Source organism: Methanosarcina sp. MTP4 (assembly GCF_000970045.1).
Taxonomy (GTDB): Archaea; Halobacteriota; Methanosarcinia; order Methanosarcinales; family Methanosarcinaceae; genus MTP4.
In genome coordinates this window covers 1211100-1326442 of the sequence record NZ_CP009505.1, presented here as the reverse complement: position 1 = coordinate 1326442, position 115343 = coordinate 1211100, and the positions used below count along the sequence as shown (strand labels likewise).

At 45.0% G+C, this 115343-nt stretch carries 73 protein-coding genes (1 of these 73 only partly in view); 28 read left to right on the top strand and 45 right to left on the bottom strand.

The window, feature by feature from the left end; all coding sequences use genetic code 11:
• Positions 1-12 precede the first annotated feature (12 nt).
• Complete coding sequence (locus tag MSMTP_RS19660) at positions 13-132, bottom strand: PEF-CTERM sorting domain-containing protein (protein ID WP_197076149.1); 120 nt, start codon at positions 130-132, stop codon at positions 13-15.
• A gap of 174 nt (positions 133-306) precedes the next feature.
• Positions 307-1557: a putative Ig domain-containing protein gene (locus tag MSMTP_RS05595; RefSeq protein WP_082090509.1), complete on the bottom strand. Its 1251-nt coding sequence runs from the start codon at positions 1555-1557 to the stop codon at positions 307-309.
• Between the two features lie 1367 nt (positions 1558-2924).
• Between MSMTP_RS05595 and MSMTP_RS05590 the strand changes: the two genes are divergently transcribed.
• The 4 genes from MSMTP_RS05590 (at position 2925) to leuS (ending at position 9809) form a co-directional block, all read left to right on the top strand.
• A complete protein-coding gene (locus MSMTP_RS05590) occupies positions 2925-3950 on the top strand; it encodes an inorganic phosphate transporter (RefSeq protein WP_048178181.1) in 1026 nt (341 codons plus the stop codon).
• Positions 3950-4642 (top strand): TIGR00153 family protein, encoded by a 693-nt coding sequence (locus MSMTP_RS05585; protein WP_048178180.1) that lies wholly within the window; start codon positions 3950-3952, stop codon positions 4640-4642. The genes MSMTP_RS05590 and MSMTP_RS05585 overlap by 1 nt, the downstream gene beginning before the upstream one ends.
• Before the next feature lie 488 nt (positions 4643-5130).
• Positions 5131-6339 (top strand): threonine synthase, encoded by a 1209-nt coding sequence (gene thrC / locus MSMTP_RS05580; protein ID WP_048178179.1) that lies wholly within the window; start codon positions 5131-5133, stop codon positions 6337-6339.
• 569 nt (positions 6340-6908) lie between these two features.
• Complete coding sequence (leuS, locus tag MSMTP_RS05570) at positions 6909-9809, top strand: leucine--tRNA ligase (protein WP_048178177.1); 2901 nt, start codon at positions 6909-6911, stop codon at positions 9807-9809.
• Positions 9810-9971: 162 nt separating this feature from the next.
• Here the strand turns inward: leuS and MSMTP_RS05565 are convergent, their stop codons facing one another.
• Both MSMTP_RS05565 and MSMTP_RS05560 read right to left on the bottom strand, forming a co-directional pair.
• Positions 9972-11396: a flippase gene (locus MSMTP_RS05565; RefSeq protein ID WP_048178176.1), complete on the bottom strand. Its 1425-nt coding sequence runs from the start codon at positions 11394-11396 to the stop codon at positions 9972-9974.
• 488 nt (positions 11397-11884) lie between these two features.
• Positions 11885-12982 carry an NADH:flavin oxidoreductase gene (locus MSMTP_RS05560; RefSeq protein ID WP_048178175.1) on the bottom strand — a complete coding sequence of 366 codons (1098 nt, stop codon included), beginning with the start codon at positions 12980-12982 and terminating at the stop codon, positions 11885-11887.
• 212 nt (positions 12983-13194) lie between these two features.
• On the opposite strand from MSMTP_RS05560, the gene MSMTP_RS05555 reads away from it, so the two are divergent.
• Complete coding sequence (locus MSMTP_RS05555; RefSeq protein ID WP_052718293.1) at positions 13195-13755, top strand: cytochrome P460 family protein; 561 nt, start codon at positions 13195-13197, stop codon at positions 13753-13755.
• A 94-nt stretch (positions 13756-13849) separates the two neighbouring features.
• On the opposite strand, the gene MSMTP_RS05550 is transcribed toward MSMTP_RS05555, so the two are convergent.
• The 10 genes from MSMTP_RS05550 to MSMTP_RS05505 form a co-directional block, all read right to left on the bottom strand.
• The gene (locus MSMTP_RS05550) at positions 13850-14572 is read right to left on the bottom strand and encodes a cytochrome c biogenesis protein (protein WP_048178174.1); all 723 of its coding nucleotides are present in this window, start codon (positions 14570-14572) and stop codon (positions 13850-13852) included.
• A gap of 232 nt (positions 14573-14804) precedes the next feature.
• Complete coding sequence (locus tag MSMTP_RS05545) at positions 14805-15485, bottom strand: heme exporter protein CcmB (RefSeq protein ID WP_048178173.1); 681 nt, start codon at positions 15483-15485, stop codon at positions 14805-14807.
• 168 nt (positions 15486-15653) lie between these two features.
• Positions 15654-16367 (bottom strand): ABC transporter ATP-binding protein, encoded by a 714-nt coding sequence (locus MSMTP_RS05540; RefSeq protein WP_048178172.1) that lies wholly within the window; start codon positions 16365-16367, stop codon positions 15654-15656.
• Between the two features lie 246 nt (positions 16368-16613).
• The gene (gene msrA, locus MSMTP_RS05535) at positions 16614-17159 is read right to left on the bottom strand and encodes a peptide-methionine (S)-S-oxide reductase MsrA (protein ID WP_197076148.1); all 546 of its coding nucleotides are present in this window, start codon (positions 17157-17159) and stop codon (positions 16614-16616) included.
• A 32-nt stretch (positions 17160-17191) separates the two neighbouring features.
• A complete protein-coding gene (locus MSMTP_RS05530; protein WP_048178171.1) occupies positions 17192-17776 on the bottom strand; it encodes a YbhB/YbcL family Raf kinase inhibitor-like protein in 585 nt (194 codons plus the stop codon).
• 538 nt (positions 17777-18314) lie between these two features.
• The gene (locus MSMTP_RS05525) at positions 18315-18521 is read right to left on the bottom strand and encodes a hypothetical protein (protein ID WP_048178170.1); all 207 of its coding nucleotides are present in this window, start codon (positions 18519-18521) and stop codon (positions 18315-18317) included.
• A 467-nt stretch (positions 18522-18988) separates the two neighbouring features.
• Positions 18989-19867 carry a DUF362 domain-containing protein gene (locus tag MSMTP_RS05520; protein ID WP_048178169.1) on the bottom strand — a complete coding sequence of 293 codons (879 nt, stop codon included), beginning with the start codon at positions 19865-19867 and terminating at the stop codon, positions 18989-18991.
• Between the two features lie 208 nt (positions 19868-20075).
• Entirely contained in the window at positions 20076-21275 is a 1200-nt protein-coding gene (locus MSMTP_RS05515; RefSeq protein ID WP_048178168.1) for a potassium channel family protein, read from the bottom strand.
• A 172-nt stretch (positions 21276-21447) separates the two neighbouring features.
• A complete protein-coding gene (locus MSMTP_RS05510; protein WP_197076147.1) occupies positions 21448-22029 on the bottom strand; it encodes a magnesium transporter in 582 nt (193 codons plus the stop codon).
• The gene (locus tag MSMTP_RS05505; protein ID WP_048178167.1) at positions 22026-22652 is read right to left on the bottom strand and encodes a magnesium transporter; all 627 of its coding nucleotides are present in this window, start codon (positions 22650-22652) and stop codon (positions 22026-22028) included. Before MSMTP_RS05505 ends, MSMTP_RS05510 begins: the two co-directional genes overlap by 4 nt.
• 261 nt (positions 22653-22913) lie before the next feature.
• Here MSMTP_RS05505 and MSMTP_RS05500 point away from each other — a divergent pair, with 261 nt between their 5' ends.
• The 7 genes from MSMTP_RS05500 (at position 22914) to MSMTP_RS05465 (ending at position 37918) form a co-directional block, all read left to right on the top strand.
• On the top strand, positions 22914-23126 hold the full coding sequence (locus MSMTP_RS05500; protein WP_082090508.1) for an Lrp/AsnC ligand binding domain-containing protein: 213 nt from the start codon (positions 22914-22916) through the stop codon (positions 23124-23126).
• Between the two features lie 495 nt (positions 23127-23621).
• Complete coding sequence (locus tag MSMTP_RS05495; RefSeq protein ID WP_048178165.1) at positions 23622-25487, top strand: DNA topoisomerase VI subunit B; 1866 nt, start codon at positions 23622-23624, stop codon at positions 25485-25487.
• Position 25488: 1 nt separating this feature from the next.
• On the top strand, positions 25489-26607 hold the full coding sequence (locus tag MSMTP_RS05490; RefSeq protein WP_048178164.1) for a DNA topoisomerase IV subunit A: 1119 nt from the start codon (positions 25489-25491) through the stop codon (positions 26605-26607).
• A gap of 753 nt (positions 26608-27360) precedes the next feature.
• Complete coding sequence (gyrB, locus tag MSMTP_RS05485) at positions 27361-29265, top strand: DNA topoisomerase (ATP-hydrolyzing) subunit B (RefSeq protein ID WP_048178163.1); 1905 nt, start codon at positions 27361-27363, stop codon at positions 29263-29265.
• A gap of 13 nt (positions 29266-29278) precedes the next feature.
• A complete protein-coding gene (gyrA, locus tag MSMTP_RS05480) occupies positions 29279-32026 on the top strand; it encodes a DNA gyrase subunit A (RefSeq protein ID WP_082090716.1) in 2748 nt (915 codons plus the stop codon).
• Positions 32027-32399: 373 nt separating this feature from the next.
• On the top strand, positions 32400-35849 hold the full coding sequence (locus MSMTP_RS05470; protein WP_052718292.1) for a HEAT repeat domain-containing protein: 3450 nt from the start codon (positions 32400-32402) through the stop codon (positions 35847-35849).
• Positions 35850-35920: 71 nt separating this feature from the next.
• Positions 35921-37918 carry a hypothetical protein gene (locus tag MSMTP_RS05465; protein ID WP_156153689.1) on the top strand — a complete coding sequence of 666 codons (1998 nt, stop codon included), beginning with the start codon at positions 35921-35923 and terminating at the stop codon, positions 37916-37918.
• Positions 37919-38181: 263 nt separating this feature from the next.
• Here the strand turns inward: MSMTP_RS05465 and MSMTP_RS17880 are convergent, their stop codons facing one another.
• Complete coding sequence (locus MSMTP_RS17880; protein WP_052718291.1) at positions 38182-39951, bottom strand: pentapeptide repeat-containing protein; 1770 nt, start codon at positions 39949-39951, stop codon at positions 38182-38184.
• A gap of 1388 nt (positions 39952-41339) precedes the next feature.
• Positions 41340-42545, bottom strand: a complete 1206-nt coding sequence (locus MSMTP_RS05455) for a HEAT repeat domain-containing protein (RefSeq protein ID WP_048178160.1) — start codon at positions 42543-42545, stop codon at positions 41340-41342.
• A gap of 525 nt (positions 42546-43070) precedes the next feature.
• On the opposite strand from MSMTP_RS05455, the gene MSMTP_RS05450 reads away from it, so the two are divergent.
• Together MSMTP_RS05450 and MSMTP_RS17875 are read left to right on the top strand one after the other, a co-directional pair.
• The gene (locus MSMTP_RS05450; protein WP_048178159.1) at positions 43071-44357 is read left to right on the top strand and encodes an ATP-binding protein; all 1287 of its coding nucleotides are present in this window, start codon (positions 43071-43073) and stop codon (positions 44355-44357) included.
• A gap of 571 nt (positions 44358-44928) precedes the next feature.
• Positions 44929-45240, top strand: a complete 312-nt coding sequence (locus tag MSMTP_RS17875; RefSeq protein WP_052718290.1) for a protease inhibitor I42 family protein — start codon at positions 44929-44931, stop codon at positions 45238-45240.
• Between the two features lie 859 nt (positions 45241-46099).
• On the opposite strand, the gene MSMTP_RS05440 is transcribed toward MSMTP_RS17875, so the two are convergent.
• The 7 genes from MSMTP_RS05440 to MSMTP_RS05410 form a co-directional block, all read right to left on the bottom strand.
• Positions 46100-47512 carry a helix-turn-helix domain-containing protein gene (locus MSMTP_RS05440; protein WP_052718289.1) on the bottom strand — a complete coding sequence of 471 codons (1413 nt, stop codon included), beginning with the start codon at positions 47510-47512 and terminating at the stop codon, positions 46100-46102.
• A 493-nt stretch (positions 47513-48005) separates the two neighbouring features.
• Positions 48006-49082 (bottom strand): metal-dependent hydrolase, encoded by a 1077-nt coding sequence (locus MSMTP_RS05435; RefSeq protein WP_048178158.1) that lies wholly within the window; start codon positions 49080-49082, stop codon positions 48006-48008.
• 366 nt (positions 49083-49448) lie between these two features.
• Positions 49449-50501, bottom strand: a complete 1053-nt coding sequence (locus tag MSMTP_RS05430; protein WP_048178157.1) for a metal-dependent hydrolase — start codon at positions 50499-50501, stop codon at positions 49449-49451.
• A gap of 285 nt (positions 50502-50786) precedes the next feature.
• Positions 50787-51569 (bottom strand): dienelactone hydrolase family protein, encoded by a 783-nt coding sequence (locus tag MSMTP_RS05425; protein ID WP_231582928.1) that lies wholly within the window; start codon positions 51567-51569, stop codon positions 50787-50789.
• A gap of 382 nt (positions 51570-51951) precedes the next feature.
• Entirely contained in the window at positions 51952-52944 is a 993-nt protein-coding gene (locus tag MSMTP_RS05420) for an SWIM zinc finger family protein (RefSeq protein ID WP_048178155.1), read from the bottom strand.
• 172 nt (positions 52945-53116) lie between these two features.
• Complete coding sequence (locus MSMTP_RS05415; RefSeq protein WP_048178154.1) at positions 53117-56515, bottom strand: DEAD/DEAH box helicase; 3399 nt, start codon at positions 56513-56515, stop codon at positions 53117-53119.
• Positions 56516-56655: 140 nt separating this feature from the next.
• Positions 56656-57108 (bottom strand): hypothetical protein, encoded by a 453-nt coding sequence (locus MSMTP_RS05410; protein ID WP_048178153.1) that lies wholly within the window; start codon positions 57106-57108, stop codon positions 56656-56658.
• Between the two features lie 354 nt (positions 57109-57462).
• Between MSMTP_RS05410 and MSMTP_RS05405 the strand changes: the two genes are divergently transcribed.
• Positions 57463-58587: a phosphatase PAP2 family protein gene (locus tag MSMTP_RS05405; protein WP_048178152.1), complete on the top strand. Its 1125-nt coding sequence runs from the start codon at positions 57463-57465 to the stop codon at positions 58585-58587.
• Between the two features lie 316 nt (positions 58588-58903).
• Here the strand turns inward: MSMTP_RS05405 and MSMTP_RS05400 are convergent, their stop codons facing one another.
• Positions 58904-60511, bottom strand: a complete 1608-nt coding sequence (locus MSMTP_RS05400) for an MAST domain-containing protein (protein ID WP_231582927.1) — start codon at positions 60509-60511, stop codon at positions 58904-58906.
• Between the two features lie 621 nt (positions 60512-61132).
• On the opposite strand from MSMTP_RS05400, the gene pdxS reads away from it, so the two are divergent.
• From pdxS to MSMTP_RS05385, 3 genes are all read left to right on the top strand, one after another.
• Positions 61133-62029: a pyridoxal 5'-phosphate synthase lyase subunit PdxS gene (gene pdxS / locus MSMTP_RS05395; RefSeq protein WP_048178151.1), complete on the top strand. Its 897-nt coding sequence runs from the start codon at positions 61133-61135 to the stop codon at positions 62027-62029.
• A 227-nt stretch (positions 62030-62256) separates the two neighbouring features.
• Positions 62257-62868, top strand: coding sequence for a pyridoxal 5'-phosphate synthase glutaminase subunit PdxT (gene pdxT / locus MSMTP_RS05390; RefSeq protein ID WP_048178150.1), 612 nt, complete (start codon positions 62257-62259; stop codon positions 62866-62868).
• An 878-nt stretch (positions 62869-63746) separates the two neighbouring features.
• The gene (locus MSMTP_RS05385) at positions 63747-64154 is read left to right on the top strand and encodes a pyridoxamine 5'-phosphate oxidase family protein (RefSeq protein ID WP_048182787.1); all 408 of its coding nucleotides are present in this window, start codon (positions 63747-63749) and stop codon (positions 64152-64154) included.
• A 211-nt stretch (positions 64155-64365) separates the two neighbouring features.
• Here the strand turns inward: MSMTP_RS05385 and MSMTP_RS05380 are convergent, their stop codons facing one another.
• Positions 64366-64950 carry a hypothetical protein gene (locus tag MSMTP_RS05380; RefSeq protein ID WP_048178149.1) on the bottom strand — a complete coding sequence of 195 codons (585 nt, stop codon included), beginning with the start codon at positions 64948-64950 and terminating at the stop codon, positions 64366-64368.
• A gap of 53 nt (positions 64951-65003) precedes the next feature.
• Positions 65004-66323, bottom strand: coding sequence for a hypothetical protein (locus MSMTP_RS05375; RefSeq protein ID WP_052718288.1), 1320 nt, complete (start codon positions 66321-66323; stop codon positions 65004-65006).
• A 409-nt stretch (positions 66324-66732) separates the two neighbouring features.
• Here MSMTP_RS05375 and MSMTP_RS05370 point away from each other — a divergent pair, with 409 nt between their 5' ends.
• Positions 66733-67869 carry a hypothetical protein gene (locus MSMTP_RS05370; RefSeq protein WP_231582926.1) on the top strand — a complete coding sequence of 379 codons (1137 nt, stop codon included), beginning with the start codon at positions 66733-66735 and terminating at the stop codon, positions 67867-67869.
• A gap of 961 nt (positions 67870-68830) precedes the next feature.
• Positions 68831-70627 (top strand): SLC13 family permease, encoded by a 1797-nt coding sequence (locus tag MSMTP_RS05365; RefSeq protein ID WP_048178148.1) that lies wholly within the window; start codon positions 68831-68833, stop codon positions 70625-70627.
• Between the two features lie 207 nt (positions 70628-70834).
• On the opposite strand, the gene MSMTP_RS05360 is transcribed toward MSMTP_RS05365, so the two are convergent.
• The 6 genes from MSMTP_RS05360 to rpl7ae all read right to left on the bottom strand — a co-directional run bounded on the left by MSMTP_RS05360 (position 70835) and on the right by rpl7ae (position 74632).
• Positions 70835-71245 carry a 30S ribosomal protein S6e gene (locus tag MSMTP_RS05360; protein ID WP_048178147.1) on the bottom strand — a complete coding sequence of 137 codons (411 nt, stop codon included), beginning with the start codon at positions 71243-71245 and terminating at the stop codon, positions 70835-70837.
• A 125-nt stretch (positions 71246-71370) separates the two neighbouring features.
• Positions 71371-73155 carry a translation initiation factor IF-2 gene (gene infB / locus MSMTP_RS05355; protein WP_048178146.1) on the bottom strand — a complete coding sequence of 595 codons (1785 nt, stop codon included), beginning with the start codon at positions 73153-73155 and terminating at the stop codon, positions 71371-71373.
• A gap of 155 nt (positions 73156-73310) precedes the next feature.
• Complete coding sequence (gene ndk, locus MSMTP_RS05350; RefSeq protein WP_048178145.1) at positions 73311-73760, bottom strand: nucleoside-diphosphate kinase; 450 nt, start codon at positions 73758-73760, stop codon at positions 73311-73313.
• A 46-nt stretch (positions 73761-73806) separates the two neighbouring features.
• A complete protein-coding gene (locus MSMTP_RS05345; protein WP_048178144.1) occupies positions 73807-73995 on the bottom strand; it encodes a 50S ribosomal protein L24e in 189 nt (62 codons plus the stop codon).
• A 20-nt stretch (positions 73996-74015) separates the two neighbouring features.
• A complete protein-coding gene (locus tag MSMTP_RS05340) occupies positions 74016-74237 on the bottom strand; it encodes a 30S ribosomal protein S28e (RefSeq protein ID WP_048178143.1) in 222 nt (73 codons plus the stop codon).
• 32 nt (positions 74238-74269) lie between these two features.
• Complete coding sequence (rpl7ae, locus tag MSMTP_RS05335; protein ID WP_048178142.1) at positions 74270-74632, bottom strand: 50S ribosomal protein L7Ae; 363 nt, start codon at positions 74630-74632, stop codon at positions 74270-74272.
• Between the two features lie 569 nt (positions 74633-75201).
• On the opposite strand from rpl7ae, the gene MSMTP_RS05330 reads away from it, so the two are divergent.
• Positions 75202-75834 carry a TatD family nuclease-associated radical SAM protein gene (locus tag MSMTP_RS05330; protein ID WP_048178141.1) on the top strand — a complete coding sequence of 211 codons (633 nt, stop codon included), beginning with the start codon at positions 75202-75204 and terminating at the stop codon, positions 75832-75834.
• Between the two features lie 45 nt (positions 75835-75879).
• On the opposite strand, the gene MSMTP_RS05325 is transcribed toward MSMTP_RS05330, so the two are convergent.
• Positions 75880-77331 (bottom strand): dicarboxylate/amino acid:cation symporter, encoded by a 1452-nt coding sequence (locus tag MSMTP_RS05325; RefSeq protein ID WP_048178140.1) that lies wholly within the window; start codon positions 77329-77331, stop codon positions 75880-75882.
• A gap of 564 nt (positions 77332-77895) precedes the next feature.
• Positions 77896-79434, bottom strand: a complete 1539-nt coding sequence (locus MSMTP_RS05320; RefSeq protein WP_231582925.1) for a WD40 repeat domain-containing protein — start codon at positions 79432-79434, stop codon at positions 77896-77898.
• 442 nt (positions 79435-79876) lie between these two features.
• On the opposite strand from MSMTP_RS05320, the gene MSMTP_RS05315 reads away from it, so the two are divergent.
• The 3 genes from MSMTP_RS05315 (at position 79877) to MSMTP_RS05305 (ending at position 82363) form a co-directional block, all read left to right on the top strand.
• The gene (locus MSMTP_RS05315) at positions 79877-81343 is read left to right on the top strand and encodes a sodium-dependent transporter (protein WP_048178138.1); all 1467 of its coding nucleotides are present in this window, start codon (positions 79877-79879) and stop codon (positions 81341-81343) included.
• A gap of 1 nt (position 81344) precedes the next feature.
• Positions 81345-81446, top strand: coding sequence for a MetS family NSS transporter small subunit (locus tag MSMTP_RS18990; protein ID WP_156153688.1), 102 nt, complete (start codon positions 81345-81347; stop codon positions 81444-81446).
• Positions 81447-81754: 308 nt separating this feature from the next.
• Positions 81755-82363: a DUF2278 family protein gene (locus tag MSMTP_RS05305; RefSeq protein ID WP_052718287.1), complete on the top strand. Its 609-nt coding sequence runs from the start codon at positions 81755-81757 to the stop codon at positions 82361-82363.
• 257 nt (positions 82364-82620) lie between these two features.
• Here MSMTP_RS05305 and MSMTP_RS05300 read toward each other — a convergent pair whose 3' ends face one another.
• A complete protein-coding gene (locus MSMTP_RS05300; protein ID WP_197076146.1) occupies positions 82621-82968 on the bottom strand; it encodes a hypothetical protein in 348 nt (115 codons plus the stop codon).
• A 19-nt stretch (positions 82969-82987) separates the two neighbouring features.
• On the opposite strand from MSMTP_RS05300, the gene MSMTP_RS19655 reads away from it, so the two are divergent.
• On the top strand, positions 82988-83152 hold the full coding sequence (locus MSMTP_RS19655; protein ID WP_197076145.1) for a hypothetical protein: 165 nt from the start codon (positions 82988-82990) through the stop codon (positions 83150-83152).
• 82 nt (positions 83153-83234) lie between these two features.
• Here the strand turns inward: MSMTP_RS19655 and MSMTP_RS17870 are convergent, their stop codons facing one another.
• The 7 genes from MSMTP_RS17870 to fpoO form a co-directional block, all read right to left on the bottom strand.
• Positions 83235-86333: a PKD domain-containing protein gene (locus MSMTP_RS17870; protein WP_052718286.1), complete on the bottom strand. Its 3099-nt coding sequence runs from the start codon at positions 86331-86333 to the stop codon at positions 83235-83237.
• Positions 86334-86901: 568 nt separating this feature from the next.
• Positions 86902-99162 carry a CARDB domain-containing protein gene (locus MSMTP_RS05290; protein WP_048178135.1) on the bottom strand — a complete coding sequence of 4087 codons (12261 nt, stop codon included), beginning with the start codon at positions 99160-99162 and terminating at the stop codon, positions 86902-86904.
• 1237 nt (positions 99163-100399) lie between these two features.
• The gene (locus MSMTP_RS05285) at positions 100400-100960 is read right to left on the bottom strand and encodes a PEF-CTERM sorting domain-containing protein (RefSeq protein ID WP_048178134.1); all 561 of its coding nucleotides are present in this window, start codon (positions 100958-100960) and stop codon (positions 100400-100402) included.
• Between the two features lie 363 nt (positions 100961-101323).
• Positions 101324-102166: a hypothetical protein gene (locus tag MSMTP_RS05280; RefSeq protein ID WP_048178133.1), complete on the bottom strand. Its 843-nt coding sequence runs from the start codon at positions 102164-102166 to the stop codon at positions 101324-101326.
• Positions 102167-102517: 351 nt separating this feature from the next.
• Positions 102518-107092: a DUF11 domain-containing protein gene (locus MSMTP_RS05275; protein ID WP_048178132.1), complete on the bottom strand. Its 4575-nt coding sequence runs from the start codon at positions 107090-107092 to the stop codon at positions 102518-102520.
• Between the two features lie 12 nt (positions 107093-107104).
• Entirely contained in the window at positions 107105-107839 is a 735-nt protein-coding gene (locus tag MSMTP_RS05270) for a hypothetical protein (protein WP_197076144.1), read from the bottom strand.
• 892 nt (positions 107840-108731) lie between these two features.
• Positions 108732-109061, bottom strand: coding sequence for a F420H2 dehydrogenase subunit FpoO (fpoO, locus tag MSMTP_RS05265; protein ID WP_255351035.1), 330 nt, complete (start codon positions 109059-109061; stop codon positions 108732-108734).
• Positions 109062-109148: 87 nt separating this feature from the next.
• On the opposite strand from fpoO, the gene MSMTP_RS05260 reads away from it, so the two are divergent.
• Positions 109149-109613, top strand: a complete 465-nt coding sequence (locus MSMTP_RS05260) for a nucleotidyltransferase domain-containing protein (RefSeq protein ID WP_048178130.1) — start codon at positions 109149-109151, stop codon at positions 109611-109613.
• Positions 109597-110022: a DUF86 domain-containing protein gene (locus MSMTP_RS05255; RefSeq protein WP_048178129.1), complete on the top strand. Its 426-nt coding sequence runs from the start codon at positions 109597-109599 to the stop codon at positions 110020-110022. The genes MSMTP_RS05260 and MSMTP_RS05255 overlap by 17 nt, the downstream gene beginning before the upstream one ends.
• Positions 110023-110114: 92 nt before the next feature.
• On the opposite strand, the gene MSMTP_RS05250 is transcribed toward MSMTP_RS05255, so the two are convergent.
• The 3 genes from MSMTP_RS05250 to MSMTP_RS05240 all read right to left on the bottom strand — a co-directional run bounded on the left by MSMTP_RS05250 (position 110115) and on the right by MSMTP_RS05240 (position 114263).
• Positions 110115-110270, bottom strand: coding sequence for a type II toxin-antitoxin system Phd/YefM family antitoxin (locus tag MSMTP_RS05250; RefSeq protein ID WP_197076143.1), 156 nt, complete (start codon positions 110268-110270; stop codon positions 110115-110117).
• A 332-nt stretch (positions 110271-110602) separates the two neighbouring features.
• On the bottom strand, positions 110603-111727 hold the full coding sequence (locus MSMTP_RS05245; protein WP_156153686.1) for a hypothetical protein: 1125 nt from the start codon (positions 111725-111727) through the stop codon (positions 110603-110605).
• Positions 111728-112085: 358 nt separating this feature from the next.
• Entirely contained in the window at positions 112086-114263 is a 2178-nt protein-coding gene (locus tag MSMTP_RS05240; protein ID WP_048178127.1) for a metallophosphoesterase, read from the bottom strand.
• Positions 114264-114852: 589 nt separating this feature from the next.
• On the opposite strand from MSMTP_RS05240, the gene MSMTP_RS05235 reads away from it, so the two are divergent.
• On the top strand, positions 114853-115343 hold the 5' portion of the coding sequence (locus tag MSMTP_RS05235) for a hypothetical protein (RefSeq protein WP_197076142.1). The gene runs 13 nt beyond the window's last position; 491 of the gene's 504 nt are visible here — the first part of the coding sequence; its start codon is at positions 114853-114855; the stop codon falls past the right edge of the window.

Here is a 115343-nt window from a genome sequence, read left to right as displayed (position 1 = left end):
CTCCGGGCTGATTTAGTCTTCCTTGTGCTGGAATATGAATGCCAGACCAAGTATCGCAATCCCCGGGATTGCGATTGTGGGGAATTCTGGAATACTTTCCTGAACGCCCCCGTTGGAAATTGTTACTGCCACCGTAGCTGTATCTTCATCTATAATTAGCTGGACCGGGCATAAGTAACTTTGTTTTAACAGTACGTTGGAATTACAAATAAAATAACAATGTCTTAATGTAATAATATGTCTAAGGTGATATGTGTTGAAAAAAGTAATTCTGACGCAGGTCCCCCATATCTGCGCCGCTTCCTTTCACTCTATTATTTCTCCGAAGTGGAACCCGACAATGCTAAGGTCCAGAATATTGACTTTCCCGTCCTGGTTTACGTCCCACCTTGGATAAGGTTCAGTTGTAGTGGTTCCAATTTTCTGGCAGACTGTGGCTATATCCAGGATATTCACTTCTCCATCTTCGACGATGTCCCATTCAGGATGGTAGTCATTGATGTAGATGGTGTGCTGCTCTGTTACCTGATCGATTCCATCGCTTACCGTTACTTCCACCGTGTGTTCTCCACTGCTCGAGTAGTCGGTCTGCCAGATATAGCTCGGATCAGTGCTGCATGTTACCCCATTGATCCTGATGATGTAATTCAGGAACTGTCCATCCAGATCAAATGCGCTTACTGAAATGTTAATTTCTTCTTTTTCATTGAAACTCGATCCGTTTTCCGGTTCGAAAGAATCAATAACCGGAACATTATTTGGTGGATTCACGGTTATTAAGACATCTTCCGAATCGTTGAGGTACCCATCACTGACTTCAAATGTGACTGTATAAATGCCGGACTGTCCGGGGGCTGGTGTCCAGGCAAACCCTCCTGTTGCCGGGTCAATGTTTGCTCCTTCCGGAAGGCCTGCGGCTGAATAGGTCAGGTCATCGCCGTCCGCATCGCTAGCATATATCGTAAAGTTCAGGGGATTCGCCTCAGAAACCGATTTGGAACCAATCGAATTCAGTAAAGGTACAGTGTCGATCAACACGGTTGAATTGTTAATGGTAATTGGTACCGCCCTTAAACTGCTGTCACTAACAATTACATTGGAGAGTTTTAGTTCTGCCATGCCTGTGTCGCTTCCTGCAGTCATGCTGATTGTTGCCATCACTCCCTCTGAAGAGACATTTGATTTGCCAAGGATTGAGCCGTAGATATCTGTAACTGTTCCTTCGCTGTTGTTGATGGTCCCGCTGTTGAATATGGTCCCAGCCCCGTCCTGGTTGAAAAGGTTTCCTTCAGTCACACTGTTTGCTGTTGCCATTGAACTGTCGAATAGCAGGTCAAACTGGGCTCCGATGATTGATATTGATGGATATATTAAAACATCGACTGTGAAATTTTCACCAGGTGTTATGTTGTTCCTTCCAGGGGAGATGGCTACGATGGTGCCGGGGTTATCGATGATTAGATCGCCTGCTAAGATCGGGGTACCACCCGATTTAATTGTAAGAGTATCGTCGGGGCCTATTGCAAGCTTGCCATCGATCGTTCCTGGATTTTGCATTTCGGTTGCATCCGCAGTACTTGTAAAGGCAAGTAACACTGTCATTGCTATTAGAAAAAATAGATTATGTTTGTTCATTTTTATTTCCCACCTTAAATTTATGTTTGTCAGAAACGATTACAATATTTATATCTCTAAAAATCATCTCACTTCTCTAAAAATAATAAATGTAACTTTTTTCTATGTATCACATCAGCAGAGAGCCGAAAAACCGGAAGTTTGCACCTATATTCTCATAGTACCGAGAAATCCAATCAAAAAATAGGGACCATGCAAACTTTTGAAATTTAGTCTCGTTGCTTAAATGTGCCAAAATTTTGGCAAGTATGAACTTTTCCGACGCTCTCCAGAAAGATCGTTTTTAGTCATTCAGCTTTTTTACCCTGTTGCAACCATTAGCGTTTAACATATACATAAAATTTATTTATATGCACATAATTAATTTATTTATATCGCCCATACTTCTGTGAATATGCACAAATTTCCTACTAAAGTCAAGTGTAAAGTTCTGAATACATGCCTGGTTTTATCCCCTGACCCGCACCTTTTCATAACTCCTATTTCCTTTCCCTCCCCCGAATCCTCGGCGCATAAGCTTTTAACGTTCTCCCCCTTGAAAGGCAGTTTTAAATACCTTTTGACACAAGAGGTTGTTGCAATGGATCAATCAATTGGAGATCCACCTTCGGAGATCACCTGGAACCTCAGTATGCAGTCTGTCAGCCAGTAACTAAGCCAATAAGTACTACCGCCGGCAAGTTAACCGGCAGCAAAAATCAAAGTTGTGCTGGTGCACCCCGCTACAAGCAACGGGGTATGTTCGCGCCACCGCTGAAAATTCCGTAAAAGAAGACAATAGACCTAATATGGTTTATTTCGAGTAGAAGTTAACAAACAAAAACGGATTTGATAAATCATATATCATCAACGGTTTTCTGGGACGTGTCCATCCCACAGCAACTGCAGGGTATTCGGCTGAAATAAACATTTTGACCTGCCGTAATACATTCATAAATTATCTAAAATTTAGTTATTCCATGTTTCATTTCCCTTTCTCGGACTGAAAAACCTCCCGAAGACAGGGTATTATAATATGCCTTATATAGTGTGTATAGAACTTCGAGTGCATAAGAGCCATGAAGAGCGCACAACGGGAAAGCACCAGAGGTATGAAAGGAAATATGTAAATTATTTGAGGCGATGAGGTAGTGAGGTCTCAGGGATAAAGAAAAACGGATTTTCCAGCAGGTAAAGAGTCCTTCCCCCACAAATCCGTCCTTTTCCCTTCAGTCCGAGACTATTCGTCTTTCCGAGACCATTTATTTATCTTTCCTCCATTCCATCTTTTCGCAGGAAGGGGCTTGAAAATGGAAATGTACTTAATAGCGGCCCTGGGCCTGGCGGGCCTGTACATGGCCTGGAACATCGGGGCAAACGACCTGGCAAACGCCATGGGGACGGTTGTCGGGACAGGAGCCCTTTCACTCCGGCAGGTCATAGTCCTGGCTGCCATATTCGAGTTCCTGGGAGCAGTCTTCTTCGGGAAAAGGGTCACAACAACCATCGCAAAAGGGATCGTGCCAATCGACCTGGTAGGGAGCATCGACCCCAATTTAGTCGTAACAGGGATGCTTGCCGCAATCCTGGCTTCCGGGCTCTGGGTTACTCTTGCGACCTTCTACAACCTGCCGGTCTCCACCAGCCACGCGACCGTAGGCGGGGTCCTGGGTTTCGGAATTTCCGTTGCCTACCTCGGAATCATCCCTTTTTCCGCAATCAACTGGCCTGTCATGCTGCGAATCGTTTTGAGCTGGTTCATCTCTCCCTTGATGGGAGCCGGTCTCGGCTTCACCATCTTTGTCCTGATCCGGACCCTGGTCCTGCACAGGGCGGAAGGAGACGTGGAAAAGTACTTCGTTCCCCTTCAGGTCCTTACAGCCTGCTACATCGCCTTTGCCCACGGTTCCAATGACGTCGCAAGCGCCATCGGCCCGATCTCGGCCGCCTTCACGGCCCTGGGGATTATAGGCGAGGAAATCCCGGACTGGATTTTTGTGTTAGGGGGCCTGGGAATAGTGCTCGGTCTTGCTACCTGGGGCTACAAGGTAATCGAAACTATCGGCTCGAAGATTACGGAACTTACCCCCTCCAGGGGTTTTTCCGCTCAGTTTGCAACAGCCTCCGTGGTCCTTCTCCACAGCTACATCGCCCTTCCGATTTCCACCACCCACATCCTGGTAGGCTCGGTCATAGGGGTCGGGCTTGCAAGAGGACTTTCATCCGTGGATTTAAGTGTGATCTGGAAGATAATATTTTCATGGGTAGTGACTGTCCCCGTGGCAGCAGCGACATCAGCACTCATCTTTCTCGGGCTTAAAGGGGTCGGAATATAATGCCAGGAAAATACCAGCGCACGGTAATCGAGGTTTTCGGGACGCCTCCGTTTATTCCTCTCGAGGAACATGCCGGAAAAGCAAAGACCGCGGCCAGGAAACTGAACGAGGCCGTAGAGGCATACTTTGAAGGAGACATGGAAACGCTCCACGAACTCAGTGTCGAGATAGACAGGATCGAAGAAGAAGCCGACTACATCAAGCAAAAGATCCAGGCAAGCCTCTCGGCTTCCGTAAAGCTCCCGGTGGACCCGAAACACCTCCTTGATTTTCTCACCGAACAGGACAAAATAGTAAACGATGCCCGGAACGCCGCCTACTGGATGGAACTCCGGGAATACAAAGAAATCGCCCCGGAAATAAAGGAGGGCTTCCTGAAACTGGTCTCAAAGACGAAGGAAACCGTTGAAAAATACTACACCCTGATAGAAAAACTGTACAAACTGGTCGAACTCTCCTTCAGCAAGAAGAAAATAAAAGCTGCTTTCGAAATCGTTCCCGAAGTAGACAGGCTCGAACACGAAGTAGACAGGATAGAATCCGAACTCACAAAACACATTTTTGCAGAACAGGAAAAACTTCACGGAGCCGGGGTCTGCCACCTGCTCGAACTCGTGGAAAAAATAGGGGACCTTGCGGACAAGGCCGTAAGGTCCGCCGACGCCCTTCAGACAATGGTAATCCGGCGGTAATCAATAGCTTTACCTGTTTATTGATTTTCAACTTGTTTTAAACCCAGTATAATTTATATTAAACAGAGTTTAACTTATTTCCAACCCGGTTCTACTTGTTTCCAACCCGGCCCAACTTATTTTTAATATTATTAGTGTTGATGAATAGCCTTTAGAGCACATTCTTTAAAAGGATATAGCCTTTAGAGAACGTAGTCTTTAAAGCTCATAGAACACACTCTTAACACATCTCTTAACAGCGTTTCCATCCGGACCACACCCTGAAAACAGCATAATTTAAAAGTAAGTAGTGTGTTTAGGATACAAAATATTATTAAACTCTAATAATATACTAACCCGAAACCCCGGACAACAATCAGAAAGCGATCCGAAAAGGATTGGAAAACAGGTCCTGAGGGACTGAAAACAGATCCGAAAAGGACTGGAACAGATCCGGAACAAATCAGAAATCCCACTTATTCAGAATCATCAGAAACAGGAGCAATTTAATGTATCATTTGAAATGTATCGAATGCGGTGCGGAGTATTCAAAGGACGAGGTAATTTACACCTGCAGAAAATGCGACGGGCTGCTTGATGTCATTTATGATTATTCTTCAATCAAACTTGATATGGAAAAATTAAAAACCGAGTGCCCTTCCGTCTGGAAGTACGCAAAACTCCTCCCCATAGAAAGGGAACCCGTTACCATTCAGGAAGGCGGGACCCCCCTCTACAAATGCGACCGCCTGGCTGAAAAGATAGGAGTCAAAGAGCTCTACGTAAAGCACGAGGGGATGAACCCTACCGGCTCATTCAAGGACAGGGGTATGACCGTGGGGGTCTCGAAGGCGCTGGAACTCGGGATGGACACCGTCGCCTGCGCATCTACCGGGAACACCTCCGCAGCCCTGGCAATCTACGGGGCAAAAGCCGGCATTCCGGTTGTCGTGCTGCTCCCGGCAGGAAAGGTCGCTCTCGGGAAGGTCGCCCAGGCCCTCATGCACGGGGCAAAAGTCCTCAGCATCCGTGGGAACTTCGATGACGCCCTTGCTCTTGTGCGTACCCTCTGCTCCCAGGAAAAGATCTACCTCCTGAACTCCATCAACCCCTACAGGCTGGAAGGCCAGAAGACCATCGGGTTCGAGATCGTGGACCAGCTCGGTTTCAAGGTCCCGGACAGGGTGGTCCTGCCGGTAGGAAACGCCGGGAACATTACCGCAATTTACAAGGGCTTTCGAGAGTTCAGGCTGCTCGGCATAACCGATGCGGTTCCGAAAATGACCGGGATCCAGGCCGAAGGCTCCTGCCCGATCGTAAAAGCCATCAAGAGCGGAGCTCCGGCAATCACACCGGAAATGAACCCGGAAACCATTGCAACGGCAATCCGGATCGGGAACCCCGTAAACGCAACCAAGGCCCTGACCGCTATAAGGGACTCTGACGGCACTGCCGAATCCGTGACCGACGAGGAAATCGTAGAAGCCCAGAAAGACCTTGCCAGGCTCGAAGGCATAGGTGTGGAACCCGCAAGCGCAACCTCGGTTGCCGGCCTAAAGAAACTGGTTGACCTGGGAGTCATCGGAAAAGACGAAACCGTCGTCTGCATAACCACCGGTCACCTCCTCAAGGATCCGGAAGAAGTAATCGAAGTCTGCGAAGACCCTATTGTCGTGGACGCGAATATAGAATCCATCCGGAAAGCCATCTTCAAATAAGAAAATAACCTTCTTCGGAGAAGGAAAAAATAACCGGTTGAAGAGAAAGCATATCCCGAAGATACATATTGAAGAGTATTTAGGTGCCGGAACCGTAAACAGTTGGAAGTTTGGCTGGGAAAAAAGCAAACCTGAAGGCCCGAAAGGCCCAAAGGGCTGGCCGAAAGGAAGGGAACTGAAACGGATTCCGGGACTTCCTGTATTTTTACAGTTCTCCCGAATTGACTCTTATAAACTGACAGCTATATCCTTTATCAAACATTCATTGAAATCAAACATTCATTGAAATCAAACATTCATTGAAATCAAACATTCATTGAAATCAAACATTCATTGAAATCAAACATTCATTGAAATCAAACATTCATTGAAATCAAACATTCATTGAAATCAAACATTCATTGAAATCAAACATTCATTGAAATCAAACATTCATTGAAATCAAACATTCATTGAAATCAAACATTCATTAAAATCAAACATTCATTAAATCGAATATCCATTAAATCGAACATCCATTAAAATTGCACCTTCTTTCTTATCACAATCATCCAGGGGCGTGAACGCGAATGGAGCAGGACTACAAACCACAAGAAATAGAAGCGAAATGGCAGAAAAAGTGGAACGAAAGCAGGGTTTTCGAAGCCGAGCCAGATGACCGGGAAAAGTTCTTTATCACCATCCCCTACCCCTACCTGAACGGGAACCTGCATGCCGGACACACCCGGACCTTCACAATCGGGGACGTGGTAGCCCGGCACAAGCGGATGCTCGGATACAACGTGCTCTACCCCATGGGCTTTCACGTGACCGGCACGCCCATCGTTGGGCTGGCGGAACTGATCGCAAGCCGGGACCCCCAGACCATGGATGTCTACGAGCGCCTGCATGGGATTCCAGGAGACATCCTGCCCACCCTGGACACCCCCGAAAAAATCGTGGACTATTTCAAAGTAGAATCCGAGAAAGCAATGCGCATGATCGGCTACTCAATTGACTGGAGGCGCAAGTTCACGACCACGGACGCCACCTACAAGAAGTTCATCGAGTGGCAGTACACCCGCCTGGAAGAAAAAGGGCTGATCGTAAAAGGCTCCCATCCCGTGAAATGGTGCCCGAACGACAACAACCCTGTGGAAGACCACGACATCCTGCACGGGGAAGAAGCTACAATCGTGGACTACACCCTGGTCAAGTTCCGCTACAAAGACCTGGTCCTCCCCTGCGCAACCCTGAGGCCCGAGACCACCTTCGGAGTGACCAACCTCTGGATAAACCCGGATGTTGACTACGTCAAGGCCAGGGTTGAAAAAGAAGGAATAGTCGAGTACTGGGTGGTAAGCAAGGAAGCATACAGGAAACTTACCTTCACGGACCGGGAAGTCGAATACGTCGAAGACGTGCCCGCAAAAGACATCATAGGGATCATGCTTACAAACCCGGTCACCGGGGATGAAATAATCTCCCTTCCGGCCTCATTCGTAAAGCCGGGGAACGGAAGCGGAATCGTCATGAGTGTGCCTGCCCACGCCCCCTTTGACTACCTGGCGCTCCGCGACCTCTATGACGCCGACCTGAGCGAGTTCGGGATCACAAAGGACCTCCGGGAAATCGCCCTGATCTCCCTTATCAAGGTCCCGGAATTCGGGGAATTCCCGGCAAAGGAAATCGTGGAGAATATGGGAATCGAGTCCCAGACCGATCCGAAAGCCGAGGAAGCAACAAAAATCGTTTACAGGAGAGAGTTCCACGGCGGGGTCCTGAAAGAAATCACCGGCAATTACAAGGATTACCCGGTTTCGAAGATCAAGGACGTGCTTACGCAGGACTTCATAGGCAAAAACGTCGGGGAAGTCTTCTACGAATTCAGTGAACCCGTGGTCTGCCGCTGTGGGACCCCCTGTGTTGTGAACATGGTGAAAGGCCAGTGGTTCCTGAACTACTCGAACCCCGGGTGGAAGGCCAAGGTCTACAAATGCCTGAGCCAGATGCGGATCATTCCCACGGAGTACAGGGTCGAGTTCGAGAACAAGGTCGACTGGCTCAAGGACAAAGCCTGTGCCCGCAGGAAAGGCCTGGGGACCCTCCTGCCCTTTGACAAGGAGTGGCTTATCGAGTCTCTGGGTGACTCCACAATCTACATGTGCTACTATATTGCCGCCAAGTTTATCGAAAGGGGAGACCTGAAAAAGGAACAGCTCAACCTGTCCTTCTTCGATTACGTGTTCTTTGGGAAAGGTGATGCAGCCGCGGTTGCGGAAGAAACCGGCATAGCCCCCGAAGTCCTTGAGGAAATCCGCCGCGATTTCACTTACTGGTACCCTGTGGACCTTCGCTCCTCAGGAAAAGACCTGGTCCCGAACCACCTGCTCTTCTTCCTCTTCCACCACGTGGCCCTCTTCGACGAGGAACTCTGGCCAAGAGCTCTTGCAGTAAACGGCTTTGTCTCCCTGGAAGGCCAGAAGATGAGCAAGTCCAAAGGCCCGATCCTGACCCTGGAAAGCGCGGTCAGCGAGTATGGGGCCGACATCACCAGGATGTATATCCTCTCCACCGCCGAACAGACGCAGGACGCGGACTGGCAGACTGCAGGGGTTGACTCCGCCCGCAGGCAGGTGGACCGCTTCTACTACTTTGCAAGGGACCTGATCCGGAGTGAGGAACGCTCGGATATCGGAACCGAACTCAAGCAGATTGACCGCTGGATGCTTTCCAGGATGCAGTACCATATCCGGGAGACAAATATCGCCCTGGACGCCATCCAGACCAGAAACGCCATCCAGAACTCTTTCTTCCTGCTCTTTAACGACCTGCGCTGGTACCAGAGGAGAGGCGGAAAAGCCCTGCTCTACTACGTCCTGGACAACTGGGTCCGGCTGATGGCTCCCTTCACCCCGCACCTCTGCGAGGAAATCTGGGAAGCCATGGGCCATGAAGACCCGATCTCCTTTGCCCAGTACCCCCTCTACAACGAAGACCTCATAGACGAAGGTGCCGAGCTTGCCGAGGAACTGGTCAAAAACACCCTGGGTGACGTCGAAGAGATCATCAGGGTCACCAGGATGAACCCGGAAAAAGTCTACCTCTACACCGCCCCTGCCTGGAAGAACGAAGCCGTGAAATGCGCCTGCGAAATGCAGGCAGAAGGCTCCCTGGAAGTAGGCACCCTTATCAAGGCCCTCATGTCCAACCCGGAAATGAAACGTTTCGGCAAGGAAATCCCCAAATTCGTCCAGAAACTCATCCCCGAGTTAAAGAGCGGCGGAGCCGAACGTTACGAAGCCGTAGTCGGAACGGAAATGGAAGAAAAGGCCCTCCTCGAAGAAGCCACCGCCTTCCTGGAACACGAAATCGGCTGCCATGTCAATGTCCAGAGCGCCGACAACCCCGAATACGACCCCGAAAAGAAGACCAGGTTTGCCGAACCGCTGAGGCCTGCGATTTATATTGAAAAAAAGAAGGAAGAATAAAGATCAAAGCTGAACCAAATTATTCAGAATAAAAATACGTATCCGGGTAAAATACTAAACCCGGAACCTCTTATTTTTATACAGTTTCTTTTGTTGTTTCTTTTTTATTCTGACCCTGCAATCGATTTCTACTTCTTGAGATCAAAGCCTGCTGCGGAAAAATCAGCTCCGAAAAATCAGTTCTGAGAATAAATCCCTGTCATCGGCATCCACCCAGCCTGTGATGTAAAGCACTGCTGCGAACAGGGGTATGGAGAGAATGCTCAGGAATAAGATACCCGTATACGGTCTTAAGAGGAGAATGAGCAGGGAGATTACGGCTGCCCCCATGAGAGGAGAAACAGTTTCACGAAATAAGCTTTTGTGCAAAAGGTTTCTCTGAATCCAGAACATGCCGAACAGCATTGCCCCGAATTCGGCAAATACGGTAGCAACCGCAGCCCCGGTGTAGCTGAGCGAGGGGATTAAAGCCAGGTTTAAAACCACGTTCAGGAATGTAGCCAGGATTGCCATTTTTGAGATTATTTGCTGGTTTCCGCTCGAAACACAGGTGGAACTGACAAGGACATTCACAAACATGAAAGCGGTTGCCCAGATCAGGATTTGCAGTGCAGCTACTGAACTCTGGTATTCCGGCCCGTAAATCGCAAGAATGATTTTTTCCGAACTAAAGGTTACCAGGACAGCAAGCAGCAGGCCTGTGGAAAAAAGGTACTTGAAAGCTTTAGCATATGTAAATCCGAAGGAGTTGGAAGAGTCTTTGAAATATTTTGACATCAGGGGAAAAGTGGAAGTTGTAAATGCCGTGGGTAAAAAAACAAAGGCCTCTGTTAACCGGTAGGCTGCAGAATAAAAACCTACATCGAGATCCCCTTTCAAAAAGGAAAGCATCAGGACGTCGACCCTGAAATATATCACGGAAAAAACCAAGGCTATTGCAACCGGAATTGTCTCCCGTATTATTTTTTTCATTAAATCCGGATCTACATTGAAAGATACATTTACGAGTTTCTTTGAAAAGAAGACCATCAGGAAATTATGCACAAAAGTGGCTGAAACCGAAGCAAAAACGAAAAAAGGCAGCGTTAAATTCCTTGAAATGGCCAGGAAAACAAGGGCAAGGAAGAAGAGTTTACTGACAAGGTTGAAAAATAAGGAGTATTCCATTCTCAATTTTGTCTCGTATATAATCCCGTAGCAACTGGCCCCGCTCAAAAGCAGCCCGAAAGAAGCTATGTACAACACATTTTTCGTGGAAGGGGGAAAATCCAGGATAGCTATGACAAAAAAAGCTAAAGCCAGCGCAGCCAGCGAAAGAGAGACTTTAAGAATTGTCCCGTTGCCAATAAGTTTCCCCGCCTCCCGGGGTTCCCTTGCGGCTTCCCTGACGAGGATTTTATGAATCCCCAGGTCGGGGATAAAGCTGAAAAAGTAGATGAAAGCAAAGGCAAAAGAAAATTTCCCGAAGTCTTCCGGCCCCAGATAACGGGCAATGTAGAGCAAAGCAACAAAACCGAGTAATTTCGTCGCTATGCCGCTAAAAAACAAATACCCGCTATTTCTGGCAAGCCGCTTGATCGTGCTCATAAAAATATCTGAAAAGGTTACACAATCCAAAAATATAACTCTATTGCTAGTGAACTCCCCCTCCCCACCTCCTTCGGGATCGAGGAAGGGGATTCCCGCCTGAAACTTAAAATTGAATAAAGCCCGGGACCGGATGTTAAGTTTGCAAAAACTCCTAACAAATCAGGAATTTTCAGGGCAAATCCGACCTTATAAATCAAACAATCAATCAATCAATCAATCAATCAAACTACCAATCAATCAAACTACCAATCAATCAATCAATCAAACTACCAATCAATCAAACTACCAATCAATCAAACTACCAATCAATCAAACTACCAATCAATCAATCAATCAATCAATCAAACTACCAATCAATCAAACTACCAATCAATCAATCAATCAAACTACCAATCAATCAAACTACCAATCAATCAAACTACCAATCAATCAAACTACCAATCAATCAAACTACCAATCAATCAAACTACCAATCAATCAAACTATCATTCGAACTCGAAATTGCACCTGATACCCTCAGGGTCAAAGCAGAGGTTGCAGGACACGCAGCGGGCCTTTTCCACTTCCCCGGACCTGAGCTTCGGGATAAGGTCGGGTTCGCTGATAAAAGTCCGGCTCATGGATATGAGGTCAGCACAGCCGTCTTTGACCAGGCACTTCATGACCGAAAGAGACCGGATGCCCCCGACAAGGATTACGGGGATGTCCACGGCTTCCTTTATCATTTTGGAATAATTCTTGAAATACGCCTCTTTGGCAGGGGAATTGATCGCGGTCCGGATGGTCACCCCGCCAGCTTCACCGATCCCGCCGCTGACTTCGATTGCACAGACCCCCGCCTTTTCAAGGAGCTTTGCGACTCCTACGGACTCCGGAGCATTGAGCCCCAGCCCGGCCTTCGACGAACCCGAGCGAAAACCATCCGTAGCATTCAGCTTCACAAGAATGGGAAAATCCTCCCCCACGTCTTCCCTTATCCTTCTTACAATCTCCGTGATGATCCGAGTCCGGTTTTCCGTGGAACCTCCCCAGCGGTCTTCCCGCGTATTCGTGTAGGGGGAGATGAAGTTGCTGAGCAAAAAACCGTGGGCACAGTGGAGCTGCACCCCGTCAAAACCCGCCTTTTTTGCCCTTACCGCAGCCCGGGTGAAAGCTTCGATCATCTCCAGGATTTCCGTGTCGGTCATCTCCCTCGGCAGCACCGAAGAATGCCCGTTCTTGACCGGGGAAGGAGCAATCGGGACAGGGTGCTCCCTGGAAACGGTAGCCTGCCTCCCCCCGTGGACGATCTGGAGTACGACCTTGCTTTTGTAGCGGTGCACGCACTCGGTAATCTCCCTGTATGGTTCGATAAAACGGTCGTCATAGATGCCCTGCTGGAGAGGGTCGCTCTCTCCTCCCGGAAGCACGTACGAATAACCGGTAACAATCAGGCCAACCTCGTTTCTTGCAAGCTCCTCGTAGAGTTCCCCGAGCCTTTCGGTTGGTGTCCCATCCTCTTCGGCCATGAACTCCTGGGTCGCAGACCTGACAAAACGGTTCTGAAGTTTCATATTACAGACTGTGATCGGATCAAAAATCATGCAAGAGGATAGGAAAGGGCAGGGTATATAATTTTCCTGAAATTCAGAGGGAAAAAATAGTAATTTCCAAAAAAGAAGGAAAAATTCAGCCTGAATTTATTTTATAGACAGGGATAATAGTGATTGAGCCCTAATATTGCTTGAATAGCAGATGACAGGAAAACTACAAGGGGGTAAGGTATATTCCTGAAACAAAATATTTCGTGTACACAATGCTTCTAATCCTCTGTGCGTCCCTGTGCTTCGGATGCACATCCCCGGCGGAAACACCGAATGAAACAGAAACGCCAGCTGAAACAGAGCAAGAACCGGTTTCAGAGGCCGAAACGGAAACAACGGCTGAAACTCCGGAAGACGAAGCCGCACCCGAGCCTACGGGAGAAGATATCCAGGCTTATGTGATGGAAGAAAACAACTACAAAAACTGGGAGCTCTGGCCCGGTACCGGAGAGCTTGACCCCGGAAAAGGCCCGCACGGAGATCAGATTACCATCTATGTCTCGGACAGCGCTCTTTCAGCTATAGATGAAAAAGCCGGCGTTATGCCTGAGAACAGCACAGTTTTAAAAGAGGGCTATAGCTCCGAGGGCGAACTGATAGCAGTTGTGGTGATGCATAAGGTCGAAGGCTTTGATCCGGAACATAACGACTGGTTCTGGCTGGAGTATGACGCAGACGGCGAAATAATAGCTGAAGGCAAGGTGCTGAGCTGTTACAACTGCCATACGAGACAGGCGGGTAATGACTATCTGTTCACGGGGGACTTAAAGTAACAGCAACGTGAAAATCAGGAAAAACAGGGGAAAAAGAGATTTAAAAGCTGAAAATGTATAAGAAAGGAGTTCACAAGAGGGACATTTGCTTTTCTTAAATCCCCTCTTCAAATTCCCCGTACCTTTTTTCATCAACAGCTTCCTGCATCCTCTCGTTCTCCACTTTTACTGCAAAGAGGGCTGCAAAGAGCAGGATATAAGCGATGAAATTCACGGCCAGGGTCAGCTGCAGGACAGTCCCTTCAAGCCCACTGCCCCCGCTTCCTCCGCTGTTGCCTCCGAACATAAGGGGGTGGGCCGAGCGCCAGAGCCGGATCGAAAGGAAGCTCAGGGGTACGGATACAAAGCCCACTATCCCGAAAACGGCAGCTAGACGCGCTCTTTTTTCGGGCTCTTCCAGGGACTTCCGGAGCATGAGGTAGGAGAGGTAGACCAGGAAAAGGACCAGGGAAGTCGTCAGCCTGAGGTCCCAGATCCAGTACCAGCCCCAGGCGTCCTTTGCCCAGATCGAGCCGGTGACCAGGACAAGGAAAGAGAAAAGGGCTCCGATCTCGGCAGCCGAGCGGGCATAGATGTCCCACTTGAGGGCTTTTTCCCGGAGATAGAACACACTTGAAACAAACACAACGACAAAAGCCAGGTAGGCAGTGATGGCTATTGGCATATGGAAGAAAAATATCCTGAAACTGCCGCTCAGGACCGCCCCGGATTCATCCCTTATGGGGGGCAGGTAAAAGAAGATCATGTAGACTGCAAGAAGCATTGCACCGGCAGCCAAAGCCGCCAACAATCCGGTTTTTCTGGAATTTGCTGCCATTGTATTTCACGTGATCAGGTAATTGGAATAATTAAATGGAATAATTAATCTGAAGAATAAATGTATTAGTATATAAATATAATTAACCAGTAGCATACAGATCATTATTTTTTAAAGGTTAACCTGCTACTATAATCATTTCACATTGTTTATTATTGATTCGTTTTTAACCGGTTCAGGCTCAAACCTTGAGGGGCAGTCCCGAACCCTTACCTGACTCCTGGCTGGCTTTTCAGTCCGAAATCACGTACTCGAAAACCAGATGGGAAATCGCAAAGAAAATGAGGTCATAGACCGCAAGCAGCCTGAGTTCGGAAGATATGCCGGAAAGGCCGTTTCCTGCAAGGACGCCCGCTGTTGCCTCCACCCCGGGGATGAGCACGGGCAGGAGCACAGGTAGGAGCAGGACGGGAAGAAGAAGTTCCCGGGTGCGGGTGCTGAGGGTCAGGGCAGAAAGCAGGGTCCCGACAACGATAAAGCCCAGGGTCCCGAGCAGGAGGACCAGCCCGAGCAGCAGCAGGGTGCCGGAGTCCAGGCTGTAGTTGAAGAGCACGACAAAGAAAGGAAGGGTTACGATTTCCATGAGGAAAACGATTACCAGATTCGAAAAGACCTTCCCGGTATAGATTGTACTCCTGTCAACAGGGCAGAGTTTGAGAGCTTCAAGGCAGCCGTTTTCACTTTCCATCACAAAAGTCCGGGAAAGCCCGAGCATGCCTGCAAAGGTGAACGCGACCCAGAGCACGCCCGGAGCAAGCTTTTCCACCTTAGAGCTATCCCCCAGGAAATCCCCGAAGGAAATGCTGAATACTACGAGCACGATCAGGGAAAAAATAAGCATTGAGTTGAACATCTGCTTGGTCCGGAACTCGGCTTTCAGGTCTTTTGCGGCAATGTAAAGGCTCCGGATCATATTTTTAAATCTCCTCTTTATCCTTTTTTATCCTGTTTTATCCTTTTTTATCCTGTTTTATCCTGTTTTATCCTGTTTTATCCTGTTTTATCCTGTTTTATCCTGTTTTATCCTGTTTTATCCTGTTTTATCCAACTTTATTCAACTTAAAGGGTCAGAAATAACTGGTCAGGCCAGCAGGGGGGCACACGCCTCCTTAAACTCCGAAAACCCTGAGAAATCTCCTTTAAGTCCGTCATAAACAATTCTGCCGGCTTTAAGGACAAGTATCCTGTCGCAGAGGGCAAAGCCTCTTTCAAGGTCGTGGGATACCATTATTTTACTGCTTGCTTCAAAAGAGGGACTTTTAAGGATATGCTCGAATACCTCGGATGCCCTGGGGTCCAGGCCTGTGTACGGCTCATCCAGAATGAGGAGGGAGGGTTCGTTGATCAAAGCTCTTGCGATGGAAAGGCGCTGTTTCATGCCCCTGGAAAAGGTGCTGACCCGCTCATCGGCCCTTGTTTCGAGCCCCACCTCATTTAAGAGGTACTCGGATCTTATTTCGAGTTCCTGCTTCCCTAGCCCGTACATCTTTCCGAAAAAGAAGAGATTTTCTTCCGCGGTCAGGTCACCGTATAAATAGGATTCGTGGGAAAGCATCCCGATTTCTTTCCGGACTTTTTCCGGTTCTTCGGCCGAGTCAAACCCGTTTATTATAAGCGAACCTTCACCGGGTTCGATAAGGGTTGCGATCAGTTTTAAAAGAGTGGTCTTGCCGGCTCCGTTGGGGCCGAAAATAACCGTAAATTCGCCTTTTTTCAGGTCGAGGTCCAGGTTTTTCAGGACAGGGTTTTTCCCGAAGGTTTTTGATAGATTCCGTATTGAGACCGCATTTTCCATTCGGAACTACTTTAGGAATCAATCTAAATTAATCTTTTTATATGTTTTTTAAATGGATTTTTCATAAATCCGCAGGCTCACAGCTAACCGCCTGTAAACATGCCTGTAAACATGCCTGTGAACATGCCTGTGAACATGCCTGTAAACGTGCCTGTAAACGTGCCTGCAACCCACGTAAAACTGACACTTCTGACACTTTAAACTTATACGTCAAACTACAGGCTTATTCAAATCCTCCAGCACATCTCACTTTTTCAGGCTGTGAATAATCTGCTTCAGGAACCCTTTCTTTTCAAAGTACTGCTGGTGGTAGTCTTCGGCAAGGTAGAAACCGGAAGCCTGGACGATCTCGGTTACGACCGGATTTTTGGATCCCCCTGACTTTTCCAGCCACTCTTTCGAGGCGAAAGCTGTGGCTTTTTGATCCTCGCTATGGTAAAAGATAGCTGAGCGGTACTGGGACCCGACATCCGGCCCCTGTCGGTTTTCCGTTGTAGGGTCATGAATCTTCCAGAAGATATTCAGCAGCGTCTCATAGGAAACAACCGCCGGGTCAAAGATTATGCGCACAGCTTCCGCATGTCCGGTCCTGTCGGTGCAGACGTCCTCATAAGAAGGATTTTCAGTGTGCCCGCCGGTATACCCAACAGCCGTTGCGACCACTCCTTTGACCTGCCGGAAAGCCGCCTCAACACCCCAGAAGCAGCCTGCGGCAAAAGTGGCTTTTTGCAGGGGACCCCCCGGGTTTTCAAAATAGTCAGGACTATGTTCACTCTTTTCTTTTTCAGACATTTTACTCCCCCCTCATCGGATTTTTGGGAAAATCAGGCCTTTCCGTATTTCCCGACCAGTTCCCCTTCCGCAAGGATATGCCCTATCATTGCGTTCTCTACATCTTTCCTTCCGGCTCCGGCTTTTATTTCTAGCTTTTTGTCAAGGGCATAGACCCTGAAGAAATACCTGTGGGTGCCGGAAGGAGGGCAGGGACCTCCATACCCTATTTTCCTGAAATCATTCATCCCCTCAACTCCGGGGATGCTGTCTTCTTCAATTCCCGCAACAGGTTCGATATCCCAGATTACCCAGTGTGTAAAGGTGCCCATTGGCGCATCCGGGTCGTCCATGATAAGCACAAGGCTTTTCGCCTCTTCGGGTATCCCCTCGAATCCGAGCGAGGGATTGACGTTTTCCCCGTTGCAGGTATACTTTTTGGGGATAATGCCTTTTGGTTCGAATGCATCACTAAAAACCCTGATATCCCGGATGTTCACATTCTCATCCCCTTCGGAATCCTGAAATTCCCGGTTTTCATCTTGCTCACCTGTCCCTTCTTTTTCCGTACATCCCGACAGCACAAGCAATGCCGCCAGCAGGAAAACCAAAAAGATTGTCCCGGCCTTTCTGTCCATATACTGCACCGATTCCTGAACTGGTTCGAAAATTCATGCCGGAATCCCACTTTCCGGAATTCCCCTGTACACTCTGTAATTAATCCAAAAATTGTTTTGTAACTCTAAATCTGAAACTCTAAATCTGAAACTCTAATTATTACTCTGGTAACTTTACTGCTTCACTTCAACACTTTAATATTAAGGCTGAAGAGATATTAATTTTAGGGATGTTTGCAAGTTAAAGGTTTTTCAGGCACTAATTTCAGGCACTAATTTTCAGTTAATTTTCAGTTAATTTTCAGTTAATAATCCAGTTAATAATCCAGTTAATAATCCAGTTAATTTTTAGACATTAAGGCCCTGAACCAGGGTTTTACACCGGAACTTCGGTGAAAGGTCCTTAAGTTCAAGGTCCTCAAAGCAGTAATTCCATAACCTCCGGTAATTAAAGCCAGAACGACGAGGCAGGAGATAATGGAATGTCAGTGAAACGGCCTCTTATCGAGACTGCTTCCCAAAGTGCGAAAACGGATTCCTGTAATTCGGAAAACAAAAATCAGTCTTCGACATCAAGAGACTGGATAATATCGTGGACGGTCAGTTCGCCTTTGCCCACGCGCCGGACCAGCGGATAGATGTAAGCACAATCATCCATTGCAGCCCAGCGGGCTTCCCCAACCTGCCTGACGACTTCATTCATGATTTCGCCGCATTTCTCGCAGTATCTTGCGTCACTTTCTGCTTCACAAATTTCACATTTCATAGAAAATACCCAATAATCTATGGGGCAATTGAAAATAAATAAATTTTGGTGATGTATGACCAAGTTCACACAGTTATGATATAAGAAGGAAAATAAAAATAGTAGCCCTGAGAAGGGCAAAGGATCAAAAATATAAAAAAATAAAGATGTAGCGGCCTATAATACCAAAGAATCAGCTGGAAAAGCCTCTCTGCGTCACCTTGAACATAATAGTCCCGGATGGATCTGAAAATTTACCTTTCGAAAATCTACTTGCTGGCAAAGAACATATACTAGTGACCAGACAAACATCTACCTAATAGTTAAGGACACAGCCTATTGACCCTGAAAAATCCCCTTATCCAGAGCATAGTTCGCTACAGGTCTTCCTTTTTCCCATCGATTAACAGGGAATGGCATTCCCCGGCGAATATGATAAGCATAGTTCGCTACAGGTCTTCCTTTTTCCCATCGATACCGGGAAAGAATCAAAGGGTATTGGCTATAATAGCTCCAATTTCTTCGACCCCGGAACTCTCAATCACTATTTCCTCCCTTTTCCGGACCCCGAGCCCCAGTTCTACAGCCCTTTCGATCTGCGGCTGGGCCCAGACAGAACTTTCCTGGATTTCCGGCATGGTGCCGAGCGTCTTGAGGAGGGCCAGGCCCACCACGTCATTGGCTATCACGTCGGGGCTTGCGATGATGAGGCCCGGCTCCTTCAGGGTCCCGATGTTAGGGCCCTCGGTGACGAAACATTTAGTGGCATCGGAAATGTAGAAATCGGGCTTGAAGACAAGGTTTGCCTCTGCGATCATTTTCCCGAAAAGAAGGTCCCTGTGCTTTCCATGGGGAAGCCGCATCCTGTCCCGGTCTGCAGTTATACTGATCTGAGACTTCAGCCCCATGGTAAAGGTTGCCGTCCAATGGGTCTTGATCACGGGAAGGGCAATCATATAATCAACAGAAGCCAGCATTTCGGGCACGTAAAATCCCAGGGGCCAGGAAGAAGCCCCGTCAGGTTTCATGTGCCAGCGTTTCATGTGGTCAAAAGTAAGGACCTCGTCCACTCCTTCGGACTCCGCAACCTGCCAGAGCCCCAGCTTCTTCATTACCTTTTCCGTGTCCAGTGAGGTCATGGATTTTTCCGCGACGATGATTTTGTCGGGATTGTATTTCCGAACCTCCCGAATAGCCCCCCTCAGGACTTCCGGACTTGTGGACCCAGGGGGAAGGTCTCCTGTGTTAGCATTGGGCCGGATAAGCACCGTGGAACCCTTCCGGACCCCGAGACCTCCTGCCAGTTCCACGGCAACTTTTACGGATTTCAGGATATCTTCATGTCTTGAAACTCCAACAAACACCATAATCACTCCCATGGAGTAATTGGTGCCTCAAATATATAAAAAACAGGACAAATCAGGACAAAAAAGAAACATAAAAATCAAAGTCCGAAAAGCCAGAGCTATCCGACCCGGGGTTTCCGGGTTCGGCTTTCCCTGTCCCAGGGATTTAATTCAAAAATACTGGAGCAGCTTACTGGAGCAGCTTACTGGAGCAGCTTACTGGAGCAGCTTACTTGTGCAACTCACATTCGCACATATCGATAAGTGCCCCTTCTCCGATCCGCGAGCCGCGGGCGATCAGCAGGTCTCCGGCCTGTATCACGGTATTGCCCTTTGGGGCATAGACCCAGCGTTCTTCCCGCTTGATTGCCATCACATGCAGCCCGGTTTCGGTTTCGAGATTCAGTTCGGAGAAAGTCTTGCCCACAATGGGGGAACATTTTTCCACTTTCAGTCGGGTGATAACCTCTTCGGAGTTCCGGACAGCAAGGGTTATGACCGGATGAAGTTCAATGTCTCTGAGCACTGTGTCAGCAATCCCGTAGGCTGCATCGGAAATAGCCTCGGAGGCACTTGCCAGGTGCAGGATTCCACGGAGCTGGTTTACATCCTCGACATGCTTTGCAGTCTCAAGGACCCAGTGCTGGAGTTCGTACTTCATGGAATCCATTTCCGATTCAAGGGCACTGACCTCGTATGCTATGTCTTCGTTGTCAAAGAGAATAGCAGAGTATGCGAGTCCTACCGAAAGTTCGGACATGTTTTTCATGTCCACAATGATGTCTACGGCATGCTCGAGGTCTTTCAGTACGATGTTATGCTCGATCTCCTTCGGGACAAATTCCCGGGTCGTTGCCATCTCGAAGAAAAGGTTCACTCCATCGTCATGCCCCCTTGCGATGAGCACGTCGTCCTGGCGGATCCGGGTTTCCTTGTCAGGGTCATAAATCCAGTCTTCACTTCTCCGGATTGCGATCACCCACATCCCGGTTTCAAGGTCCAGCTCAAGATCGCCCAGAGTCCGTCCGGCCATGGGGGATTCTTCAGCCACGGTTGCCCGCACAACAGTCTCTTCGGCTTCGCGCAGGGCGACCTTCAGTTCCATGGGGATGCCCATGTTCATGAGGACAATCTTGGCAATATCGCCTGCAGCATTTGAAATGTTTTCCGAGGAGGCGGCAACCTTTAAAACTCCCAGGAGTTCTTCGGCTTCGTCAACCCGGCGCGTGCTCAGCATCGCAGCCATCTTCATGTGGTAATCAAGAGTGTCCATTTTATCTTCGAGATGGAGCACCTCTTCTGCAACGTCTTCATCATCGTAGATCATTGCAGAGTATGCAAGGTCCACCATGAGTTCGGAGGTATCCTTCATCTCAGTCAACAAATCTAAGATATTCCTAGGAGTGTGCCTGAATTCTTTCGGGAACATGGTCTCTGTATCAACTCTACACAATTATTGATGTGTACTGTATTTACCTCATAGTAATTATTAATTTTCAAACTGATTAATATTTTAGAGATTAAGTAATATAAAATAAAAGTAATTATAGGTCTGGACAGCAACTGATTCATAGCTTCCCTTTTAAAGCTGTTCATGAAAATCACACCAGGTTTAGCAGGTTCAGGGCTACGAAAATCCCGGTAACCCCTACAAGGTCCCCGAGTGTCGCGATCAAGGGAATGACGGTATCGTCAGGGTCGATCCCGAAACGGTGGGAAGCAAAGGCAATGCCGATCGTCGCCGAGTATACCACGACCAGCTCGATGGATACAGCAATCAGGCTAATTTCCAGAAGGGTCAGGTAAGGCATCCCGAATCCCATCAAATTGCTGGCCAACCAGACAAGTACGCTGACCGAAAATGAAGACACCAGGCCTACTATGGCTACAGCTATGAGGCTGTTGTAAACCACGGGGTTCCTGCGGATGTGGGTCCCAAGTCCCATATGGAAGGCAGAAGAAAGCCGGGCGCCCAGCATGCTTCCGGTATCCCCCCCAATTTTGATAAGGGCAGGAATAAGGATCAGGATCGCAGGCATCGAAATAAGGCTGCTTTCTTTCGAGTTCAGGATCTGTCCCACAATTATCCCGATCACACAGGTAAGCGAAAGGACCGGAAGCCCCCTTCGGACAATGCCCTCCACTGTATAGTAACTGGTAGCACCCCTTGCCTTTCTTTTCACAGCATCACCACCAGTTTTGCCGCAACAAAGAGCATAAACATGGAAACAATGTCCCCTATGGTGGCTATAGAAGGCGTAACCACGTTATCAGGGTCAAAGCCGAACCTGAACATCCCGATAGCAAGCAGGACCGCAACTACGGAGAGGATTATTCCCGAAGTGACCGCAGCAATAACGGAAATAAGTATGAGTTTGAACGCCCCGGCGCTTTCAAAACCCAGGGCCAGGGTAAAAAGGTGCCCAAGCAGCCCAAGCAGGACCGCCATGATAAAACCCAGGAGCAGGGAGCCGTTTATGTTGTTAGTAAGTTCGGGGTTGCTCCTGTCAATGTCAGTAATCAGCCCCATATGGATCGCACTTCCAAGCCGGGAACCAAGAGTGGAAGATATGTTTCCGCGAAGCCCCAGCACCCCGGGATAGATCACAATCAGACCAGGGATCATCTCGAGTTCGTCGGTCATACCGGAAAAAATGACACCTGCAATAACGCCCCCTACAGTCGCAACAAGTTCAAAAGGCAGCGCCTCCCTTACAATGGAGGAAATACTGGCGTACTCGCTCAGGTATTTTTCTATAAACTGGGACTCGAAGGTGTCCTCCACCCTGTGCGACTCGTGGGACATGTGCCTGTATTAATTCATTGATACTATTTAAGCAATCGGTGATTCAAAGTAACCAATAAATCGGGGACCCGAACTAATCAAAGCCCCGAAAAAATCGGGGAATCAAAGTAATCAAAATAATCAAAATAATCGGGAATTCCCCGGAAGCCGGAGTCAAAAACCTTCCGACGGCAGTCAACTCACCTTCAAAAATCCTTAACAAAAAATAAATAACTTGTAGCCGTTACCTACGTATTGAGACATATGGTTATAGGAGTTACAATGACAAATGTGCTGCCAGGACACGAAAAGGCGGCATATGAAGAACTGAGGAGCATAGAAGGGATCAAAGACGTCTACCACGTCTTCGGAGAATATGACTTCGTCGTTATCATAGAAGTAAGGGACCTGACAACTCTAAATACCGTAGTGGACAAGATCCGGGAAAGCGATACGGTGACCGCAACCCAGACAATTGTCGGAGCCGAACTCTGAAAAATCTCGGACTTGTTATCAGGGCATCAGATCCGAAGATCCGGAAATACCGGACACAAAAAACCCGATACCTTTTTTACCATGAACTTATTTTTATTACCTTGGACATTTATTATGATAGACAATGCATCAGGATATTTAATAGAAGAGCATACATTACCAGCTTAAAAAAATATTCACCCAAATCTTATTCAACAAATCTTATTCAACAAATCTTATTCAACAAATCTTATTCAACAAATCTTATTCAACAAATCTTATTCACCCAAATCTTATTGATCAAAAAACCAGATTATAGTCCCGAACGTAAATATTTACACTTACTTTATAACCACGGAAGACACGGAAAGCACGGAAGGATTGTGCCCCAATTTCCTTTATTCCGTGTTATCAGTGCTTTCTGTGGTTAAATTTTAACTTGAGATTGGTGAAATAATTAGGGTACTTGACTTAATTAAACATCAGATTGATTTTTCAGCCCAGAGGGAAAATTCTATGGAAGCCCCCATTGCAGAAGAACTAGCCAAAAAACAAAAATCGATAAGTGTCGCAGAATTTTTTGAGAAGAACAGGCACATCCTGGGCTTTGACTCTGCCCCGCGAAGCCTTATCACAACGGTGAAGGAAGCCGTGGACAACTCCCTGGACGCCTGTGAGGAAGCAGGAATTCTCCCGGACCTCCTTATCCAGATCGAAAGGATAGGACAGGACTACGTGACTGTCATCATCGAAGACAATGGGCCCGGGATCATCAAGGAACAGATCCCGAAGGTCTTTGCCAAACTCCTCTACGGCTCCAGGTTCCATGCCCTGAAGCAGAGCAGGGGGCAGCAGGGGATAGGAATTTCCGCAGCGGTACTCTATTCCCAGATGACCGCGGGCAGGCACACGAAGATCCTCTCGAAGATCAATTCAGACGCCCCTGCCCATTACTACGAACTCATGATCAATACCAGCACGAACGAGCCCGATATCCTGAAAGACGAGGTTACGGACTGGTTCCGCCCCCATGGGACCCAGATAGAGCTGGAAATGAAAGCGTCCTATGTGAAAGGAAGACGGCAGTCCATTTATGAGTACCTGAAGGCAACGGCCATTGTAAACCCCCATGCCCGGATCACCCTGATCGAACCGGACGGGAATGAAGAAGTCTTCGAGAGAGCCACGGACAAAATGCCTGAGCCGGCAGAAGAGATCCTGCCCCACCCCGAAGGCATCGAGCTCGGAACCCTTATGAAGATGCTCCACTACACCGAGCGGCAGAAACTTGCACCTTTCCTACGTTACTCCTTTTCCAAGATAGGGCTGCTCACCGCCGAGGAAATCTGCAAGGCGGCAGGCCTGGACACCGAACTTGACCCTCATGCCCTCACCCGTCACGAGGCAAGAAAGCTCATAGAGGCTTTCCATAAAGTAAAGATCATGGCCCCTCCTACCGACTGCCTCTCTCCCATAGGAGAAGACCTGATCTACAGGGGGCTTGAAAAAGAGGTCAACGTGGACTTTATCGCAACGACCACTCGAAAGCCGGCTGTGTATTCCGGAAGCCCCTTTGTGGTTGAAGTGGGGCTTGCGTACGGAGGGAAACTGTTAAAGGACGAAAAAGCAGGAATAATGCGTTTTGCAAACCGGGTGCCTCTGCTTTACCAGCAGGGCGCCTGCGTGACCACCCATGCCGTGGAAAACATCAAGTGGAAGCAGTATGGGCTGAACCAGCCTGGAGGCGGGATTCCTTCGGGCCCCATGCTCCTCCTGATCCATGTAGCTTCCACGAACGTGCCCTTCACCTCGGAGTCAAAGGACGCAATTGCCGAGATCCCGGTAATCAGGGACGAAGTTGAACTTGCCATAAAAGAGGTTGCACGGAAACTGAAACACTACCTTAGCAAGCAGAGCAACCTCAAGAAACGCCGGGAAAAGGAAATTATCATCACCAGGGTACTCCCGAAAATGGCCGTAAAGGTTGCAAGCATCCTGGAAAGGGAAATCCCGGACATCAACCCCGTAGTCGCAAAGATCATGGGAAACGTACTCGTAAGCCGGAACGTGAAGAAAAACGGAAACGGGACAGCCGAGGTTGCAATAAAGGTGAAGAACTTCGGCGGGTCGGCGCATTCCCTCAGGGTCCATGACATGCTCCCCTGCAAAATCAGCGAGGCAAAGCCCGAACCAAAAGTGGTCACCATGGGGAACGATTACGATTATATCTGGGACCTGTCAGCAGCAGCCGGGTCTTCCAGAGCCCTTACCTACCGGATGGACTCCATAACTGATGAGGAACTAGGGAAACTCTCACCCCTGATTGTGGAAGGGATTGAAGAAGAACTGGTAACCGGGGCAAAAGCCGTGAAGGGGGTATGAGATGAGCAAAAAAGGACAGAGCAGGGATAATAAAAGAGCTGCAAGCGACGCCCTCGCCAGGACAAAGCTGCTGGAAATTGTGGAAAGAATTTACACCCAGTTCGAAAACGAGACTGTCCCGAGTGTCAGCCTCCCGAGCCGTACCAAGGCGAACATCGAGTACTGCGACCGGAGCGATGTCTGGGTCTACGGGGGCCGGGAAAGCGAAAGGAGCGCAAAGACCGTGAAAGGGGCATTCCAGCTCCTGAAAACCACCTATGCCACGGACTTCATAATAAACGAGCACCTTACCCAGAACCGCGGTTCAACCCTTCGAGAACTGTACTATATCTCGGAAGGCTGGGATGCCGCCAAGTTCAAGGAACAGGCCGAAAGCGACCGCCTGATCGAAGACCTGGAACTCCTGACAACCCTCCAGAGGGAATTTTTCCATATGCGCCCCGAAGAAGACGGGGCAACCATGTTCGGCCCGATAGAGCTTACCGAGCAAACAAAACGCGGGGAGAGGACCATCCACTGCCAGAAGGACGTGGGAGAAGGAGGGTACCAGATCCCCTTCAACGTGGAAAACATCGAATTCAAAAAGCACGACGCCAGCATGATAATGGCTGTCGAAACCGGTGGTATGTACGCCAGGCTGATCGAAAACGGCTTTGACGAGGCTTACAACGCCATCCTCGTGCACCTCAAAGGCCAGCCCGCCCGTTCCACCCGCCGCATAATCAAGCGCATGAACGAGGAACTCGACATCCCGGTAGCGGTCTTTACTGACGGCGACCCCTGGTCTTACAGGATTTTCGCCTCTGTTGCCTACGGGGCAATCAAAAGCGCCCACCTCTCGGAATACATGGCAACCCCGAAAGCCAGGTTCCTGGGAGTCCAGCCCTCGGATATCGTGGAATACGAACTTTCCACTGACAAGCTCACCGAACAGGACATAAGTGCTCTCAGAAGCGAACTTTCCGACCCCCGTTTTGAGTCCGAGTACTGGAAAGAGCAAATAGAACTCCAGCTCAAGATCGGGAAGAAGGCCGAACAGCAAGCCTTTGCCGGAAAGGGCCTGGACTTCGTGACAGAGACCTATCTCCCGAACCGGCTCAATGAGATGGGGATGGCCTGAACACGGGGATGACTTTCCCGGACATGCCTGATACACAGCCTGATATACAGATAGTATGCCTCAAGAAGCATGCCCCGGAAATCGGAATTCATCAGTAACCGGAATTCATCAGTAACCGGAATCCATCAGTCCCTGAATGAGTTCCGGACTGAATTTCCAGATGTGAGTCCGGATGTTTGGAATAACCCGGATGTTCCGGAGTATCCCGGAGAGTAATGAAGTGTGCCCGGGATGTGGCTCAGAGTTGTGGCTCAGGAACTGCTCATGGGTGTGCACTCATGGGTGTGCACTCATGAGCGGGGTCCATAGGACACCTTGAGTGAGTCAGGGGTATCCCGGAGCGCCCTGACTGCTGCTCCGTGCCCATACAGTTCAAAGTTTTTACATTAAATCTTCGGAAATATTTTATCCCGTATTTTAATGCGTGGAAAATCCGCTTACAAAGGGAAAATATTTAAATGGAAAGTCCCGAAAAATCTTCATTTTCAGGGACGTAAACATTAAGAAAAAGGGCTGGAAATCCGGGGAAGCTAAAGACTTAAAATATATGAACGCATATTGAATTTGTTCGTGGAATAAACATAAATATGAAATATAAAAGTTACAAAATAAAAATTGAAGGCTTACAAAATTGGCACGATTTTTAGGTTTTATTTTGGGCAGAGTTTTCCCGCGAATTTTGAAAAATATAAAAATACGTTTCAACACATAAGATAATTACTTTTATTAGATTTTCATGGAGAATAAACCCAGATGAGTGATAAACAGGTTTATGACGCTTCGCACATCCAGGTCCTGGAAGGTCTGGAAGCTGTCCGGAAACGCCCCAGCATGTATATAGGGAGCACGGACAGCCGCGGGCTCCACCACCTTGTCTACGAAGTTGTGGACAACAGCATTGACGAAGCCCTTGCCGGTTTCTGTGACAGTATTGAAGTCACACTCAACCCTGACGGGAGCGTAACGGTCACGGATAACGGGAGGGGAATCCCTATCGACCCCCACCCCATACACAAGAAATCCGCCCTGGAAGTAGTGATGACAGTACTGCATGCGGGAGGGAAATTCGACAAAAATACCTACAAGGTTTCCGGGGGACTGCACGGGGTAGGAGTGTCCGTGGTAAACGGGCTTTCGGAATGGCTGGAAGTGGAGGTATGGAGAGACGAGAAGAGGTATGTCCAGCGCTACGCCCGGGGGACCCCGGAAGGCCCGGTAAGCGAAGCAGGCACTTCGGAAACTACGGGGACGAAGACGACCTTCAAACCCGACACTAAAATTTTCGAAACCACGGAATACCAGTACGACATCCTCTTAAACAGGCTCCGGGAACTAGCTTTCCTGAACAGGGGCATCAACATAATCCTGAGGGACCTGAGAAGTCCGGAAGGCCAGATGAATTCCTTCTCCTACGAAGGGGGGATCGTGGAATTCGTGGAGTACCTGAACAAGAAAAAGCAGCCCCTGCATGAAAATCCGATCTACTTTGAACGGGAAAGGGACGACATGGTCGTGGAAATCGCAATGCAGTACACTAACTCATACGCCGAAAACGTGTACTCCTTTGCCAACAACATCAACACCCACGAAGGCGGGACCCACATCATCGGCTTCAAGAGTGCCCTTACCCGCATTGCAAACGACTATATAAAGACAAACAAGCTTGCAAAGGACGAGGCAAAACTCTCGGGTGACGACATAAGGGAGGGTCTCACCGCAATCATCAGCGTCAAGCTCATGGAGCCCCAGTTTGAGGGGCAGACAAAGACCAAACTCGGAAACAGCGAAGTAAAGGGGATCGTGGACTCCATGGTAAGCGACGGGCTTTCCGAGTACTTTGAAGAAAACCCTAAAGTTGCAAACATAATCCTCGAAAAAGCCCTCCTTGCCCAGCGGGCCCGGGAAGCTGCGAAAAAGGCAAGGGAGCTTACCCGGAGAAAGAGCGCCCTTGATATCAGCACCCTGCCCGGCAAGCTTGCGGACTGCTCGAATAAGAACCCCGAAGCCTGCGAAATCTATATCGTGGAAGGAGATTCGGCAGGAGGCTCGGCAAAACAGGGAAGAGATCGGAGTTTCCAGGCTATCCTGCCTTTACGTGGCAAGATTTTGAACGTTGAAAAATCGAGGCTTGCAAAGATACTGAAAAACAACGAGATTGTTGCCCTTATAACCGCGCTTGGCACGGGTGTCAGCGAGGACTTTGACCTTGACAGTGCCCGCTACCACAAAATCATCATCATGACCGATGCCGATGTGGACGGGGCGCACATCCGGACGCTTCTCCTGACCTTTTTCTTCCGCTACATGCGCCCTATGATCGATGCCGGCTACGTATATATCGCACAACCTCCCCTCTATAAGGTAAAGAAAGGGAAGGCCGAACACTACATGTTCACGGACCGGGAACTCAATGCAAAACTTGCGGAGATCGGGGAAAAGGGAGCAGCCGTCCAGCGCTACAAGGGTCTCGGGGAAATGAACCCTGGCCAGCTCTGGGAAACCACCATGGACCCGGACACCAGAATTTTGCTCCAGGTTACCCTGGAAGATGCCATCCACGCCGACGAGATCTTCCGGGTCCTGATGGGAGACGATGTGGAACCGCGCAGGAACTTCATTGAAACGCACGCAAAAGAAGTCGTGGACCTGGACATTTAAGGTGGTGGAAAAAATGGCAGAATACGACGAAGAAAACAGGACCGAAGCCGAAAAGAAAAACTCTTTCCAGGCAACCCTGATCCCGGACGAGCCGAAAGAGGAACCTGAAGGAGAGCCGGAAGAAGAACCTGAAGGAGAAACGGTAGGAGAACCAGTGGGAGAACCTGAAGGAGAAACGGTGGGAGAACCAGTGGGAGAACCAGTGGATCCTGAAGAAGATCCTGAAGAAGATCCTGAAGGAGAAACGGTGGGATATCCTGAAGGAGATCCTGAAGAAAATTCCGAAGGTAGGCAGGGGATCGTCCCGGTCCTTATCGACGACGAGATGAAAAAGTCCTACATCAACTACGCCATGAGCGTGATCGTGGGAAGGGCGCTTCCCGATGCACGGGACGGGCTAAAACCTGTCCACCGCAGGATCCTCTATTCCATGAAAGAGTCCGGGATCACTCATGAAAAGCCTTACAAGAAGTCCGCCCGTGTGGTCGGAGACGTGCTTGGTAAGTACCACCCCCACGGGGACTCGGCCGTCTACGACAGTATCGTGCGTATGGTCCAGGACTTCTCTTTACGCTATCCCATGATCGATGGGCAGGGCAACTTCGGGTCCATTGATGGGGATTCGGCAGCCGCCATGCGGTACACCGAAGTCCGGATGGGCAAAATTACGGAAGAGATGCTGGCAGACATCGACAAGGAGACCGTGCCTTTCAGGCCCAACTACGACGGGTCCCTGGAAGAGCCTGAAGTCCTGCCCGCAAAGCTTCCAAGCCTCCTGATTAACGGGTCCACGGGAATAGCCGTCGGGATGGCAACGAACATGGCGCCCCATAACCTCACGGAGGTCATCGACGGGACCCTCATGCTTATCGACGAGCCCGAAACGACAATCCAGGAACTGATGAGCGTCATCAAAGGTCCCGACTTCCCGACAGCCGCAAACATCCTGGGGACTGCAGGGATCAGGTCCGCATACATGACAGGGAGAGGCCCTGTTAAGATCCGGGCGGTTGCCGAGATCCAGGAAATGAAGAAGGATAGGGAACAGATTATCGTAACCGAGCTTCCCTACCAGGTGAACAAGGCCCGGATGATCGAGAACATCGCCCACCTTGTCCGGGATAAGGTCATCAGCGGGATTTCCGATCTTAGGGACGAGTCGGACAGGGACGGGATCAGGGTCGTGATCGAGCTTTCCAGGGGCACAAACCCCCACGTTCTCCTGAACCAGCTCTACAAGCACACCCAGATGGAGACCTCCTTCGGGATCATCAACCTGGCCCTGGTGGACGGGAAACCGAAGGAACTTAACCTGAAAGAGCTCCTGGAAATCTACCTGGCCCACAGGATGGAAATCATCCAGAAAAGGACCCTGTACGACCTCCGGAAAAGCGAAGACCGGGCTCACATCCTGAGAGGCCTCCGGATCGCCCTAGATAACATTGACGCAGTTGTGGCCCTTATCCGCGCCTCGGAAAATGCCGAGGAGGCAAAAAGCGGGCTGGTCGAAAACTTTGAACTTGACGAAATCCAGGCAAAAGCCATCCTGGACATGCGCTTGCAGCGCCTGACGGGCCTTGAGACCCAGAAAATCCTCGACGAGCTGGAAAGCCTCATCAAGCTGATTGCCGAACTCAGGGAGATCCTGGCAAGCGACGAGCTCAAGTACGGGATCATCCGGGACGAGCTTACCCAGATAAGGGAAAAGTACGGGGACAAGCGCAGAACAAAGATCATGCAGTTTGCCGAAGAGGTCACGGACGAAGACCTGATCCCTGAAGAAGACGTGGTTGTCACGATCACTGACAGCGGCTATATTAAGAGGCTTCCCCTGGAAACCTACTCCAGCCAGCGCCGTGGAGGTAGAGGCATAATCGGCATGGAGACCAAGGACGAGGACTTCGTTGAAAACCTCTTCATCTCTTCAACCCACAACTACATCCTCTTCTTCACGAACAGGGGCAGGGTCCACTGGCGAAAGGTCTACGAGATCCCCGAAAGCAGCCGCCAGTCCAAAGGCAAAGCCATAGTAAACCTCCTGGAACTCCGGGAAGGTGAAATGGTAAACGCCATGATCCCGGTAAAGGAGTTTTCGGAAGACCGCTTCCTCCTGATGGTCACACAGGCAGGCACGATCAAGAAGACCCCGCTCTCGGACTTCAAAAACCCCCGCAAAGGAGGCATCATTGCAGTCGGCCTTGCGGAAGGTGACGAGCTCGTAAAAGTCCTCCTGACCGACGGCAAGCGGGAAATCGTAATGGTCTCCAAGAAAGGAAAAGCCATCCGCTTCTCCGAAGCCGACGTCCGTTCCATGGGCCGCTCCGCCCGCGGAGTCCGCGGCATGACCCTTGACGGTTCCGATGACAAGGTGGTCAGCATGGACCTGGTCGATGAGAGCACAAAACTCCTCACTCTCACCGAAAACGGCTACGGCAAACGAACCGAGTACTCCCAGTACCCCGCCCACCGCCGCGGCGGAAAAGGTGTAATCACCATCAACACGACCCTCAGGAATGGCTACGTAGCTAACGTCAAATCCGTCGCCGACGACGACGAACTCATGATCACCAGCGCCGAAGGAATCATAATCCGCATCCCTGCCACCGATATCTCGGTCCAGGGCAGGAACACCCAGGGCGTCCGCATCATGAACCTCAAATCCGGCGACAAAGTCGTGGGAATGGCAAGAATAAAAACCGAAAACGGTGATGATGAAAAACAGATGAAACTGCCCGTGGCAGGAGAAATCGAAGAAGAATAATCGAATGGTAATTTGGCCCCCGCCGGAGATTGTTTGAGGGGAGATTTCCGGCGGTGGGGTTTTCGTTCGGTTGAGGGGAGAAGCCGGGCGAGAGATTGGTTTTTATTGGGGTCGTTTTTTCGAATTGATTTTTTGGAGAGGGGAGGTGCCGGTTTTTTGGAGGATTTTTATAGATTTTTTCGAAATGCCGTTGTCGGGAAAGGGGATAAGGTTGTGGTTAATGGGATGGGGATTATATGTCAATGCAGCTGCCCGGAAGTTCAGGTAGGCTCTTGGGGAGATTATGGAGAAGGGGAGTGAGAGAAGATAGGACAGGGGAAAAATAAGAATGATTTATTAATTTTGAAGTGTTAGAAGGCCATGGTGTAGGGAATTGGTTAATCAGGAAGAAATTCACAAAAAATGTAATGATTCTGATCCAAAAGAACGCATGAAGGCAGTGGATCAACTATCTAGTAGTTTTGGAGATTTTTATGACAAAAAAAATGCGTGGAAAGATTTATACAGACCGACTTTAGATAAAAAAAGAAAGGTGCGATGGAGAGCAGTAAAAGCACCTCGAATTGTTTTTAAATATTTGCCGGACAAAGAACAGGCATGGCAAGATGTACACAGACTGACTTCAGATGAAAACAGAAAGGTGCGATGGAGAGCAGTAAAAGCACTTCGAACTGTTTTTAAATATGTGCCGGACAAAGAACAGGCGTGGCAAGATGTACACAGACTGACTTCAGATGAAAACAGCGGGGTGCGATGTGAAGCGGCAGGAGCAATTAGAACTATTTTAAAAGATGTGCCGGATAAACAACAGGCGTGGCAAGATGTACACAGATTGACTTCAGATAAAAACAGCAGGGTGCGAAGGGAAGCGGCAGGAGCAATTAGAACTATTTTTAAAGATGTGCCGGATAAACAACAGGCGTGGCAAGATGTACACAGATTGACTTCAGATGAAGATGAAGATGTGCGAAGGGAAGCGGCAGGAGCAATTAGAACTATTTTTAAAGATGTGCCGGATAAACAACAGGCGTGGCAAGATGTACACAGATTGACTTCAGATGAAGATGAAGATGTGCGAAGGGAAGCGGCAGAAGCAATTGGAACTGTTTTTAGAGATGTGCCGGATAAACAACAGGCATGGCAAGATGTACACAGGCTGACTTCATATAAAGACAGAGGTGTTCTATGGCACGTGAGAATAGCACTTTTAAGTGGTCTTGAATATCCAGATAAAAAAAGAGATTTGCGACTGCAAGCGACAGCTTTACTTGGAACTGTTTTTAAATATGTGCCGGACAAGGAACAGGCGTGGCAAGATGTACACAGACTGACTTCAGATGAAAACAGCGGGGTGCGATGTGAAGCGGCAGGAGCAATTAGAACTATTTTTAGAGACGTGCCGGATAAACAACAAGCGTGGCAAGATGTACACAGATTGACTTCAGATAAAAACAGCAGGGTGCGAAGGGAAGCGGCAGGAGCAATTAGAACTATTTTTAAAGATGTGCCGGACAAAGAACAGGCGTGGCAAGATGTACACAGGCTGACTTCAGACGAAAACAGCGGGGTGCGAAGGGAAGCGGCAGGAGCAATTAGAACTATTTTTAAAGATGTGCCGGACAAAGAACAGGCGTGGCAAGATGTACACAGGCTGACTTCAGATAAAAACAGAAAGGTGCGAATAGAAGCGGCAGGAGCAATTAGAACTATTTTTAAAGATGTGCCGGACAAAGAACAGGCGTGGCAAGATGTACACAGGCTGACTTCAGATAAAAACAGAAAGGTGCGAATAGAAGCGGCAGGAGCAATTAGAACTATTTTTAAAGATGTGCCGGACAAAGAACAGGTGTGGCAAGATGTACACAGAATGGCTTCAGATAAAGACAAAAGTGTTCTATGGCACGTGGGAATAGCACTTTTAAGTGGTTTTGAATATCCAGATAAAAAAAGAGATTTGCGACTGGAAGCGACAGCTTCACTTGGAATTTTTTTTAAAGATGTGCCGGACAAAGAACAGGCATGGCAAGATGTACACAGATTGACTTCAGATAAAAACAGCAGGGTGCGATGGGGAGCACTAAATGCACTTATTGATAATATTAAAGATGTCCAAGATAAACAACAGGCGTGGCAAGATGTACACAGATTGACTTCAGATGAAGATAAAGATGTGCGATGGAGAGCATTAAATGCACTTATGAATAATATTAAAGATGCCCAAGATAAACAACAGGCGTGGCAAGATGTACACAGATTGACTTCAGATAAAAACAGCAGGGTGCGAAGGGAAGCGGCAGAAGCACTTCGAAGGGTTTTTAGAGACTTGCCGGATAAACAACAGGCGTGGCAAGATGTACACAGATTGACTTCAGATAAAAACAGCAGGGTGCGAAGGGAAGCGGCAGAAGCACTTCGAAGGGTTTTTAGAGACTTGCCGGATAAACAACAGGCGTGGCAAGATGTACACAGATTGACTTCAGATAAAAACAGCAGGGTGCGAAGGGAAGCGGCAGAAGCAATTGGAACTGTTTTTAGAGATGTGCCGGATAAACAACAGGCATGGCAAGATGTACACAGATTGACTTCAGATGAAGATAAAGATGTGCGACTGGAAGCGACAGCTTTACTTGGAACTGTTTTTAGAGATGTGCCGGACAAAGAACAGGCGTGCCAAGATTTACACGGACTGACTTCAAACGAAGACAGCTTTGTGCGAGTCAATGCATATCACTCTCTGGGAAGAATTTCGATATATAAAGCATCTCAATCAGGGAGTGAAGAATCATACTTAGAATTACTGAAAACAGCGATTGAATTCTTTGAAAAGGCAGCTAAAGAGCCCACTTGGTATAACCCATCTAAATTTTGCTTCCCATTTTACCGTTCATTTTACACAATAATTTCTGCTAAAAAACAAGAGGCAAAAGATGAAGTTGAGAAATACCTTTCAGAGGCAAAAAGCAAGATTGGTAGATCAGAAAATAAGAGATTACTCTTTGAAGCGGTTGAAAATCTTTCCAATGCATTAAAAGAAGTCCAGAACCTTGAAAATATGGACTTAGAGGCCAAGAAAGGAGAGCTTAATTTTTACAGGAAATACTGCGAACAGGCCGCAGAGTTGATGAAAAATACCGAAGAAAAAGCACCATCTGCAACAATAGTGATGAGAAAAGGGCTTCCTATTCTCGATAGAAACTTAAAATCCCTCCTCGAAGAAATCCAGCAAAAAGCTGATACCGCATGCCAGATTTCGAAGGGACAAGTCAAAAAAGTTGCATGTGCTGTCAAAGAAGAAGTTCAAAGATGGGAAATAAGCAACCAAGAGGAAATGACCTTCTACGCAAAAAATCTTTGTCGTGCTTTAAAACTAATTATACCCCAGATCCCGGAAAATGAATTCATTCATAATGAGATAGATAAAGCCCTAGCTGAAAGAGATCTCGTAAATCTATTCACAATAACCTCTACTTTTATTGGATCGATACCTACGTTAAAAATGGTATCAGATAAACTAAACAATCTTGAAAAATTAGTTATTGAAGTTAATTCAAAAGTAGATGAATTAATAATCATCTCAAAACCCGGAATCAGCGAAGAATTTGTCATTTCATCAGGGATTCAATTGCCGGGGTTGAGTGCTGAACATGTAGTTACAATACCTCTACAGGAGATTTCTTATTCAGAATTGAAAGAGGATTTGGAGAGAATTAAAGGAAAAAGTATAGAGAAATTGTCTCAACTCCCAACCCGTTTGTCTGAGAAAGTTAAAAATTATCTTTTAAAAATTGGAAGAAAAGATGTGCTTGAAAAGTTAACTAATTAAAATTCTTACTTACAAGATTTTATGAAAATGATTTTAAACCTTCGGTTATTTAGAATCATTGGTGTAAGTCAGTGGTAAATGAAGAAAATATGGAATTTGAAAGCCGAAATGCTGATGATTTTTGCTCATTCTGTAACATATTGAATATTGTAACTGATATAACTTCTTTCGAAAAGTGGTTGAAAGAATATCACGGTTTAGAGAAATATAACGAATTACTGGATGGATACATTTTCTTTCTAAATACTTGTCTTAGAGGACTCATTGATACAATCATTTTGGAGAATTCCTTAGATGTAGAAGAAGATTTTACTTTTGTAAGGGCAAGGTTCGTTGGAATTGATATTTACGATATACCGAATACATGCGAAAAAACAATTTTCATGAAAAATGTCTGGGAGAAGACAAAGAGAATAAGAAACTCGACCAGCTGGGAAGAAATAACTGGCTCTATCAATGATATTGAGGACTTATTAAAAGTGTTTGAGAAAATTTATGAAAGTAACATAGTTCCTGCCAATGAGCTTCCCAAAAATTTTGCCTTAAATTCAGCGACAGTTTTCAAAACACATATGTACTTGAACGATCTTCAACATGGAGTTCCATTAGCTTATATGGTTCCGATTTTGAAGCCAGATATAACAGAAGAAAAAGCTGAAAAGTCATATATAGGGTACACATACACATTGCAATATTTGTGGTATGTTCTGCTTGGGGAACAGAAATTTCAGGAATTATCAATCAGAAATTTACATAGAGCACATGAAATATATCCTCAAGAAGCCGAGGATGAATTTCCATGGCTGGATTTAAACCCTCTAAGATCTAAAATTGACAAATGGGATTATTTAGATACATTTTTTGGGATAATTAAAAGGGAAATAATTGAACCACTTGAAGATGAACTGAAAAAAGAATTTAAATTCAAAATTCAGTTTGACTCGATGTTATTTTGTGAAAACTTCGACAAAAATGTAATCGAAAATTATCTAACAAAACATACACTCAAAGACCCGGAATACCTCACTAAAACAGACAAAGAATCAGCACACAAAAAACTTGATTCTTATTTCCTGTGGTATGGAGTAGATGTATTAGACAATAGTAAAACTCCAGTATTCAATGGAGTTCCTGCATTCACTTCCACATTGATCGGTAACATAAGAAGGAAAAGATATCTTGGAAACGATGACGAAGTATTAGTTTCGAGATTTAAGCATCCAGTAGGGGGAGTAAAAGGTTTTGATTATAGTTATGGAATTTTAATTGAGGCATTTGGAAACACTGGTATTTCAGATTATTCTGGGTGGTTGATCTTTTTAGATTGTGCAACAGATTACTCTGGTTTTGGGGGCTCATTGCACCGCGAAGCTGAGATGTTCATAAAAGAATTTGTGGAAGAGGGGTCCTTAAAAGTAAAAGAAATTATTTTGGATAAGAATATTTTTATCGAATACCTAACTGATAAAAGTGCTTCTCACAACTCTAATAATGATATTTATTCCAAACTTTTGCATGAAAATGACAAATTCACTTTCAATAAAACCGGAATCAAAGGTAGCAAATCAATTCCAGAATCCTCATACAAGCTTAGTAAGTACATTATTCAATCTATAAAAACCCAAGAGGATAGGTTTATAGGTGATACAAAAGGAAAATTCTTTGAGTACTTATTTTTCAACTGGCTAGTTGAAAACAAGTCGAAAGCAGGAGACATGATATATTCTGATGTAAAAATAAAAAATGAACAGATTGATGTTTATTTAGAAAATGAAGAATATGTCTACATATTCGAATGTAAGGTAGCTATACACAGTTCACAAAAAGTTGCAAAACAAGTTAAAAACAAAATAAAAGCTTTAAATGACTCTAAAAAAGAGATAATTCCCTGGGTTGTAGTCTATTCCGATGTTAGCGATGAAAAAAAGAAAGAGATCAAGAGAGAAAAAATAAGAGTTTGCGCTAATTTCAAAAAGAAAATTGAGAACTGGAGGAAATTAGATAAGAATCTGGACAAAAATAGCAAAAAAGTGATCAACAGCATCTTTGAGTTTGAGAATAAATATTGATTTCAAATTATTAGGATGAACAGGCATATTCCATCTATTTTTTTATAATGTTCCCGGTTTTCATTCCCAAACTCAAAAAGAGCCTCATCTCCCATCTTCTACCCTTCTTCCAAAATCACGCCCGTCGTCAAAGAGTATTTTTTGGAGAGTTGTTGGGCGGTTTTTAGAGGATTTGCTGAATTCAAGATCCTTGGAGTATTAATGCTTACTAGAAAACAGGGCAACCACACGCCCACAAAGTGGGCGGTTGAGCCCGAAAAAAATCATCTCGAAATCTGATAAGTAATAACAAAAATGATCAATGACACCATTGTGAAGCCTAAGACAGACTCAGCCATTACAAGTATCTGAGGAATAGAAATCGTCATCGTTCCAACCAATGGAAATATAAACGTCACAAGTTCAGAGATATTAGGTTGTACATTCGAGAAACCAAGACCAGTAAAAGCTGTAACGCTCAAGTACAAATAATCATACCAGTGAATACTTCTTTCCTCAATAGAAACACCATTTGTTAACCAAAACAAAATGGAAAATGAGCCAATAATGAAGAATGACCACTTAATAGGATTCCATATTTTATCTCCGTATCCTGCCAAAGTTTTTAGAATGAAACCGTCAAAAGCCAGTGCTCTTAATTTATTTTTGTAACCACCTCTGGCAAGCAAAAGCTTTCTATAAACCTCACCTCGGCGATAATGTACTTGCCTTGCTCGGAGAGTATCTCCACTTGAGGAATAAAAATTATACAACTTGTTATATACTTCATGCGAAACATTATAAAGATCCTTTTTATTTCCTCTATAAAGATATTTCCTAGATACATAAAAGGTCGGAACAAAATTTTCTAACTCTCGTGATTTTCCAAGTATCGTATTTTTGAATACTATGTTATCAATCCGCTTCTTAATAGGACTGTCAGTCAGATCATCATAAAAAATTACAGAATTATCAGGGAAAGATCCTGGATATCTCAAAAGACCTTTCATTTCAAAGTCGTGAAATAATTTAAAATCAGATTTTCTAATGGCTTCAGCATCGAGTATAAGTTTTTTGGCCAAATTATCTGCAACAAATTCATTAATTTCCTTCATGTCCATAACACCGTTCTCAAAAAAAACACAATCTCTCAAGGTTCTTGATTCATCTATGTACGAACGGTGAATATTAGAATAAGCTAAAGAAACATTGTTTAAACATGAGTCAGAATTAAAAAGAGTTAGCCCTAAAAATGTGCCTTGTAAGTTACTTCGGCTTAAATCAGATCCTCTCAAATTTGAAAGAGATAAATTCGCTCCTTGTAGAAGACTATCACTCAAATCAGAATTCTGCAGATTTACTTCTAAAAGCTCGGCGCCTCGTAAATCCGTGTGACTCAAATTAGCATTCTGAAGATTACATTTATTAAACTGTGTTCCACAAAGGGTAGAATAACTTAAATCTGCATCTTTCAAATCAACATGATCAAGCCATTCGTTTATTAGTACAACATTATCTAATTTAGATCCACTCAGTGTCATCTCGATTAACTTAATTCCTTCCATCGTAGCATAGCTCAAATCTGCGTTACTTACCTTAGAATGATTTAGATTTGCACAAGTAAGATTAGCCTTTGTTAATGTTGCACCAGTCAAATTAGCAAAACGTAGAATTGCCCCTTCGAAGTCAACTGATTCCAACTTTGATCTCTGCAAATTAGCCTCTGTTAAATCAGCATCCTCAAATTTTGAATTAGAAAGTTCAGCGCATTCTAGAGATATTTCATTCAACTTGGCTTCAGTAAAATTTGCCAGTGGTAACTTGACACCATCTAAACTAACATTTTTCAGTTCAGCTCTTTTCAAGTAAATACCCACAAAATCAAAATCAATTTTTTTCAATTCATCTAACTGCTCCTGAGAGGGTTTCTTTCCATCTTTCGCCTGATGCCAGTAACAAAGTTCATCCCCCTCCACTGCTTCAAAAGGGCAGTGAAAATCAATTAATGTGTAATTTTCACTACCTACCCAATAGATGTATTTACATGTAACCATTAAAAAGGAATAATATTCCAAACAATAAAAAGACTTTCAAATAGCTAAGCCTTTAGAAAATTAAAACACAATCTCACACAAAATAATTCTCTACCAACCCATCTCCTGAAACCTACGCAAACCCTTAAACCTCATACTCCCTGCACTTCCCACCAAACGCAAAACCTTAGACCTCTTTGAAATAATCCAAGTATCTGACATACAGCTTACTGCTCTCCCCTTGAAAAAAAATAAAAAAGAAGTTATTTTAATCCGCCGAACGTGATCCTCGGATAGAGAAAAGCCGCCCCTCCGGCCTTCTACTCCTCATCCTCTGAAAAAAGCCCGGCCTCCGCATCATCAATCTGTTAGAAAATGAAACTCGGAGGAGAGGGGCGAGGAAGAACTTCAGACTGCAAACGGTTCGTGGGGGATGAGCGGTAGCAGCCCGCCGGCGAAAAATAAAAATACAGTTATTTTAATCCGCCAAACGTGATCCTCAGATCGAGAAAAGGCCGCCCCTTCTGCCACCCAATCCTCCTCTGAAAAAAGCCCGGCCTCCGCCTAAAAAATCATGAAAACTCACCTAAAATCGTCCTCTTGAGCGAGCGAAGTGAGGGAAAAGGACACCGTGCTCCCGAAGCGGAACTCGGGTGTTACAAACGGTTCGTGGGGGATGAGAGGGAGGAGCCCCGGGTGAAAAATAAAAATAAAGTTATTTTAGTCCGCCGAACGTGATCCTCAGATCAAGAAAAAGCCGCCCCTCCACTTTCTACTCCTCCTCTGAAAAAAGCTCGGCCTCCGCCTCAAAAATCATGAAAATCCACCTGAAACAGTCCTCTTGAGCGAACGAAGTGAGGGAAAAGGACACCGTGCTCTCGAAGCGGAATTCGGGAAGGACACCGTGCTCCCGAAGCGGAATTCGGGTGGTTCAAACGGTTCGTGGGGGATGAGCAGTAGCAGCCCGTCGGCGAAAAATAAAAAAGAAGTTATTTTAGTCCGCCGAACGAAATCCTAAAATCGAGAAAAAGCCGCCCCCATTCACTTTCTACACCTCCTCTGAAAAAAGCCCGGCCTCCACCTCACAAATCATGAAGAAACACCTGAAATCGTCCTCTTGAGTGAACGAAGTGAGCGAAAAGGACCGCGTACTCCCGAGGCGCAATTCGGGTGAGTGAAAAGGACACCGTGCTGTTGCACTTACAGTGCAACTCCCAGAAAATCTCCGATTTTCTGTGATCCCGAAGCGGAACTCGGGTGAGGGAAAAGGACAGCATACTCCCGATGCGTAACTCTGCTGTGAAAAATAAAAATATATTTATTTTAATCCGCTCGAGTGAGCAAAGCAAAAAACTCAAAAATGTATCAGGAAGCAAGGTTTCCTATAAAAGGACCCCCTGCATTTGATCTCAGAATTCTTCAAGTGGTTCCTCAACTTCTTCTAGCGGTTCGTTCCCTTCCTCCAGCGGTTTCGGGATCTCTCCTGTCTCAATTTCAGAAAGGACGTCTTCAATGGTCTGCCTCAGGGTCTCATTTTCACAGTCCCTGTTCCTTCTAAGGGTGTCGATTGCTTTTTCCCCTCCAAAATTATAATAGATAGCCTGAAGAGAAAAGACGGAGGCTTCCCGGACTTCCAGGGCTTCGTTTTCATCTTCCAGAGTTTCTGTGAGGAAGTCGACTGCTTCCTCGTTTCCGAAGTTAGCAAGGGTTTCTGCAGCGGTTTTCCGGACTTTTGCACTTTCATCGTATCTAAGGGCATTTCCCAGGGGTTCCACTGCTCTTTCGTTGAATTCATTATACTCACTTCCCAGGGAATGGATTGCAATACCTCGGACAGATTCGCTTTCATCCGTTTCCAGGGCGTTTACGAGAACCTCGAAAGCCCTGTCTCCACCGATACTTCCAAGGGAACCTGCAGCAGCGGTTCTTGCAGACTCGCTTTCATCCGAATTCAGGACCTGTATAAGGGGTTCTACGGCTTTTTCACCACCCTCAGTAAGATAAATTGCAGCCACACTGCGAACTGTTTCATTTTCAGCCCGAAGGCTCCGGACCAGGAGTTCCACTACCCTTTCTTCTACCGAAGAATCTCCACTACCCACAGACACCTCCAGCACATTTAGCCCGAGGGTCTCCAGCGCAGTTAACTTGAGGTGCAGTTCTACATCTTCATCTTCCATAAGCTGAGTGAAGGAATCCATAGCCCTTTCGTTTCCCGTGGTAGCCGCGATTTCACCGAGAGTTCCCAGCGCATGAGCCCTTAGCTCAAGGTCTTCGTCCTTATCTTTCACGATCAGGACAAGAGGGTCAACAGCCCCCTCGTCCCCTATGGCAGCGAGGACATCAAGGACTTCAAACCTGAAATCATTATCATCTTCCTCCAGGGCCAGGATGAGAGGATCAACAGCAAGGCTTCCCGCATCGATCAGCCGCTCTCTGGATTCATAAAAGTCCCGACCGTCCGGGTTTTTCAGATTCTGGATAAGAAGTTCTATTTCCTCGGGGGCCGGAGGACTCCTTTCCCCGATACAACCTGCAAAGAGGCAGCCTGGCAGCAAGAAGCTTAAAATTAAAAACAGAGTTAAAAAAGTACGGTATTTTGCAAAAAATTTCATGAAAGCTATTCTACTATTAGGTATTTATTTATAGTGTTTTTGTCTATGTTTTGATAATATATTAATAAAAAAATTATAAATATCTAACTATTCACAAAGATTCCCACAAAAATAGCCAGATTTTTCGTGTCCAAACATGAAAATACCGGCCTCTACCTCAATAATCTTTTAGGAAGCAGATGAAAGGTCTTGAAAGGGGCGAGTAAAAACTTCAGATTGCAAACTGTTCGTGGGGGATGAGCGGGAGGAGCCCGCCGAAGAAAAATAAAAAAGAAGTTATATTATAGCCAAGGACTTAAATTCCTTCACCAATCTCAATTGAAAGTCTAACCACTGAAAGCACGGAAAACACGGAATAAAAGAAATAAGGGTACAATCCTTCCGTGCTTTCCGTGTCTTCCGTGGTTAATGTTAAAGAATTTGAAGTAAATTCTTTTAAATACCTTTCATTATAATGATTACTTTTGTATCAAAACCTTGCATTATAATGAAAGGTATAAATACTCACAAAGCAAATATTTCTCCATGAAGCAGCTCATGAAGATGTGGAACCCCTGGTGGGTGGAGGGAGAAGTCCCTGCTTCCAGGAAAAGGATTTCCAGGCCTGATACTCTTGAAAATATCCTGAAAATCCTGGACATCAGGGAGATTGTCTGCATCGCGGGGGTCAGGAGGTGCGGGAAATCGACGCTTATGTACCAGGCGGTAGACCACCTGATAGAAAAAGGGGTTGCGCCTGAAAATATACTGTACTTCAACCTTGACGAGCCTTTCGAGGACAAAAGTCTGGGGCTGCTCGACCGAATCTTCAACGAATATATCGAACTGCACGCCCCGAAAGGAAGAAAATACCTCTTCCTGGACGAGATCCAGAACATCGAAAACTGGGAGCAGTGGGTCAAGAAGTTCTATGACCTCTACGGCGAAGAAGTCAAATTCGTGCTCACGGGTTCGAACAGCACGATGCTCTCGGACAGGCTTTCTACCCTCCTCACAGGGAGAATGATCACCCAGCACGTTTTTCCCCTTTCATTTAAGGAGTGTCTCGATTTTGAGGGGTTCGAAATAAAGGACACTGACACCCAGCGAAATGAAATCCTGCACCACTTCAACAACTACCTCTCCAAAGGAGGTTTTCCCGAAGTCGTCCTGGAAGAAGATGAAGAGATCAATCACCTGCGGCTTAACGAATACTTCAACAGCATCCTCCTCCGGGACATTGTAGCCGGGAGGAAGATAAGGGAAAGCGCAAAGCTGATCGAGCTTGCAAACTATTCCCTTTCAAACGTTTCAACCCTGATGAGTTATTCGAAAATCTCAAAGGCGACCGGGCTTTCCATCAACAGCCTGAAAGAATACATGCTCTATCTGGAACAGGCCTACCTGATATACCAGTTGAATTTCTTTTCGTATTCGGTAAAGGATTCAATCTCAGCCCAGATGCCCAGGAAGATCTACTGCATAGACAACGGGCTCCGTAATGCGGCATCTTTCACCTTCTCTGCAGATGAAGGGCGGCTTGCAGAGAACCTTGCCTTCCTGGAATTGAAACGAAGAAACGTCGAGTTCTTTTACTGGAAAGGAAAAAGAGAAGTGGATTTTGTAGTCAAAAACAGGGATGGAACCCTCACAGGAATAAATTGCACATACACCGACCGCATAAGACCCGGAGAAACCGGTGCCCTGCTGGAATTCAAGGAGAAATTCGGAGAAAAAGTATCCGAACTCATCCTTCTCACAAAAAACCTGGAAAAGGAAGAAGGAGGGATCAGGTACGTCCCGGTCTGGAAAATGGTTCTCGGGATAGAATAATCACAAAACCTTTATTTTTGTACTGTCTGACCTCTAAAAAAATCCCGGCCTCCGCCTCAAAAATCATGAAAAACCACCTAAAATCGTCCTCTTGAGCGAACGAAGTGAGGGAAAAGGACACCGTGCTGTTGCACTTACAGTGCAACTCCCAGAAAATCTCCGATTTTCTGTGATCCCGAAGCGGAACTCGGGTGGTACAAACGGCTCGTGGGGGATGAGGGGGAGGTACCCGCCTGCGAAAAATAAAAATGTAGTTATTTTAATCCGCCGAACGAGATCCTCAGATCGAGAAAAAGCCGCCCCTCCACCTTCTACTCCTCTGAAAAAAGCCCGGCATCCGCCTAAAAAATCTGTTAGAAAGAGGGTTGCGTAATAACGAAAACCAAAATCAAAAAGAGGTAAACATATCCGATATACATTGTCTAATAATAAATAATGTTGGGAAGTTATATATACATGGATCTACATTCTAACTTTTAACTCAATCGCTAAAAAAATTGCCAGTGTCTTTTATGGACCGTAATTTTCCGAACACTGGTGAGAGAGTTAAACATAAAGGAGGAACAAAGGAATGCAAGAAGTGGAATTATTGCCTCCAATGAATGCAAAAGTTGGAGACATTATCGAAATTTCAATACCTTCGAACCCAACGACTGGCTATAGCTGCTTACTGTCAGAGATGCCCAGTTGTGTTTATTTTGTGGAGTCAACGTACACACCCAATCAGCCTATCGGGATTGGAAGTCCGGGAACTAGCCTGTTCAAATTTGTTGCAGTCGAAAAAGGTGAAGGCAACATTACTTTCCGTAGTGTGAAGTTCTCTCACCCCCCCGAAATATTGGAACCCACTGTAATGCAAAAAAGGTTTGTTATAATCGAATGATGATATGGCTTTATTCTGCCATTTACTTTTCCTTTTTTGATATTATATACAATTTAATCTGTTTTGCATAGAGATTATTTAAATAAAAAATAAGATTTTAAAGCCGCGGTATGGAGCACTATACCTGCAAGTTCCTATTCTTCCCTATCCTTCCCCGCCCCCACACAAAACTCAAGAAATCAACTTAACAATAACCTGAAAACCGTTTCAAAATAAGCCCAGTACCGGACATATGGGTTCCTGGCATCGTTTAGCACAATCGTAACCGAGCCGTTCTCCCCGCCCACCATTATTTCCATTGAAGAAAGGGTGAGGGCTATTAGGAGACCTCCGCCTCAAAAATCAGAAAATCCACCTGAAGCAGTCCTCTTGAGCGAACGAAGTGAGGGAAAAGGACACCGTGCTCCCGAAGCGGAACTCGGGTGGTACAAACGGTTCGTGGGGGATGAGCAGGAGGAGCCCACCAGCGAAAAATAAAAAAGAAGTTATTTTTCTGATCGAGTGATGTGAAGAAAAAGTGTGGGCAGGTGTGTAATCTGCTTACTCTTAATCTTAATTTTTCAGGAAAAGCCGCAAAGCTTCGCTTTGCGTGAGCTACTGCCGGGAACTGCCAACCAATGAAGGCCGTGGCTCCTGATGAATGTAAATAAAAAAGTAGCAGGGATTCTCAGATTGAAATTTAAAAAAACATGGCGGCCGGAATACCTCATCCAACCGTTCTTGTCCCGCACGAAGTGCGGCTATTCCAGGAAATTCCAGCAAAAAAAGAAGCTGAATGTGAAACCCAGTCACTGGTCACTACTGGTTCAATACTGGTCCATTACTGGTTCAATACTGGCTCAAACCAGAGCATATTGTTTCATTTTTCATTCCCAGGTTCGTAGTATGCGTGCGGATCGTTTTGTCTCTTACCTTTCCAAACGAGGTATTTTTGCTCAACAAGTTTCTTTACTTTCCTTTTCACTGTGGACCGGCTTTTATTCAGGACGCCTTCAAGTTCTTTTATATTGGCTTTTTCATGTTCCCGGATGTAATCCACGATATTCTGCTCATCTTCGTCGAGTTTCTCGAAACCAAAAGGCGGTTCTTTTACGGCTTCAGCCGGTTTTCCGTAGAAGGTTGTCTTGAAAAAACCGCTTTCTTCCCTGAACTCGGGGTCGGGAATTCCCCATTCCCGGCAGTATTTCCTCATCCGGAAGATGCCGGTACCGAAACCTTCGATCAGGCCGAGTTCGCTGAAGGTCCGGGCTATGATCCTGTTCCGGTGTTCCGAGACGCCGGTTCCGAGGTCTTCGAGGGAGATGCTGGCAGGGAGGGAGCCGGGGCTTGTAATCTCAATCCGGTCGTCGAAGATGGCGAGTTTTATGCTTGCGCCTTTCCTTGAATAGTCCCGGTGGCAGACGGCATTTACCAGGGCTTCTTTTACCGCCTGCTCGGGGTATTCGTAGGCTTCTTTCCGGTAGAGGCCCTCCACTTTTGCCCATCTCCGGATGTTCCTTTTGAAAAAAGAGGCTGCTTCTTCGACCTGGCTGTAGAGGGGGCCTGAAATAATCCTCTGGTCGATGAATTCGTCCATTTCGTTGCCTTTGAAGCGGGCACATTTTATCACTGCGGCGGGAAGATAGACATCCGGTTCGTTTGAAAAGAGAAGGATTCCTGCAACAGTCGGGTAGATGCTGCCGTTTAGCTGAAGAGCAAAGCGTTTCTTTTTCAAAAAACTGCTGTTAATCTCGCTTCCGGGAATTCCCCTTACTTTTTCCCTCATCCTGAGGTAAAAGTCAAGATTTTCAGGCTCAAGGTCTTCCATTGCAGCATCCGGAATTGCAGTTTCATCAAAGCTCACGTTCATCCGCTGGCGTCTGAGCTCTTCAATGATTTCCAGATCAGCTTTCCTGTTGGTTGACCCGACCCGGACAAAGCTGCCTTCGAGTTCGCCTTTGTTTTTAAGGTGATAGGGCTTGAGCCTCCCGGGGTAAACTTCGACTTTAAGGAGCAGCTTTCCTTCGATGTTATGGATTGTTGTCGCAAAAGAAGGAATTGGTTCGATACTGTCATAGATAATGCTTGCAACCTGTTCTTCCGTATCAGGGATCTCCAGCTCATCAATACCGATGAGTGCTTTGTCCCTGTCCCTGACCCCAATTACGATTGAGCCTCCGGCTCCATTGGAAAAAGCGCAGACTGTTTTTGCAATCGCAAGCGAAGTCGGCATTTTTTCCTTGAATTCCAGGGTTTTGCCTTCGGGGGATGCGAGAAGTTTCAGGATGGACATGATTTCTCTTCCTTTCTCTCCCGTGAATTTAAGTGCACTTCGGTTAAATATTTGTGCCCGGCATTTTCAGGAACTTTTTAAATCCAGCAGGCTGCTAAGCACAAACCACTCTTTCTTCTTTCAGATCGAAAAAGGCTACTTTCTTTCCACATCTGCCTTATAGTTCTCTAAGAAACCACAATCAATCGAAATATTCAAGCCTCTAAATCTTGTTTTTGGAAAAAATTGAACGTCGGCCTTCAGGAAATTCATTTATATAGCTTTCGTTGGCATTTAACAAATGTTTATAAGCAGATATTAAATTGCAATGTAAAGTTTAAAAATGAGATGCAATTTTATGATACTCCCCCCTGAACTGTAAATTATAAAAAACGCAATGCCAGCAATCGAAGGTTGGACAATTATTCTCAATTCAAACAGATCTGAGATCTTCTGGCGAAGTGCACTCCGGCGGTCCAATACAACCTAAAAATAAAAAATAAGAGTTGAAATTTCAAGAAATCAACTTAACGATCTCCCGCTCAAACCAGTTCTCTGCCAGCCTCTCCTCCTCTTCCCCGTGCACGCTCGCATACACCTCATACTCTCCGCTCTCCTCATCAAAAACGAACCTGTAAACCGTTTCGAAATAAGCCCACAAATTGACATACGGGTTCCTGGCATCGTTCAGCACAACCGTAACAGAGCCGTTATTCTCGGAGACGTTGTAGACAGGATAATCAATATCCAGGGGGACCCCACTATAGTAGAGTTTCCCCGTTTTTGCAGCGTAGAGGGAAGCGTCCGGGACATCTCCCGAAACGGAGATTTTTTCGACAAAAGTGCTCCTTTCAATCCCTCCCCAGTAGGTTGTTTCCAGGATCCTGTAGTGGGTGTCGTTAAACGAATAGGCTGAGAGGAACCTGCCTGCGGATGCGGGGTAGCTGTTCTGGTAGCTGATTTCAGCCCCTTCGGCTTCGGAAATGTGCTGCACCACCAGGACTTTTGCAACCGGGGCTACGGCTAACCAGAGGGTGAGCACGAAGATCAGGGCGGCGTAGAGCTTATCGTCGTTTCTTCTCACGTAGGCGCAGAACCCGTTGAATTTCCCATCCCATCTTCCCCTGGTTTTCATCTCATCCACAAGCACTATGAAAAGGGGCAGAAGGGGGAGGAGGTTAAGCAGCGGGTCGAAGAAATAAATGGCTCCCAGAATTGAGGAGTCGGTGCTGAAAGGGTAGAGGGGGCGCATTTTCCAGCTTGTGACGTAGTCCATGTAAAAGTGGACAATAAGGGCTGCAAACCCGCCTGCGGTCAGGAGCCGGTCTTTTGTCCTGAACCAGAGGATAAGCGTGACAAGGGAAATAAAGAGCAGGGAGTGCATGAACTCCCGGTGGCCCAGTATATAGAAGAGCTGGTTTCGGGCTGTATGGCTAAGGGCCCCGCTGACCGCGAAAAAGATCATGTGCGGGATGAAGTCAAGGTCGGGGAGGATGGACAGGAAGGCTATTGTCCACCGTTTTTTTCCTTTGAAGCCAAGAGCGAGGGCGATCAGGAGGCCTACGCCGAGGTGAGAGATCGTGTTTACCATGCTTGTCCCAGTCCCAATTACAGTTGTTTTATATTCATAAAGAAGGGGGCAGAAACTATATTATATTTATTGAGAATACCCCTCTATCCAGTCCGCTTGAGCAAAGGTTCGGGTTCTGAAATAAGGAGCAAAAAGGAACCGGGGCTTATGGAGAAATTGCTCCGGACAGAGAAGGCGGGAATGCCAGGTCTAACCATTTTGGAGAAAAAAATTAAGGTTGTTCGGAGGGAGTATATTCAGATGGCCCGAACCAGCCAAAAGCAGCCGAAAACAGCCAAAAACAGCCAAAAGAATAAAGAGGAAGATTTGAAAAATCGGTGGTTTTATGGAATAGCCCGGATCTTTTTCTGCCCACTATATTCAGGATCACTCAAACCGGTTCTCGCCAAGCTTCGTTTCCTTTCTTCCGTATTTGCTTAAATACGCCTCATACTCTCCGCTTTCCCTGTCAAAAACGAACCTGTAAACCACATCAAAATAAGGCCAGTTTTCAACATACGGGCTCCTGGCATCACTAAGTAAAACCGTAACCTTACCTTTTTCTTCCGAAACAGTGTAGACCGGATAATCGATCTCCTGAGAGGGGTTTGTATTGTAGAGTTTCGCTGCTCGTTCAACGTAGGCTGCGGCGTCAGGGATGTCGCCGTTCACGGAGACTTTTTCGACATAGAAGCTTTTTTCGGTTCCTGAGAGGTAGCTGACTTCCATAAGCTTGTAGTGGGTATCGTTATAGGAATATGCTGCCAGGAATCTGGTTGGGGATATGGGGTAAGTTTCCTTGTAGCTAATCTCGGCTCCTTCGGCTTTTGAGATATTGTCGATGAGGAAGACTTTTGCAGCCGGGAACAACATAACCCAGACAAGAAGGACTACGAGAAGGGATGCATAGAACTTTTTCCCCTTCGGGTTTGCAAAAGAGGAAAAGTCATCGACTTTCCCATTCCATTTGCCCCTGTTTTTCAGATATTCCGCCGCTAAGAGGAGGAGAGGCAGCAGAGGGAGGATGTTTACCAGGGGGTCGTAGGAATAAGTGCTTCTAAGGACCGAAGCATCGGTAATAAGCGGGTAGAATATGCGCATTTTCGCGCTTGTGGTGTAATCCAGAAAGATATGAGAGGAAATGGCTGCGAAAGCTGCTGCAGTAAAGCGTTTGTTCTTTGTTTTGAGCCAGACGAGAAGCATCACCATAAGGGCGAAAAAGATTGAGTGCGAAAACTCCCTGTGGCCCAGCAGGTAAAAAAGCTGATTTCGGGCCTCATGGCTTAAGCTGCCGCTGAGAAGTGTAAAAGCCGAATAGCTAAGATAGTCGAGGTCAGGGAGGATTGAGAGAAACGCTACTGTCCAGCGGCGCTTTCCTTTAAGGCCGAGGGTGAGGGAGATTAAGAAGCCAATCCCCAGGTGGGAGATGGTGTTTACCATGTATTTTCATTCCGGGGTTCAAAGTTTATTGTGCAGGCACAAAAAAGCATGAACAGTTTAAATAATAGAGCGAGAATAAAAATATCAATACCCATATATTAAGCTTATGGGGTCAGTCTGAAAACTTTAAACTCTATTGGAATGACCCGTGTATTAGAATGAAATCCATTAAAATGAGCCGTCCACGAATGAACCTTTGTCCCCGGAAATTCTCAATCTTCAAAAAAATCAAATTCTCAATCTTCAAAAAGGATCCTGAAAAAGAAGAATCGGGAAACTCCCGATTCAAAGCGTCCTTTCAAAAAATTCAATCATTTCCCGGTATGCGTCCTGCGCGACGGAGCTTTCTGACATACTCCCGCTGTCACCGATCATGAAGCCGTGGGGCTCTCCCTGATACACTTTCAGTTCAAAATATTTGTCAGCGGTGTCAAGTTCCCCGGCGTACTTGTAGATGTTGGAGATGTCACTTGCAAGGTCCCGGCTGCCGTGGATGACCAGAATCGGGGCTTCAAGGCTTTTGATCAGGTCAGCGGGCTTTTCAGGGCGACTCATCGAGCCGCTGGTGTAAGGGAAACCATACCAGGCAACTCCTGAACTGAGTTCCTTGATTTTGGGAAGATAGAGCATGGTATACCTGCCCCCGGCACAGAAACCTGTCAGGCCCAGCCTCCCGGGGTCCGCATCATCCCTGCTCTGCAGATATTCAGTGCTGTTCCTTACCACGGATTCCACCTCGGCATCGGTCGGGGAGATCGAGTAGGTCTGCCACTGCGGGGCGACTACCACAAAGCCATCCGCAGCCATCCTGTCTACCATTTCCCGGTAACCGGGCACGAAACCGTTGAAAGAATGAAGCAGGACCACAGCCGGGTATTTGCCTTCCTCAGCCGGGGCGGCAGTATAAGCGGGATAGTTCCTGCCTTCACTTATGATATCCACAGTAACGATCCGGATTTGGGTTTCCCCTTCAGCGGTTTCAACCGTAACGGTCCTCGGTTCCTGCACCGATTCATAGCTCTGGGTTTCATCAAGGCTGCTCCCGGAAATGTTACCTAAGGTTTCCAAAGGATCGATTCCCGAAGGATCTGAGTCAGAAGAATCCGTACACCCGGAGAAAAGTAACAGAACCGTAATCATCAGAAAACATGCAAATATTTTTGCACTCTTTATATAAACCCCCCTTCTGTATCCTGTATTATAGTCTGTAATTATATGCTCAAATGATTTCGCATATTCAATAATAGCATACAGTTTAACGATAAGAGAAAAGACAGCTGAAGAAATTAAACATTAAGGACATTGTGCTTAATTTCTATAAAAATTAAGGACATCGTGCTTAATCTCGAAGTAAATCCCTCCAGTCTTATCCCGGAAATTACTCCGGATACTGTATCCTATTTTCGAAACAAAAAGCCCGGAATTCATTCCGGAGGAATATAGTTTCACCTTATTCCCCTTCAGCCTTCGCTTCCTCCCCCAGGAAAACCCTCATTCCCACGGGTGAAGCTTGCCTATAGATTTCCTCCAGCTCATCAAGCAAATCCTCTTCCCCCCTCCAGAAAGGGAATTTACCGAGACTTTTTGGCAGGGCAGCCGGGACCGAGGGAATATGGGCTTTACTCCGGGTTTCCATTTCTTTATCAGTTCTTTCAAAAACTTTGCCCCAGAAGGTTTCCAGATCAAGGGGCAGGGGTTCCGAGGAGAGAGTATAAGCCTCTTCCTCTTTTTCAAGGACGAGAAGTGGGGCAACTCTGGCTTTGGGAGAGAGGAAACCTGACTCAGCCCCTGCTCTCGCTTCTGCACCCAACTTCGCCCCTTCCCCCGGCTCTTCCTCAAAGTCTTCCTCCGGCTCTGCATGACCAAGGACGGACATGAAGTCGTCCATATCCACGCCCCGCAATTTGAAGAGCAGGAAAGGATAGCGATCGAATTCTTCTGCCATCAGGTAGTAGACTGCGGCGATGTGTTTGCAGGGGACCGACCAGTCCGGACAGGAACAGTCAGTATCGAGGTCATCGATTTTTTCCGGGAAAAGAGAGAGGCCGGCTTCCATAAAAACGGATTCGAGTTCTTCAGGCATCTCGCCTGCCAGGAGTTTTGCCGCAAAGATTGGTTTTTGGGCAAGCTTTTTGGCCAGCAGGTCCCACTCCGAACCTGTCAGGGTCCGGATCTTTATTGTCACGGAATAAGGGGTTGAGCTTGAGCCCTGGACCTTAGCTCTAACGAGTCCGGTATCTATTTTGATGGACAGTACCTGCCCTTTCCTTGCATAACTCTTCCCACGGGTAAGCCGGGCTCCTATATTGAAACTCTCAAGAACTTCGATCCAGCGCCTGGCCCACCAGTTCTCTCCAAACTTACCGCGTTTTGATTTTGCCTTAATGCCGCCTTTGACCTCTTTTGGCCTGGAGGGAGCATAATAATCCCAGTAAGGTGTCATTTTTTTCTCCGATCCTGCTTTAACTTAATGATCTTCTCACCGACATGTATTCCCGCTGACATGTATTCCCGCTGACATGTATTCCCGCTGACATGTGTTTTTGCAGACTTGTATTTTCGGCTGCTTCGTGCATCATTCACTGAATCCTTCCCCTCTTCTCTTCTGTTCCGTATTATTCTTCCACAGCCTCTTCCCGAAGAGCAAACAGGTCTTTCAGTTCTTCGTTGGATAGTTCCGTAAGCCATTCCTCACCCGTGCCCACGACGTTTTCGGCAACTTCCATCTTGCGTTCGATGATCTCATCGATCCTTTCTTCCAGGGTCCCTGCACAGATGAACTTATGTACCTCTACGTTTTTCTCCTGCCCAATTCTGAAAGCCCTGTCAGTTGCCTGGTTCTCCACAGCCGGGTTCCACCAGCGGTCGAAATGGAAGACGTGGTTTGCCGCAGTCAGGTTGAGGCCCGTGCCCCCGGCTTTCAGGGAAAGGACAAAAATCGGGAGGAATTCCTCTCCGGCCTGGAAACGCTCGATCATCCGGTCCCGCTGTTTTCGGGAAGTTCCGCCGTACAGGAAGAGGACCTCACAGCCAAAAGTGTCCTGAAGCTGTTCTTTCAGGATCCGGCCCATCTCGGCAAACTGTGTGAAAATAAGGGTTTTTTCCCCGTTTTCTATAATCACATCCAGCATTTCCGTAAGCCTGGCAAGCTTTCCGGACCTGTCCGGAATACTTGAGTTATCTTTCAGGAACTGGGCCGGGTGATTACAGACCTGCTTGAGCCGGGAGAGGGCTGAGAGGATCATACCTCTCCTCTGGATGCCTTCGGCTTCCTCCATGCTTTCTTCGATGTCGTTTACCACGGCGGCATAGAGGGAAGCCTGCTCTTTTGTAAGTGTGCAATAGGTCTTCATCTCCATCTTTTCCGGCAGGTCGGAGATGATCGATTTGTCGGTCTTCAGGCGCCTGAGGATGAAGGGACCGGTGAGTTCCTTCAACCTCCTTGCCGCTTCCTGATCGCGCTCGGCCTGGATCGGAATCAGGAAATTTCGCTTGAACTCGGCCTGCTTCCCGATGAAACCGGGGTTCAAAAATTCCATGATGGACCAGAGGTCTCCCACGTTGTTTTCCACAGGGGTTCCGGAAAGGGCAATCCTGTACCCAGCATTCAATGTTCTGGCCGCACGTGCCTGCTTTGTTTCAGGGTTCTTGATATTCTGGGCCTCGTCCAGAACCACCCCCGCCCAGTGTACACCCTTAAGAAAGTCGATGTCCCGATGGAGGAGCCCGTAGCTTGAGATCACCATGGAATGCTTTTTGGATTCTTCCCGGAACTCTTTTTCCTTTTTCCGGGTGACTCCGTGGTGGACCATAACCGACATTTCCGGGGTAAAGCGGGCAGCTTCTTTTTTCCAGTTGTTGATAACAGATGTAGGGCAGACCAGAAGGACCGGTTTTCTGGCTTTCTTATTCGGTCCATTTTCCAGGTCCTGCTGGACCAGAGCCAGGGTCTGCACGGTCTTCCCAAGCCCCATATCGTCCGCAAGACAGGCCCCAAGCCCCCAGCGCCGCAGGAAAGCCAGCCAGGAGTAGCCCCGCAGCTGATAAGGGCGAAGCGTGCCGGAAAAGGTTTCCGGAGGCTCAAGTTCTTCAAACCCGGCCCTTTCTTTCAGCTGCCTGAGGAGTTCTTCGATCCAGCCGGAAGTTTCCACACCTTCAAAGTCAAGACCGCCTGTTTTCCCCGTATCTGAGGGGGACCCGAGAGCCATTTTCACAATATCAAAGGCACTGACTTCGCCCGCAGGGTTCTTCTTCCAGAACTCAATGGCAGCCCGGATTTCCGCATCATTTACCTCAACCCACTCTCCCCGGACCTTTACAAGCGGGGTTTTGAGTTCTGCGAGGGCTTCAAGCTCCTCAACTGTCAGTTTTTTGTCCCCGATCGCAATTTCCCAATCGAAGTTTATTACCTTTTCAAGAGTCAGCCCGCTTCCGATCTGTGTCGGCTTGCTCTTGACCTTTGCCCGGGTCTGCAGGTGGGCTTTCGTACCCCTGCGGGTCCACCAGGCCGGGAGCAGGACCCCGAAACCTGCCTGGTTTAAGGCAGTTGCTTTTGCGGTAAGAAAATCATACGCCTCACCTGTGTCCAGCTCGCAACCTTCCGGGTTCGGTTTTTCAAGGCTAAGCGCAATCCCGGGACTGATACCTGCAGCCTGCCCCAGGGAAGTCAGGAGAAACTGACGAATGTTCTTCACATCGTATTTCTTCAGAGGACTGCTTTTCTTCAGTTTCCAGGCGTCTTTTGCAGGGATAAGGAGGCTCGGGTCGTCATAAGGCTGGAGGAGATAGCGGACATTCCACAGGCTTTTTGGAACTTCAATGTTCCCGCCTTCCGGGATTTCATTTTCCCCGAGAATTTCGCCCAGCTCAATATTATCAATTCCTTCTTCAATTCCTTCTTCAAGACCTTCTTCAAGACCTTCTTCAATTCCTTCTTCAAGACCTTCTTCAATTCCTTCTTCAATTCCTTCTTCAATTCCTTCTTCAAGACCTTCTTCAATTCCTTCTTCAATTCCTTCTTCAAGACCTTCTTCAATTCCTTCTTCAAGACCTTCTTCAATTCCTTCTTCAAGGCCAAGCTCCTCAGGCTCTTCCAGCCGGAAACAGAGCCTGAGAGGAGAAGTGGCCAGAACAGTGATGGGACGCTGCCATTCCCTGATCCAGGAAGAAAGCTGAAGGATCTCGTGTTCCTCGCCATAAATAAGGCTGTCAGAACTTCTGAGGGCCGAAACCCAGGCCTCATGAATGCTGTCAAAAGAAGGTTTTTTCTTCCGGCCTCTTTTCTTGACCTCTGGTTTTCCCACCCCCGGTCCCCGGGGAATAGAGGAACGTACCATATAATCCAGAGTCTTTGAGAGAAATTCCTTAAGGACGGAAACTGCCGGAGTTTCGGGAGGCAGACTCACATCTTCAATCTGGAGAGCCCGGGCTGCAGGAGGCATTGTTTTTGAGTGTTTAGCCAGTTCCCCGGCGTACTTTCCGGAAAAGACGGGAGCCCAGCAAGCCCTGTATTCCCCGCGTTCGAGCCGGACGTCTGGCAGGTAATCCTGTCCTGCGGCCATGGCCCCGGCAAACTTCAAGGCATCAGCCCACCAGAGGAAGTCGTTTCCCGGAATTAGCCCCTGAGCCAGAACCTTCTTTCCCATAACCCTGCAGAGCAGGTCTACAGTTTCGCTCATGTCCAGGGGACAGGCAATCACGTTCCAGGGCATGAGGCTTGGCTGTGCCTTTGAAGCCGGCTTTTCAGCTATTATCGGACTTGATGGAAGTGGATTCCTTCCCAGCCCGGGAAGCCAGGCCCTGACCTTTTCCAGGCGTTTCACCTCAACCGGAAAGCCCAGGGATTCCAGGGCTCTTAAGAGCTCTTCAGGACCTGTGTCGTAAGGAAAAGGTTTCGCTTTTGGGATGACAGGGACCGCACCCCTGACAGAAGGGAGTTTGCTTTCATCCACCAGGGGGCTTTCTCCCCAGACAAACAACTGTCCTTCAAGCCATGCTGCATGCAGAATAATCATGGTTGTTTACACATTGTCGGGAAAATATTTAAAAATCATGCTTATTCGTATTGTTTTTAGCTACACAGGCGAGAAGCCCCCCATAGACAAATCAGGCCCCACTCGAAAGTTCCGGCTTTGGGGAAATGTAAGGTGGCAGTTCAGATTTCGATTATCCGTTTTATGACATTCCTCTCGGACCTGTAGACCTCATACTTGGCTACCACCCCTATATCCAGCCTGTTGAAGTCCTCTCTGCTTACCTTGCACTCCCGGATTTCGTCTTCCACGCAGAGGCGCATCAGGACAACGTACTCGATTTCAGGATACCTGGTTTTAAGTTCGGTTTCCATGGACTCGTTGATCCGGAGGTTTTCGGAATCCCCGGGAAGCAACTGTCCGCAGGCTAGATCCTGAACCGAGACCCCTTCAAAGCCACTCCGGAAGATGATTACCTTTTCTCCCTCTTCAACTCCGACGACTTCTTTTTGAAGGACAAAACCGACATCCACTACAGGGGACAAAAAACCCTTAACCGAGATGAAAAGAATGGCTGCAATGAAAATGATAACTGCTCTTTTCCTGCGGGTGTCGTCTATCTGGTTAAGTTTCAAGCAATCGACCTCGGTTCTTGTTGAAAAGCAATGAAATATTACCAGGTAACGAGTTTCCAGGCCTGAGAATATTAAGCCTGAAAATATGAAATATACTAGTATAGAGCTTATTCTACTGAGCAAAGTATATTGCACACAGGAAGAATATAAAGCTGATCTCGCAGGCAAAAACCGTTTAGATCCCTGACATAGTAAAAAATGAATCTAACAAAATGAACATTCGAACACCAGTATTCACAAACTACAATTTCACGAACTATGATCAGAAACTTTTTTATCAGTTGCAGACTTTGGAACAAAAGTCGTTTTTAATTAATGATCAGGAATTCCTTAACAGGATCAGGAGTTTCTTAATTGTTCCAGACCGAACCGATACTGTACCTGCAATCGCTGGCAAGCGACTGGCTAACCTTCCTCATGGTCCTTATTACTTCCATGGGTTCGTCCTCATTTTATGCAGCAATAATAATCGCCATAACATTCGGAATCGATTTTCGCAGGGGTATTCTCCTCTTCCAGCTGCTGCTCTGGACAGGTGCAATCACGGAGGTGCTAAAGGTAGTTTTTGCCATGCCAAGGCCCTATTATGTGGATTCGAGGGTCTTGAACCTTGAAAGCGGAGAGCCGAACCTCTCTCCCTTTACCGAGAAAGGGGCAAACAGTTTTTTCGGGCTCCCGGATAAAGAGGTGCTCGAAACTTTCAGGGCCGAGGTTACGACTGGCGGTTCACATCCCTTCTACTCCTTTTACGGTTTTCCTTCGGGACACGTTTCCACAACCACGGCATTATGGGGAGGAACTGCCCTGGTTTTCGGCAGGAAGGTAATCTGGAAAATAATCCCGGCAGTTATTTTGCTGATGGCTTTCACAAGAATGTACCTGGGCAGGCATTTCCTCGGAGACGTGATCGGAGGCGCCTTCCTGGGGCTGCTCCTGCTACTCGCATTCTCCAGTTTTCTCCAGAGCCCTGTATGTAAAGCTTTTTTCAGGAAGGAAAGTTTCTTTCCCGCAACCAGGTCCCCGAACATGCTGTCCTCGAACATGCTGTCCTCGAACATGCTGTCCTCGAACATGCTGTCCTCGAACATGCTGTCCCTGGACATTCTGTTCCCGAGCATCCTTTTTTACACCTTCATGTTCATCATCCCCCTACTCCTCACAGCCTCGGCCCTGATAGGCCCGGACCTGGCTGGCTTTCTCACAGGGACAAATGCAGCATACCTCCTGGTCATAAGAAAAGGGCTCCCGGGCGATGCGGGCAGCAGAGGAAAGCGGGTCTCACGCGTACTGGTTGCACTCCTAAACTTTGCCGCAGCCGCCTTAATAACAGCTGTTGCGATCGATATTACAGGAGCTGCCAGCTTTCTGGGCCCCGATATGATTGAATTTACAGAAGCTTTTGTCCCGGCGTTCACTGTGTGGGTTTCCGTGGAGATCTGTTTCAGGCTCGGACTGTACGGGAAAGAAAATTTATCTTAAAAAAGCAGCGAATCAGCATACAAAAGTATCGAAGAGCAAAAATCAAAGTTGCGCTGGCGCACCCCGCTGCAAGCAACGGGGTATGTTCGCGCCACCGCTGAAAATTCCGTAAAATGAGACATTAAACATAATACGGTTTAGTTTGAGCAGGACTTAACAAGCAAAAAGTGGAATTGAGAATTAGCATTATCATCAACGGTTCCCGGGGAAGTATCCATCCCCGCAGCAAGCTACGGGGTATTCGACTGAAATAAAAAAAATAGAAAATGAGGAAAAGGAAAAATAGAGGAATCAGGCTATTTTTGCAAGAAACTCATTACAAGCTTCTGCGCCTCAGTCCGTATGCAAAAGTCAGCAACGCAACTCCGAGTCCGAACTCGAAAGCTGGTGTGGATTCAGCCTCACCTTCCTCTTCAGCGGCTTCTCCTTCAGCGGCTTCCTCTTCCCCTGCTTCTTCAGCTTCCTCTCCGGCTTCGGGTTCGAGGTCAATTACGATTTCGTGCTCCGAAAATTCCGGGATATAGACTGCCATTGTGGCGGTCCCGTTTTCCTGCGCGAGATAGCAGAGCGGGCGGTCCCCGCCGGCAAAGAGTTCGTCGATGCTTTCGGCTTTTTCGATATCCTCCCCGTCAAAGTGGAGCCTGAGGCGGTCGGGGTTTGAAAGGTTGATGGTCTCGTTATCCACATTTACAGTTATGACCCTGCCCTGGGGAAGTTCCGAATCTACCCCGAGCACGATACGGTCCCTGTCCCTTTCCCTGACCTGCACGCCCATGGGGGTGTAGCTCACCACAGACGCATTATCCCCGCCTGCGCGGAGGGCGACCTCGGCTCCAACCCTGCCATTTGCGATTTCCCTGTTGAGCACCTGGTGCATGTACGCTGCCCGGGTACCGTAACGGTACTCGGTCTGCATGAAAGCGGGTTCCATGGGAGTTGCACGGAACATGACCACACTGTTTTCAACAAGGGTCACCGTGACCTCGTCATCCGAAACTTCAACATCAAGCCCCTCGAGAGGCTCGTCGTCCATGCCGGAAGCAAGGTAATTCTTGAAGACTGTAAGGTATCCCTCGAAATTGTTTTTAGTAATCTTCACAATAATTGCATCTTCCTGCTCATCCGAAAGTTCGGCATCCAGGCTTGCTTCCACTTCTTCTGCAAGCTCAAAAACAACGGTTTTGTCGGCAAAGGCCCTTACCTGCATGACTCCCATCGGGTTGTCGTGAAGGAAAATCTGGCTGTCAGCGCCCTCATAGAAGGCAGTTGTACCTGCTACCTGCTCATCCTCAAAGGCAAAATCGGAAACCGTGACCGAATCGAAAATCAGGTCCCCACCAACCGCAAAGTTGCTTACTTCGCCAGAATCGGCATCAAAGCTGAAGGTCGTAAAGTTCCCATATGCAAAGCGTCCCTGCTGCATGAAATGGAGTCCGTAGCCCATACCCATGCCTGTGCCCATGCCTGTGCCCATGCCTGTGCCCATGCCTCTTACAGCCTGCGTAGCCTGCTGGCGCATCAGGAGCTGCTGCCGCGCATTGAGCGAGGTCTGGGTCTGCTGCATGTTCATGACCATGTAGCTGGCAATTTCCTGCCCGGAAACCCCGTACTCCTCTTCAATCTCCAGAATCGTGAGCTGCGTGTCCAGATCTTCGGGCAGTCCAAGGTCGGAAACCGCATCTTCAATCGGAATTCCGAAATTGTTGCAGACTTCTTCGAAAGTCATTGACCCGAACCCTGTAAACCTGCTGTCATACCGGTCAAACCCGTAACCATTCATCATGTCCTGGCCCATTCCCGGACCCATGCCACCGTTGGACCCTCCACCCTGACCCATCTGGGCAAGGGCAGGAGATGCTCCAAGGACCACAATCAAGAGGACACAAAATACAGATATATCTAAGCGTTTCATTTTCAACTTCATTTTCATACTCCATTCCCCGCAAATAATAAGCTGTCAATGATCTATCCAGCCCTAAAAATAAAAAGCTGAAGTAAAACATAATAATCAAATAGATAATTCAAACAGTTGATTATATGATCCAATCTTATAAATCTTTGATACTGCAGAAGCCCTATCATAAAAAAATGAGATTTTGCTCCCGGAAACCCTGAGTCATATATTAAATTTTAAAATATGTGAGGAAGTAAATTTCAGGAAAAACAATCGAAAAATTGATCACTCCCATCTCATATTTAATTTACCAACTGAAATAACGTCTCCGAAAATAACACCATATAAATTCCCTAAGGAATTCCGGAAAAGGAAAACTCCAGGCTCGCAATTTAAGCTTACAAGAGGAATTTTTCTTATCCTTATCCGCCGGATGAAGGAATCCTTAAATAAAGCTTTTAACTATTGAGCGTATTCACAATTCACAGGAGAAACAGCAAAATAAAAATTGCAGTCGAAAGCCTGCAATTTCCAGGATATACCAGATAAAATATACCTGAAGATAAATATACCGAAGATATATACCTGATAGCTTTTCCACCAGTAGAATGAATTTTATTGTTAATATTAAAACCCAAGAGGATGACATTCATGGACTTTGAAAAATTGAGACACGGGACTGAACTGATCAAGAGGGGCTTTGCTAAGATGCAGAAGGGGGGTGTGATCATGGACGTGACGAACCCCGAGCAGGCCAGGATCGCAGAAGAAGCAGGCGCAGTTGCTGTCATGGCTCTGCAGGCTGTCCCGGCAGACATCAGAAAAGAAGGCGGCGTTGCCAGGATGGCAGACCCTGAGATCATCCAGCAGATTATCGATACCGTCACAATCCCTGTTATGGCAAAAGCCAGGATCGGACACTTCGTGGAAGCCGGAATCCTTGAAGCGCTTGGCGTGGACATGGTAGATGAGTCCGAAGTCCTTACCCCTGCCGACCCCTACTTCCACATCGACAAGACCGACTTTACCGTACCCTTCGTCTGCGGAGCCAGGAACCTCGGAGAAGCCCTTCGCCGGATCAACGAAGGTGCAGCCATGATCCGGACCAAAGGAGAAGCCGGGACAGGAGACGTCAGCCAGGCTGTCAAGCACATGAAGCAGATCCAGGGCGAAATCCGGGAACTTGCCGGAAAGACCAAAGAAGAACTGATCATGGTTGCCAGGGACATCGAAGCCCCAATCGAACTCGTGATCGAAACCGGCCAGATGCAGCGCCTCCCGGTCGTAAACTTTGCAGCCGGCGGAGTTGCAACCCCTGCCGACGCAGCCCTCATGATGCGCCTCGGTGCTGACGGCGTCTTCGTAGGCTCAGGGATCTTCAAAGCCGAAAACCCCGAGAAGATGGCAAAAGCAGTAGTCGAAGCCGTCAACAACTATGACGACCCCGCAAAACTCGCCGAAATCTCCAAAGGCATCGGAAGCGGCATGAAAGGCATCAGCGTCGACACGATTCCCAGGGAAGAAGCCCTTCAGGAACGCGGCTGGTAACCCGAATTTCGCATCGGGAGCACGAGGTCCGTTTCACTCGCTTCGCTCGCTCAAGCGGACTAAACGGTTAATTACATTATTTATTCAAATGAGTATTCTTCCGGTCAGCCGGAAGGAAACTCACATTAATTCAACTTTTAAACTAATTCGGTTTTCAAATCAATTCATTTTAGAAAAACTTTTGATTCAATAAATAACAGACTTATTTTCACAAAATGGTGTTTTTAATGAAGATCGGTGTTATTGCGATCCAGGGAGCAGTTTCCGAACACGTTGAGGCTTTGAAAAGAGCCCTTTCCGAAAGGGGTGAGTACGCTGAAGTTGTTACGATCAAGCACAAAGGCGTCGTCCCGGAGTGCAGCGGGATTGTGATCCCGGGTGGGGAGAGCACGACACTCTGCCGGCTGCTTGCCCGTGAGGGAATTGCAGAAGAGATGAAAGAGGCGGCTGCAAAGGGAGTTCCGATCCTCGGGACCTGTGCAGGCCTGATCGTTCTTGCAAAGGAAGGGGACGAACAGGTGGAAAAAACCAGCCAGGAACTGCTCGGCATCATGGACACAAAGGTAAACAGGAACGCTTTCGGAAGGCAAAGAGAGTCCTTTGAGGCTGAACTTGAAATAGAGATTCTTGGTTCTCCCTATAGCGGTATTTTCATCCGGGCTCCTGCAATCGTAAGCTGCGGGCCCAATGTGAAAGTACTTTCCCGGCTTAACGGCTTTATAATCGCAGCAGAGCAGGACAATGTAATGGCGCTTTCGTTCCACCCGGAACTGACTGAGGATATGCGCATCCACCAGTACTTCCTGGATAAGGTCTTCAGGTATGTCCAGCCGAATTGAAATCCAGAGAACTGAAATTTACCGGAATATAGTCCCGAAAGTTTCCCGAAAGTAAATATTTGTACTTAATTTAAAACCACGGAAGACACGGAAAGCACGGAAGGATTGTGCCTTATTTTCTTTATTCCGTGTATTCCGTACTTTCGGTGGTTAAACTTTCACTTGAGATTGGGGAAGGAATTTAGGGCCTTGAATATGAAAACCCTTTCTGCGGTCATTTCTCTATTTTAATCGGATGAATACCTGCCTTGTCATGGAAACATGCCATATGATCCAGAGCCAGTTCTTCAGTTTTAAGATAAAAAGTACCCTGGCAACCGTTTTTCAATTTGATTGAATGGAGAGTGCTCCGCCAGCTTGCCTGGCGGCCCTTCCCGAAAAGATGCAAAAAGAGAATTGAAAGAATTATTTAGCAGGTTGTCTTTGTTTTTGTTTTATTGACATCAATACAGGTTTTAGACCAGTTATACAGTCCTAATTTCTTTTATTTGGCATGAAAGTCCACGGTACTTTCATTTTTTGTGCCTGTTATTCGCAGAATTTCATGCCCGTTTTTTATAACTATCCGTTCTATTTTATTTTCTGCTATTATCTTTCACTCTATTCTTTAACTTTTATTCTGGAAAAGCCGGAAGCCTTTGGCTTCCGGGGACAAAAAAGACACGATAAGGTTAGTTCCGGTTGCACGGGGTCCATGAATAAAGTCTATAGCCAGCCATCGTTTTCTATTTTCTCAAAAGCAGCAACTGAATAACTCAGGACAACAGGATTTTCTCCCCCGCTTACTGCACCATTACTTCACTATATTTTTCATACCTGAATATTTATATCAGGAGCTTGAGTATATTAGTAAAAAAGATCAGATGCAGGTGAAGTATATGGTTAAACTGACAGCAGAAATGAAAGAAGCTTTTGCAGGAATGAGAATTTTCCCCTTTGCAACCGCCTCAAAAAGCGGAGACCCGAATGTCGTACCTATCGGCTTTTGCAAGCTCCAGGAAGACGACGAGACCATCTGGATTGCAGACAACTATTTCTACAAGACCCGCAAGAACCTCGACGAAAACCCGAGGGGAGCAATCTATCTCTGGGGACCCGAAATTAAGGGCTGCTACCAGATCAAGGGTGACTTTGAGATCAAGACCGAAGGCGAAGAATACGAGAAGATGTACAAAATGGTCAAGTCCATGGGAGACAAATATCCCGCAAAAGCCCTTGCCTTAATGAAGATCACGGAAGTTTACCAGTGCAAGTCAGGGGATGAAGCGGGAACGCAGCTTCTCTGAAGCCCTTGGGAACTGAGATATAAAATTTACGATTTTATACGGACCGGGAGGACGGAAAAACGTCCTTTCAACCTCTACTTTTTTGAACAAAATGTATCAGACAAAGGTAGTTGACATCTTTTTTCAACAATCAAAATCAGTTAATTGAGTTAAAAGGATAAAGTTCATGAGACTAATCAATAGTTCACTAAAAACTTCTGCTCTACTTTTCTCATTGTCCGTTCCAGACCTGGACCACTTCCCCTGTGTCCATGTCAATCAATGCGGATACCGAATAATCCAGCCATGTCACACTAATCAGGGTCTTTCCGGAATAGAACTTTTCCGAGGTCTCAGGTAGGATCCGTTTTACGGATGAAACAACGTATGCATTCGTATCGGTACTCAGAGCGTTCGCAATACCTTCATTTTGCATAGCCACGCCAATAGCTTCGGACCGGACAGATTCAGGAATGGCTTCAAGGAGATATCCGACCTGTATCAGGGCACCGTCCCGGTACGTGAAGTCATACAGGTCAGGATACCTGGAACCTGATGACTCAGCTATCGCATGTATGCGGAGTTTATCATTTTCTCTCGATGCGCTAAGCGTAACGTTATCATATTCCATACCAGGGTAGGGACTTATTTGCTGTTTGAGCTTTGTCTCGATCATGGCACTTTCTGCCGGGGGTGTGCCCACCCATGTAATCGCATAGTTAGAGGACGAATTTTCAGAGTCATTGGTGCATACAACACCGGCTATGAGGAACATTACGACCAATGCAGCCGTGAACAATTTAGATAAATGGTCCATAAATGTCACCTGAAAAAGAAAGGCAGGGCGTTACTCCGCCCGTATCCGCTTGTTCATTCAACAGCCCCGATCGTAATTAAATAAGTAAACTGTTGCGTATTTGTCGGAAGTATGCCGAGAGTCCAGTCTCCGATGGCACCTGGTGCCTCATAAGTCTCCGTGTAGACCTCGACAGCATCTCGATAGATCCCTGCTCCATCCACTTCCCAGGGAGGAAAGTCAGATGCTCCAAGACTGACAGTACCGCTGTAGGTTGTTTTAACCAGGTTCAGTTCGACCTTACCTGATTCACCTTCAAGGGCCAGGTCAAAGGAGGCCTCATCTTTCTCGTCCTGACTGCCTGCACCCATCCACATACCGTAATTGTGGTCATTGGATGACACTTCAATGGTAATGGGACCCTCGGTCCTGGTAGTGAAAGCCTTTGTGTAAGGTCCGCTGGGCTGGGTCCACACTTCGAAATCCATCTGGATTTGACCATCCCATTCACGTATGGACGGATCATCAATGTTCAGGTCAAGGGCTCCGTTATATCTGCCTTTTGCATCATCGGGAACTTCAAGATGCACCCTGACAACAGCTGTTTCACCTGCTTTTACGATTGAAGGGGCGATAATGGTGATCGCATCATCATCAAATGCAGGACCCTCCGTGCCATATGGATCATAAAAATACCGTTGGTTGTCATCACTTATTTTCGGGTCGATAGCAATGTCCCTGTCAGCTACGTTCTTGAGCTTGATTTCATAGTCATGTTCATCCCCTGCCCTGACACGGTCCCTGATATATGACGTCTGGATCTGGATATTCGGAGGGGTCCAGACATCAACAAAAAGGTTCATGGTATTGATATACTGGGGATAGGTTGCTGGATAGGGGGTTTGCATTACATCATCAGTGAATGCGATCTCAGCGCCATAGTTCCCGATATCAGCATCTTCCGGGATATTCACCTCAATAGTAAATTCCTGCTTTTCCTCCGGTTCGAGGTCTTTGCTGGAAGGTGTTACGGTGACCCAGCTTTCTTCAAAGATATTCTCCGCGTACGGGGACGGCACAACCCCGGGTTCCAGTGTAATGGTTTTATTGTCCTTGTTTGTGACAGTCACAGTAATTTTGTCACTGCTTCCAGGTTTTAACTGGGTGCTTGAATGACGTGGGTTGATCTGGAGTTTTGCAAAATCCACATCCTGATTGAAACCGGAATCCGAGCTCGCTGTTACCACCTCATCAATCATGACCATACCCGAGGCTTGAACTGGATGCGCTTCAACTTCAACTTCCATTGCACTAACAGCGGGCATGAATGCTATGCTCACAAGCATCATTGCAACAATTAGCTCTCCTATTCGTATTCTTCTGCTTTCCATCATTATTTATTTCCCCAACTTCATGTTCGTTTTTTCATATTTGTTTCCAGAAGGCAAAATTAGCTAACATTGAGTACAGTAAAAAATAAAGTCAATGCGATTTTGCCCTGGAGTAAAGATTCAGATGATTCTTTTTTTCACATCTATATATAATTTCTATCCAATCTATCAAACTGTTTGTCAGAAAGAGTAATACTACAGAAAAACAAAACCATAAATCAACCTTCTTTTTGATAGTTTGATGATTTGGCCAGAAAACATATAAAGAGTTGGTGAAAAATAGTTTATGGAGTTCAAAAGTACTTTCCGGGAAAAATTTGAACTTCATACCCAGAAACAGGGTTATGTTAATTTTACGAAGACTTACGCTTGCCTGATTCTGCCTATGGAGTAAAATACGCAGGGTAAAAGCATGACAACAAATAAAATATTTAGAATAGGAGCGTTAATTTTAGCATTTTTACTCATCGGAGTAGTATTTACGGCTCCGGCATCTGCCAGCTCGAATACTGAAACCAGCAATGTGCATTATAATTATTATAACTATTTTTTTGGTCTGGAATCACATGGGAATACTGTAATTACAAAATACGGCAAACTCCCTGAACTGGAAACTGAAAATCAAAAAGAAAGCTGGGATTCTACTCTTGAGGAACTCGGTAATAAAATGAAAGACACTCTTGCCTCCAGATACATGTATCCTCATGGAGAAGTAGTAACATGTGGGGCTAATGCCGAAGGTTACTTTGTGATTTTATTTCAGTACGGTAATGTTGATGAGCCGTTGATGAATGAGATATATGTTCTGGTAGATAATGCTGCAAAAGAAATGGACATACAGGACATTCCAGTAGAATTCGGGTATGGCATCTATCAATCGGAAATCCCTCTGGATGTGGAACAGGGCATTTATCATACCTATGGAGAAAACGTGGAAAAACTTTCTGAATCGGAGATACAGGCTATTGAAGAACACATGAAGGAAAAGCCTGAACAGCTATTTGGAGACGGAAATCTCGCAAATTATGGAGAAGTTCCCCTATTAAAAGACAAGAAAGAGATAGAAACCTGGTGGAACAAGCTGTATTCGATTAAAAAAGGCACAAGGGAAAAAATTTTACCGTACTTGGAAAAAGGCCAGGTGGTAGCATATGGAATGCAGCTCACCAGATTGCATGTAGATATTTATGATGGCTTGCCTTCTGAAGAAAAAGCTGCCTTAGCTGAAGAGATTTACCAGATAATTGATGAAGAGGCAAGAAAACAAAATATGACTGATATTCCGGTTGCTTTTGAAGAGAGTGGACATTATGTACCTGACGAAGAAGTGATGAAAGACGAGGGCACAGCTGGAGAAGAAACAAATATGCTGGCATCCGGAGAAAAAAGCACTGGGGAAACCAATAATTCAAGCAACAATGATTCAGAATCTGATAATGAAAGTAGCTCAAGTGAAGAGAAATCGAATGAAAACAACTCTGCCCCAGGTTTCGGATTATTGGGAGGATTGACCTGCCTGTATGGAGGTTGGCGGATCAGGAAAAAGTAATACAGGGATGAATTCACAGATCAAATTATACCAGTGCAAATCAGAGGATGAAGCGGGAACGCAGCTGCTTTGAACCCTCTAATTCTCTTAATTTTTAATTTTTCAAAAATAGAAGTTTACTGCCCAGCTCAGAGTTTTTCCGGTTCAGAGCAGTTTATCAGGCGAATTCGGTTATTGAACCTTATTTTAGATGCACTTATTTTTGATAGTCCTGCATTATTCAGTTAATTTTGGTAAGCTGAATAAAAGCAATGGCTGGCTCTAAATCCCTGAGCAAGACCCCGTACAACCATAAATCGCCGTATCACGTCGTTATTGTCCACAGGCGACGAAGGAGCCCGGCTTTTACAAAAGAAAAGTTAAAAAAGATAAAAGGAAGAAAAGACAAATACGAGAATTTCAAACACAACTAAAAGAACATTAATTTTTATTTCTTTTTTACTTTTGTTCCTTTTTTGTGAGAGCCGCCAGTCAAGCTGGCGGAGGTTTTCGAATCTCTTCACGAGAAAAAAAGGTTAACAGGGTCGGTGAGATCGGTTAAATTAAAGGTTTCCCGGACTAACCAGTTTCTGGACTAACGAAAACAATATCAACCGAAAAGTTAGGAAGCACCTTATTTTTAGATACACTAATTTTTAGACACGCCTTCTGTAGACTGCTAAAATGAGCACTGCAGAAAGGCAACTATTGTCCCTAAACAGGGTTCTGATTCTGACTCACCATCGGGTATTCCGCCGTCATGCCTGGCAGGGAAGTAATGAGAAGATATTGAGGAATAAGAAGAAAGATGTAAAAGATGTGAAAAATGTGAACCCTGGTGTATACATTAATATAAAAGATTGTATATAATAAAAGAGGAGGATCATTATGAAGTGGCAGGCTGGCGTAAAGTAAAGGGCTGACGTGAGCTGCTTCAAACACAAATTCTTTGCACAGACGCAAAATGGGGGGGTGAGCATTTATGATGACGACTGAAGCCTGGATTACCGCAGGGATTCTTGCAGCTACTTTTGCACTGCTCTTATTATCCAGACTCCCAGCGCACGTGATTTTCCTTGGAGCCCTCACAGCCGCAATAACGTTCGGACTTGCCCCGGTAGAAGATTTATTGAAAGGCTTTTCCAATCAGGGTGTGCTGACCGTTGCCGTACTTTTCATGATTGCCGAGGGGATGTACTCCACAGGAGCCATCACGATGATCTCGGACCGGATCGTGGGCCTGCCAAAATCGGTGCTTGGAGCCCAGTTCAAGATCCTGCCTCCCGTGGCAGCCGGGAGCGCATTTTTTAATAACACGCCGCTGGTTGCCATGATGATCCCGGTGGTAAGGGACCTCTCCAGGTCTACAAGCCTCGATTCCTCGAAAATCTATATCCCCCTGAGCTACGCTTCCATACTCGGAGGGGCTTCCACCCTCATCGGTACCTCCTCGAACCTGATCATTGCAGGCCTGGTGCTTGAGCAGATTGCCGAAAACGACCCCGGAGCCCCCGTGCTGGAGAGGATAACCATTTTCGTGCCGACTCTCGTGGGACTTCCGGTGGCTATCGCTGGCATTGTCTTCCTCTTCTTCATCGGCACAAAACTCCTTCCAAAACACGACATAAAGGAAGACGAGGAGATAAAAAGGCGGCTCTACAGGGCTGAGTTCTTAATCAAGGAAGATTCCTACCTTGCGGGAAAAACCCTTGAAAAATCCGGCTTCGCTTCTCCTACAGGATATTCCCTGAACTCAGTCCGGAGGGGAAAAGAAGAAAAGCACTTGATAGATCCTTCCTTCGTGCTCAACCCGGGGGATATCCTGACCTTTTTCACCAACGCCGACGGGCTGCCTGCGCTCTGGGCAACCATCGGGCTAACCCCACTAAACACCCTCTTCCCGATACAGGCCGAGCGGCACCGGCACCGGCTTGTGGAAGTGGTTATTTCGCCCAGGAGTTCGCTTGTCGGCCGCAGCATTGAAGACCTCCCTGAGACCGAAGAACCTTATGAGGCAGCAATAGTGGCAATATCCAGGTCAGGAGAACCACTGGATCTCCCACTCCGGGAAGTTCGGATCATGGCAGGGGACAGCGCCGTGCTTGAGGTGGAAGACTCATTTTTCTACCACAACCGGAACGAAACCGAGTTTATCATTGTCAAGCGCCTTAGAGGCTACCGGGTAAAGAGGACGGACCGGGCTATTGCCGCAATCGTCATCACGGGAGCGATGGTTGCCGCGGCTGCATTCGGCCTGCTGACGATCTTCAACGCCGCGCTGCTGGCAACCTTTGCCATGCTTGCAACCGGTTGCATGAGCATCAGGAGGGCGACAAAGAGCATCGAATGGAATACGGTCGTGGTGCTCGGATGCGCAGTCGGGCTTGAGGCGGCGGTTACGGAAAGCGGGCTTGCGGACGTTCTCGCCAACCTGATTTCGAGTATAGGGGGCAGCGACCCGTATGTGGCACTTGCAGTGGTCTTCGTTAGCTGCATCATAATGACAAACGTCATCACAAATGCCGCAGCGGCAGCGTTCATGTTCCCCATTGCACTCTCTATTGCAGGAGACCTCGGGACCAGCTTCATGCCTTTCGCGGTTGCCCTTATGCTCGGGACAAGCTATTCCTTCCTCAACCCCGCCGGGTACCAGACAAACCTCATGGTCTTTGAGCCCGGGGGATATGCTGCCAAGGACTACATCAAGGTGGGGCTTCCCCTCACTATTCTGGTGAGCCTTGCCGTGATCCTGCTCACCCCGCTAATCTACGAGTTCTGAGCATGCTTTCAGAAATGGAATTGAAGAAAGAAACGAAATTAAAGAACGGAAATAAAGAACGGAAATAAAGAACGGAAATAAAGAACGGAAATAAAGAACGGAAATAAAGAACGGAAATAAAGAACGGAAATAAAAAGAGAATATAAGAGTGACCTGAAAATCACTCTTTTTCTTGTTTAAACTAAAGTACTTCGAAATTTATCCGGTTCACTCTGCAGGAGCTTCGGCAACTTCGGGTTCGAGGCCGAGCAGAGCTTTGACAGACTTTTCGCCGTATTCAACGATTTTGGCGTTGATCTGGACGATATCCGGAGCGATTTCCTTGCCGCGCATCATCTTTCTCCTGCGCTGCCCCTTTGTTTTCGGGGTGTAGCCGACGCCTACGGCCACAAGGACTCTCTGTCTCCTGGGTCCGGGAAGGTCTGGTTTCATAACAAAACCGCTGCCGTCACAGCCGCCTGTGATCTTGATCTTGTAACCGGTCAGGCCCATAAGGGAGCCGTCAACGGTATCACCGATTGCTTTTCCGATAAGTGCGTTTGCTTCAGCATCCTTCACATCGACCTGGTAAGCACGCGCCTCCTTCGGATCTGAAACTACAACTTTGAAATTTGCCATGTGAATCCTCCAATATCAGATTTATCTAATAGTTCATCAGGTTCCTTTGCCTTAAATTGCCTTTACCTGCATCCTTATATTATCCTGCATTTTGAATTGTTACCGGGAATCCAAATCCCCAGCCGTCACTTCGCCCAGAAAGGATTGCCTTTGCGCTTGAGTTCAAGGAAACGCTCCAGGGTTTCCTGTTCATCAGAGGACAGGGACTCGAAAATCTCATGCTCAAGGACTTTTGCATGCCTCTCAGGTACGTTGACAAAGAGGTAATCTTCCTCCTTGATCTGACGACCCACGGTTGCCCCGTCAATTGCCATTGCAACTTCCATGCCTACCCTGGCAGAGGAAATATTATCCCCTGCGGACTGCAGGCCCTTTATTTTGCCCACGGCATTTCCGTTTTCAAGCATGACGTCGGTATTTGTCCTAACAACCCCGCCGAGCACCCTGACCCCGACTACTGCGGGTTTGCTCTGACGGAAGACACAGCCCGGAAGGATCTTGAACCTGCCCGGACGGATGATTGTTTCGAAAATCTTCTTTTCGGCCAGTTCCTGCTGCTTCTTCACGTATTCCTGGTAGTCCTCGATCAGGCGGTAGATCACATCGTTAGTGAACACCTTCACGTTGCTTCCCTGGGCTCCCTGCAAAAACTCCTTAGAGTCTGCGTGGAGCTTGACATTAAAGCCGATAAGTACCGAATAGAGAGGATCTTCGACCGTTGAAACCTCAACCACATCCCTGTGAGATATATCTCCGACCTCGGCTTTCCTGATAGGAACTTCCTCTTGCTGGAACTCATGTACCAGGGCTTCAAGGGACCCGATCGTATCAGCTTTGATCATGATCCCCATGGAATCCGTGTCAATCCTGACCTCGTCGATCTCGGACTTTACCTGTTCAACGATTTCTTCAAGGGTTTCCTCATCAGCCACCCGGAGGGGAGAGCCTGAAAGGGCATCTTCCAGCCCGGGAGCCGAGATTTTCACACCCACAGCGGCAGTCACTTTTTTAATCTGCCGGAACTTGCTTTCGTAGCGGATCTCGGAAAGTTCCCTGGGTTTTAACAGAGCCCTTACCTTGGTCTGGATAGGCTCGCCCAGACTTCCGATCACGACAGTATCACCTTTCTTCAGAGTGCCGTCGTAAAGGATTACATCCGCCGTCGCACCCAGGCCCTTTTCTTCCTTGACCTCAAGCACGGTACCCACTCCGGGGCCCGTTGCACTGTACTCCAGGTTTGATTCCAGGAACCTCTGGGCAAGCCCGAGAAGCATCATCAGGACATCCGGGATGCCCTCACCTGTGACAGCACTTGCGGGAATTACCCCCAGATTTTTCTGGAAGTTCGTGACCCTGTCATAGCGGTCTGCGGCAAAACCCTGGTTGTAAAGCTCCCCTATGACTTCATAGAGCTTGTTGTCAAGCAAGGACTGAACCTGTTCGCTCTGTTTTTTGAAAGTGGCAGCAAAAGGCATGTCCCTGTTAGGGTTCCAGCCGTTGATCCTGTCAACCTTATTTGCGACAATGACAAAAGGAGTCTTGAAACGCTTCAAGATCTGCAGGCTTTCGTAAGTCTGGGGCTTGAAGCCCTCATTCACGTCCACAACCACAATCGCAAGGTCTGCAAGCGCGCCGCCCCTGCTCCTGAGAGTTGTAAAGGCATGATGCCCGGGAGTATCTATAAAGAGCAAACCCGGCACCATAAAACGGTCCCGAAGCCTGGGGTCTCCTAGTTTCTCGACAATCACGTCCATTGGGACTTCCGTTGCCCCGATATGCTGGGTGATTGCACCGGCTTCTCCGCTAACAATCGCGGTCCCCCTTATCTTGTCCAGCAGGGTTGTCTTCCCGTGGTCAACATGCCCCATTACGCAGACAATAGGAGTTCTCAGGTTTTTCTTATCAGTCATGTGCAAAAACCTCCTCATTCTGGCATCCAGCTGCTGCAGGTTCGGAAGGTCCCGGATTTATCCTGAAAGGACCCGTTCTGCAGGTATCTTACAGGCAAAGGCATGGATTCGTGCCCGAAAGGCTCCGGGACACGAAAGGCTTTGATGAACCTGTTTTACTCGTACAGACAGACCTCATCGATCCTGGAATATGCCGCAATTTCCGAATCCTTAAAGTGGATTGCAATTTCCCTTGCAGCGGCTTCAGGAGAATCGGAGGCGTGAACCACATTTCTTCCTACATCCAGAGCAAAGTCTCCGCGAATTGTCCCGGGAGCGGCTTCCACAGGGTTTGTAGCCCCGTTTACGGCCCGCATAACTTTGACTGCGTCTTTGCCTTCAACTACCATCGATACCGAAGGACCGGAGGTGATAAATTCGATAAGGGAAGGGAAGAAAGGCCTTTCTGCATGTTCACCGTAGTGTTCCTTTGCAGTAGCCTCAGCGATCACGTTTAGCCTCATGGCAATGATTTTCAGGCCGCGCTTCTCGATTTTGGAGACAATTTCCCCTACGAGCCCGCGCTGGACTCCGTCCGGCTTTACCATAACGTATGTCTGTTCCATGTGTACACCTTGTATGCCTTATAAAATACGGCTATCCTGGTTGTTCTTATGCCTTCTTCAACTGGATTCTGCCTTTTTCGGTCCACACAGTACGTCTCGGAAGCCTGCCCAGCTTGAAGTTGCTTATGCACTTGGAAGAGCACATGTAATAGGTAGAGCCGTCTTTCTTGACATAGAGCTTACCGGTACCGGGCTCCAGCATTTCACCGCAAAAATAGCATTTTCTCTGTTCCATACTTTCTCACCGCACCGATTTTACCTGGTGGTAAGTTTCTTGGCTTCTCTTGAGGTCTCCAGAAGCATCAAGATATCCCCGATCCGGACAGGACCCACACAGTTTCTTGTAATGACACGGCCTCTGTCCCGGCCTTCAAGAACCCTGCACTGGATCTGACTTGCTTCTCCATGCATGCCGGTGTTCCCGATTACGTCAATGACCTCTGCGGCAAAGCCGCCAATTGTACTTTCTTCAGCCATTCTTGGCACCCCGTTAATTAGCTCATTCAAATTTATTTAAGAGCATCAATTTTCTGAGCGATGTCCTGAACAATTTCAGCTGCTTTTCCTGCATCAGTGATTGCAACAGTTGCACAGGCCACACCAAGTCCGCTTGCTGCACCGAGTTCCTTCTGGTTCTTAATATAGATGTACGGTGCGTTCTTTTCTTCTGAAAGAGGCGGAATGTGAGCAATGATCTCAGCGGGCTCGACGTCTTCTGCGACGAAAACAAGCTTTGCGTTGCCCCGCTCGATAGCCTTTGTAGCCTCGTTGGTGCCTTTCTTGATCTTTCCGGTGTCTCTGGCGAGCTCAAGAGCTTCCAGAGCTTTATTTGCGAGTTCTTCTGGAACATCGAATTTAACGAATTGTGCCATGTAATAGTCTCCTTCGAAATTGCGGTTTCCGCAATTTTTCATCATTCATTGGTTTTTTTAACACAGATTCTTTTAGCATTGAAAATCAAATCCGAAAAATGAACTTGAAGTGCTTCAATGCGCAAAGAAGATTAGTTGAAATACAGATGCTGCGAGCTAAATGCCGCAAACAGAACCTTAGAAGTACATGATTGCCTATAAACTTTCTGCTTGAAAAGCGGCTTAAGCCCTGAATATACGGACAGAATCTAACCAGGACCCTATATAAATAGATTCACATTAACAATGAAGCAACGAAAAAATATCTTTAAAATGTCCTTGTGACCATAAACCAGTAAATATATCCTTATAACCATAAACGGTAAAAACCAGTAAATATGTCCTTAGAACCATAAACCAGTAGAAACCAGTAAATATGTCCTTAGAACCATAAACCAGTAGAAACCAGTAAATATGTCCTTAGAACCATAAACCAGTAGAAACCAGTAAATATGTCCTTAGAACCATAAACCAGTAAAAACCAGTAAATATGTCCTTATTAACCATAAACCAGTAAATGATAGATTCATATGGATACCCTCTACTACGAAGCCCACAATAACCTCTACCTTAACGTGACAAACCGCTGCACTGCAGACTGCGTCTTCTGCGTCCGGAACTTTGCGGACGGAGTCTACGGGTATGACCTCAGGCTTTCAAAGGAACCTTCGAAAGAAGAAATAATTGATTCCCTTGGAAAACTCAACCTTGCAAAATACAGGGAAATCGTGTTCACGGGGTTCGGGGAACCGATGCTCAGGCTCGATACCGTGCTTGCAGTGACCAGCTGGCTGAAGGGGCGGCCGGAAGGGATAAAGGTCAGGCTCGATACAAACGGACATGCCTCACTTATCTGGCCTGAGAGGGACGTGGTTTTTGAACTGAAAACTGCGGGAATCGATTCAATCTCCGTCAGCCTGAACGCCGAATCCGAAGATACATATAATAAACTCTGCCGTCCGGTACACGAAAATGCTTACCGAGCAGTGCTGGCTTTTATCAGCGAGACAAGAAAAGCCGGAATTCATGTAAGGGCAACGGTTGTCGACTATCCCGGGATTGATGTGGAAAAATGCAGGAAGCTTGCAGAGGATCTGGGCGCGGATTTTCATGTACGGGAATTATCGGAAACTGCAAAAGAACAGCTTGATGAAGATTCCTGAAAGAAATTATTGGAAGAAATTATTGGAAGAAATTATTGAAAAAACTCATTCTGAGCTTTCGACAACCTCATCCACCAGCACATCCTCTCCGCTCTTCTTCCTCCTGAAATCTCTTCTGGACTCCCTTGCAAGTTCGGCCTCTGCGCTCAGCTTGCCTCCTACCCACCGATCCATTACCGTACAGGCAACAAGGTCACCGGTCACGTTAACCGCGGTCCTGCTCATGTCCAGAATCCTGTCAACCCCTATGATCAGGGCGATTCCAGCCGTGGGAATTCCCACACTGCCAAGGATCGTAGCAAGGATCACAATCCCCACCCCCGGCGTGGAAGGAGTCCCGATAGAAGCGCCAACCGTTGTTATCATAATCAGGACAAATTCGAAGAACCCCAGTTCAATCCCGAAGACCTGGGCAAGGAAGACCGCAGCAACTCCCTGGTAAAGAGCTGTCCCGTCCATGTTCACGGTCGCACCCAGGGGGATTACGAAATGGGAAACCGAAGGTCTGACCCCTACAGTTTCATCAGCGGTCTTGATGGACATGGGCATTACGGCTGCAGAACTGGATGTCGAAAAAGCCAGAAGCATAACTTCGCGCACGTCCTTTAAAAACGAGATAGGGTTACGCCTTGAAATAAAGGTCACAATCAGAAGATAAAAACAGAGCAGGAAAAACAGGCCCAAAAGTACGGTGACCACGTACAGCGCCATGCCCACAAGCGTGTCGATTCCAAGCTTCATAGTAAAAGTCGCAAGCAGCCCGAAGACGGCAATAGGGGCAATGAGCATGCACCAATTCACAACGGTCATACACACTTCCTGGATCGAGCCCATAAGGTCAAGAAGGGGCTTTGCCTGCATGGGAACCATGGAAACAAGGGCTACTCCCACAATGATGGAGAAGATAACAACCTGGAGCATCTGCCCGCTAACCATAGCATCTAGAGGGTTTTTCGGGACCAGGTCCCCGATAAGCATGGGTACGCTGCCGAAGGTAGGTTCAGGGACTGTCTGGTTATTCACAACATTTACCGCAGGAGCTCCGAGAGTACTCTGGACGAGTTCCCCACTGATATAAAGCCCCGGCTTGATAAAAAGGGAAATCCCGAGCCCGATCAGGATAGCGGTGCTGGTTGTAAACAGGAAGTAAACAAGGATCCTCCCCCCTATTTTCCGGAGATGTTCCCTATCCGAACCACTGGCAATCCCCCGGATAATGGAAGCAAAGATAAGGGGCACCACTATCATCTGCAGGAGCCGGAGAAAAATATACCCCGGAAGGGAAAGCCATTCTCCCACTACATGAGCTGTTTGTTCTTCAAGCAGCCCCCCGAAAGGCCCGAGTATCAGCCCGACTAGAATCCCCAGCGCCATCCCGATCATGATCTGGAGCCAGAGCCTTTTCCTCAGGAGGTCACGCATATGGTAGCTGAGCTGCTTAAGGGAACGCGGATGAAGCTGTTCAACATGGTTGGATTTGGTATTAATTCCAGGCATGGCAAATCGCGAATTCTCAAGCCGTTTTTAAGATTACGTCTTCAGGCTCATAAAAGTCATCAGGCTCAGAACTTTGTTTTCATATCAGAACCAGGACCCAGATCCCATAAACATGGCATTAAACCCACAATCGGACATTGATTTCAGATCCCTCATATTCAAGATCCAGGGCTCAGATTCAATAATCAAATAATTGATTTCATAACCATGAAGCTCAATAATGTGAACTTTAATCAATAATCAAGGTACAAGCCAGGATCCGGTCAAAAATCCGGACATAGCCTGCAATAAGATTTTTGCCTACAATTAGATTGAGTTGAAATAATAAAAATATTTACCCGGAAAAGAGGATAATAAGAAAAGGACTCGAAAAAAGAAATAAGGAAAGAACACAGAAAAAAATCTTGTAAAAAATCAAAAAAGAAATCAAGAAAGAACCCGAAAAATCAAACGACATTTAAAAAACCTTAAAATGAAAAATCCAGATGAAAAAAACAGGGGAATGTTTCCCCGGCTTATTTCACGAGGTATTCACAATCCTGCAATTTACATGACATTTTTTCTTTAAGAATGGTCCTCATCTTCGAGGTCTTCATAGTCGCTATTTTCAAAGTCTTCCAGATCTTCCAGATCCTCAAAGTCCTCCAGATCACCCAGGTCTTCAGTTTCAACCAATCCTTTACGCTTCCGTAGTTTCAGGGTGAGAACCACTCCCACGCAAAGTGCCAGCCCCAGGGACAGGGGGATTTTGAAGGAGGTCAAAAGGCCCATTACTCCGGAATCTTCGGACGAAACGCCTTCGGGAGATGAAGCCTCTGAATCCGCGTTTTCCGAAGCAGGCTTATCCTCAGGGGATTCCGCGGAAGCATCCGAAACAACCCCTAATTTGTTTTCAACCCCGCCTGTTTCTGCAGTGGCTTCTTTAAGAGGATGGTCGGCGTCTTCCGTTTCCACAAGCTCGGCGTCTTCTTCGGGCTCTTCAGGAAGGAAACTGTCATCCCCCAGCAGCAGGGCAAAAACCGCGCCGTTCCGCTTGAAAAGGTATACCCTTCCGTCATCGCTTCCTGCGGCTATCGTGCTGCTGTCCCCGGAAACGGAAATGCTGTTAATGTTTCCGCCGGTTTTGTTTTCCCAGAGCTTTTCTCCTTCCAGGCTAAAGGCGTAAACTTTGTCATCCCAGCTTCCTGCGGCAATATAGGAAGAGTCCGGAGAAACCTCAACATCGTAAACCGTATCTCCCACTTTATAGCTCCAGAGTTCAGTCCCACTGCGGTTGAAAAGATGGATCTTACTGTCAGAACTTCCTATCTTACTGTTAAAGCTTCCTGCAGCCAGATGCGAACCGTTGGCGGTTAACGATACACTGCTGATCCAGTAGCTCGGATTATTCCTCCAGGAAAAGTCCCCTTTCCGGTTAAGGAAGTAGACATTACCATTGGAACCTCCGGATGCAACGTAATAAGCCCTGGGGGTCATGCACACACTGTTGATAACGCTGCCTGTTTTCTGGTCCCAGACCTTATTCCCGTCCCGGCCCAGGAGGTAGATATAATGGTTGTCACTTCCGGCAGCCACATGAGAGCCGTCCTTTGAAACCGCAAGACTCCGTACCTCATCCTCTGCATCGAAACTCCAGAGCAGTTTTCCTTCCCGGTCAAAGAAATAAACCTTACCGTCGTCGCTCCCTGCAGCAATACAGGAACCGTCTGCTGAAACGGCTACACTGTTAAGGCTTCCTCCTGTCTCATAAGTCCAGAGCAACTTTCCTCTCTGGTTAAAGAAATACACATTATTATCATTGCTTCCTGCCGCAACGCCTGACCCATCCGAAGAAATGGACACTGTATACACTATATCCCCGGTGCTATAATTCCAGAGTTTTGTCCCTTCGGAATCGAAAAAAGAGACATCGTTGTCAAATCCTCCGACCACTACGTAACTTCCCCCGGAGGATAGCGAAACGGAATTGACTATACTACTGGTATTACACCGACAGATAAGGTCGAAAGCTTCAATTTCAGCTGCGTTTACTCCCTCGTTTTCCGAACTTTCCGAACCTGCTACTGCCACACTCGAAAGCAGGCAGAATACCAGACCCAGCAAGAAAACTAACCGTATTCCCAATGACTGCTTCATACTACTTTATAATGAGGACTTTCTTACACATGAAGTTATTGTTTAGAAAGTACTTCATCTAAAAAATTCAGGTGAATAAATAATTATTAATCAGAATGAATAATTATGTAAAACAGTAATAATTAAATTATAGATATATTATCATTATAAAGTAGTACTGAAAATCAGTAATTATAGTTACTTATTTCAGTTAAGAAAACCTGGAAATTTTGAAAAAACAGAAAAAACCCTTCGGTTTGCACCCTACAAAGAGGCAGTTTAAGGATTATGATTTCAGTCAAAAACGGTAAAAACCCTGCATAATTCTCCATAGATCGCAATATCTTACCGAGTTCACTGTTTCATCTTAACAGAATACCTCTTCAGGATGCGGAACTTAAAAAAGGTCTAAAATAAGTGATGTGGTTTAATGGCAAGAGAAGTTTGGAATACCAGAGTTGGATTCATACTTGCGGCAGTAGGTTCTGCTGTGGGCCTCGGTAATATCTGGAGGTTCAGCTACACCTGCTATGAAAACGGAGGAGGAGCATTCCTGATCCCGTACTTCATTGCCCTCCTTACCGCCGGAATCCCTCTCATGATCCTTGAATTCGGGCTGGGCAGCAAATTCAAAGGCTCTGCTCCGATGTCCCTCAAAAGGGCAGATAAAAAATTCGAATGGATAGGCTGGTTAGGAGTTATGTCCGGCTTTATCATAACGACGTATTATTCGGTAATCGTAGGCTGGAGCCTGATCTATCTGGCAAATGCGTTCACTCTCGGCTGGGGCACGGACACTGCCGGCTTCCTCTTCGGGGAAGTCCTCGAGCTTTCCGACTCCCCGTGGGTGCTCGGAGGCTTTGCCCATAAGGTTCTGCTAGGCTTGCTTGCTACCTGGGCTATTATCTGGGTTGTCGAAAAGAAAGGGGTCCAGGGAGGAATTGAAAAGGCAAGCAAGATCTTCATGCCCCTCCTCTGGATCCTCCTTTTCGTCCTCGTCTTCAGGGCAGTCACCCTCGTGGGAGCTCTTGACGGGATCGAGTGGTACCTCAAACCCGATTTCAGCATGCTCCTGGACAAGAATATCTGGGTCGCGGCCTATGGACAGGCTTTCTTCAGCCTGAGTCTCGGGATGGCCATAATGATCACCTACTCAAGCTACCTCCCGAAGAAAAGCGATATCGTAAACAACGCCTTTATCGTAAGCCTTGCTGACTGTGCCTTCAGTTTCACCATGGGTTTTGCAATCTTCGGGACCCTTGGGTACATGGCTTCTTCCAAAGGTGTCGGGCTCCAGGAAGTGGTTGCCAGCGGAGTCGGGCTCGCTTTCGTGGTGCTTCCGGAAGCCCTGAACATGCTCCCGGGCTTAAAAGCAATTACAGCCGTAGCATTCTTCCTCAGTATAGTAGTGGCGGCGCTCTCCTCCCCGATCTCCATAGTGGAAGGCTTTGCTGCAGCTATTATGGACAAGTTTGATATGAGCAGGAGCAGGGCAGTGGATGTTGCAATCGGAGTTTCCCTAATTGGCAGCCTTATCTTTGCCACCAAAGGAGGGCTCTACTGGCTGGACATCGTTGACCACTTCGTCAACATCTACGGCCTGATGGTTGTCGGAATCCTTGAAGTCGTTGCAATCGGATGGGTCTATGGAGGAGACAGGATCAAAGAATGGGTCAATACCTACTCGGACATCATGGCCGGAAAATGGTGGGACGTCAGCGCAAAAGTTGTCATTCCGATTGTCCTGGTCATCTGCCTGGCCCAGGAGACTCTCAACGGCATCAACGAACCTTACGGAGGCTATGATACAAATGCACTCCTGATCGGGTTCGGTGTGATCGTACTCGGGGCCGTAATAGCCCTCATGCTGCCCCTTCTCAAGAAGGAGGTCGAGTAAAATGCTGTCCACAAGCAGTATCGCAATGGCTGTCTTCGGGTTTTTATTCCTCTACGGAAGCCTGGCTTACTTCCTGAACATAGCCATGAGAAAGAAAAGATAATGAAGCACAGAAAAGTTATAAATAAAAGTAAAAATCAAAGTTGTGGAGGCATTTCCACAACCATTTTTCATTTTTTCAATAACATGACATTCTTTTTCAATAAGCTGGCTTTCTTTTTCAATAAGCTAACTTTCAATCGGGGATTTATTTCGGTTTCTAAGGATCAAAATTCAGATTAAATTTTAAACTAAGTAGTTAAATCCTTTTGAAGCTGGCATATTTTCGGGTTTCACAAAAAATCTCGCATTTGTGGCTCATATATTTACAAGGCTGAATTATTCAATACTCCCCTTCATAAAAGAAAGTACATGGTCCAGAATTGCGAGCAAGAACGGTGGGAGCCCGAAGAAGAGCGAGACAGGTACTTCGGCTTCGAGCCCGGAAACGGGATTCATGATATCCACATGAACCAGGGAAATTCTGAAAAATGGGAGGGGGATAATGGCGTCTGGCAAGACGGAGGCCTGATAATCCACCTCCCGGATGAGAAGAAATGGGTCGCCATATACCTTGCCTTCCAGTCCCAGTGCTTCCATACGGATGACATAACCGGAAACAAGCTCCCCGAAGTCTGCGACGGTGAAGCAGAAGGAGAAAAGGAAGTGCAGATAATTGCAGCTCTCGTGAACCCGGAAGGCCCGGACCTCGGCCTTGAAAGCGTAATCCTCCTGAACACAACCCCGGATCCTGTAGACCTAACAGGCTGGGCTCTTGCAGACAAAAACAAAAAGAAGGAAAAAATATCAGGCGTTATCAACCCGGGAGAAGCAAAAAGAATCAAGCTTTCAGGTGAGGGCGTACAGCTGTCCAATAAAGACGGGATAATTACCCTGCTTGATGACAGAGGCATAAAAGTACACGGGGTAAAATATACGAAAGAGGAAGCTACCAGGCCCGGCTGGACGATTGTGTTTTAAGAGAGATTTCAGGAGATATTATTAAACCCGCCTTATTACAGCTTCAGTCAGCCAGCATCTCCGGGGTTCACTGAATTTCAGGACCCCGGGCTCTTACCGGGCGCACCTGTGCGACCAGCTATTTCACGAAAAAAATGTAGGATGGGAGTATAAAAAAGAGGTTAAAAAACCACACGTAAAGCATACACGTATTAGCTTCATGTTCCACACGCAACCTGCGTACTAACTGAACCGAACAAACTTTTAATGGTACACTGTCAATGGCATACCGTCGATGAACAGGTTGCTTTTTCGTATTTGTACTCAGGAACCAGCCTTGTAGATACATCCAGCAATTCACCCGTGTCGGCCGAGACGTATCCCTCAAGGACATAGAGATCGCTAACACTCGAACACGCGCAGGTACGTTCAAGGACTTCTACCTTCCAGACAGCTTCTCCTCCATCAAGTTCAGTGCCATTCAAATCATAGGTTGCCCCGGAGACAAGCGTGACCCTCAACACCCTCCAGTCAGGAACGGAATAATACCCGGAAATATACTCCCTGGCACTTGAGTTATCGAGCACGATTTTTACAGCATCGGATGCATCGACTTTCAGGTTCATTTCGGAGCCTGCTTCCTGAATGAAACCTGAAAAAACACCACCGGCGATAATACCTATAAGAATTCCTGCAGCTAAAGTGGAAAATAACTCAGTGCGGTTCATGGGTACAGAATCAACTGTTCACATAATAAATTTTGTGAACTTTTACGATAAAGGTCAAAAAAGAGATTTGAAAACAAAATAATAAAAACAAAATAAAAGAAGTTGTGAAAGAGCCACAACTTCCTATCTACGAAATTCATTCTAATAGGATTTCATTTTCTTTTTCACGATACTATTAAATACCCCGTATCAAACCCGTAAACAGCTGATGTCTCAGAGTCCACGTTCGCCTTAAAGAGCCTGTAACCCGGAGCAGTTCCCGCAGGTACTTCCACCTCAAGCGGGAAGGTCCTTTCCTCACCTGCCCTGAGCTGAACATCCGTTTCAGTCCAACTGAAGCCGGAAAGGTCTGCCAGGTAGGAGGCAGGTACTCCATCAACATTAATCCGGATTTTGAAGACATCGTCAATATTCTGGGTGTTTTTCACCTTGATACCGGTGGAAACGCTGTTTCCTGCTACAACATCGCTGGCTCTTGGTGACACGGTTATGTCAGCACCGCCCTCGACCCGGACAACGTGATACGGGACTGAAGTTTCGGCGATGTTGCCAACAGCGTCTCTTGCTGTTATCAACAGAGAATAATCTCCCAGGTCATCAGGAGCAGGTATACTGCCCTTCCAGATGCCGTCTTTTTTTGCGAGTGAAACGTCACCTGCAGTCACTTCGATCACTCCGACCTTACCCGTGACATCCACACTTACATCCACCGTATTGCCCGGAGTTGTGCTGGCGGGAAACAGATCAACAGAATTGATTACAGGAGGCTCAGGAACCGAAGAACTTTTAACCTTTATAGTTTGCGTTGCCGTATCGATGGTACCAGGTTCGTTTTCTACGGTAAGGGAAACAGTATACTTGCCGGATTCGGTGTACGTGTACTCCGGATTCCGGACATTTGAATCCACAAAACCGTCACCTTCAAAGTCCCAGGACCAGGAAACGGCATTCATAGAAGTATCGGTGAACTTAACTGTTAACGGATTTTCACCTTCAACAACACTGGCAGTGAAACCGGCAACAGGGATCCCGTAAATAGTGATGAATTCTCTTGAGGTATCGATGGTACCCAGTTCATTTGTTACGTTCAGAGAAACAGTATATTCACCGGGTTCGGTGTACGTGTACTCAGGATTCGGGACATAAGAATCTACCTCACCGTCACCATCAAAGTCCCAGGACCAGGAAACGGCATTCGTAGAAGAATCGGTGAACACAACCGTTAATGGAACTTCGCCTTCAGTGATACTGGGGCTAAAATCAGAAACCAGGATACTGTAAACAGTGATGGTTTCTGTTGTCGTATCGTTTGTACCCAGTTCATTTGCTGCAGTAAGGTAAACAAGATATTCACCAGGTTCTGTGTACGTGTACTCAGGATTCTGAACATTAGAATCTACTGCACCGTCACCGTCAAAGTCCCAGGACCACGAAACAGCGTTTGTAGAAGCATCGGTGAACCCGACTGTTAACGGAACTTCACCTTCAATTACACTGGAAGTGAAATCAGCAACAGGAACACCGTAAACAGTGATGGTTTCGGTTGCCTTATCGCTGGTACCCAGTTCATTTTCTGCGGCAAGGGAAACAAGATACTCACCAGGTTCGGTGTACGTGTGCTCAGGATTCCGGACAGAAGAATCCACAGACCCATCACCATCAAGGTCCCAGGACCATGAAACAGCGTTCAGAGAAGTGTCGATGAACCCAACTGTCAACGGAGCTTTGCCTTCAATAACACTTGAAGTGAAACCGGCAGCAGGAATACCGTAAACAGTGATGGTTTCGGTTGCCTTATCGCTGGTACCCAGTTCATTTTCTGCGGTAAGGGAAACAAGATACTCACCAGGTTCGGTGTACGTGTACTCAGGATTCCGGACAGAAGAATCCACAGACCCATCACCATCAAGGTCCCAGGACCAGGAAACAGCGTTCAGAGAAGTGTCGATGAACCCAACTGTCAACGGAGCTTCGCCTTCAATAACACTTGAAGTGAAACCGACAACAGGAACACCGTAAACAGTGATGGCTTCTGTTATCGTATCGCTTGTACCGAGTTCGTTTTCTATGGTAAGGGAAACAATATAATCACCAGGTTCTGTGTACGTGTACTCTGGATTCTGTAGTTCAGAATCTGCTACACCATCAAAGTCCCAGGACCAGGAAACAGCATTCGTAGAAGCATCGGTGAACAGGACTTTTAACGGAGCTTCGCCTTCAATTACACTGGAAGTGAAATCAGCGACAGGAACACCGTAAACAGTGATGGCTTCTGTTGTTGTATCGCTTGTACCGAGTTCGTTTTCTACGGCAAGGGAAACAATATAATCACCGGGTTCAGTGTATGTGTACTCTGGATTCTGTATTTCAGAATCTGCTACACCGTCACCATCAAGGTCCCAGGACCACGAAACAGCGTTCGTAGAAGTGTCGGTGAACCCAACTGTCAACGGAGCTTCGCCTTCGGTAACACTTGAAGTGAAACCGGCAGCAGGAGCGCCGTAAACAGTGATGGTTTCTGTTACCGTATCGCTGGTACCCAGCTCGTTTGTTGCGGTAAGGGAAACAAGATATTCACCGGGTTCGGCGTACGTATACTCAGGATTCCTGACATAAGAATCCACCAGGTCATCACCGTCAAGGTCCCATGACCACGAAACAGCGTTCAGAGAAGTATCGGTGAACCCGACTATCAACGGAGCTTCGCCTTCGGTAACATTGGCAGTAAAATTCGAAACGGAAGAGCTCAGCAAAACAACTGTCCCGTTACTGAGCTCATGACCAGCAGTTAGGAGATTTGAATCTACAATTATAACTTCATTGAGGGCGAATTCTTTTACCCCGTGGGACGAAAACTGGTCCTTTACCTTGAATTCGATTGTTGAAACGACGCCTGGTTCAGAAACCCCGGTCTGTGCACACCTTGTTTCTGCATAGAGAACCTCACCTATTTCAGGACCTATTTGCGGAGGGACTATAAACGTCATCTGGCCATCCTGAGAGAGGAAAGGTCCCGGAGACAGGGACATCACTTCAAATGCATCCGGATCGAATGAAACGTTGTACTGCAGCCCGCAAACTTCTACAGAGTGGGGATCTATGCTTACGGTTACAGTAAACACATCTCCAGGCTCTACATATGTTACGTTTGGTTCCGAAACCAGGCTGCAAAATGGCTCAACATCTGCCTGGGCCGGAGAAGCAGCTGCTAAAAGCACAAATATTAGTAAAAAAAAACAACTTTCAAGATGTCTGATTTTCATAATTTTACTCCCACATTATCAAATACTCTACAAATCATCGAAAGAGATACTCTTTCGTAATCAGCACCCATACTGATGCCGATCTTAGAACATCAGTGACGCTGGCTGGGAAGGGACATTGGATTTTATTCAAGGGGACAGATATCTGTAGCTTCTGGTCTTCTTAAAAAAATGAACTGAAAACATAGGAAATAAATTAGGGAATATAAACTGTTGATGAAACTGGTAAATAATAAACTATTCTATATTTTCCTCTTTTTCAAAAGTGAGTAAGAAGACAGTTAACAGAGACAACAGTCCCCGTTTATCCTATTGAAAGCTCCGCAAACATTAAGGACCAAAAGTAAAACTTTACGGAGCAAAATTAATAAAAAATTGTCGGAGTAGAATGAATAAAAAACCAGACTGTTTGAAGCTGAAAAGAAAAAATAGGAAAAATATGTAAAGATCCAAATCTCCAGAACCGGAGACTTAAACCTTTACCAGATCCTCACGTTTTTACTTCCTGACAAACAGAAAGAGATAAGATCTCAATCCCTCCTGCTTCAGACGAGCTCAAATCAGCACCTCATGAAACAATGAGGTAACCTGTGTCAAACCCGTAAACCGACGAGGTCCCGGAATCCAAATTCGCCTTAAAGAGCCTGTAACCCGCAGAAGTACCTGCGGGCACTTCCACCTCAAGCGGGAATGTCCTTTCCTCTCCTGCCCTGAGCTTCACATCCGTTTCAGTCCAGCCGAAGCCGGAAAGGTCTGCCCAGTAGGATTCAGGTACTCCATCAAGGTTTATCCGGACTTTAAATATGTCGTCAATGGTCTGGGTGTTTTTCACATTGATTCCTACGAAAACGTTGTTTCCTGCTACAACACTGCTGGCTCTTGGTGAAACAGCGATGTCAGCACCGCCTTCAAGCAGAACAACGTGATACGGGACTGACGTTTCAGCTATGTTGCTGGCAGAGTCACTTGATGTTATCGACAGGGAATAGTCACCAACTGACGAAGGAGCTGTTATGCTGCCCTGCCAGATGCCGTCTGTTTTTGTGAGCTGGGTATCGCCTGCTGTTACATTGGAGACTTCAGTGTCATCCGTGGCATTCACTTCAATATCAATCGTTGCACCAGCTGTAGTATTGGCAGGGAAAATAACTACCGATTCAAACACTGGGGGTTCAACATCAAGTACCGGCTCTGCCTCGGTTGTTGCAGTCAAATTGACCCACGTCTCATTCACGTTCCCATAAATGTCCACCGTGCGCGTACCGATAGTATAATCTATTTCGGGCTCCAGACCGGTGGCGTTGAAGTATTCGACAGAGATGTTGGTCTGGAAAATGTTGTTGAGGTAGATTTCGATGTGGTTGAAGTCGGGGTCGGGGGGGTTCTGCCAAGTCCAGTTGATCCAGGTATTGCCTGTAGTAGATTGGAGATTGGTGATACTTGATAGAGTATTATTTTGTTCTAACACGATTTGAGGTATTGTGTTAAGCCCCTCACCAATCGTTACTTCCCCACTATAATCTGAATAACCTGGGTGGGATGCTGTCAATGAATAGTTCCCTATAGGTATGCCAACAAATATGTAACTCCCATCAGGCACTGTGGTTGTACTATGGTTGCCCAACTTAACTTCAGTTCCATTGTTATTATATTGGTTTTGCAAAAGTACAGTGCCTAAAACATCACCAGCATCAATAGAAATATAACTCGTAAAAATGCTCATATTGGCTTTGGTTCCTTGCCATATCCCTTTCATAGTATAAATTCCAGGGCTTAATTCAGGCGAAGCCTCAATATTGATTTCTTGAGTTTCATTTGGTGCCAGTGTAACCATCATTATTGAGTTGTAAACTTCAGCCCCTTCAAAATTTTCCAATTCTAAAAGAACATTCCCTGTATATGGTGAGTCACTCAAGAGATTAGTGATCTTGAAAGGAACAATAATATTTTCTCCAACTGAAGCATTGGTTGGCGGATACGCATGAATCTCAATCGGAAATTGGGTTGTAAAGTTGTTTGAATTGGATAGGAAGTCAATTGTCTTATCATTAACAGGATCATAGATATTCAATTCTGTTTGAGGCAATTCAACCATGACTCCTGTTTCACCATTTGAAATAAATGTCACAACTATATGGTGACACTCCTCTGGTGCAAGGTATAAATTCCAGTTGATAGCATTTTCACCTATAGTACCATTATCTACACTGACCACTGTTATATCACTTGGAATTTCTTGACTTAAATTGACTGATATTGGTATTTTGAACGGATTTTCTGCCAATATTTCAAGTGAATATACATTACTATTTATGGGAGTCTTTATTGAAGTTCTAATGGGATATGTTAATATTTCAGCATTGTCTATAACTTCTTGAGATACAGATAAATCGCCTGATGTTACTATTCTTTTAGTACCAAATACAGTGTCACCAGTTCCAATAGGATAAATTCCAGTATCAGTTTCCCCAAATATAACAAAGTTAACTCTGGTTCCTTTCTCTGGCTTATCTCCAATTTCTCCATTTTTAAAATGATACACACGAATTGTATTAGTTCGTCCAGCGTGTATTTTCAATTTACCATTGCTCATTACTGGTGTCCAGCTAATATCTCCTATAAGAGGAACATTGAAAAACCAGTGTTGATAATCAGCGATTAATTCATATCTCGTGTCGAATGGACCATTGTTTTTAATGGTAACATCAGTATATGCCTCTATCGGAAATATTTTGTACTCAACTCCAAAAAAATCACCAACGCCGAGTACCACAGGTTCCCCTATTGAAACGATTTCACCAGTTGCAATCTCTGGCCTTTTTCCACTTTCGATTATTTTTAATCCTTTATTTATATTCATATAAACTTTTTCTGATTTATTGTACGCGTCGAGATTTATTCCCAATCCAAGATTATACATATAAGTGTCTTGCTCGATTTTGAATTCATTTTCCACAGCATCCCCAATTACAGCTGTTTCCCCAACAACAACTGCCCCCATTGGACCAGCAACCAGTGTTGCAATTGTCTTTAGTCCAAATTTAGCATAGATCGTCATGAAACTATTATATAAATCAGAATTATCGTCTACTCTATATTTTTTAGACTCATGTAATATTATTCCATTTTTCTCCAGATAATTGACCATAAGTTGATTTGCAATCCTCTTTTTTGACAAATCTTGTTGATACATATTTATTTCATTTTCAGGAATATCGCTAATTTTGCTTAAAGCGACATTCTCACTGTTATCAAGTTCATTTTTATATTCCTCTATTGCTTTGCTGAGCGGTGAAGCGATGTTATTTTGCAGGGCATCATTATCCTTTAAAAGTTCGCCAAAAGATACCATGTTTAAAAGTTCGCCAGCATATCCAATGGCCAAATCAGATTTGCTTTCCCAGGCAAAACTTTCAATATATCTAATAGTATTACCAACATGACGTAGTGGATTGTTGATAAAATCTGGATCTCCAAGATATTCACTTTCTGCAAGTTTCGTACTCATAAACCCGCCGGCTTCCAAAAAACCTTCAAAAATAATCCAATTACGCTGTATTTTATCATCTGTCATTTCCCTCGAAAAATAATCCCCGTCTTCTGCAGATGATTTAGCTTCAGTTTCAATTTTGTCAAGTCTTTTTTTAGTCTCACTAACTGTAAATTTAATATCTTCTCCAAGTACTGATGAAATCGGAACCACTTCAGTATAGTAACTGGTAGCCCCATCTTCGTCAGTTAATGTAAGATTCACTTCATAGTCGCCTAACATTGAGTAGGTATGACTAATTATGGATTCTGTACCAGTAGAGCCGTCTCCAAAGTCCCAATTGTATGAAACAATTTCACCACCATCATAAGGACCATATGGATCATAAGATGCGGTAGCATCAAAAGTTACTTCCTGATCGATGAGAATTAGACCTTCGGGAGTATAACTAAAAGATACAATCGGTGGTTTGTTAGGCTGGGGGAGGTATAGAGGATAATTATCTAAACTGTCCCCTCCTGCTATCGGGTAAGGATCATCGCAAATACCGTCATAATCAGTATCCATAATACCGTTGAGGTCATAATCCATTTCAGTAGTTTCTGAGTAGTAATTTCCTATAATCCCATTGTCCCATTGGTTTAAACTATCATCAAAAGCACTCATATCATTTTCAATTAATCTATTGTTATAAACTCTATTATTGCTGGAAGACGATAAGTAAATTCCATAATAATTGTTATTAATGATATTATTCGTAATTTCGTTGTTGTTAGAACTGAGGTAAATCCCCCATTGCATATTGGAGCTAATATTATTGTTGACAATAATATTACCATCCGATAATACCTCTACAGCTTTTTTTCCAGCTCCAGTAACGACAAAACCATCAAGGATAACACCATCAGCAGAAATTGTAACCGCATTTTTCTCCCAACAAGCATTTATTATGGGTTTACCAGTGTCAATGTTGATGCCTCTTAAAATTATTTGTTTGTTAATAATTACATCCTCATAATAAACCCCACTATCTACATGCAATTCATTCCCGGAATCGGCATCATCGATAGCTGCCTGGATCGAAGCAAAGCTACTGCCCTTGTTTATGTTATGGACTGAACCTGGAATAATACACTTGATACTATTAATCAGCGAAGTCTCAGCCCCACCCAGAGCATTACTGTGGCTGAAAGACCCCTTAAACTCGGTAAATTCCCCATCAAGGCTTGATGTCATTACCCAGTAAGCTTCTTTGCTCTCTTCGGGTGCCACGTCTCCGAAGTCTATAAGTAACGAATCCGTCTCAGGCCCGTCCACAAGTCCACTGCCGATGAGTTCGAAGGAGACCAGCAATCCTGCTTTATTTTCGTAGATCACAGGCTGGGCGCTGTCGAGTTTAAGGTTCTTTGCAGTACCGTATCCCACGTTAGTAACATTCAACGTGATGTTGAAGGGTGTATTTGCTTTGACTTCACCGGGAATTATGTAGGTCAGATCCAATAGTGGCTGCGGCATCACAGTAATACTTTCTTCTGTGCTGTTTATGCTGAAGGGGACACCATCTACGGTATAGCCTATGAATGCCTGAACTGTGTAATCCTTGCCTTCGGGATTGGTACCTCCTGCATTTTTCTCGGGTACTAACAACCAGTCTGCGTTTGAAACTGCTAGAGGACTTATAACCCCACTGCCGTCGATAGAACTGATGCTGCTCAGGGATGTCAGGTTAACGAAGAATAGATTCGAGGCGTCGTTTCCCTCTGAATCCTTTATCTCAAGGTTTACATTTACACTTTCGATGTTTTGGTCAGTCAATTTATTTGTCAGTTCGAGGCTGGCAGCAAATGCATCTCTTTCGAGAGTGGCTTCCTGGGAGATGTAGAATTTGACCCTCTCACGAACTGTTTCCACTACCTGAGGAATTGAGTCACCACCATAGTTGCCTGAGGAATAGCTTCCTCCTGGACTATTGTAATCATGTCTGAAATGTTCTTCTATTACATCGATGACCGGTTCGGAACTAACCGGGCAGTTATACATGTAGACAAAAACAGGAAGCTCTGACGAAAGGTACACTTTCCTGGTTACGTCACTGTTTGCCTCAAAGGTAAGATAATCTCCCCGGATTCTGATACTGTTTCGGTACGATTCCCCGCCGCAGGAAACATAAGTGGCATTTAAATGATAGGGGATTGTGATGGAACTCTGAGCTTTGAGTTCATCGACAAAGAAGCTGTGTACGGTTGGGAAAGTTATGTTCACTCCCTGCAGAGAGGACGAATCCACCGTCACGTTGAAAACCGAAACAAGCCCGGGGTTTGAAATTATGATGTTGTTGTCGTTTTCGTATACAGGATCAGAGAAGTTTACTCCGTACCTGAGATACATAGGGTGAGGAATCAACAGAGGTGGAGGTACCTCGGTTTCAAATGTAAGGTCCAGCTGGATATCATAATCATCTTCTATCTGTACTGGAGTTACAGTGAGTTCTACTCCGAGGATGTCTTTGGAGAGTACAGGTTCTACAAGGGTCTGTATTTCAGGAGAAACTGTTGAAGAACCACTTACTGGTGCATGGTCGGACGCTTTTACGAAATAATTATACGTACCGACTGAAACATCCTCGAAGAGATAATATCCGTTTTCATCTGTGGTGCCCTGGAATACCTGTGTAAGGACAGCCGGGTTCTGGATTGCAATTGATGCTCCGGAAATGTTCTGTCCAATATCATTCACAACATGGAACATCAGGTCTCCCTTTTCGGAAGAAGTGATTGAAATTTTCAGGTATATGTTTACAGGCTGATGGTTGCTGCTGGAGATGGTAATTGTTTCCTGGTAAACTCCTGCAGCAGTTTCGTTGCTCGGGTGGAGGAAAATACTGAAAGATTTGTTCGTGCCCGGGGAAATGCTCCCGAGATTTGCAGAACTTACGGAAACCCAATCAAGAGCTGGCGTTGAAATGTTAATATCATTCATGGATTCGTATCCGGCATTGGAGATACTGACAGTTTTGACCAGGGTATTGTTGGGGTTCATTCCAGCTATTATCGATGTCGGGTTGACAATGGCAGCAGGTCTGGCATCGACCAGGTGGACAAATAATTCAGCTTCTTCATAACTGCCTTCATCGGTAGTAACTGAAACTACGTAATTTGCCTGGGAGACATCCACATTTGCAGAGCTGATTTTTACTTTAAACGTCCCCTGAGCTCCGGCAGCAAGGGTTTCAGGCGGCAGCTGTACCAGCTGAGTTTCTACCCCGGTTACTGCGTCTCCGTCAAGCCGGACAGTTACACCGTGCAGATCTATTTCTCCGTAATTCCTGAGGGAAAATGTGATGTTCTCAGATGAATTTTCAGACATTTCATAGTCTATGGTACCGGAAGGACTCATGTAAAGCCCGTACATATCAAAAGAAGTCTCTGCGCTTATCCAGAGCCTATCAGAATTCACGCTGATTTTGGCAGTGAAATTCCCAGCTTCACTGGTTCCGGGCTGGAAATAATATGAGAAATATCCATTGGAATCCGTTACAAGGCTGTAAGTCCGTGTATAACCTTTCAATTTTATGGTCAGAACAGCCGGCGTATTGGCAACAGGACTCCCATCTTCATATTGCGCTCTGCCGGTGATATGCACGACTTCTTTCCTGTCATAAATTGATTTGTCTGTTGAGATGGATACGCTGAAATTTTCTACGATCTTGAATGAAATTGTCTTTTCGGCAGTTAATCCATTAATATCCCTTAACGTGACTCTGGCACTGTAACTTCCTTTCGGGTAACCGGTCAGGTCCACATTTGAAGTGAACCCGGAGCTTGTATAGCTCATCGGACCGGTGTATAGAATATTATTGTTTTCATCCAGAACGCTTAGAGTCAAATTTACATCGCTATCCGTCAGGTAAACGTTGGGAGAAGCCAGACTGGATGCTTTTGCAGTGAATACAGCAGTACCGTTTTCGGCATAACTCTGGCTGTCACTGCTTACAAGTAAAAGGTATTTTTCTTCAATGTAGGAAAGATTTGTTAGCAGCAGGTTATTGCTCTCATTAGATTCTTTTATCTGCCCGGAATAATCCACTTTTACACTGACATTGTGATCTCCGGATGTTGCGGTCCATACCTGAGAAATCTTTACAGATTCACCAGTTAATAAACCATAGACTGTTTTTATACCAACTAAGTTTTCATCAATAGTAAAACCTGTATTGAAAGGTCTCAGCGTAGTTCCATTCCCAATATTTTCGATATAAGCATTGAAAGTAACGGAGTCCCCTGTTGAAAAGGTTTCAGGCGTCCATGTAAAGTTGGATACTATCAAATCAGACTGCTCGACCTCTGGAAGAACCAATTCCAGGGAATTATCAGTTTCATCTGATTCGCTTACTTCATTAGCAGAATCTGCTACTACCTGTATCGTATGTTCTCCAGGTACTGCAGCCCAGGTTTGGGAAATGAATTCATGAGATCCTGAAGCCAGGCCATCAAGCTGTCTATAGGCAATCGAAACCCCATCGATCAGGAATTGGACATGGAACCTTTTGGAGGTACTTCCAAATCCTTCATTTTGAATGCTGGCATTGAATGTTACAATCTCTCCATCACTGAAGTTTGAAGGGTTCCATGTAAGGCTGGAAACGGTTATGTCGGATCTTTTGATCTCTGGAAGGGCCTGAGTCAGATTGTTGTTTGTTTCGTTTGACTCTTCCACTCTTGGACCATTTGCATTATATGGATAAGCGTACCAGCCACCCGCATCCGCTGTAACTGTCAGAGTGTGATTCCCGGGCACAGCAGTCCAGCTTTTTGAAACGGTTTCGTATCCACCAGCCACCAGCCCATCAATAACTGCATAACCGATATCATTCCCATCGAGGTAGAACCGTACTCCAAACCAGTTTTCCGTGCTGTTAAGTCCAGCGTTCTCAACCGTAGCATTGAGGACGATAGTATCCCCATCATCAATTAGGGATGGAACAGTGATATTTGAAATTACGAGTTCCGGTTGATAGATCGGAGGTAGAATGGCTGATCCTAGATTATTAGACTCATTGGATTCAAGTATTCCATTCGCATCATCAACTTTTACATTTAAAACATAAATACCCGGAACGGCAACCCATTCTGTCGAAACCGTCCTTATTTCTCCCACTGGAAGTCCGTCATCTACCGTAACAGTGCCAATTTTACTTTCATTAATATAGAAGCCAACATCAAACGACCTGGAAGCATTCCCGACCCCTATATTTCGTATTTCGGCTTTAAAGGTAACCGGAGTCCCATCATAAAACGTTTCTGGCATCCATGTAAGATTTGAAACAATCAGATCTGCCTGTTCAACTTCAGAGAGGGAAACGGTAAACCTGTTGTTTGTTTCGTCCAGCTCTTTGACATGATCGTAATAGTCTACAACAACAGTGACATTTTCTGCATAAGCTGTGGCAGTCCATTCCTGGGTAATAACTATTGATTCACTGGCGTTTAGTCTCTCAATCCGCTTCTGCCCGATGTATTGATTATCGGCAAGGAACCTCACATAAAACGGAGAGAGCGTGTACCCGTCCCCGATGTTTCGTATGCTTGCATTGAAGGTTACAATCTCGCCTTCATTTATCTTAGTCGGGCTCCAATTTATGCCATCGATGGTGAGATCTGAACGCCCGATTATCTGTATATTAACAGAGTCCTCAACAGACATACCCCTGCTGCTTGTTGCTTTTGTGGTTATCTGGTGGACCCCCAGAGCGAGGTCCAAAGAAGTGAATGATTCTCCGGCACCGATAAACCCGTCCAGGCTGGATGTCCAGTTTATTGCCGAGCCCATAAGGATACCGTCTACAGGATCAAATCCAAGCGCATTGAAGGATACAGGGTCATCCTGCACAAAGATGGAGTTGTTTGCAGGTTCAAGAACAGTAACCTTCAGGGGCTGATTTACGTTTAAAGACAATTTAACTTCTTTATTTGAATCCACATCAACTGATGTTTGAGCAGTAACATTATCGAAAATTGCTGAAATCTGATGCGGATTATAATTTGTATTGGAATCTCTTGTTTTCCTGTATTCTTTGACAACAATATTTTCAACCAGTCCTTCAGCATTAGTTGAACCGTTGAGTATCTGTGTACCTGTAAAATCATTTACAGAAATATTTGCATTTGAAATGGGATTTCCATTGGCATCAACGGTCTTGACATCAAGATACCAGGAATAATCGAGTATGCTACTGGAATCATAGAAATAGACTTTAGACTCATCAAAAGATGTATTTATAGAGTTTATTCCGGAATTCCTGTAGATATAATAATCATAATTAGAGGATCTTTCAACTATTGTGTCACTGACATTAATACTTGAATAATAAATTCTTATACCATTTCCATTGTACTGCAGGAGATTACCTGAAATTCTCGGATTAGATTTTATGTACAATCCGTAGTCTTCGTTTCTAAGTATCTTGCTGTTAATTATTGTGGAGTTATCATCACTCAAACTATCAAATAATATTGACGTTGCCATTTTTACAGTACTATTATCCATATTCAGGAGGCCGTATACATCGAATGGATAATAAAACCCGAGTTCCGTATAAGCTGGCGACAAGAAGGAATTTATAAGATTCAACTCTCCGCCTTTCTGAACATTGATCCCATATTGTTCAGACCCTAAAAGTTGTATCAAAAAAGTTACGTTATCAAGTGTTAAAGAGCCGCCGTCCTGGACAATCAGATTTCCTTCAAGATATATCGTTTTGTCTGCATATGATTGTGTGTCGTTTATAATCCAGTCACCATTGATAGTTAAAGGAAGCTCAGAAGTAAATTCTCCCTGCCCCATCTCTATAATGTCATTCTTTGATTCTGTAATGTTAGATTCTATTGAACCATCAGGGAAACCCTGTTTGCTTGCCTTGATAACATGTGGGTTTGCATCTGTTTTTGTAGTGGAGCTTTGGGAATATTCCCTTATGGTAAAAGTAACCTTTCCATTTTCATCAGAAGTTCCCTCTGAAACCTTATTCAAATCTCTGCCGTATACCTGTACAAGGACTTCAGATACTGGAATTGAGTTGTTCAGAACCTCTATAGTGTCATACCAGTAAACCTCTAACAACCCAGAGTTGGAAAGAGCCACTTTTGATTTGTCAAATGTGCTGTTTATTGATTTTATAGTACCGCTATAGGAAGAAGAGTAATCATAACTACTGCTGTTTATTGTTGAATTGCTAACTATGTAACTGCCATATGAAGTAGAAATCCCATAGTTGTTACCGGAAATTATAGAATTGTTTATGATGTTGTTCCCACTATAAGTGGAGATACCATAATTTTTATTATTGCGTATAAGATTATCATCAAGAGTTGCTGATGCACGACCGAGATATAATCCATTTTGGGAATTATTTTCAATGAAGTTGCCTGTTATTTGAGCACTGCCGCCATTGTAATTATTGTTATAGTAAATTCCTGAATTGGTGTGATTTGATATTACATTGTTTGTAATGCTCAATGAATTTCCATAATTATATGTTGAATAGATTCCATAAGTTTGATTGCTTATGGTATTGTTTTCAATTAAGGCAGAACTACTGTAGACGTATATGCCTTGACCACAGTTTGTTATCTTGTTATTTGAGATGGAAGGAGATGCGTAATAAAGGTAAATGCCCTGTTGTTTGTTACCCTTTATTACACTACCATTAATGACTGAAGAATCGTCACTGCTATCGTAAAAAGTAATCGAAGATGCTCCACTTACAGTACTGTTCTGGACATTCAGGTAACCGTAGTTACGGAAGGTATAAGAATAGCCAAGTTCAGGATATGATGTAGTCACAGCAGAACTATTGAGATAAAATTTGCCACCGTCTTCTATTTTAATGCCATATCCATTAATTCCCAGTAAACGAATTGAAAGTGTTACATTCTCGAGTGTTAGAGCTCCTCCATTCTGGAGAATCAAATTGCCATCAAGTATTATTTTTGAATTTGAATAGGATTGTGTATCATTTATAATCCAATCCCCATTTTTAGAAATCGAACTATTCTGGATTATGGGTTCAGAGCTAAGATCAATAAAATCTTGTTTTGTTTCAGTGACATTTGAATAAGTAGATCCGTATTCTGAATCTTTAGATGCTGTTATAAAATGTGGTGTAAAATAGAGCTTTTTTGCAGAAGTTTGTATATATTCCTGAACCTGCAGTTTTATATTCCCATCTGAATCTGTTACTCCCTGAGATTCCTTGAAACCGTCATTATCATAAATTTCAACATTTGCACCGACAACAGGTAAATAATCTCTGTTAGCTTGAACTGTATCATACCAGAAGACCTGCAATGACCCCGAGCCGGAAAAAGATACTTTTGATTTGTCAAATGTACTGTTTATGGATTTTATAATGCCGTAAGAAGTAGTATAATCATAATAGATACTTTTTATTGTTGAATTGCTAACTATGTTACTGCCGGAATAAGTGCGAATTCCGTAGTTATTATCGGAAATTATAGAATTGTTTATGATGTTGTTCCCACTATAAGTGGAGATACCATAATTCTTATTATTGCGTATAAGATTATCATCAAGAGTTGCTGATGCACGACCGAGATATAATCCATTTTGGGAATTATTTTCAATGAAGTTGCCTGTTATTTGAGCACTGCCGCCATAGTAATTATTGTTATAGTAAATTCCTGAATTTGTGTGGTTTGAGATTAAATTATTTTTGATGATCAATGAATTTCCGTTATTATCTCCTGAATAGATTCCATAAGTTTGATTGCTTATGGTATTGTTTTCAATTAATGCAGAACTTCTGTAGATATATATGCCTTGAACACTGCTTGTTATCTTGTTATTAGTAATGGAAGGAGATGCGGATTCAAGGTAGACGCCCCGTTCTTTGTTATCTGTGATTGCACTGCCATTAATCACAGAAGAATCATCGCTGCTGTCATAAAAATGAATTGAATAGGCTCTATTTATATCAGTATTTTGTAAATTCAAATAGCCATAATTATCAAAATAATAATAGAAATTCCCTGTAATTTTGGACCCATTTTTAACATACAATTTCCCCCACTGCTGCACAGTTATACTGCGCTGCCTGTCCGATGTGCCGTTCATCTCAAGCCGAACATTATCCAGCGTTAATGAGGCGTCGGCAGGGATAATTAAGTTGCCATACAGGATTATTTCTTCGTTGCTTCTCACTTCATTATCATTTACAACCCAGTCCCCGTTGATGATGGTTGCAGCTGATCCGATACCTACTCCTATTATCAAAAAAGAGAGAAGCATTCCAATACAAATTAGTTTACTCGGCCCATTCATTTCTATATCCCCTTGAATAAATCTCCAGCACAAATTATTGAATTGAGTATTCTCATCATAAAAATATCAAGAAATAAACCATAATGACATTCTAAGTAATTAGCAAAGTTTTGTTTCAATAAATTTCACGAAAGGAAGAAAGAAAATTCAAAGCTCTAACCATTCAGATCCTCAAATCTTCATTCTTGTATTTTCAAACTACTATCAAACACCTGCATCGAACAACAGACCCATTAAATGTAAAGAATTATTGCAACAGCAACTCCAGATTTTATTCTGCTGATGAGGAGCTATTCGGGAGTTCCGGTTTCCTTTTGCACGATAGCAACTTTTTCATTGGCCGGGAAAGCCGGTACGAACTCCACAAATATGGAACAATAAATATTTTCAAATATAGCTTGATTCTTTCATTCCCCAACGCTTATTTTCATAGAACCCGAGATCGGATGATTTTGTCCTGACCATCGAAAAGATGGCTTTTCTTTCCTTACGCTCAGGGACCACTGAAAATAACTGGCAGATACTGCTGCTCTGTGAAATTGTTTGCGGGTTAAAACCCACATAAATAGATGAATTTAAAAAACCGTTTTACTCGTTTTTCAGTGTTAGAAACACTCTAGAATATTCAAGTATGAATTGGGAAGGATTTATCCAGAACCATATAACATTTTCTATTTTAGGTCAAAAATTATATATATAGCAGAATAGAAGTATATTTTTGGGAAAGAAGAACATACCAAAAAACAACAAGACAAAATAATCGGAAGGTTTGACACTTCAGGAATATCCAAGGAAATAAATTCAGGAGGGCATTGTCTCGGAGTCCACGTTAGCCCTAAAGAGCTTGTATCTGGAAGTGGATCCTGCAGGCACTTCAACCTCAAGCTTGAATATTTTTCTTCCCCGGCTCTGAGACGACAGTTTTTTCGGTCCACTCAAGCCAGGAAAGGGTTCTCGGGGAAATTTTCATCCTCGCAGCAACCTGCGTATATTCGGCTGAAATAAATATTCAAAAAAAGACATTTAAGTTATTCATTTGAATATATTTAGTATAATCGGAAAACGAGTAAGGAAAAGAAAAACGAAAAATCAAAAGGCGGTGCTAACTGAATGTTACCGCGGAAACAAATTTGGATACCATAGTTAAAATTAGTATCCAAAAACAAATAGAGAATGAAGAACAACTGTCTTCAAGAATTTACATTTAAACCTAAAAACATATAACTGTTCATATTAATCAGGTTTTGTTATTTCGACGTCCAAACATAGTCACCAGACCGAGAATCGCAATCACTGGCACTACGATGGTTGGAAACTCCGGAATGTTATTGACATCTGTACCAGTCACATATACTTGGGCTATACCTGGTTCTCCACAGAAATAATTAATAGCATTCCATACTTTCGCTTCAACTGGATGATAATAATAGCCTGGGGCTGCATCAGCGGGGACTGTGAGTGTTAAAATTGAAATTTCAGATTCAGTTGGGTCATCTAGTGTGACTGTTGAAGGATTGAAAGTATAAACCCAATCAGGACTCCAATAATTTTCATCAATATTAGCAGGACATTCAGATGTCCTATTAATTGAGAAGAAAACATCTTCAGATGAAAGGTCCGGGATACCTACAATTAACCCACTATCATTTACAATTACATTGTAACTTATTGACTCTCCGGGACTCACAACATATATATTATCTACAGGACTTACTAATAATGAAAATCCGGCAGAACACGTATTTACCATCAAAAACAAAATAAGGATTCCGAAAAACAAATTTTTTATTTTTACCACAACACCACCTCAAATTAAAGGCTACAAATGATAGCACAAAGCTTGAATAAACTGAAGACATCGAGAATAAATTAGGGGATAAGGGCTATTTACTGATAAAATTAGTACATAATAAACTATTCTAAATGTCCCTCCTTTTTTAGAAGTTAAATAGAAAAAATAGATAGCATTCGATACAATAGAAAAATATATATTATATAATTTGTGTAAATAGTAATGACATAAAAGGCAATAAATTACAAAGAGTACTATACAATAAATTATTAAAAGTAAAACTGAACAAAATGCTGGCTTGCATGGAGCTGAAAGGCAAATTAATAAAAAAAGTAATAAGGTGAAATAGAATCCATTTAAACAACTGTTTTAACTCACCAGCAGATATCCGGTATCAAAACCATATAACTCTGAAGTTTCAGATACAACTTTTGCAGAAAAGAGCCTGTACCCCGGACTTATTCCCTCCGAGATCCTGATATTAAGAGGAAGCGAAACATCCTGCCCGGCCCTCAGCTCCACTGTTTTTTCACTCCACTCAAACCAGCCGGGTTCTGCCTGTGAACCAGCCGGGACTTCACTGCCAGTGGCATCAAGGTAGACCCTGAAAATATCATCAACGTTCTGGGTATTTTTGACCCTGATATTTACCAGGATCTCCTCTCCTGCAGTAACGTTATTCGCCCTCGGGAAGACAGTTATATCCGCTCCGCCCTCAAGCAAGAGCACCCTGTAAGGAACTGAAGCTTCGGCACAGCCTCCGGAACCATCCCCGGCAGTTATCTCCAGGACATAAGCTCCGGCCTCTGAAGGAGCAATTATGCTTCCCTTCCAGATCCCATTTTCATTTACAAGCCCGACGTCCTCGCCTGCTATCTCGACTTTTTCAACCCCTGAAGCTGCTTCCACACTAACATTTATAGAAGCTCCGGGCATAGCGTTAGCCGGGAACAGGGTAACCGAACGAATAAGGGAAGACGTTTCACCGGACTCTGAATTAATATCCGGAACCGAACTATCCCCTGCATCTGGCATGCTCTCCGAAACACCTTCTCCTTCGGCGAAAGAACCGGAAGAAGCACCCTGCTGTCCAGGCTCACTTTCTGCCCCAGCAGCGGCAGATTCTTCAGGCTGAGAAGGACTTACGCAACCTGACAAAACCAGAGAGAAAAATAAAACCGATATCAACAGGAATTTCGCTTTTGCTTTCATAGATTCCCACTTCAATTCGTACTCATAACAGTATATTTTTAAGAAAGTATAGGAGAAGGACTTATAAATGTATTTATGTAACTCGGCAAATATATTTGCCAGCAAAAAGAAAATCAAACATACTTACGAAAGGTTGGCAAAATAGTCCCAAAAGAATTAAAAAAAGGAATAAAAACACCGGGACCTGAAGAACTCAGATAAAAAGATCCGGAGGTTTAAATCTCCAGACCGGAGATTCAAACCTTTAGCAAATTTCAAACATTTTCCAAATCTTTACGTTTTTGTTTCCTGACAAACAGCAAGAGAAAGTATTTCAATCACTCGCTGCTGTGGAAAGGACAACTCAGCACCTCATGAGACTATGAGGTAACCTGTGTCAAACCCGTAAACCGACGAGGTCCCGGAGTCCACAGTCACCTTAAAGAGCCTGTAACCCGCAGAAGTGCCTGCAGGCACCTCCACCTCAAGCGGAAATGTCCTTTCCTCTCCTGCTCTTAGCTGCACATCCGTTTCAGTCCAGCCGAAGCCGGAAAGGTCTGCCCAGTAGGATTCAGGTACGCCATCAACGTTTATCCGGATTTTGAAGATGTCGTCGATGTTCTGGGTGTTTTTCACTTTGATACCCACGGAAACGTTATTTCCTGCTACTACACTGCTGGCTCTTGGTGAAACAGCTATGTCAGCTCCACCTTCAAGCAGAACAACGTGATACGGGACTGAAGTTTCAGCGGTGTTGCCGGCGGCGTCACTTGCTGTTATCGACAGGGAATAGTCACCGACCGACGAAGGAGCGATTATGCTGCCCTGCCAGATGTCTTCTGTTTTTGTGAGCTGGGTATCGCCTGCTGTTACTTCTGTGACTCCAACGTTGTCCGTGGCATTTACACCGATTTCAATGGTAGAGCCTGCCGAGGTGTTAGCAGGGAACAAATCACAGGTAATTGTCGGAGGTACATTGTCAGGGATGACCGGGCATACTAAGTTAAGAGTTATACCCTTCATTTTATCTGGATAAACAATTCCACTCTCACTACTGTATTCAACTGCTGTTTCAATCTTATAAGTTCCTGCAGAGAGAGGAGTATGCAACTCATAATTTAAAATTTTGAAGTTTTCTAAACCTTCACAACTTAGATTATCCATTTCCCACATAACACAATTCGTTGAAACATCATACACACCATTATCAGAAATTAATGAAGCGTAGAATCCCTCTGGTAAACTCTCTGTTATAACTAAGTTTACTGCGTCTACATCTCCACTATTCCTTATCTCTGTGAAAACGGTAGTAGATTCTCCAGCAACCAGTGATGTTTCAGAAGCACTCTTCGCCACAGAAAGGTCAACCAGTGGTTTTGGAGGCTCAGTTTTTGTTGAATAACCAAAGGTTATATTTTTGTAAAGATATGCTTCATGTGCACTTTCATTGTATTGTAATGGGAATATTCTAAAGACGACAGTTTTGTTGCCATTTACTTCATTTACAACTTCGTATTCAACAGTCTTGATAGGATATAGCTCAGATAAATTTAGCTCTTCCCCAGAATAACCACTATCAATCTCTGATATGGAACCCAAATTTGCCACAGGTAGCATAATATTGTCCAATATCTCCGAATCATAGTTGAACTGATTTATCAAATTATTAATATCAAGTCCTGAAGGTAAAGTGATTACTTCAACTATCTCTGGTACTATGTATTCCCCATGACGTGAAACGGTATCAGCGCCAGGTATTGTTATTAATTCACGGTCCCCCTCTGCTGTAGTTATTTTTTGCTTATTGTAGGAGGTAATAAATATCTTCATAGAGATATCACCGTTAACTGTTTTTTGGAGTTCATACCCGCAGGGACCCGGCGGATCATTTGGAACGTAAACTTCATAGGTAGGGATTCCATAAAGATGCATCTCTTTAGCTACCATTTGATGGTGAGGATCGTTATTGGCAAAAAGCATCTTTCTCTTTGCCATGAGAACACTTTTCCCTGTGCTATTTTTCTTTAGTATATCAAAAAATCCATCAAAAAAATCATTACCAGCGTAAGGAGTACCTCCAGTCGAACCCAAATAGCCTGTCGCTCCTTCGTCTAAAAATGAAAGTGGCATATTAGTATCAGGAGAATCATCAGAATATGTCGAACCTCCATGACAAGCTATTGTAGCAAAGAAAGGATGAGTCTCGGATAAAAGTACCTCATCAGCTCTTATTATCTTCTTATAAGGCTCGAAGGTAGTATGATCACTGAATCTATGAATATCAAACCCAGGATCTCTAAAATTATTACCATGACACACAGTGTAAATCAGAGTGTTTTCCTCATCTAACCTATTCAGGAATGTTAATCTCCCCGCAGTAATATCTGCTATGTCATCTTTTTCTTCATAATATCTATACACACTGTCATTTTCAAATCCCCAACTAGTGTTGAGTAAATTCGCAACTTGTTTAGTTTCAGACAAGCCCAACGCACAGCTTACAACAGTTACATTCTCTGTTTTATACTGCGTAGAGGCCTGAATCAGAGTAGAAGCCATAATAGAAGGAGTCCCAATCAATCTTGAAATCGAAATGTCAGGCCAATCATCACCATTTAAATCACTATATGGCATGTCGCTCCATAAGATATCATGAATACCTTGCGTAGTATATCGATAACCAAGCTCAGAACTTGGACTACTTATTCTGTGGTAAGGTATAATGATATCCGAACCAACAAGAAGCACATGGTCTACTTTTCTATCGATAGCAAGAGTATGCATTATACCACTTGCATATTGAGGCCAACCGTTCCACTGCCATCTTCCATTCTCCGTACATTCAAGATCAGGCAGGTTATAAATCCCATTATAGGCGTCTCCATGGTCACTTTCCCACTCTAGCCGATAGACAGATAGGTTATAAAGCACACCATTGTTGTTTAAACAATAACTTTTTAAATTATTCATTAAACTGTCTACTTCATTTACATCGTAAACCTCTTTCAACCTTAATGGATCCACTACTACCAGAACATCTGCTTCAGAACTTGCCTGAACAAAAGCAACCGGGATCTCTATAGGGGAGGTTCTGACACCTGAAAATGCATCTTCATAGGTGAAGGAACCTTTTTCAGTAATATCTCTTTTTTCTCCAGAAAGTACATTTGGAAGAGTAACTTCATACGAAATGGTCTTTCTCTCGAGAGGGTTAGAGCTTATTGAAGTCAAATCAAGATAGTTTTTATCATAGCTATTATCAAAAGTAACGCTCTTTATGCCACCAGAAGATACTATCTTCAACTCACTCTGGGGTATTGAGCTACCGTCAAACTTGAAAGAATTCCAATCAGGTTCTGAAGAGCCCTGTTTATCTATTATGTTTTCTGTAAGGAGAACATTTTTACCTGCAATTTTTATTTCTTTGAAAAGATTGCATGTTATTGATTTTTTAGCAGTTTCTATATCTCTCCAATAAGCTATTTCGCCTCCCGTACCATCAGCCAACTTTTGCATCTGGATTATTACATATTCAATTCCGGAATTGTCTCCATACATAGGATAAACTATTACAGAATTCTCCTTACATGCATCGATCGCTTTTTGCACCGACTCATCATCTGCAAGGCTCATTGTAGTTGAGTAAGATGTTCCACCTGCATATGGACCTTCATCAGATATCGGGAATATTACCCTGGTCGCACCAGCTCTCCATGGGTAATTTTTGGCGACGTATTCAGTTCCCGGCCCCCAACTCTCGCTATGCATAGCAAGATAATCATCTGAACATTTATAATTCCTGCCGAGCCCATATATTTTGTATGTAACATGAGTGTCATCAGATAACTGATTGACGATGTCACCCATTATGCTACACAAATCATTCCATTCGTTATACATGCTTCCAGATGTATCCACAACGAAAACAATGTCAAGTTCAGATACGGTATTATTTTCTCCTATCACAAAAGTTCCAGAATCTCTTACAGAGCAACCGCTAGATCCCACTATCAGAGACACCTTTGTCTGCACATCTCCACAACTAACATCCACGGGGTCTACATATTTATCAACAGTTACGCAAGGTAATGTGATCTCCATTTTTCCAATAGATCTGGTTCCAACCAGTTGATCCTTCACTTTTCCAGTGCCATCGATAATAGCCATGTACACTTTATATGTTCCATCTGAGTACGTATTTGTAGACCAACCAGGCCAATAATCTTTAAGATTATAACTCTCTCCAGGATTCAAAGAAATATAACTTGTTTTTACCACATCGAAGTTCTTGTCCCATGTTTTGGTTGTGTTATCATATTTCCAGATTTTTGTTACTAAATTTCCGCTTATTTCTTGATTCCCTACGTTAAGCAAACTTGCACTTTCGTTTAAGTTAACGATTTGATTTTTCTGATAAGAAATATTTTCCGTCCTGAAGTTTTGGAAAGCTACTCTTTCTTCATTCCCAACTTCAAAGGAAGAGGTCCATCCTTCTTTTGTTTCGCCTCCAACTTCCAGTTCACCCCAGACATGGTATTGACCCGTATTTATTCCGGTGTTCCATTTAAGCCAGTCTTCATTGGAGACAATTTCTGTGAAATTTTTGACTTCAAATACATCAAGATCAGTAGTATTCTCTTTAATAGCGTAGTACACAATGCTGTTATCACTGCTGTCTTTTACAGCGACTGTAATTTTACAATTTGTTAAAGATACATCACCAACATTTTTGACAGCACCTGATATATTGACAAATTGATTTGCATAAACAAGAGGTTTTGTTTCACAGGGATAGCCTACAGGACAACTTGGAGTCTCCCAGTGGACAGTAAAAACTGCTCTTTCTCCTATTTCTTCTTCAGCTACGGCTCCAGGTACCATGCATAGCAAAAGAGAAATTAATAAAAAGTACCCAAAAATTTTCTTTACCTTTTGTGATATTTTCATTGCAAATACCCCTTAAAAATACAAAGAACATTCTGTTTTGCCTGTAGTTTTATTGATAGTTATTTCCCAGGTAGGATGACCCAACGAAGGGTTTACCTCAGATATTATCCATTCATTTCCTTCAAGAGTAATATTCATGGGCTCTTTTCCCACATTGAAAAAATCTTTGTTAGTACATGCTTCGATTAGTTCCAAAATTTCTTCATTATCCTCTATTGGTATTGTAACAGGCAGAATTACAAAAATTGGAGAAGATTCCTTACATTTCGTTATTTCTATTAAAGTGCTGGTAATTTTTCTGTCTTCGTTATATTCTTTACTTCTCAATAACTCCAGATAGCCAGCTTTGACTCCAAAATCATCATTCCCTTGAATCAGAAGTAGGGATTTTTTTTCATTCCAGGGATTACTCAAAATTTCCAAAATGCCTCTTCTTTTTCCTGGAAAGGTATCAGTGACGGGAACGGCATCTGTTAAACCATATATCTCCAATAACATCCCATTGCTTTGCGGAGTTCCGATTACAATCAGGTTGTTTTTCACTTTATCTTCATAACTTACATCCAAATAACTTTTTATTGTGGGTTCAACGCTGAATGTGTCTTCAAAATAAGATTCAACATCTTCAGCTACTCTTTTTTCCAATTCCGAAACGTTATCCCCAATAACTATCAAAACATCGTCACTGAAAACTTCAGGGATGTCAGATAGATTAAGGGTATCTAGATTTACCGTTTCATCTTCCAAGCAACCACTTATCAATATGAATCCAATAAGCAAAAAAAACATTAGGGAGCTGAAAGGGAGACTTACGCGAGTTTTCAAGAATATCCCACCGATTTTATTGTATTCAAAAATAAAGACAGTAAAAAACGTACGTAGAAACATATATAAAAAATATTCTAAATTTATTAATTACTTGCCAATATATTATTAAAGAGAAGAATATGACCCCAAAATTAAAATAAATGATAACATCAGGTCAAAATTTCGCATTGATAGGAAAATAAGAGCCGTACTTTTATCTCGAAATGATTTTGAATTAACTACTTTGCTGGAAATCATCATTTATTGTGAAACTTAACGTCAGAAGATTAAGTGGATCATTGTCAAAAGGAAAGAAGGAAAAATACCCGCAATGTAGTTGAAATCTAGAAGCTTATATTCAGCAGGTCGACATAATAATTTAGACATTTTTCTTGATGACGTTTTTGTATAAACAATCTCTAACTGAAATCATATGATAACGTTTACATATACTTGGAATCTCGGTTAATATATAAGTAAGAGCATGTGTATGGAACCTATAGAGATTGGATGTGATTCCTGAAATAAGGCAAAAAACGGAATCGGGAAAAATCATTCATAATATGCAAGCCACCTGCCGAAAGCAAGTAGAAGATCTCAATTCATCGAGTTCAACAGATCTTGAAGGCGTATCCCAAAAAGAATCAAATTCCTCGAGTTGGCGCTAATTTTGGCAGGCCAAAAAATCGTCACGTTATGATGAAAGAAATCTAAATGAACAGGCTTATTCCTATCATAAGTTTGGTGTCTGCGACCTTGAGAATATCACAAAAAGCAAGTACAATCAAAAAGAAAAAAGAAAAGCCGCTTAAAAAAGCAGCTTAAACCTCACTTAATGATGCCTGTGCCCATGCGCCTGTTCTCTTTTGAACTTCACGTAGCTTTCACCGGCTGCATCCAGGCACTTCTTGCAGAGCATTGTGTTTTCGGTTACAACGCCTTTTGAGAAGTTGGGGATACGGAGCTCTACGGGGTAGAGGTCGGTTTTTGAGCCGCAGAGCTTGCATTTGCCGGGGGTGCCTGCAAGTTCTTCTTTTTCCACTTTTACGCGGGTTTTGTCGGTGGATTCGAGACAGTTCTCGCAGAGGCCTGTCCAGACTCCTTCGGGGTAGGCAAATTTGAGGAGGGAATGGCAGACCCTCACCGGGTTAACGTTGGGGATTCCGCGTCCTCATAGATCACAATCTTCCACATCGATCCTGCCTACAACATAATGTATTTGAAAGAATAGGGCATAGAGAAAAATGCAATGGGCTTTAAAATACAGAAGGTCGGGAAAGAGGCTCTATGTACCGTGCTCCCTGAATTTTTTAAGGCAAGGGAATATGTGGAACTTGCATATCTCTTCGGTTCGACAGCCGAAGGCACAGAAGGGCCGTTAAGTGATATTGATATAGCTGTGTATCTTTCCGGCAAACTTACGAAAGGAGAAAGGATAGAAAAGCGCCTGGAATTAATGGGAGAGCTTGCAACCCTCCTCAAAACCGATTACGTAGACCTTCTGGTGATGAACGATGCTGCACCTGTTATTAACTTTGAGGCAATAAAGCCCAATGTGCCGTTATTCGTTAGAAATGAAGACCTGAAACTGGACGTGGAGCAGCGTGTCATGTCCAGATACCTGGACAGAAAGCACCATGAAGACTTTTTAAACAGGGAATTGCTGAAACGAATCAGGGAGAAGAGAGGTATTCCGAATGTCAGCAGCAGATAAGATATATAGAAAGCTAAACTTTATGCAGCGCTGTGTGGACTACCTGAAATCAATAGATCTCGAAAGCACGGACCTTGAAAGCAATTATGAAAAGCGCTCCGCGGTCGAGAGAAATTTCCAACTGGCAATTGAATGTGCCATTGACATCGGAGAAATCATCATCTCAAAAGAGGGATTTGAAAGGCCTGAAGACTACAGGACTGTATTCCGGATTCTTGGCAGGCACGAAATAATCCCTAACGAATTCTCAGAGGAATTCGCTTTTGCAGCAGGGTTCAGAAATGTTCTGGTTCATATATATGAGGAAGTGGACCTTGACGTCTTAAAAAAAATGCTTGCTGAAAACCTGGACGACTTTGATACATTTGCCTTTTACGCTGCAGAATACGCAGAGAAACTTACAGAATAAAGCTTAGTACTTTCCTTAAATATTTTACTACGCTAGCCTTGAAATCGATGGTATAAGCTGCCATTGCTCCGACTTCACAAATTTCTTTTTATTTATTCGAAACTAATAGTCTTCTCGTTACGTCTTTCTGCAACGATAGCCAGGTCGTGGAGATCCTCTTTCATTTTTTCATATTCTTCGATAGGAAGAATAATCGCCACCTTTTCCCCATTTTCATCGACCACGTATTGTTCATGCGCTACAGTCACATAGTCACCTTTTTCAGGAAAAAACATGAAATCCTTTTTTATATGCATTTATCTTCCTTTCAGGTATAACCTTTTTTCGTAAATTAAGCCTCGAGAAAAAATCACCTACCCAAGTTCAGGCATGCCTGAGTGCTGGAGTATATTGAGAAGAAAGAAAATAATGTTGGATGAAAACACAATCATCATCTTTTTTCTGTCGCTTTTCAGAACCTCGGGCTCTCACCGGACGCCGAAGGCGGCCGGCTTTTCCATAAGGAAACATAAATAAGAGAGAAAATAACCCAAAAAAGCTAAACAAAAAAACCAAGAGCGGGATAAAAGAACCCGCGTTTTTAACCAGAAATGGATGTGTTTGACCAAAGATTACCTTTTTTCCCGTTGTTCTCCCTAACATTTGAAGACTCGATAACCGTTATCGTATCCATACCCTCAAAGACAGCCATACCCGAATCAATCTCGTTTTCATACCCTACTTTGCCTTCAAAAGTTATGATTACCTCATCACCGGCTCCAAGGATGGCTTCGACTTCTTCCCGGTCAAACTTAAGCATTCTCTCAAGAATTCCGTCGCCGTCAGTATCCTTCAGGTATTCACTTTTATTGGTAACGAATTCGTACTGAGGGTCCGAAACAGCCGGAACTACACCGTTCAGGAACACACCGGATGCATCGATTCCAGAGACGTCGTATCCATCAGGAAGTTCGATATATACAGTGACCCATTTGCCGCCGCTGCCAAGGTTAAGGGTATCTGGGTCGAAGTTGATTTCGGCTTCAACCGGGATGATATCTTCTACTTCCGTGACCAGCACATTATCAAACAGCACTCTGGTATGACCACAGTTATCTCCCGAAAGCCTCACACACTTATAGGTTCCATCTGCCGGAAGTGGCAAATTTTCTCCAATCAACTCGCCGTCCAGCCATACATCATAAATCCTGTCAACTATGTCAATTTTTACTTTAACATGATACCACTGGTTTAAATTGTAAGGAACTTCTCCAGGCCCAACAAGCATGTTTGCTCCGAAACCCACAAGACCATAGGCTCTTCCCCATCCAACGTTGGGGTCCACAAGGCTTACATAAGAATTGACCCAACCGGTTGAAGATCCAGGTTTTACCACATTTACATCAACTTCGAAGATAACCTGATCAGGAGTTTCAGGCAATGGGCGATCTGCACAAGCAGCCCAGCCAGATCGCCCTTCAAGTTTTAAGGAATTTGGAGAGGATACAGATTGGGAGTTGTCAACTATCTGATATGAAGCCCCATAACCACTATACTTAAGATTCCAGCCCCCTGAAGAGGGAAATACCCCAACAGGATAGGAATCGAAATTATCTTCAAAAATTGCATTATCAGCAGCTGAATTTGCTGAAGCTATTCCACTTGCCATCGTTCCAAATAGAACAAAAGCGACAAATAAACTAAGCACTCTCTGAGTAAATGTCATACTAATCGCCCCATCACCCCGTAATTTAAATTATTTAGTTTATGAATAAAGATATTTACAAAGAAAGGATGATGCTTTTACAGTAAATAAATGTTACTACTGTACTGAACAAGATCTAACAACATTTATTGGAAACTAAAATTAGAAATGACATCAACAGAGGAAAAATACACAGTATACTGTGAGATACAAAAATTTAGTAAGTATACACTCAAAATGCCTATTTGAAAATTAATATTTAAAACCAGAAATTAAAAACCAACAAACAAACACCTTAAAAAAGAATCCACCAAAAAAGAAAAACGGAAACACAAAAAAGAGGGAAAGGTATTGACCCTTTACCTCCAGTAATTTATTTTTACTGCTTCCTCAATAAGTAGAGAACAGCCAGAAGTCCTGAAATCGCAAATGCGATTTGGAATCCCGGAATCTTTTTTTCTTCAGCAGCACCCTCCGTTTCTGAAGTTGCGGGTTCTTCAGTAGCTGTTGGAATCTCAGAATCCATCAAATTTTCAGCGGGTTCTGCTTCTTCGGGGGATATATCTACATTCCGCACATCCCGAAGTGATTCATCTCCTTCTTCAGGCTCTTCCATCTCATTAGAGGCCGGTGCAGGTTCTGCGGGAATTATCCTGGCACTTCCCTTTCCTTTCCCACCTCTGTGAGCTCCTTTTTCTTCTGGGATTGTTTTTGTTACGGCTGTTGCATTGACCCAGGTCTCATTTACATTCCCGTAAATATCCACCGTGTGTGTACCGATTGTGTAACTTGTTTCGGGTTCGAGCCCTGTGGCATTGAAGTATTCGGCAGAGGTGTTGGTCTGGAAGATGCCGTTAAGGTATATTTCGGTGCGTGAGAAGTCGGGGTCTGAGGGGTTGGTCCAGGTGAAGTTGATCCAGCTTGAGCCGGAACTTGATTCAAGATTGCTAACCCCCGTACTGCCAATTATTATGGTTTGAATAGAATCAGGCTCTTTTGTTTCATCAATTGTCCCATCGTCATCCGTATCAATCATCATCTCATATTTTTGTGTTGTGAGATTGATCGGGATAGTAGCAACAGTGTTTTTAGTCAACGGCACGAATTCATAAAATACTTCGGTAGTTCCTGAATCAGATCTCTGTTTTATAGTGAAATTGAAGTGCTGCTCTTCTACAGAATTTAGCTCATTCTCTGAAAAATTCGCCCTGATTTCAAAAACATATTCTTCGCCGGTATTGTAAAGCAAAATTGTTTCAGGAGCGCTATAATTAGTAGTATCATATAAGGTAACAGTGTAGCCACTGAAATAGAATGAATCCGGAATATTCCGGTCAATTTTTCCGGAGGAAGGACCCGTATGTCTGCCTTCCGAATCATAGGCGTTTAAGTCCGCAGGACAACTTAAAGACCCGGATATCATTGTTGGTCTTTCAAGAGTCAGCTCTACCGGCTGTTGTATAAAAATATCCCCTTCTTTGAATTCTATTGTCCTGTAACCGGGTGCAAAATATTCACTGTGTTTGGCAAGGCTCTGGGTCTGTACAAACAAAGGGAATTCATTTAAAGGAAATTCATTTAGAAGAAGTTCATTTGCAAAAAAAGGCGTTCCTGCTGAATCAATGATATGGGACTGATGAGTATGGCCTGAGATTACGAGTTTCACATTGTAATCTTCACAGTAATCTATAAATTGCACTCTGTTAAACGCAATGCAACCATCGTTCCCACCGGGCTCAGATTGGGGAAGTCCGGTACCATCCGGGTTTTCATCATCGACTGAGGTGCATCGAATTGCCGGATGATGCATAAAAATAATTTTAGGCTTATTTCTATCCAGTTCTTTTAAAGCATCAATTTGAGTATCATTGAGACCGAATGATTCAGGTGTGGGATCAAAGAATTGACCCCATGTCAAATAATAGGCATCGTAATCGGACAATGAATCAAGGCCTATAAACATATAGTCGCCGACTTCTATTGAATAATCATTGAAGTCATCGGAAAGATAATTTTTTCTTTCCGGCAGCAGCGGTTCTACTCGCTCATTATACTCTTCAAGGTCATCAATTATACTTCCATTTGAATCAATAATAGCCTTAGTCCGGCGATCATGGTTTCCAGGTACACAGAGAACTCTTTCCGTACAATTATTTATTGAAAATATTCCATTCCAGAAATCATCAAAATATTCCTCTTCATTATACTCAACCAGGTCACCGGTCACAAGAATTAAGGAATGGGACGGATCTAACTGATTTGCGGCAAGAATCCCCTCTGCAAAAAATTCTCTTTTTTCATCCGGAGTTTCTTCACCCGCAAATAACCTTTGAGGCATCCCCATGTGAATATCTGCGAAATGAACTACAGTAAAATCTTCAGAAGCAACAGGATTACCTTTAGAAATAACAGAATTAGACACAGGGATGTTATTTCCATCTAGTTCTCCTATATTTCCAACAAGTTCAAGATTGATTTCTTCTGCAGAAGTAACACTCATAAGGAACAAAAAGAAAATAACTATCGTTAAGTAAACTCGTTTGTAATTAATGTTCACTTAAAAACCTCCAAAAATAATAAAATAATATCTAAACTAATTTTAATCAGGTTCCGTATTCTCAGGCGCATAGATGCCTCTTGATGTAGAATCATGCGCTGAAATTTAAGCAATTTATCACTTTTGTGGGAGTCAAAATAGACATCAACTGGAACTTCCGACTCTCCCACATTATAACAAATATACATAAATAATTTTTTAAAAAATCAGATGATTAATTAAAAAGAGTTATAAAAATCAAATTATGTGCTACTATCCACCCTGGACAAACAGTCAGACAATTACTTTCAATAAGATAAAAATTCCTTATTGCCGGGAGTGCCTTCAAGTTCTCCTTTTTCCACTTTTACGCGGGTTTTGTCGGCGGATTCGAGACAGTTCTCACAGAGAACGCTCGATCCTAAAAATCAAGAGATCAAATAAGAAAATATGCCAGCTTATTTAGTGGCAAGAATTTGGAAAATTTTATTACTTTTGAATGTCAAAATTGGTTAATAACATTTAATAAAATAAAGAAGGTTACAATCTGAAACCACTTATGATATGTAAAGTTGAAGTGCCACCGTTATTTAGGAATATTGCAAGTCGGGTGGCTGAAAGAAAAATTTGTAAAATAAAAAATGATATTATTAAACATAATCAAAATCCTGAAGATTATCATACCAAACTTGAAACCCATGTTAAAACAATACGAGAAAGCATGTCATTGGATATCAAAGATGGTATTATTAGCATCACACATCTTATAATATTTACTATTGCGATTTCAATTTTTGTAATTTTGTTACAATGTACTGACTCGCAAAACCTTGAATGTTCAATTTTTAGATTTATATTAACCTTTCCATATAGTTTATTTTTATTTCTTTTTTGTTTCTATATTCTTTTTTTCATTATACCAAATATTATCAAATTATTCAGATGTTTATTTAGCACAAGAAAATATGACCTTGATGAATATCATAATTGGTACATAACGCAAGAAAAAGATATAATTATTGATTGGTGGGATGCAAAAACACCGATTTTTGGAAAAATTAAATATTTGAAATGTTCAATTTGCGGAGCAAAAAAAATTGA

Bases quoted from the DNA above. Each gene is read 5' to 3' on its own strand.
- MSMTP_RS05245 (WP_156153686.1), bottom strand. From the start codon at position 111,727: ATGACATTTACTCAGAGAGTGCTTAGTTTATTTGTCGCTTTTGTTCTA.
- MSMTP_RS05495 (WP_048178165.1), top strand. From the start codon at position 23,622: ATGGAAGCCCCCATTGCAGAAGAACTAGCCAAAAAACAAAAATCGATA.
- MSMTP_RS05490 (WP_048178164.1), top strand. From the start codon at position 25,489: ATGAGCAAAAAAGGACAGAGCAGGGATAATAAAAGAGCTGCAAGCGAC.
- MSMTP_RS19655 (WP_197076145.1), top strand. From the start codon at position 82,988: ATGAAACCTGAAAAAACACCACCGGCGATAATACCTATAAGAATTCCT.
- MSMTP_RS05300 (WP_197076146.1), bottom strand. From the start codon at position 82,968: ATGAACCTGAAAGTCGATGCATCCGATGCTGTAAAAATCGTGCTCGAT.
- MSMTP_RS05325 (WP_048178140.1), bottom strand. From the start codon at position 77,331: ATGCCTGGAATTAATACCAAATCCAACCATGTTGAACAGCTTCATCCG.
- MSMTP_RS05280 (WP_048178133.1), bottom strand. From the start codon at position 102,166: ATGAAAGCAAAAGCGAAATTCCTGTTGATATCGGTTTTATTTTTCTCT.
- MSMTP_RS05525 (WP_048178170.1), bottom strand. From the start codon at position 18,521: ATGAAATGTGAAATTTGTGAAGCAGAAAGTGACGCAAGATACTGCGAG.
- MSMTP_RS05330 (WP_048178141.1), top strand. From the start codon at position 75,202: ATGGATACCCTCTACTACGAAGCCCACAATAACCTCTACCTTAACGTG.
- leuS (WP_048178177.1), top strand. From the start codon at position 6,909: ATGGAGCAGGACTACAAACCACAAGAAATAGAAGCGAAATGGCAGAAA.
- MSMTP_RS17870 (WP_052718286.1), bottom strand. From the start codon at position 86,333: ATGAAAATCAGACATCTTGAAAGTTGTTTTTTTTTACTAATATTTGTG.
- pdxT (WP_048178150.1), top strand. From the start codon at position 62,257: ATGAAGATCGGTGTTATTGCGATCCAGGGAGCAGTTTCCGAACACGTT.
- MSMTP_RS05555 (WP_052718293.1), top strand. From the start codon at position 13,195: ATGCTTCTAATCCTCTGTGCGTCCCTGTGCTTCGGATGCACATCCCCG.
- gyrB (WP_048178163.1), top strand. From the start codon at position 27,361: ATGAGTGATAAACAGGTTTATGACGCTTCGCACATCCAGGTCCTGGAA.
- MSMTP_RS05365 (WP_048178148.1), top strand. From the start codon at position 68,831: ATGATGACGACTGAAGCCTGGATTACCGCAGGGATTCTTGCAGCTACT.
- MSMTP_RS05440 (WP_052718289.1), bottom strand. From the start codon at position 47,512: ATGTCCATCCTGAAACTTCTCGCATCCCCCGAAGGCAAAACCCTGGAA.
- MSMTP_RS05505 (WP_048178167.1), bottom strand. From the start codon at position 22,652: ATGTCCCACGAGTCGCACAGGGTGGAGGACACCTTCGAGTCCCAGTTT.
- MSMTP_RS05370 (WP_231582926.1), top strand. From the start codon at position 66,733: ATGACAACAAATAAAATATTTAGAATAGGAGCGTTAATTTTAGCATTT.
- msrA (WP_197076148.1), bottom strand. From the start codon at position 17,159: ATGTCTGAAAAAGAAAAGAGTGAACATAGTCCTGACTATTTTGAAAAC.
- MSMTP_RS05450 (WP_048178159.1), top strand. From the start codon at position 43,071: ATGAAGCAGCTCATGAAGATGTGGAACCCCTGGTGGGTGGAGGGAGAA.
- pdxS (WP_048178151.1), top strand. From the start codon at position 61,133: ATGGACTTTGAAAAATTGAGACACGGGACTGAACTGATCAAGAGGGGC.
- MSMTP_RS17875 (WP_052718290.1), top strand. From the start codon at position 44,929: ATGCAAGAAGTGGAATTATTGCCTCCAATGAATGCAAAAGTTGGAGAC.
- MSMTP_RS05550 (WP_048178174.1), bottom strand. From the start codon at position 14,572: ATGGCAGCAAATTCCAGAAAAACCGGATTGTTGGCGGCTTTGGCTGCC.
- MSMTP_RS05540 (WP_048178172.1), bottom strand. From the start codon at position 16,367: ATGGAAAATGCGGTCTCAATACGGAATCTATCAAAAACCTTCGGGAAA.
- MSMTP_RS05545 (WP_048178173.1), bottom strand. From the start codon at position 15,485: ATGATCCGGAGCCTTTACATTGCCGCAAAAGACCTGAAAGCCGAGTTC.
- MSMTP_RS05560 (WP_048178175.1), bottom strand. From the start codon at position 12,982: ATGATTTTTGATCCGATCACAGTCTGTAATATGAAACTTCAGAACCGT.
- MSMTP_RS05520 (WP_048178169.1), bottom strand. From the start codon at position 19,867: ATGGTGTTTGTTGGAGTTTCAAGACATGAAGATATCCTGAAATCCGTA.
- MSMTP_RS05275 (WP_048178132.1), bottom strand. From the start codon at position 107,092: ATGAAAATATCACAAAAGGTAAAGAAAATTTTTGGGTACTTTTTATTA.
- MSMTP_RS18990 (WP_156153688.1), top strand. From the start codon at position 81,345: ATGCTGTCCACAAGCAGTATCGCAATGGCTGTCTTCGGGTTTTTATTC.
- MSMTP_RS05385 (WP_048182787.1), top strand. From the start codon at position 63,747: ATGGTTAAACTGACAGCAGAAATGAAAGAAGCTTTTGCAGGAATGAGA.
- MSMTP_RS05375 (WP_052718288.1), bottom strand. From the start codon at position 66,323: ATGATGGAAAGCAGAAGAATACGAATAGGAGAGCTAATTGTTGCAATG.
- MSMTP_RS05595 (WP_082090509.1), bottom strand. From the start codon at position 1,557: ATGCAAAATCCAGGAACGATCGATGGCAAGCTTGCAATAGGCCCCGAC.
- MSMTP_RS05590 (WP_048178181.1), top strand. From the start codon at position 2,925: ATGGAAATGTACTTAATAGCGGCCCTGGGCCTGGCGGGCCTGTACATG.
- MSMTP_RS05585 (WP_048178180.1), top strand. From the start codon at position 3,950: ATGCCAGGAAAATACCAGCGCACGGTAATCGAGGTTTTCGGGACGCCT.
- MSMTP_RS05420 (WP_048178155.1), bottom strand. From the start codon at position 52,944: ATGACACCTTACTGGGATTATTATGCTCCCTCCAGGCCAAAAGAGGTC.
- MSMTP_RS05530 (WP_048178171.1), bottom strand. From the start codon at position 17,776: ATGGACAGAAAGGCCGGGACAATCTTTTTGGTTTTCCTGCTGGCGGCA.
- MSMTP_RS05315 (WP_048178138.1), top strand. From the start codon at position 79,877: ATGGCAAGAGAAGTTTGGAATACCAGAGTTGGATTCATACTTGCGGCA.
- MSMTP_RS05500 (WP_082090508.1), top strand. From the start codon at position 22,914: ATGACAAATGTGCTGCCAGGACACGAAAAGGCGGCATATGAAGAACTG.
- MSMTP_RS17880 (WP_052718291.1), bottom strand. From the start codon at position 39,951: ATGGTTACATGTAAATACATCTATTGGGTAGGTAGTGAAAATTACACA.
- MSMTP_RS05415 (WP_048178154.1), bottom strand. From the start codon at position 56,515: ATGATTATTCTGCATGCAGCATGGCTTGAAGGACAGTTGTTTGTCTGG.
- MSMTP_RS05430 (WP_048178157.1), bottom strand. From the start codon at position 50,501: ATGGTAAACACCATCTCCCACCTGGGGATTGGCTTCTTAATCTCCCTC.
- MSMTP_RS05565 (WP_048178176.1), bottom strand. From the start codon at position 11,396: ATGAGCACGATCAAGCGGCTTGCCAGAAATAGCGGGTATTTGTTTTTT.
- MSMTP_RS05435 (WP_048178158.1), bottom strand. From the start codon at position 49,082: ATGGTAAACACGATCTCTCACCTCGGCGTAGGCCTCCTGATCGCCCTC.
- MSMTP_RS05345 (WP_048178144.1), bottom strand. From the start codon at position 73,995: ATGGAACAGAGAAAATGCTATTTTTGCGGTGAAATGCTGGAGCCCGGT.
- MSMTP_RS05360 (WP_048178147.1), bottom strand. From the start codon at position 71,245: ATGGCAAATTTCAAAGTTGTAGTTTCAGATCCGAAGGAGGCGCGTGCT.
- infB (WP_048178146.1), bottom strand. From the start codon at position 73,155: ATGACTGATAAGAAAAACCTGAGAACTCCTATTGTCTGCGTAATGGGG.
- MSMTP_RS05260 (WP_048178130.1), top strand. From the start codon at position 109,149: ATGGGCTTTAAAATACAGAAGGTCGGGAAAGAGGCTCTATGTACCGTG.
- ndk (WP_048178145.1), bottom strand. From the start codon at position 73,760: ATGGAACAGACATACGTTATGGTAAAGCCGGACGGAGTCCAGCGCGGG.
- MSMTP_RS05305 (WP_052718287.1), top strand. From the start codon at position 81,755: ATGGTCCAGAATTGCGAGCAAGAACGGTGGGAGCCCGAAGAAGAGCGA.
- MSMTP_RS05515 (WP_048178168.1), bottom strand. From the start codon at position 21,275: ATGTTCCCGAAAGAATTCAGGCACACTCCTAGGAATATCTTAGATTTG.
- gyrA (WP_082090716.1), top strand. From the start codon at position 29,279: ATGGCAGAATACGACGAAGAAAACAGGACCGAAGCCGAAAAGAAAAAC.
- MSMTP_RS05400 (WP_231582927.1), bottom strand. From the start codon at position 60,511: ATGAAGTTGAAAATGAAACGCTTAGATATATCTGTATTTTGTGTCCTC.
- MSMTP_RS05255 (WP_048178129.1), top strand. From the start codon at position 109,597: ATGTCAGCAGCAGATAAGATATATAGAAAGCTAAACTTTATGCAGCGC.
- thrC (WP_048178179.1), top strand. From the start codon at position 5,131: ATGTATCATTTGAAATGTATCGAATGCGGTGCGGAGTATTCAAAGGAC.
- MSMTP_RS05340 (WP_048178143.1), bottom strand. From the start codon at position 74,237: ATGGCTGAAGAAAGTACAATTGGCGGCTTTGCCGCAGAGGTCATTGAC.
- MSMTP_RS05380 (WP_048178149.1), bottom strand. From the start codon at position 64,950: ATGGACCATTTATCTAAATTGTTCACGGCTGCATTGGTCGTAATGTTC.
- rpl7ae (WP_048178142.1), bottom strand. From the start codon at position 74,632: ATGGCACAATTCGTTAAATTCGATGTTCCAGAAGAACTCGCAAATAAA.
- MSMTP_RS05455 (WP_048178160.1), bottom strand. From the start codon at position 42,545: ATGAAATTTTTTGCAAAATACCGTACTTTTTTAACTCTGTTTTTAATT.
- MSMTP_RS05290 (WP_048178135.1), bottom strand. From the start codon at position 99,162: ATGAATGGGCCGAGTAAACTAATTTGTATTGGAATGCTTCTCTCTTTT.